This window comes from Dysgonomonas sp. UBA7630 (genome assembly GCF_002483985.1).
GTDB lineage: Bacteria > Bacteroidota > Bacteroidia > Bacteroidales > Dysgonomonadaceae > Dysgonomonas.
Genome location: NZ_DLIY01000034.1, coordinates 57672 through 173014 on the forward strand (window position 1 = coordinate 57672; position 115343 = coordinate 173014).

The following is a 115343-nucleotide window of genomic DNA, read 5'->3' on the forward strand; positions in this document are numbered from 1 at the left end:
GCAATACACCTATCAGGGTTGAAGGTATGCTTATCATTAGGATGTTTAGTGAGGATATATTGTATCCGGCAAGCATGCTCAATAGCGCAACCGTTGCCGCAGAGATTGGGCTGGCGGTTATGGCTTGTTGTGAAGCAATTACGGCAATTGACAGAGGTCGCTCGGGGCGTATTTTCGTTTCTCGTGCTACTTCGGCTATCACCGGTAATACGGAGTAGGCTACATGTCCCGTTCCGGCGACGAATGTGAATAGATATGTGACGATTGGGCTGAACAGTGTGATCCGTTGCGGGTGTTTACGCAGGAATTTTTCGGCAAGGGATACCATAAGGTCGAGCCCGCCTGCAGCCTGCATACAGCCCGCTGCTGCTATTACAGCGACTATCATCAGCATCACGTCGATAGGAGGGGAGGTTGGCTCCAGGCCAAACCCGAAGACCAGAATAGCTAATCCGAGACCACCCATCACTCCAAGTCCAATACCTTGCAAACGCGCGCCTACAATAATTGCGGCAAGTATAAAAAGAAACTGAATCAGCATATATTGCGATCAAAATGTTTAAAATATAACGACAAAAATAGATGATTGTTTTTGTCTGTCATAATTTTAAGCGCATGGATGTATATGAAGGCTCAACAAAACCTAATTTTTTATATAGTTCCTTACCGTCATCTGTTGCGTTCAGATCGATAGAAGAAACCCCTTTCTGCTTCGCTTCACTTATTATCTCCCCAATAACCTGTGAAGCAATGCCCTTGCGCCTAAATTCAGGATAAGTAACGACATTTAGCAATGTACCTGTCAATCCCGTTATAAAAGAAGGGTTTGCAGGCCTTTCTTGTATGATAAGGAATGCGGCAGATACTATTTTGCCTGTTGGGTGTTTAGCTATCACAGCTATGAAATCTTCCAACGGGATATGTTTTGCCAAATAAACTTTTAGTTGAGACTGGATATCCTTTTCGTTTTGATCTGATAAACGTCCCTGATCCATTGTCAAGAAATCAATCCGAAGTTGGATCAGATCGTCAATATCATCCAAAGTTGCTTTGTAAATATTCATTATTGTTGTTGCTAAAAAAATTATACCCCGATTTACCTTTCTAACTTTTTAAAGATGAAGATTCTCTTTTACAAAACCATATATACTTTGCTTATCCCCGATAATCCATAAAATATCCCCTGTAGAGAAGGTTGTATTTGCCGGAGGGTTGATTTTAACTGTTCCTTTACTTTCAAATCCCACGACAAAGCATTTCTTTTCTTTGCCCATTTCCGATTCGTATAGGCTTTTGTTGTTCAGAACAGAATTTTCTTCCACGATGAGCGATATACATTTGATGTTGGAATGCGGATCATTGTCTTGCTGCTTAGAGAATTCGTGTATTGTACGCAAGGTGCTCTTAAACATTGTTATGCAATTCTTCATAGTCATCAGGCGGTCGATATTCATAATGTTTCCGGCCACTAAGAGCAGGTCGCCGGACTCTAGCACAAAGTTTCCGTTCGGAAAATATAGATCTTCTTCGCCTCTGCGTACTGTAATAATGATCAGATCGTATCGTTGTCTGAAGTCGGTATCTTTAAGCATTTTATGTTCATATTCAGAACCGGGTTCCAGTTTGAATTTCCCTACATACAGGTTGCTTTCTATCCAGTTTGTATTGTCGAGATCGTAAACGACTACTCCATCGTTCTGCTTTAGGGAATTTCTTCGTCTTTCTTCCAATATCCTCTGGTTGAAGTTTACTACAAACCTGTATTCTATTTTCCAATATAGCTTGAGCAGGTGCTTCGACTGTATCACAAGGAAGATAAGCACGCCTGCAATCAGTACCGATACCCAAACAGGGATAGCTAGAAACAGCCATAAAAGAACATAGATAAAAGCAAAAGCAATGATAAACCGAAGGAGTATTAACGAAGATAGTATAATCCGGTTTTTTACACTTCGTTGCCAAAGTTTCAATATCAGGTAAGGCTGTTGCCCTCCTCTATAGACAAGCCCTTTGAGAATTGGAGAGATAGCTAGAAAAGTGATTACAAGGCAAATAATATTTCCCCAAGGTTCTGCCATATGTTCGTTGATAAATGGAGCGATGAAGCTCGATGTAACGATAATAGCACCAATACATAATGATATGAAAACAATGACATTCGATATGTAATTAGTTAAAAATACACTCCAGTCACTTTGATTTTTAGGATTTTCAAGCCTTTCGTCTTTTTCAAGTATTTTCTGCCTCCATGAGTCGGGTATGGTTTTCATCATCCAATTATAGAAAGGAATGCTTGCAGCCATAAGGTATGGAGTAGTAAAGGTAGTAAGTATAGAAACGGCAATAATGATAGGATAAATAAAATTGTCGGCCAACTGATAGGCTATCGCCGAACTTGCCACGATAAAAGCAAACTCACCCACCTGAGCCATACTGAACCCCGACTGAATGGATACTAACATCGATTCGCCCGATAAGCGTGCTCCTATAGCAGTGAATATTATTTTTCCTAATAAAACAGCCAATGTAATAATGATTACACTCACGAGGTTCTCTTGTATTACGGTAGGATTCATCATCATACCCACCGAAACAAAAAAGACGGCTCCGAAAAAGTCTTTTATCGGTTTGGTGAGGGTTTCTATTTTCTCAAGCTTTATTGTTTCTGCTAAAATAGATCCCATGATAAATGCGCCCAATGCCGAAGAAAGTTCAACCTCTGTAGCAAATACTACCATACCCAAACATAAGCCTAAGGAAATGATAAGCAGTGTTTCATCATTGAGCCATTTTTTTGCTTTTTTGAGAAAGGTAGGTATAAGGAAGATACCACATACAACCCATACGACCATAAAGAAGATCAATTTTCCTAAGCTGAGCAACATTTCGGTGCCTTCAAAGTGGCGGCTTACGGCAATCGTTCCCATAAATACCATGACGAGGATGGCAAAAAGGTCGTCAAATATAAGTATGCCGAAAACTACTTCTGTAAAACGTTTGCCTCTATATTTCGGATCTTCGAATCCTTTTACGATAATAGTAGTGGACGACAAACAGAGCATACAGCCCAATATAAGACTGTTCCACGTACCCCATCCGAGCCATAACCCTATAAAGTAACCGGATACACCGAGCCCTATGGCAATCATGATGAGTGTTATAAATCCTGTCTTTCCGTTGCTTATAAGTTTCTTGAAGCTAAATTCAAGCCCCATACCAAATAAGAGGAATATAACGCCAATCTCTGCCCAGATACTTATATTTTCTGAATCGGTAACTGTAGGGAAAAAACTGGAGTGCGGCCCTGTCAAGAATCCTGCAACTATATATCCTAATACTAAAGGTTGGTTTAACCATTTGAATATGATGGTTATTATTCCCGCAATTATCAATATAAAAGCTAAATCGCTAATTATAGATGGTAAATGAGTCATTATGTTTATTTTATATGTGAACTAGAACTTTCTTTTTAGACAAAACTATTTCATGTGGATAGTTTATTTATCTACAAATGAATACTCTATATAATCTATTATTTGTGAATATAATTTAACCCTTCAGTAATCCTAGCAATTAGGAAATGGTTAAAAATACAGTATTTCACGCTTTTATGGGTATAAATTTAATAAAAATTGTCAGAACTTGGACATTCTTTTTTTGTTGAATGGGATTTTTAATACTGCAAACAGCTGCTATTTTGTATTCTTTTATAATTGATTAGGTTGACTCTTTGTTCTTATAATCAATTGTTTAAATGTATCTTTGGTAGTGTGTCCGGATATATTCTATTATTCTTTCATTAATTATTTAGAGAATATCTATAAATATACTACTTTTGCACCTTAAATTAAAAATGAGGTAAACGACGTTTTACCATCAGTATATGTGCCAATGCGTACGCTACAAGAGCTTGTAAACACGGAAGACCCGGGTTGGCCGATTGTAAAAAAATGGATTGATCAGGCCAAAAACAAGGTGGAAATTCTGCCTTGCGAGCGTCAACGAGCCGAAAAAAGTCTGATACACACACAAGTTACCACACGCTCTCTGATGGGAGCAATTATCTACGAAACAGGCGGGCTATTAATCGACAATGGATGGATTCGTATTCTTGGATCAGGTAGTGATCGTATGAAAAGAACTCTTCCCGACTGGAATATGGGTAAATCTTTTTCTGAATTTGGAGAACCTGCTCCATATTTATTGGTTGCAGACGATGCTATCGGTGGGTTTTATGCAATTAACGGAGGTTTTTTTGGAGAAGACACCGGAAACCTGTACTACTTTGCTCCCGATATGCTTCAATGGATTCCTTTGGAAATGGAATATAGCCAGTTTCTTTTATTCTGCTTCGAGACAGATATGGATGAATTTTATCCCGGTATGAGGTGGGATGGCTGGCAACAGGATGTAATGCATCTGCGCCCTGACTATGCATATAGTTTTTTCCCTTTTTTGTGGACTGAAGAAGCTAAAGATATCAATACTATAGAAAAAAATGCTATTCCAATTGAAGAAGTATATAGCTTCAATATGGAATCGATGAATATAAAAGGTTAATAATCAAAAAAGAAGGAGGCTCAAATGGAAATGACAGAAAATGAGGTTGATAAATTTATCCAACCGATTCGCAAAACAGATCTTATTTATCAGATAGAAGATAATCCTCCATTTAAAGAGGCTGTCTTTGCCGGTCTACAGCACCTTTTGGCTATATTTATAGCTATCATAACCCCTCCGCTGATTATTTCTCAAGCTTTAAATTTTACTGTCGAAACAACAGGATTTCTTGTTTCTATGGCTTTATTGGCATCGGGTATATCTACATTTGTGCAATGCCGTAAGTTTGGCCCTGTAGGTTGTGGACTGCTTTGTATACAAGGAACAAGTTTCTCCTTCATTGGTGCGCTTACCGCTAGTTTTGCCGCCAAAGGTGATATGGGCGAAGCTGCTATACTTGCCGCTATATTCGGAGTATGTATCGCCGCGTCACCTGTGGAAATGATAGTTAGCCGATTACTTAAATATACAAAAAAGATTATCACTCCCCTAGTTTCAGGTATAGTGGTTACAATGATAGGACTCTCTCTTATAAAAGTAGCGATTATTTCTTGTGGAGGAGGTTTCAATGCTATGAGTGTTGAGGGTGCAAGATCATTTGGCAGTATGCAGAACTTAGGTTTGGCAGCTCTTGTTCTTGTTTCTATACTTGTATTGAACAGTATAAGAAATAAATATATCCGGATGAGCTCTATTATCATCGGTATTATAATAGGCTATGTGACTGCTTATTTTATGGGCTGGGTAGATTTCTCTAAGATGGGAGCGATAGGGGCAATAACAATTCCTCAGCCGTTTAAGTACGGTTTGGGCTTTGACCTGTCGGCATTCATCGCCGTTGCTCTTATCTACTTTATAACTTCGATAGAAGCTTATGGTGATATTACAGCCAACTCGATGATTGGTGGAGAACCTATTGAAGGTCCTAAATTTATGAAACGTGTACAAGGAGGCGTATTGGCCGATGGTATAAATTCTGCTTTGGCAGGGGTGCTCAACTCTTTCCCGAATTCAATATTTGCTCAAAATAATGGTTTGATACAGTTGACAGGTGTTGCCAGTCGTCGTGTAGGTTATTATATTGCCGCATTTCTGGTTATTCTGAGTGCTTTCCCTTTTGTTGGAGGTATATTCTCTATTATGCCTGAGCCTGTATTGGGTGGGGCTACGCTTTTGATGTTCGGTACAGTAGCTGCATCAGGTGTGCGTATTATTGCTTCTCAGGATATCGACAGAAAAGCAATACTCGTACTTGCAGTAAGCTTTGCATGTGGGCTGGGAGTTGAACTAGTCCCTAATATTCTTTCGCAGATGCCTGCTACCATAAGCGGTATTTTCTCGTCCGGTATTACTACAGGAGGTGTCGTTGCTATAATCGCTAATGTTGTTATCCGTATTAAGGAATAAAAAATATTACAATGAAATTACTTAAAGATCGTATTCTAAAAGACGGAAAAAGTTTTGAAGGGGGAATCCTTAAAGTAGATAGTTTTATCAATCATCAGATGGATCCTATCCTGATGAAATCGATAGGCGTTGAATTTGTTCGTCGTTTTGGGAATATGCCTATCAACAAAGTTGTTACAATTGAAGCCAGTGGTATTGCTCCGGCTATTATGTTGGGATACTTACTCGAGCTGCCTGTTGTTTTCGTAAAGAAGGCCGTACCTAAAACAATGGTGAATATGTTGTCTACTACAGTATATTCTTTTACAAAAGACAAGGAATATACCGTATCGGTCAGTGGTGATTTTCTTACAAAGGACGATAAGGTGGTATTTATTGATGACTTTCTTGCAAACGGAAATGCTGCGGTAGGTGTATATGATATTATTAAGCAGTCGGGCGCTGAACTATACGGTATGGGCTTTATCATCGAGAAAAGCTTTCAGGACGGTGGACGACGCTTGCGCGAGCTGGGGATTCATGTAGAGTCGTTAGCTAAAATAAAAGAATTAGGAGCGAATAAAATTATTTTTGAAGAATAGAAGTAAGTGATTTAAACATTTTGGTAGTGTCCTCTTTATGAAGAAGTATGTATCTTTGTAAAGAGGATCTGATTTTTAAGAAGAATGGATAAGACAATTTTTTATACACCCGATATATTGAGTAATCCCGAATTACCTCTCGAGGAAGCGCAACATTGTATAAAGGTACTGCGTAAAAAGGAGGGGGATGAGATTCTTTTAACAGACGGGAAAGGGAGCTTTTATGATGCTGAAATCATACAGGCTAACCCTAAACATTGTCACGTAAATATCCTGAAAACAATAGTACAGCACAAAAACTGGGACTGTAATATTCATATTGCTTTTGCCCCTACAAAAAATATAGATCGCATTGAATGGCTTGCCGAGAAGGCAACAGAAATAGGTGTAGATCGATTTTCTCCGCTTCTATGTCACCATTCGGAGCGCAGAGAAATAAAGCTTCAGCGAATTGAGAAAATTCTCGTTTCGGCAATGAAGCAATCGCAGAAAGCAATCCTTCCTCAATTGGATGAAATGCAATCTTTTTCGAAGTTTGTTAAACAAGATTTTGAAGGTCAAAAATTTATCGCTCATTGCTACCCCTCTGAAAAGAAATCGTTGAAGGATGCTTATAAATTAGGGGAAAATGTTCTGATCTTGATTGGCCCTGAAGGCGATTTTTCGGAGCAGGAAGTAGAAGAGGCAATAAAAAATGGCTTTCAACCTATTACTTTAGGGGAAAGCCGCTTGCGTACCGAGACAGCCGCATTAGCAGCATGTCATTCTATCCATGTGCTAAACTGGTAGCTCTTATTCGGGCTTGAAAGAGAGCTTATCCCATGTATACCGTTTAGGATTTTCGATGAGGAAAGGCTCTATCATTTTGTAATCTTCGCCGGTAAGATAATTCTCTATATCGTAACTTATTTCTAACGATGTGCTGTCGGGCGAAAGATCAATTGTTATCGGATTCATATCCAGTGCAGCATAAGCGTTGCGAAACTCCTGGCTATTCTTGTCTGTATTTGCTATAATGAAAGTATCCTTGTTTATCTTCGGAAACAGATCATTTTGAGGTATTGGAAACCATTGTGTAGTATAAAATTGTATTTGGCTATCGCACGCTTTTCCACAAACAGTCTTTACAACGCAAATTATTTTCGACTCGTTTATCAAAGGCAAAAGCTTTATCTGAACTGTTCCGGCCTCGGAAGTTTGCAGAGATATGTAATCAGAAGAAATACTAATTCTTTCTACTTCTCCAAAAGAACCCCTTGGAGCTGTAATGCCTGTAGTATCATTCGGATTGGAAAGTAGTTTTTCTTTTCCGGCTGCATCTAGTCCTGTAATCATGTTTTCGGGCATAGCAAGAAAAATTGTTTTCAGATCCTGAGCCGAAACTCGGGAAACAATACTGAATATGATAATAATTGCAAGTATAAACTTTCTCATTTTGTATCGAATTATTTTGTCCCCAAATATAGGAAAAACATTGCTATGATTATTAAAACAAGGTCTATCGCTTTTCCTTTTAAGTTTTTTTCATGGAATAAGAGTACTCCTCCGGCAAAAGAAACAAGCACGCTGCTGCGCCTTACCATAGATACGATTGAGATCATTGCATCCGGGTCTGTAAGGGCATAGAAGTACACAAAGTCCGCTATTGTAAGGAAAACAGAAACCAGAATAATACTCCATTTCCATCTGAAGGGAGTATTATTCTTCCTTTTAGGATACCATAGTACAACCATCACGATCAGCATCAGTAGACATTGGTACGAGTTGAACCAGAACTGAACTGCGGTAGAACTGAATTTCTGCATCAGAAATTTATCGTATAGTCCGCTTGCTGCACCGGCTATAGCAGCCAGAATCATAAAGAGTATCCATTTGTTTTTGTGAAAGCTAATTCCCTCTTTTTTGCCCGAAAGGGATAACAGGAAGAATGAAATAATAGTGATAATCACTCCTATCCATTGATATAAATTGAGCCTCTCACCAAATATCAGCAATGCTCCCACCAGAGTCATAACGGGGCGTGTAGCGTTTATGGGTCCTGTAATTGTCAGTGGAAGGTGTTTTATAGCGAAATAGCCGAATATCCATGATGTAAGTACAATAATTGATTTTACAAAAATATATCCGTGAGTTTCTATCGAAACAGAGGGCACATATCCGATTGTCCCGTACAGAGAATCGGGTGATATCTTTGATATAACCACCAATGGAAGTAACAGTAAGGAACAAAAAAGAGTATTAAGAAATAATACGGGGATTACAGCATTTCCATCTACTGATTTTTTTTTACAAATATCATAGCATCCAAGAAAGAACGCTGAAACAAAGGCGAGAGCTAGCCACATTTATTTAAATCTTATTATCTACGAAATTCGTTCTCTTTCTTTTTTCATCACGAAGTTTAGCCATGTATAGCCGATAATACCTGAAGCCAACGACGCCAGCAGTATCATCAATTTTGATTCGTTGATATAATGTATATCATCGAAGGCAAGCAGGGTAATGAAAATGGACATTGTAAATCCGATTCCTCCAAGCATGCCGGCACCCAATAGCCCCTTCCAATTGATTCCTCTTGGCAAGGCACAAATACCTGTTTTCACAAAGATAAAACTAAAGAGAGTGATTCCGATTGGTTTTCCTACAATGAGCCCTAGCAGGATACCCTGTGCGAAAGGTTCACCTATCGACTGATCCCAGTTTCCTTCTATTATCATTGCTGTATTGGCCAAAGCAAACAAAGGTAATACTCCGAAAGCTATAGGGTAGTGCAAAAAGTGTTGCCAACGATTCGACATGCATTTCTTTTCCCTTTTCTTGAAAGGGATCGTGATCGCTAATAATACACCGGCGATAGTGGCATGTACTCCCGAGTTGAGCATAAAATACCACATGATGATCCCCCCGACAATGTAAGGGATCATATTATTGACATGGAATTTTTTATTCAGCAATAATAAAAGAACAAATATTCCTAAAGCCATCAGCAAGCTAACCCACGACAGCGAGGATGTATAAAATATGGCAATTACGATAATTGCTCCCAGATCGTCAATTACAGCCAGAGCCGTAAGGAACACTTTCAAGGAAGTAGGCACACGATTACCCAACAGGGATAAAATACCCAATGCAAAAGCAATGTCCGTAGCCATAGGAATACCAAAACCCGATAGGGTAGGTGTCCCGTGGTTGAGAAACATATAAATACCTGCCGGTACTAACATGCCGCCTAATGCGCCGGATATCGGAAGCATCGCACGTTTTATATTAGACAGTTCTCCTTCATATATTTCCTGTATAAGTTCAAGTCCTACCAATAGGAAGAATACCGCCATCAAACCATCGTTTATCCATTCGGCAACGCTATGGCTTCCTACTCCAAATTCCCAGATGCCTCTGTATTGTTCTCCAATCCATGATGAGTTTGCCAAAAGTATGGAGACGATTGTGCAAACGATAAGCACAAGTCCTCCTGACTTTTCACTTTCCATGAACCCTCTTAATGTCCTGCCGCTAAGAATATTTATTCTCATTGTATAAAAATGTCATTATTGTATTCTATTTCTTCTAAAAAAAGAGCATGCCCCGGAACGGATATTCCGGCTTCACATCTGTTTTTAGCTTCTATAATCCTTCGCATTTCTCCCGAACCGATCTTCCCTTTTCCTGCTTCCAGCAATGTGCCTACTATGGAGCGTACCATATTGCGCAGGAAGCGATTTGCCTTGATGGTGAAGATGTAATCATTGCCTTTTTTCTCCCATTGTGCAGCTAGAATGGTACAATTATTCGTCTTTACATCGGTATGCAACTTGCTAAAACTCGTAAAATCCTCATATTCGAATAAGATATCAGCACATGCATTCATCTTATCTATATCAAGATTTCCATGTACTTTATATTTCAAATGATGCAAGAAAGGATCTTTTTCTGTAGTGATATAATACCTGTATAGTCTGCTTGTTGCATCAAAACGTGCGTGAGCATCGGGTTTTACTTCTACAATATTATATATCGAAATATCTTTAGGGAGTATGCTATTTAGTTTTTTTGCAAGAAGGGGCAAATCAAGATTTGCAGTCTCATAGTCAAAATGTGCTGCCATCATTCGCGCATGTACACCCGCATCGGTACGCCCTGCACCCACTATTGTTGTCGGAGTACGCAGTAACGTTGTGAGAGCCTTCTCTATGGTTTCTTGTACCGATACACCATTCGGCTGTATCTGCCAACCACAGTAATTCTCTCCATTGTATGCAAGGTATATAAAGTAGCGTCTCATATTTTTAGCAGTCGGCTAATTGCTTATTTAAAAATTATCTTACCGTGATATGAAAGCAAGATTGCTTTCTCTCATGTTTGATATAACACCTGTCGCGTTCATGCAGATCGTGCAAAACCTGACCCAATATGGCTTTTAGTCTGCCGTCGTCCAAAACCCGACTGTCTGTTGGGTTCACTTTGTCAAATCGTGTCCACGCTATATCTATTGTTGTTCCATAACGGTGTGCAGAATTATCACTTGCATTTCTATTTCTTCTACTTAGCCCTTTTACATCATCATTGGTGCGTGTTATGCTCGTAATGATCGGCTTATAAAGCGGCATTTTTTTACTAATTAATGAGTCTCTGAAGTTGATACAGATTTCGGATAGTAAATTTGCTGCTTTAGGAACTAGAAAAGGCATTGAGTGTGTAAGCTTATCAACACGGTAGATATCCAGTTCTATCGGGATACGTACAAGCTTGTCTTGATATAATGCCGTATCTGCTCTTGTCTCCAAAGGCCCAACGCCGTTTGCTTCGGCAGCCTCTATGTGTAAGTCGGGTAAATCGTTGAATGTGAGATTGTAATTCCCGTTGAAACGAGTATATTTCTTTGGCTCGGTTGGAACCTCTTCTTTATTTTTTCCTTTTGTGCTGCAACTTATTAAGAATAGAATACCAACGGAAAGCATCCAGATATATCTCATAAAATAATTATCGTTTAGAGTTGTATATATAAATTGATTGTCTAATAAAGCTTACAAAGGTATAAAATAACAGGATTTTGTCGGTAATTAATTCTTATTTTTGCATTATGATAACAATTAGGATATAATGGAAAAAATTGTCAGCCTGCAAAATTCGAGGATAAAAAATATTGTAAAACTTTCGAAAGCAAAAGAACGAAGAGAGCAAAATTTATTTATAATAGAAGGAGCTAGAGAATTAAATCTTGCTCTGATGGCGGGCTATGAGGTAGACTCGGTGTTTGTATGTCCCGAATTGTTTGTGAAAACAGATTATCCCGATGTTCTTGAATCTATATCTGACAATAAAAAATTTGAAGTTTCGGAAGCCGTTTTCGAAAAAATTGCCTATCGTGAAGGTTCTGACGGGCTGTTAACTTTGGCTAAACCCAAAGGACATACGTTGGCAGACCTTAAAATTTCAGATAACCCATTTCTTATTATACTCGAATCTGTAGAAAAACCTGGTAATTTAGGAGCTGTTTTACGTACGGCCGATGCAGCGCAAGCCGATGCAGTAATTGTTTGCGATCCAGCTACTGATATCTATAATCCGAATGCAATACGCTCTAGCGTAGGATGTGTTTTTACTGTGCAGACAGCCGTTTGTACATCTCAGGAAGCATTGAGCTATTTGAAAAACAGAAATATAAAAGCGTATGCTGCTGAACTAAACGCTTCGCAATGGTATCAGGATACTGATTTTACTAAACCCTCCGCTGTCGTCATGGGTACAGAAGCCGATGGTCTGACTCACTTTTGGCTCGATAATGCCGACCATCGTGTAAAAATTCCGATGAGGGGCAAGATCGATTCGCTCAATGTATCTGTTTCTACTGCCATCCTAACGTTCGAGGCGATGAGACAGAGAGGTTTTTAACCCTCCGGAACCTCCCATAATGACTTGTTTATTTTGATTATATTAAGCATTTGCTATTGATATATACGTAGTTGACAGGATAAAAAGCATGAGTGGCCTTATATTTATTCTGTATGTATAAAATTCCTAAAAGTGATAAAACCAAAGGAAAATCTTATGTATTCAATATTTTTATGCTAAATTTGCACACTTGTAATATTTGTGTGCAAATTTAGTTTATGGCCATAAACAAAACCCGAAATATCCTGATAGATGTAGCTCGTCAGCTATTTGCAAGGTTGGGGGTGGAAAATACCACCATGAATGATATTGCAGTAGCTTCGCACAAAGGGCGGAGGACACTATATACATATTTCAATAATAAGAATGAGGTGTATCAGGCGGTTCTGGAGACGGAGCTCGATCAGATGTTCCATGCTTTGCAGACTGTAGCAAATAAGAATCTTCCTGCAGACGAGAAACTTCTTTTGTTTTTTTATACGCGATTTGATGCAGTGAAAAATGTTGTGGCAAGGAATGGTACATTGAAAGCTGATTTCTTCCGTGATATCTGGCGTGTCCAAAATGTCAGGAAATCGTTTGATAGAAAAGAAATTCAGGTACTGAAAGATATTCTGAACAAAGGAGTAGAAGAGGGTACTTTCGAGATGCCCGACACTCAAGCTACAGCGGAAATACTTCACCATGCGCTCAAAGGATTGGAAGTGCCTTACATCAGAGGGCAGATTAGAGCAGAGAGCCTGCAAACCGAATCGCAAAGAGAAAATATTGCTTACCTTATATTTGAGGGAATAAAAAAGAAGAAAAAGTAGATTGTAAACTATATAAATTTAATTTATACTTTAAATTATGAAATTACTAGAAGGTAAAACCGCTATTATTACAGGTGCAGCTCGTGGTATAGGTAAAGCCATCGCACTTAAATTTGCAGAGCAGGGAGCAAATATTGCATTTACTGACTTAGCTATAGATGACAACGCAAAAGCGACTGAAGCAGAAATTGCCAAGTTTGGAGTGAAAGCAAAAGGATATGCATCTAATGCTGCAAATTTTGAAGACACTCATAAAGTGGTAGAAGAAATTGCAAAAGACTTCGGACAGATAGATATTCTTGTAAATAATGCAGGGATTACCCGTGACGGACTGATGATGCGTATGACTGAACAGCAATGGGACATGGTAATCAATATAAATTTAAAGTCTGCGTTCAACTTTATCCATGCACTTACTCCGATCTTTATGAAGCAAAAGAGCGGAAATGTCATAAATATGAGTTCCGTAGTTGGTCTTAACGGTAATGCCGGACAAGCTAACTATTCTGCATCTAAAGCAGGGATGATTGGTTTGGCTAAATCTGTAGCAAAAGAACTGGGTTCGAGAAATGTTCGTGCGAACTGTATTTGTCCCGGATTCATCATTACAGAAATGACCGGAGTATTGTCTGAAGATGTAAAGAAAAAATGGGCAGAACAAATTCCGTTACGTCGTGGAGGAACACCTGAGGATGTAGCTAATGTTGCTGTATTCCTTGCATCGGATTTGTCTGCTTATGTTACAGGAGAAGTTATTCCTGTTACAGGAGGTATGTAAAAACATATTGTATCAAAATAGAAACGGCTTCAAATTATATTGAAGCCGTTTTTTATTATTATGTTGTCGAATGATTCGTTTTTATTTTATTTCTTCAACGACAGAGCTACTTTCCATATTTCTAAAAAATACACCGGTCCATTTTCCATGTATGTCTTTGTAATCAAAAGAATTATCCTCTGCCACTAGACGAATACGATATGTGGCTGTTATTTTATTCTGATATATCGTCACATTAGTAGTTAACTTGCTATGTGGTGGTAATGTTGTAGATTCTTTAACCTTCGTGGAAGGTTCTAGCTCTACTTTTTCTCCAATGCGTAGCGGAGCTTCTTTACCTGAATAATAAACATAATCAGAAGATAAGAGACTGATCTCAGATGGTATAGAGACAGTATAATCTTCACCCATTAATTGGGTTAATAGTTCTGCATCCTCTGAGTTATGAAAATGGGAATAGTCCTTAATATAATCTTCTGATTTATTTGTTATTATAGCTGGTTCGTCTACGTTGTTATGGATAGAGATGCTTCTATGGTCTTCTATTACCTCTTGTTTATCTCCCTCCTCTAACTTCCACATAATAGAATGAAATGTGTATGTTTTATTTTCTTCTGGTAATTCTTTATCATTACTGCAGGATATAAAAAGACAGGACATAAAGACGAAAAGAAGTAATATTTGCGAGTAAGCTTTCATAGTATTAATGTTAATTTTTAATCTATTTGTTAAAGATATACATTATTAATTAATTAAACCATGCTTGAAAGATCTTTTTCTTTAATAAACCATTACCCAAAAATTGATTATACCGATTTGGAATAACGTTTCTCGTTATTTACCATCAGTTTATCCAACGAAGCAGCAACATTGCGGACAAAGGGTGCAGCCTCCGGCAATACAGTAATGTAATCTTCCGAAAATTCGATAATTCCATCTTTTTGAAAATCAAAGAGCTGCTCTTTGTTATAGTTTAGTGCATTTCTTACTTCCTTTTCAGACATATTCATTCGGTTCGCTATATCCGACCAACTTACTGTATAGTTGCACATTAGTGAAGCTATTACTTCACGGGTAATTTGCTCTTCCTTATTCAGTATATACCCTTTAGTTATGGGATACTTACCCTCATTTACGGATGATATATATGTGTTCAGATCTTTTGCATTTTGGCTGTAAGCTGTAGATAATTGACTGATCCCGGTATTTCCGAATGCATAAACCTGACCTGTGGTGTGTCGGGTACAGTATCCTTGAAAGTTGCGATGCAGTGATTTTGTTTGTAAAGCTTCGTAGAGCTCGTCATTTGCTAATACAAAGTGGTCGAGCCCTATCGTTTTATATCCAGCATCGATTAGCAATTTCTTAGCTGTTTCGTATATTTCGTTTTTTGTAGAAACTGATGGCAAGCCAATCTTTTCGAGATTTTTTTGCAACTCATTTACCCAAGGAACATGGGCGTAAGAAAAAGTGACGATCCTGTCCGGCTTCAAAGATATTGCCTTGTTAATAGTTTCAGCAAAAGATTCAGTAGTTTGTAGAGGCAGTCCGTATATAAAATCCATATTTACAGATATACCTTTGCTCCTGAGTATGTGTATTATATCCTCTATCACCATTCGTGATGGTTTACGGGCGGAAGCCTTTAAAACCTCTTCGTTAAAATCTTGAATGCCAATGCTTATTCGATTGAATCCTGCATCAATCAGATCATTCCAATAGTTTTCATCCAGATATCCGGGATGACACTCTATTGCAATTTCCGGATTTTCGATGCATTCAAACTCGGATAAGATTATCCGGTTGATTTCTTTTAGTACAGAGACAGGTTGTGACGTGGGTGTTCCTCCTCCATAGTGTATTTGTGATATTTTACGGCTATGGTCGAGTAGGGGAAGCACCATCCGTATCTCCTTTTTCAAGGCTTCTATATACTCTTTTACCACATTTTTGTCTTTGAGTAGCTGTGAATTGCAGCCGCAATAATAGCACATGTGATAGCAAAAAGGGATATGTATATAGATGGATATATGCTGAGGATTTTGTTCATTCGATTCGATAATAGCTTCCTTATATGAATCGGCAGTAAATGATTCATTAAAAAAGTTAGCCGGAGGGTAGCTTGTATATCTTGGAACAGGGATGCTATATTTATTCAGTAATTCTTGTTTCATTTTGTTCTTTCGGTGCTTTAAGTTTGAATGCAAATAAGATAAATGCCAGAGATATGGCTGCAATACACATTTCCACAACAAAGAGTCCCTTGTATGTTATCATTGCTGCTATTTTACCGGAGCTTACACCCATAATAATTCCGCTTAGGTGTGTAATCACAGTTTGTATTGTGAAGTCTGTCCCTTCGAACCCGGGACGCACACAGTCCATAGCTGTGGTATATACAACAATGACCGCCATACCATAACTTGCCCAAAGTAGAGAGATGCCCAAATGCAGAGTTGCTATATTTACTGGAAGAGCAGATACTAACAGGCAGAAGTAGATAGTAGTTATCAATGTGAAAACGGCAAACAATATTCGAGCGGAATGTCTGCCTATTTTTCGAACGATAAAACCACCTCCAAAAGAAGCAAGGCAGCCAATAGATGTGCCTACAATCCCCGACATGACGCCTATTTCTTTCATGTTGTAGCCATAGTCTACCAGCATAGGCTTCAGCATGGCTAACACACCAATAAGACCAGCATAATAGACAAATAGGAAAACAACTTGTTTCCAGATACCTTTTTGTTTGAAAAAGCCAAGAAGATCGTCCGGGGTTGGCTTTTTCTCTTGTTTTGCTTTTATGATTACTTGGTTATTTCCTCTCTTGAAAAATATTAGAGGAATTAGAGCTATAATAACAAATACAGCGAGGAATGGTAATAGATTTCCCCACCCGAATTTATGATAGAGTAACAGTAATATGCCGCCGCCAATCATAGCACCTGCAAAGTTTCCCATCGACTGCATACTGTTTGCAAGGCTTTTGTCCTTTTTACTAAAAGACAGAACAGCAAGTGAGTCGGTTGCAATATCTTGTGTGGCTGAAGCGATAAAAGATAATATTACAAGCCCAATAATAAGATAAGGTGTGGTTTGAAAATCGAGAAATGAGACAGCAAATATGATGGATGCATATATTAATTCTGAGGAGAAAATCCATCTTTTAAAATCACCTATTCTAAAAGTCGAACGGTCGACCGCAGGAGACCATAGGAATTTTAGTATCCAAGGGAGTTTTAGCAATTGGAGCATCCCTATACTCTCGAGCGAGAAGTTCTGTTGCCGCATAATTACAGGTATCACCGTAGAGAAGAAACTCATTGGTATCGATTGTGCGATGTACAGGCAAAAGAATGTAAATAGCTTTTCTCCTTTTTGAATGTTTATTCCCATATTAGAATTTAAGGTTCAGATTTAATCCACATGTGAAAGGCTTCCCTTTTTGTACAAAATTATTACCAGATGTTGCGAAGTAATATGCGATATAATCTTTAGATCCTATATTTTTAGCCCACAAATCTAGTGAAAATTGTTTTTTAACGAAAGAAACTTTCCCATTATACATTCCATAAAATGGTTGTTCTACATCGTTGGCATCATTCCAATATAATTTGCCTACTCCTGTATATTGAGCGTTAAGCACAACATTGTCGAGCCATCTCAGGTTTGTGTCTATGGTGTAATTTGCAGATATCGCCAATGTATGCTTAGGCACCATGAGCAAGTAATTATTATTATAATTTACCGTCTCACTTTCTTTATACTCTTTGTATTTAGCATGCGTATAGCCATAGGCTATCTGGAAGTTTAGACTTCTCGAAGGGTTTATCTGAGTTGTCAATTCAAAGCCTTTGCTTTCCGATTTACCTGCATTGCGAGTTAAAAAACCTTGTCCTGTAGGTTTTACCTGTGAAATCTGTTGGTTGCTCCATCTAATATAAAAGAGGCTGAAATCTACGAAGAGCAGATTATCCAGAAAGCTTGATTTTGTTCCTAATTCATAAGACCAGCTATATTCAGGATCAAACGTACGGTCTTTATCTTCATCGGCCGTATTGTTAAAACCTCCTGTTTTATATCCTTTACTTACAGATAAATATGTCAATCCATCCTGACTGTACGCATATTGGATAGATGCTTTTGGTGTAATTTGAGAAAAATCGTCCTTAGCCTTTACTTCGGGATCGACAACAGGCTCTACATTCGGATTTGCAGTGATGCGTATCAATGAAGATTTTGTTTTCTCCCAGTCGTAGCGAATTCCAAGTGTCGCTGATAATCCCGGGATGAAAATATCATTCAAAGTAGACTGATGATATAGAGCAATTCCGTCGGTCGGATTGTTTACATTTTGGATTGCATGTTTTCCCGATGTGCGATAGTCAGTATCGTTTGTTTGGAAATAATTCTGGTGGAATCCAAATACTCCAAACTGCCATTTGTATTTGCTGTCTTCTTTTATTGATTTGATATTAAACTCCTGAGAGTACATTTGCTGACGATGATAGAAGTTTACGTAGTAAAGGTCTTTGGGCGAGAAGTCCTGATCGATACCTTGTTTCCCGTCATAAAACTGAAAAGAGGATTGCGAACTCAGTTTGAAATTGTCTGTTACATATTCTATATTCAACCCATTGTTAGACATATTACGACGGTAGAAACTTCGTTCATTATAATTTATATCTTCTATTTTACCCGTTTTCTTATCATAGATACGGTAAGGGTAACCATCCTGATCGGAATATTCATAAGCAAAAATAAGGTTCATCGTCAACCGTGGCATAATACGCCAACTTAGTCGGGCACGGGTAGAAACACCATCGATCGGGTCGGCTCGTTTTCCTGTGGTTTTATTCATAAAGTAGCCTCCCGAATGGGAATAATTACCAGATAAGGAATAGCCTATTTTATTATCTACATTTCCATAATGCGAAATTCCGGTCTGATAGGCATTGTAATTACCGGCAGAGAGATTCAAGTAAGTCCCTTTTGTCTTTAATGGGGATTTTGTGAAAACATTAATGATGCCCCCCATCGTATTCCTGCCATAGATAGTGCCTTGTGGTCCTCGCAGAACTTCAATGCGGTCTACATCGCTAATGTTCATATCAAAAGTTGAGCGGTCGAAATACGGTACTCCATCTACATATAGCCCTACAGAAGGGGTGTTTTTTGCAGCTCCTATTCCTCGTATAAAGACAGGGCAATACATTTTAGAGCCATAGTCTACCATGAATAGATTGGGTACAAAAGCCGTCACCTCTTTTATGTTGGTTATATTGTTTTCTTTAATAATACTTTCAGATAGAACGGATGCTGAGACAGGTTGTATCGATAAATCACTGTTTTGCTTAAATGATTCTATTACAACCTCTTTTGCTGTATATTTCATTTTGATAGTATCATTGTCAATGACAATATCATCAGCATAAGTATTATTGATAATGGCACAGAATAAGAGGGTCAAAAAAAGAAAAGACTTTGATCTCATTATTTCTTAATGTGTTGATATTTATAGTTTTTAGTTGATGTGCAAATGTATGAAAACTTAAAGTAGTAGTCAATCACTAGATGTAGTGATATTTTTTATTATCAGCATAAGCCTAGAATATGAATATTGAACGTAAACGGGTGGTTAGATGAATGAAATTAACTAAAAGAAAACCTTGATATTATTATTGTATTTCGTCTTTCCCGATGGAGTTTTCGATCTCCATTCCCTTAATTTTCAAAAACTTTACTTACCTTTGTTTGATTTTAAGACGTTAAGAAAAAAATTTATGATTAATCCGATTACAAAGAGTATCGATTTAGGTGATGGAAGGACTATCACCATTGAAACCGGAAAATTGGCAAAACAGGCTGATGGGTCTGTAATGGTACGGATGGGTAATACGATGTTATTAGCCACTGTATGTGCCGCAAAAGATGCAAATCCGGGTGTTGATTTTATGCCTTTACAGGTAGAGTATAAAGAAAAATTTGCAGCATATGGCCGCTTCCCAGGAGGTTTTCAACGCCGAGAAGGACGTGCTTCAGATTACGAAATATTGGTTTGCCGCCTGGTAGACCGTGCCCTTCGTCCATTGTTTCCGGACGATTATCATGCGGAAGTATTTGTTAATGTGACTCTATTCTCTTCAGACGGTGAAGATATGCCTGATGCATTGGCCGGATTGGCAGCTTCGGCAGCTTTAGCTGTTTCAGATATACCGTTCAATGGTCCTATCTCAGAAGTGAGAGTAGCTCGTGTTGATGGACAATTCATTTTAAATCCAACATTTTCTCAATTAGCTAAAGCTGATATGGATATCATGGTAGGTGCTACTATTGATAACATTATGATGGTGGAAGGTGAAATGAAAGAAGTTTCGGAAGCAGAAATGCTAGAAGCTATCAAGTTTGCTCACGAAGCGATTAAAGTACAATGTCAGGCTCAGATTGAATTGATGGAGCTTGTTGGTACTACAAAAAAACGTGAATATAGCCACGAAACAAATGACGAAGACCTACGCAAAGATGTTTGGGAAAAATGTTATGATAAAGCTTTTGCTGTAGCAGCATCAGGAAATACAAACAAACATGAGCGTGTAGATAACTTCAAGGCTATAGAAGAAGAATATAAAGCGAACCTCACTGAAGAAGAGCTTGCCGAAAAAGGTGCATTGATTTCTCGTTACTACCATGATGTAGAAAAAGAAGCGATGCGTCGTTCTATCTTAGACGAAGGAAAACGTCTTGATGGTCGTACAACAACAGAGATACGTCCTATCTGGAGCGAAGTAGATTATCTTCCGGGAGCTCACGGATCGGCTGTTTTCACACGTGGTGAAACACAATCATTGACAACTGTAACATTAGGTACAAAGCTTGATGAGAAAATCATTGATGATGTATTGAACAATGGTAAGAAGAGATTCCTTCTACATTATAATTTCCCTCCGTTTTCAACAGGAGAAGCAAGACCACAACGTGGAGTAGGTCGTCGTGAAATCGGTCATGGAAATCTTGCACACCGTGCATTGAAACCGATGATCCCTTCCGATTATCCTTACGTTATACGTGTGGTATCAGATATATTAGAGTCGAACGGCTCTTCATCTATGGCTACAGTTTGTGCCGGTACATTGGCATTAATGGATGCAGGGGTGAAGATTAAAAAGCCGGTGACAGGTATAGCAATGGGACTTATCTCAGAGAAGAAAGGTACTAACTTTGCTGTACTTTCAGATATTTTGGGAGACGAAGATCATCTGGGAGACATGGACTTTAAGGTTTGTGGAACAAAAGATGGTATCACAGCTACTCAGATGGATATAAAAGTAGATGGACTTTCTTACGAAATTCTAGAGAAGGCATTGAACCAAGCTCGTGAAGGACGTTTGCATATTATGGGTAAAATCCTTGAGACATTACCTGAACCACGTGCCGACTTCAAAGAAAATGCTCCACGTATCGAAGTGCTAATTATCAGCAAAGAATTTATCGGAGCTGTAATAGGACCCGGTGGTAAAATTATTCAAGGTATTCAGGAAGAAACAGGAGCAACTGTTACTATCGAAGAAATTGATGGTTATGGACGCGTTGAAGTTTCAGCTACGAACAAGACTGCTATCGAAGCTGCAATGGCTAAGATTAGAGGAATTGTTGCTGTACCAGAAGTAGGAGAGGTATATACTGCAAAAGTACGTTCGGTAATGCCTTACGGTGCATTCTGTGAATTCCTTCCAGGAAAAGACGGATTGCTTCATATCTCTGAAATTTCGTGGGATCGTGTAGAAGACATGGAAAAAGTAGGATTGAAAGAAGGTGATAAGATTGAGGTGAAACTCATCGATATTGACCCTAAGACAGGTAAGTTTAAATTGTCTCGTAAGGTTCTTCTTCCTCGTCCTCCAAGACCAGAAAAGCCTGTACAGAAGGCAAACGGAGATGCTCCGGCAGAGGCTTAAGCGCATAAGAAATCTTATATATAATAAAAACCCCGATTGGTTACCAATCGGGGTTTTTATTTATCGATATTTTATCTTTTAATAGAAATGCAGATTCTCTTGATGATTTCTCTCCCAAGTAATATTTACTATTACAAAGTCTTTATTTCTACATCGGCAGTATCTTCATCCTCATCTTCCTCATCCGTTTCTTTCGGTGCAGGTTTTACCATAAAGCGGCTCAATTCAAAGAGCATATAAAGCGGCACAAATACAACCGAAAGGGTAAATGGATCTCCTGATGGAGTGATTATGGCTGATAATACCAATAGTCCAACAATGGCATGTCTTCTAAATTTCTTAAAGAAAGATCTATTTAAAAAGCCCAATTGAGATAAAAGCCACGATACCAAAGGAAGTTCGAATACAATTCCCATGATGAATATTAACGTAAGGAAATTATCCATATACGAATCGAGCGAAATTGTATTCTCGATCATCTCACTTAATTGGTATGTCGATAAGAATCGGAATGTCATAGGGAATACAAGAAAATATCCTACAGCACATCCGATAAAGAACATACCTGTTCCGAACAGAAATACCCATCTGATACTCTTCTTCTCATTAGAATAGAGATAAGGGCTTACAAAACGCCACACTTCAAATGCAAGGTATGGGAATGTCAATATTAGAGCAAACCAAAATGAAGTGGTCATGTGCCTGAAAAACTGCGAAGTAAGATTATAGTTTATAATCTTAATATGAAATGTATCATCGCAGAAGTCGGGCATAAAGGGCACGGATGATGTCACATAACATAGATATTTATACAATACAAAGTCGGCACGGGTAGGACCCATTATCCAGCTGTCGTATATATACGGCATGATTGCAAAACCAAGTATCGCAAAAACAAATAAGGCAATGATAGACCTGACAAGAGTCCACCGTAGTTCTTCTAAATGATCCCAAAAGGACATTCCTTCACTGTTCTCTTCCATAGAAGTATACTACATCAATCTTTTTTAGTTGTTGTATCGTTATCCCCGGTTATATCATCTTCTATACCTTTAACTCCCTCTTTGAAGTTTTTGATACCTTTCCCTAGTCCTTTCATTAGTTCAGGTATTTTGCGTCCCCCGAAAAGTAAAAGTACAACTATGGCTATGATGATGATTTCACCTGTTCCCAGATTTCCTAAAAATAATAAGGTATTCATGATTTTTGTTTTTTTAGTGCTTTATGATATTATTTCTATTAGATTGTTTTCAGTTGACAAAATAATACAAATAATATCTAACAAAGCGGATATGTTTTAATATTTATTTCTTTTTAACACAGTAAGAAAGGCATCTTATTCGTCTCCTTGAATGATCTTGTCTTCTAATGCCGGAGTGCAGTACATTTTATACTCTCCATCCTCGTCACAGATAAATATAGCCTCAATCTCAGCGTTGTTATTTATCCATTCCAACGACTTGTCTACTCCCGCAACCAGAAATGCTGTGGCATAAGCATCTGCTGTGAGGCAATCGTTTGCTATCACTGTTGTGGATAGTAGATTATGCCGTGCCGGATAGCCTGTAGCCGGATTGATTGTATGCGTTATTTTTTCTCCATTTTCGATATAAAATTGTCTGTAATTTCCGGAAGTCGCTATTCCTTTATTTGTAATTTGTAAAATAGCTTGCATGTCTTGTCCGGGAATGAGGTTGCTTTCGGATGGGCGGTCAATACCTATTCTCCAGTCTTCGCCATGAAGGTTTTCTCCTCTTACTCGAATTTCTCCTCCGATCTCTACAAGATAATTAAGGCATTTATGCTGTTCCAAGAATAAAGCTACAATATCAGCAGAATATCCTTTTGCAATAGCATTTACATTCAATACAATATTGGGATGATCTTTTACAATGCGTCTGTCCTTGATGCTTATTTTGTCCATTCCTATATACTTTCTCATCTCTTCTATCTGCTTCCTATTGGGCGGACATTTTTCTTGAGAGCTAAATCCCCAGGCCCTGAATAGCGGCTCTGCCGAGATATCGAAAGTATTTTCTGTGTGGGCACTTATTTCTTTTGCTTTGTTGAAGACTGTATAAAAATAATCATCTATTTCTACGTCTTCATTTCTGTTGACTCGCGAAATAATGGATTCATTGTCATATACCGATAATGATTTCTCAAAGTTGGCAAGCAGCTCTTCTATTTCGGGTTGAAAATCTCTATCTTCACTATCTTGATATATAATATTATAACTGGTTCCTTCGGCTCTACCTTGTATATTGTAGTAGAAGGAGCCGTTGTCGGCCATTATTGCGTTCATCTATTCGCTTATATACTTTTTTAGCTATGCGGCTTGTCATAATGAACGGAGAGAAGAATTTCTTTAAAGAAATATACATTTGCTAAATAGATCTTCAAACTACTCCGTCCAATCTGACAAAAGCATATCTAATTTTTCTTATTTGTCGTAGCTTTCTTTTACTAAAGGACAATTTAATAAATAGTCAAGGCTTTTCTTTACACTTTCCTCAGGAGTAAAGCTGTATTGCTCTACTTCTACCACAAGATGTTTAACTCCTGCAGCATCAGTGTTGTTGAAGATGGCGTCAAAGCCTACCATACCACTTTGTCCAAGTTCTCTGTTGTCTTTGATATGCAGCAAAGTGAAACGGTTTTTATATTTATTGAAATAATCTACAGGGCTTTTTCCACCTCTTACTACCCAGTATACATCCATTTCGAAGAATACATATTCAGGGTTTGTGTTTTCTAGCATGTAGTCGTACATAACCTTATCTTCGATCTTATTTTTCAGTTCGAAGTCGTGATTGTGATAGCCAAAGAGCATACCGTTTTCTTTACATCTCTTTCCTATTTCGTTATAGTACTCACAATAAGTTTGTAAGTCTTTCAATGTTTTAGGTGTATCCATCCATGGAGTTACAATGTATTTCATTCCTGCTGCTTTGTGCGCTGCAATAGTTTGATCCCACCATTTAAGTGCTTCTGTAAAATCTTTAGAAGCCAGTTCTTTTTCTGTAAGGCCTTTTCCTGTATGAGAAGAAAGCACTTTCATTCCGGCTTTTTCTATGCTTGCCTTAAATTCTTCAGGTGTTTTTCCATAGAATTTTCCGTCTGCATAATTCGCAGCCTCTACCGATGTGAATCCCATTTCTCCGGCTTTCTTGATTGTTGCATCATAGTCTTTAGCAATGTCGTCTCTCAACGAGTACAATTGTAGAGAAATATCTTTCTTTACAGGTGCAGCTTGTTGCTGAGTTGCATCTGCTTTTGGATTGCAAGAAGCTAACATAAGGAGAGTAGTAGCTATAATAATTGATACTTTCATGATAATGTAAGATTATTTAAAAGCCAAATCCAAGAAGGGGCAAGCCCTTCAAGGATTTGGAAGATATTTTAATAGAAAAAACTAGTTATTAGTCAAGGATTTTGATTCTGATATTACGGAACCAAACATCATCACCATGATCTTGAAGACCAATATAACCTTCTCTGTTAGGTCCACCGCAGTTGTTTAGCAATTCGTAAGCCAAAGGCCATTTTTCTTCGCTAAATTTGCTTGCTTGAAGCATTTCTGTCCATTGTGGAGTCCATAGATGATACTCAACTACGTTTTCGCCATTTTGTCCATGAACTACAGTTCCTTTGTAAACCATAACTTTCGCTTTGTTCCATTCACCGAATGGTTTAGCGTTTTGTGGTTTAGCAGGAATCATATCATATAATGACATTGATTGACGGTTGTTGTCTTTACCCATTTTTGCATCAGGGTGATTGGCATTGTCTAACACTTGAGCTTCAGGAGCTGAAATATAGATAGGTTCCATTTTCATCTCTCCGGTTTTCGGATCTTTTGTCTGAACTTCTTGTGCCAGATAGAAAATACCGGAGTTACTTCCTTTAGCCACTTTCCATTCTAGTTCCAATTCGAAATTTTTGAACTTGTGAGCAAAGATAATGTCGCCACCGTCTTTTTCTTGAGCTTCTCCGCCGCCGCTACCATTAAATTTGATAGCTCCTTGGTCGATAACCCACTTTCCCGGAACAGCATCTTTTCCATAACCACGCCATCCGTCGAATGTTTTGCCATCGAAGATAACGATATAACCATCTTTATCTTTTTTGAATTTAGACAGGTCTACTTGAGGTTTGTCTAATACAGTATATTCAGGTTTCATTGCTTCAGTTCGTTTTGTTGAATCAGTATCAGTCCCTTTTTTCTCAGCATTCTTAGCCCCACCGCCACAAGCAATAAATGCTCCGGCAATCATGCAACAGCTTAATGAATAGATAATTTTTTTCATCTTTATTTTGATTTTTAAATTAAAACAATATTACTTAGTTATGGCATATCAGGTAATTTCCATCCCTGACGATATGTATGCTTGATCAGTTCATTTGCAAACTCCTGAGCATTGATAGGATCAGTCCAGATCTTATTGAATTTAGGGTCGCCGTCAACAATCTTGAAGTCATCCTTGATTAATATCTTAATCTGTTCGTTAGGGTCGATATTTGTGAACTTCATGTTATCTCCATCCCAATACAATTCCTTATTCAAGGTCTGCAAACGAATCGCCAATACTCCCATTACTACCATTTCGTTGAATGGACCTGCTTCGCTGAAATCGGATTTAGTCATTACACGACTAGAGGCATCTTCCTTACAAGCGCGTACCCAATCCATTTCGTGAGATGTTTCTACACGGCGTTGTGTTTTAGGTGCTTTCGGAACGCGACCAGACAACAACCAAGGGTTCACTCCATAGCATCCGCAAATCAGCGTATCTTTTGTTCCATGGAAGATAACCAATCCACCACCTTCGCCCATTAATTGTTTTCCTTGAGGGAAACCTTTCGGACGATCTGGCATCATACCGCCATCATACCAATGTACTTCAACTTCAGGCATACCCACTTTCGGCATATTATCGCGAGCAGGGAATGTTAATTTAACGTGTTGTGCTTGTGGTGCGCAATCCTGCAACAACAAGGTGGATGAACCTTGTACTTTAGTAGGGTAGCCCAAATTCAAGCCTTTGAATACCGGGTGCATGATGTGACAAGCCATGTCGCCTAATGCACCTGTACCATAATCCCACCAGCCACGCCAGTTCCAAGGAGTATATAATGCATTGTAAGGGCGTACCTTTGCAGGGCCTGAAAATAAGTCCCAATTTAGGGTGCTTGGTATTTTATCTACTTTTTCAGGAGCATTTAGTCCCTGTGGCCAAATAGGGCGGTCGGTAGCACATTCAACTTTTGTTACTTCACCTATCTCGCCATTGGCAATCCATTCGCAAACGAGGTTAACGCCTTCTCCCGATGAGCCTTGGTTACCCATTTGAGTAGCGACTTTATGTTTTTTAGCCAACTTAGTTAGCAAGCGTGATTCATAAACTGTATGAGTAAGCGGTTTTTGACAGTACACATGTTTGCCCATTGTCATTGCATCGGCAGAAACGATGGCATGTGTATGGTCTGCTGTTGCTACTATTACCGCATCAATGGATTTGCCCATTTCGTCGTACATCTTACGGAAGTCCCAATATTTTTTTGCATTTGGGAATCTTTCAAATACGCCTTTAGCATATTTCCAGTCTACGTCACATAGTCCGACTATGTTTTCTGTAGCTTCCACAGCTTTGATATTAGCATGTCCCATGCCGCCAATACCTACAGCTGCAATATTCAATTTGTCACTCGGAGCTATATGCCCAAAGTTTTTCCCCAATACAGAGCTTGGGATGATCGTCAGTCCAATAGCGGCTTTTGCTCCTGTTGAGAGGAACTTTCTTCTCGAAATGTCTGATGCCATAATTTTTTTTGTTTTTTGGTTAATATTGTTTTTAGATTTAATGGTATATTTTAGTTTTCACTTTTCACTGCTAAATTGTAAATATATTAATTTATTTCGCCTCTTACTATTTCCTCTTTGTCTTTATCCCAATACATTGTACGACCTTCCAGATATGCACGAGTTCCCATGTGTGCTGTAATGGCTTCGTCGAAAGCAGCATCGATACCACAAGAAGTTTTCTTACTGTTGTCGCGGATACACTCCAGCCATTCTCTGATATGAAGGAATGTTGTATCATACCGCTTTCCTCCCAGATACGAATATAGCAGACCACGTTGAGCAAAATACAGCTCGGTGGCAGAAGTTACTGCGTCTACATTGCTTTTACCCGGAACGTATGTATAGAAAGGTACATCGGGTTTGATGATTCCTTTCTCGATTTTCTCCTTGTATCTTGTCGATCCGCTATCTACTTTAACGGTTAGCGTATCTCCGACTTCCATCGATGCATCGTGCCCCATGATTACTTTTCCCCTATTGCGGTTGCTGGCTAATGTTGCACTATATAGCATTGTCATATTTTTATCAGGGAATTCGAATGTTGTTTGCAGCACATCCGGAACGGTTCTTCCATCCTTGAAGAAATAAACACCACCGGAAGAAGTTGCAGAATGAGGAATGCCGACGCCCATCAATTGGTTTACAGCATCGTACTCGTGTGTAAGCAAGTCTCCACTTAGTCCTGTACTGTAATCCCACCAGCAACGCCAACGGAAGAAACGTTCGAGGCTAAACTTGTCTCTAGCATCCGGACCTACATATTTGGCAAGATTATGCGCTGTCATATAGTCCATATATTCTTTCACTCTTTCAGGATCACCCTCAAATTGTTTCCAGTCCACTGTCTGTGGGTTCGCTGTAGGATGGATATCATAAACCCAAGCTCCGTTAGGATCATTACGGTTTGTACAAACTTCTATAAGCGTATCAGGGCCAAGTAATCCTTTGTCTAATATCTCTTTAGCTTTATGGTAGCTGTCTACCTGTCTGCCTTGATGTCCTAGCTGAAAAACTACGCCGGTCTGTTTAATAACCTCTCTTATCATGTACGTTTCGGGTACAGTCCACGAAAGCGGTTTTTCTACATACACATGTTTTCCTGCTTTTGCTGCATCCATAGCCATTGTGCTATGCCAGTGATCGGGTGTAGCAATGATAACGGCGTCGATGTCGTCAGCTGCAAGCATTTCCTGATAGTGACGATATCGTTTTGGAGCAGGTCCCAGTTTACCGCCTACACCTTCCCTGTTTATATTTGATCCGGCTGCAATACCTTCTTCGGCAAATGTATCGAATATGTCGCACACGCCTGTTAAGACGATATTGAGGTTTTCTTGTTCTCTAAATAGTTGATATCTACTATCTTTTTTGTCTTTTTTTGAAGAGTCAATCAGCTTTTGGAGAGATTCTGGGGTTGCAAATCCAGCAGCTCTTAACAATTGTTTTCCTCTGATGCCGCAACCAATAATCCCTAATCGAATCTGTTTTCCGTTTGGCTGTAGTTCGGGGATAGTTGCTGTTTCTTTACTTAATTTAAAGACGTCGCTCACATCGTGCATCGTCTTATCATATTTTTGCTTCTTATAAACACCATAGGCTAAAGCTCCCAATACAGGAACTGTAGCTAATGCCTTCAATGCTTCTCGTCTGCCTTGTGATTCGGGCAGTTGACTGTCGTTAGACTGAGCGTTGTTGTCTTTATTTGGCTCTGGAACTATCTTATCTTCGGATGTCATGTTTGTTAAGCTGTTTTGCGTTTTAATAATCTTGAAATGTATCGGTCAAATCCGATAATGTGCGAGGTAGGGAAATATATTAATACCATCAATGCTCCTATCTCTATCAGGTTCTTGTCTATCCATAGATAAGAGCCTTCGGTTGGCATCATAGAATTTGCGCCTATATAAGGTATGTGAGACAAATAGTATAGGCTAAGAAAAACGATACCTCCGATAGATGCATAACGCGAAAAGCAACCAAGTATAAGTCCGAGTCCGACAAGTGTTAATCCGTAGATATTAACATAATTCGAAAAGGCTAGAAATTCTGCGTTTTCGGCAATACTGTGGAAGAAGTCTGCCATAAATCCTCGTGAATCCATAAGGTAAGGATAAGCAGTCCAACTTGAACTAAAGAGTTTTACAAGACCTTCGTATAAAAAATGCCAGCCAATCAGTAATCTGAGTATTACCAGCCAGAGGGTCTGAGGGCGCGAATAAGATGTTAGTTTATTCATGGGTTAGTAAATAATAAGTTCTGTCTTTTTCAAGAAAGTTAAAATATAGATTGTTTAATTGTTCATATAATTTATAAAAAGCTGAGCATTTTTCTTGTTGTCTTGAGCCTATTTTGTCAATGACAAACAAGACGGCTTTAAGTTTTTGTTAATGAGTGCTATAATGTGCAATCACGGTAGCATTTATTCAATCCTAAAAAGTAAATGAAAATGCGGAATAAAGCTAGGAATATTTTAAATAAGTAAATCTCTCATTACTGTTAAAAANNTTGTATAACAATAGTAAATCTCTTAGAGCAAAAATCTTTTTTTATTCAAAATAATGTAATAAAACAAACGCGTATTTGTGACAATTTAATATTATATGCTATCTGCAGGATAAATTATCCCCAATTGTTTCCTTATTTCATCAATAATTTCTATTGTAATTAATGAATTCTCAAGGCTATTAATTGTAGATTCTCTTCTATTTTTTTGAATTAGATCAATGAATTCTGCAACTTCAAAATAATACTCATGTGTAGGATTGGGAATACTTATTATAGTTTCCTCTCCTCCTCGTTTTTTTAGTGTTACTTTGTTTATGATATTTATCCGGTCGGCAGTTATTGTACCCTCTTCTCCCTGTATCTCTGTTGGTAGGCTCGAGTCTGCTATTTTGGAATACATGACTGTTGCATCCATGTCTTCATATTCAAAATTAACACTTCCTTGTCCATCGGCTCCTGTAAACAGTTTAAGGCCTGTAGCGCTAATTTTTTTAGGTCGCCCGAATAAGACCACCATCGGATATATGGTATATACGCCCAAATCCATTACTGCTCCGTTAGATAACGACGGGTCGAAAGCATTTAATATAACGCCTTCTTTTAGTTTGTCGTACCGAGAGGAGTATTGGCAATAACAAGAGAAATATTTACGTATTGTTCCTATTTCTTTTAGATTGTCTTTTATTGTAGAGAAGTTTGGGGTCATTGTCGGCTTCATTGCTTCCATTAGCCTTACATTATACTTCTCGGCTGCCGCTATCATGGCTTTTACTTCATTCGCATTCGATGCAAATGGTTTTTCACAAAATACGTGTTTGCCATGTTGCATACACAAAATGCTTTGTGAAGCATGTAGCGAATTCGGCGATGCAATATATACCGCATCTATCAAATTGCTCGAAACCATATCCTCAAGAGAAGTGAACGTATGGGGAACGTTGTGCTTCTTCGCAAATTCATCTGCACGTTCTTGTGTACGGGAATAGATTGCTGCAAGTTCGAAACGATGGTCAAGTCTCGCCGCTTCCAGAACTTTGTCTACTATAAAATTTGTGCCTATAACTCCGAAGCGGACTTTAAATGAGCCATTTTCCAACGATTCCATATATAATGTATTTATAGAAAGACAAAGGTAAATATTTATTATTTAAGGAACTAGATAAAAATATTTCATTTGTTCTTAAACTGTTGCTTAATTAAAGATTTTTAGAGACTTTGAGGGCATTTAGTTGTCATTTTATCGATTAAAATCTCTGTAGTGCAAACAGAGAGGAATGCACTACAGAGATTTTTAATTTTTAATATCCGGGATTTTGCTTCAATAAATTGTTTGCTCCTATCAGACTATAGTGAATAGGGAATCTATTCAGGTCTGTATTGTTAGTTGCTTTATGATCCCACCAATTTTCTGTTACATAGGCATCCCAACGTACTAAATCGGTGCGTCTTCTGCCTTCTGCCAAAAATTCTAATTGCCATTCATCCAGCATGCGATATTTATCCAGCTTAGAGCCCGTTACAGGATCAGGGTCGTTGCCATTTGCAAAATAGCGTTTACGTACAGTATTGATCAATTCGGCTGCGCCATCTTTGTCTCCAGCCCGCATTTTGCATTCTGCCAATGTATAATAAATTTCTGCAAGACGAATAACAGGAACGTCCGGATCGAATTTGCGGTTTTTCTCACTCTGATTAGGACGTGGGCTACGTTTAGTAACACGCACACAAGAAGCTTCTTCTGCTGTGGCAATTGTAGATGGAAGTGACTCCAATGTCGGATATTCCGCCGATCCAACTTTTGCAAAATAAGCAACCTGATCTCTTACTACAAGTGTTTTTCCGCTGTATTCGCGGCTCCCTGTACATGTCCAGCTTGGATTTGTAGGATTTACAAGTTCTCCTACAATAAACATTCCACGATACTTGCCGGCTCCTTCGTATACATATAGTTGTTTGCGAATGTCGTTATCGTTGAACTTGGCATAAGCACCACCCAATTTGTGAGAATATTTTTTACCTGTCGGATCGAGGCTTGGTATTAGTCCAATACCGTTATTAGAACCTGAGCCTTCTAGTCCTCCCAAATAATTCTTGTAGTTGTAAGGTACCATATAGCTCCAGTACATACCGTCAGTTTCGAGCTTGGCATTCTCGCTTGGTACAGACCAAATAATTTCGGGACTAGTTTCGTTATCGAATCCGAATATATTTGTCCAGTCTGTATCCAATTTGTATTTGCCGTATTTTCCGTCAATGATATCCTGGCAGATTGTTGCTGCTTCTGAATACTTTTCTTCGCCGATATATGATTTGGCGTTAAAATAAAGGCGAGCCAGTAAAGCCGCTCCGGCAGCCCGATTGATACTTCCGTTTTCCAATCCGCCAAGCTCTTCTTTTACAGGAAGATTAGGAATAGCTTCTTTGAGTAATTTCTCTATAAAATCGAAAGTCTCTTTATCTGTAGAACGTCCTTTTACTTCACTCTGTGTAGTAGTATATAGAGGTACTCCTCCAAAGAAATCCAGACCATCCAGATAGAAAGAGGCTACAAGTGCTTTTTGCTGATTTAGCATCGATTCTCGTGTACCTTCAGCAAATCCCAAAGCATCGAAGTTTACTTTTTCTAAATCTTCGAGAGCATCCCATGCAAGAGCCACTCCCATAGCAAAGTTAGTCCATCCTGTTTCTATAAAAGCCATGTCCTCAGTGTATTCATGGTGATGGAATTTTTGATACAAGGCTCCATTATACCAGTCGCTACCACGTGTAGGCAAGCAAAATTCATCGGTACCCAATTCTTGCAACATCCAGCGAGGTTCGTTATTGGCAATATACCAGCGCCAATGTGTAAACGGACGGTTGAAACGTTCCCAAACAGCTTCCTGAGAGGTGTAGAATGTCTCAGGAACTACCTGTGAATAAAATGTAGGTTCTACGCTACACGAAGTAATTGCGAATAGACAAATCGTAATTCCGATTAAGACGGAATTATATATTTTAAACTTTTTCATCTTTTGTGTATGTTTAGAAATTTAACTGAAGACCTAATGTATAAGTGCGGGTTGTAGGATAAAAATCATCTCTTGACCAGAATTTTTCCGTACCACCTTCCCATCCTGTGATATTCACTTGGGGGTTCATGCCGCTATAGCCGGTAATGGTGCATACATTACCTACGGTTCCGTATATGCGTAGGCGGTCTATCAGTTTCGTATATTTCTTCATAGAAAGGGTGTACCCGAGTGTGATCGCATCTATCTTTAAGAATGTACCGTCTTCGAGATAATAATCACAGATTTGTTTTTCCCCTTTAATATGGTTGAATTCGCCATATGCTGATTTTAATACATTCGTATTTCCCTGCCCCTGAATTCCGAAGTACATGTTTAGGGCATTGTATACATCAAAGTCGATCCAGCTTCGCAAACTGATTCCCATATCGAGATTTTTATACTGCAAGGTATGTCTCCATCCGAGGATGAGCTTAGGTGTATAATTTCCGATGTATTGTTTATCGTTTTCGGTTTTTTCCGATGCCGGTATTATTTTTCCTTCTTTGTTGTAGAGTAAGAATTTTCCATCATCGTCGAATCCCGCAAACTTCCAAAGATAGAATGCGCCTATTGTAGAACCTTCTTCTATGCGTGCTGCATCTCCCGGGCTACCCGGGGCAGGAAACCCATTTCCGTTGTAATATGTATTATTCCCCCAAAGAGTAAGAATCTTACCCGAGTTGTGACCTAGGTTGAGGTTACTGTTCCATGTGAAATCTTTAGTACGGATGATGTCTCCGCCAATTTCAAACTCCCATCCTTTACTCTCCATACTACCTATGTTTTGGTACTGAGAACCTTGTGTGAATGGTGGTTGAGGAACTTTAACACTGTAGATAAGGTTGTCGATCTTACGTCTGTAATAATCGAATTTACCATATAGGCGACCATCGAAAAGCGAATAATCCAAACCGAAGTTCCATTCTTTCTTTTCTTCCCATCCTAGGTTTGGATTTATATTTTGAGTTTTACCAAATGAGTATGCCCATGTTCCGTCAGGAAGCATCCAGTACGCATCGGAGCCCAGCATATCCGCCATATAAGAGGAGCTAAAGTCGTTATTACCTGTTACTCCATAGCCAACCCTAACTTTGAGGTCATCTATCCAGCTTATATTCTTCATAAACTTTTCACCAGAGATGCGCCATCCACCCGACAAAGACCAGAAATCGGCCCAGCGGTTGTCTGCTGCAAACTTCGATGAACCTTCGTGTCTGAGTGAAGCCTGTAATAGATACTTGTTTTGATACGAGTAGTTGGCACGTGCAAATACAGAAAATAAGCGTTCTGTAATACTTTTGCCTGAACTCATTCCGGCTTTACCATCACTCAGGTAGGATCCGGCACCGATGTTCCAAAATTTTATTCCATCTACATCGAAATCGTAATTGGAAACACTAAATCCTTCACCGTTTTTCTCAAAATAAGAATACCCTGCTACAGCATTTAGTACATGTCCGCCATCAAATTCTTTGATGTAAGTTGCGAAACCTTCGGAAGTAAGATTTTCTGTTTTGTCGAAAGTGAGGGTTGCGGCTCCTCTTCGTCTGTCTTCTATCTCTTCTCGGTGATAGCGCGATTTGTAGAAATGATATTCCCACTGGCGGTTTTCATATCCTATTACTTGCTGAAATGACAGGCCGGGTATAGGTTTTATATTCAATTTGAAAGTAGCTTCAGGCTTGAACCATTTGTCCAGTCCTTCGTAAGTACTCAGGTTGGCATCAGCTAAAACGTTATAGTCCAGTGTTTCGTTGGTCCATACATTGTAGCCTGTTTCGCTATCAGGGTCGTAAGGAGATCTGGTTGGGTTGTTGCGCATCGCCTGCTGGAAGTTTGGATAGTTGTTATTGCGCATCGCCTGACGATAATCTACGCTCGGTCTGATTTCGAGCCATCCATCAAGAACTTTAAAGTTGGCGTTAAATCTTCCTCCATAATCCTGACGCTCATCTTTGATTGAAATTCCCTGATTTTTTTCATAAAAAAAGGAAGAATATATTTGGGCATTCTCTGTTCCGGCTTCGAGAGAAAGATGGTGTTTTTGTGAAAAGTTATCATCGTTGATAAGCTCTTTCCACCAATTTGTATCTGTACCATAATCTGTACCGATCTTATGCTCTGCATATTCTCTTCCTGTTAGCATCTCTGGAGCTCCGTAATTTTGTTTCTTTGTCATTTCGGTCGAGTAGGTCATTTTCACCTTACCGCTTGTATTCGATCCGCTTTTGGTGGTAATGAGTATTACACCCGATGCAGCACGTGTTCCATAGATAGCTCCGGCAGAGGCATCTTTAAGGACGTCGATAGTCAAGATATCGTCTTGCGAGAGTGAGCGTATGTCCCCTCCCGGAAACCCATCAATAACGATAAGAGGCGACTTCCCTGAGTTTATAGAAGTCATCCCTCGCAGCTGGAATGTAGTTCCTGCATTTGCACTACCGATATTGTTCATAATAAGTCCGCTAACTCTACCTTGCAAAGCGGAGGATACGTCCGATCCGCCTACTCCTGTCATCAGGTCTTTTGCTGATATGGATGTTACAGAACTGGTCACTTGCTTCTTCTCTAATGTACCATATCCAATTACGACTACCTCATCCAGTGTTTTGGTGTCTTCTTGTAGCTGTACGTTAAAAGATGTTTGTCCGGCTACGGATATTTCTTTCGATATATATCCTACAAATGAAATAAGCAAGGTAGCATTTTCGGGCACGTTGTCCAATCTAGCTATTCCATCGATATCTGTGATATTTCCATTTGTAGTTCCTTTTACCGCTACATTGGCGCCAACTACAGGGCCAACATTGTCGCTTACTGTTACTGTTACTGTTTTACCTTTTTGCAAAGGTGTTGTTTCATGCACTATGGCTTTATTCGTATCGTTTCGGTCGGAGGCCTGAAGGTTGTATGGGCATAATGTGATTCCTGCTATTGTAAAAGTTAATAAGGAAAACATTTTGAATGATCTGATAGGCCGGGTATTAAATTTTTGTTGTGTCTTCATCAATTTTAAGTAAAATTGTTAATAATCGACTTTAAATTTTGGGATTTTGATTAAGGTGTGGTGTGATTTTAGTTTTAGGCTTTTGAATACTATGTTTTCATGGCGGGCATCTCCTTAAAAATGTTTAATATTTGGGCTTACTCTGTTAAATAGGATTTTCAGCATACTCCTTTTAACAAAACAATCATTAAAGATTGTTGAAATGCAAATCTAAACAATTTTCTTTAACAACAATCATTAATGATAGTTTAAATATGGATAAGGAGATCCTCAAAAGGAAAATTGGTTTGAAAATCAGGAATATAAGGGAGGGTAAAAACTTATCCATAATGGATTTGGCAGATATGCTGGATATAGAATATAATAATCTGATACGAATAGAAAAAGGGCGTACAAATCCAACAATAATAACATTGTATAAGATAGGTCAGGCATTAAATGTTAAATTGCCTGAAATAGTAGATGTAGATTAAGCAGACAAACTAAAATCTCTGGGCGATTTTATATTGTTGCTCGTTAGTGTTTTATGAAAATGTCGATTTTTTCATACGGATGGCCATTTTATCAAACTCATAAAAAGCATACCATGTTTGAGGTATAAATATACCACATCAAGGGGATTTCATACCTAATTTGCTCATTATACTTTTGTGATAGATATTATCTGTTTTTAACAAATAAATATCTAATATATCTATAAAGATTGTTTGAGTTAAATTATAAAAAGGTTATGCTAAATTTTAGAAAATTAAAGTTACTGTTATTATTTACTGTTCTTACTTTATTTGTTTCCGCACAAACAGGCGACATATACACTATAAAAGGACATGTAACAGATGCTGGAGGTACAGACCTGCCCGGGGTGACAATACAAGTGAAGGGTAATGCTCAGTCGGGAACCCTGACGGATATAGATGGTCATTACTCCATATCAGTGAAAAAAAACGAAATTCTGATATTCTCATATTTAGGATTTGAAACACATCAGGTTGAAGTATTATCGAACAAACCGATAGATGTGGTTTTGAAAGAAAATAGTACCGAATTGGATGAAGTTGTAGTGACTTCATTAAATATCCCTCGCGAAAAAAAGGCTTTGGGTTATGCCGTACAAGCCGTATCCGGGAAAGCTCTCGAGACAAGACCAACCAATGTGTTGAGTGCTCTTTCTGGAAAAATATCAGGCTTGCAAGTTATATCTAGTGGAGGAAATATGGGAGGATCTTCTCGTGTAACGCTGCGTGGTATAAATTCGATTACAGGAAATAATCAGCCATTGTATATTATCGACGGAGTACCTCTCGATAATACCGACATGAATACCTCTTCTACAATTAATGGTAGTGCAGGAAAAGATGTTGGAAGTACAATACAGGATATAAATCCGGACGACATAGCAGATATAAATGTTTTGAAAGGCCCTTCGGCTGCAGCTCTTTATGGAACACGTGCAGCAAATGGTGTGATACTCATCACAACAAAGAAAGGCAGTAGTAATACTGATCGTTTAGATATTCAGGTAAATACGGGTATCGAGCTTGAAAATGTAGTAAGGCTGCCCAAACGTCAGAAATTATATGGTGGTGGATATAGTACTTCGTTCCAAAAGGTAACCACAGACGGAAAAGAATACAATGTGGTAGATTACGCGGCTGATGAGAGCTGGGGTCCAAAGCTCGACGGGACACCTGTATTACACTGGTATAATCTCGATCCTGAGTATGCCAATGATTATTTGAATCCTGAGCCTTGGGTTTATCCAAAGAATGATGTTAACGATTTTTTTCGTACAGGAGTATCCAATACAAATAATATAGCGTTCTCAAAGAATTCATCAAGTAGTGCATTTCGTGTATCATTTACCAATAAGAATGTAAAAGGTACAGTACCCAATTCTTCCTTGAGCAGAAATGCAGTGAATATATCGGGTAGTACAAAAGGAGATCTGGTTTCATTTTTCGGAAATGTAAACTATATAAATAATAAATCTACAGGTCGTCCGTGGACAGGAGCTTCGAACCGTAATATTATCCTCGAAGCATATCAATGGGGACAAGTACAGGTAGATTATAAAAGATTAAGTGAATATAAACGTGCCGATGGTACACCTCGTGCATGGAATCGTACAAGCTGGGAAAATACAACAGCTGCCGAGAAAACAAAATATATAGATAATCCTTATTGGTCAGCCTACGAAAGTTATCTGAAAGAGAACAGAGACAGGTTGTATGGTAATATAGGTTTAGTGATTACCCCGACTAAATGGTTGAGTCTGACAGGACGTATAAATGGTGATGTGTATCAATACAATTCGCAAGATCGTATTGCATATTACTCTCGTTCGCAGTCGATGTATCAGGAATATTCCCAAAAGTTTGATGAGTTTAATTATGAATTCTTGGCAACATCAAATAACCGTTGGGGTGATCACTCTTTAATCGCTAACCTTGGGGCCAATTATATGAGACGTAACAGACGTGTAAGCGATATACAAACATCCGGCGGACTTATGATTCCGGCATATTATAGCTTGAATAATGCTTCCTCTGTCATTATAAACCCGTCTACAGGTCTTTATAAGAAAGCAATATCATCAGTATACGGAAGTGTTTCGTATGGCTGGAAAAGTATTTTGTACCTAGATGGAACTATCCGTAACGACTGGTCATCGACCTTACCTACAGATAATAATTCGTTCTTGTACCCATCCCTTACATCATCTTTTGTATTCACAGAGCTTCCGGCATTTAAAGATCAGAACTGGCTGTCATTCGGTAAAGTCCGCTTAGGCTGGGCAGAAGTTGGTAACGATACTGATCCTTATCAGTTGTATAAAACTTATGAGGCTTTGAATGCATTTGACGGAAATATATCTTATACTTTATCAGATAAATTAAATAATCCTAATCTAAAGCCTGAGATTACATCATCTTGGGAGGCAGGATTGCAATTGCAATTATTTAATAATCTGATCGGATTGGATGTTACTTATTACAATAATAATAGCCGTAATCAGATCATACAATTACCTACATCAGATGCTTTCGGATATAGTTATAAATTGATCAATGCAGGGAAGATAAACAACAAGGGTATTGAGGCTACGTTGACCGTGAATCCGATCCGTCAAAAAGATTGGGACTGGACAGCAATTGCAAACTTCTCAAAAAACAGTAATAAAATTATCAAATTGTCTGATGCAGTCAATACATTACAATTGAGTAATACTTTGGTTTCGCTTGTCGCACAAGAAGGCGAGAGTTACGGACAGATAAAAGGCTATGATTTTGTATATGCGCCTGATGGAAAGAAAGTAGTAAACAGTGATGGCGTATATATGCGTACCGATCAGTTTGCTTCGCTTGGGAGCGTATTGCCTGATTTCTTGTGGAGTTTCCAGAACCAGCTGAGATACAAAGATTTTACATTCGGATTCCTGATTGATTCGAGGGTTGGAGGTAAATTCTTCTCTCAGACTTACAAAGTGGGTATGTACTCAGGTATCTTAGAATCTACAGCAGCAAATAATATTCGTGAAGATGGTATTGTACTTGATGGCGTTACCGGTAATGTTGTATTTAATGCCGACGGAACATATACTGTTTCTAATACGGCTACAAACGACAAGCGTGTAACTGCTCAGGCATGGGCACAGAATCAGTATAACGGACCAACAGCATATACCGTTTTTGATGCTACATTTATTAAACTTCGTGAGTTAACTCTTGGATATACATTCAATCTTCCAAAATGGAAAGTTAAGACTATAAACGTAACGGCTTATGCCCGCAACTTATGGAATATTTATACCAAGAGCAAGGATATCGATCCCGAACTGACCAATAGTAGTGGTAATGTACAAGGTATAGAAGGCGGTAACCTACCTACTCCTGTGACCTACGGTATAAATCTTGGTTTCAAATTTTAAAATAAACTATCTGTATGAAAATTAATAAACTATATATATTAGGCTTATTCGCTTCAATTTTATTGTCCTCTTGTGTTGATGATATAAATGAAGATCCCAACCGCCCAACATCAGTGCCAACCACCTCTTTAATCACTTCTGTGGAGAAATTGCTGGTTGATAATCTCCGTAGCGAACAGGCATCGTTGAGAGGTTCTATGTTGTTTGTTCAGTATTTTTCTCAGAATACATATACTACCCAATCGCGATATGATATTCCTTTCAGTTATTCTGATGATTACTGGAAAGGGTTATATAAAACATTAAATAATCTGGAAGAGGTAGTAAAGTTGAATACTGATCCTTTAACAAAAGATGTGGCAACCGCTAATGGTGCAGGACGCAATGCTACTCAGATAGCGATAAGCCGTGTATTGAAATCGTACGCATTCTATGCTCTTACCGATGTGTTTGGGAATATCCCTTATCAATCTTACGGTAATAAAGATGAAGATTTTCAGGCACTACAACAAAATCCTGAGAATATAACCCCTAAGTATGCATCGCAGGAGAAAATCTATGCGGACATATTGAGCGAGTTGAAAGCAGCCGGAGATACATTGATCAAATATCAATCGGAAACAACTTTTGGCAAGGCCGATATTATTTATGCAGGTAGCAATCAGAAGTGGGCAAAGTTTGCAAACTCGCTGCGCCTACGCTTTTCTACACGTATAAAAGATAAGAATCAGGCTTTGTATCAAGAGCACTTTCAGGATGCATTGAGTAAAGGTGTGTTTACAAGTAATGCTGATAATGCAGCATTCAAGTATTCTACTACTTCTCCTAACGAAGCTCCTTTATATAGAGCTACGGTTACAGCCAACCGGAAAGACTTTGCGATATCTAATATCTTTGTGGATCTGCTTCAAGGGAAGAATGCAATTTTGCCCGTTTCAGATCCTCGTTTACCGATATATGCCTTACCGGCAACAGCTACTAATACTTATGTAGGACTTCCTTATGGCTTAGCAAACGATCAGGCGGGTAAATTCGCAGCAACAGGAGTGAGTTTGCCGGGAGCGGTTATCAATGCGGCAAACTATGCTGAGGTATTGATGGAATATGCCGAAGTAAAGTTCCTAGTCTCAGAATATAATTCTTGGTCTCAGGCTGATTATTCATCAGGTGTTCGGGCTTCTCTCGAAAAGTGGGGAGTCTCAGCCGACAATGTGAATACTTATTTGGAGTCTCTTCCTGCTGCTAGTAAAGAGAATGTTTTGACACAAAAGTATATCGCTCTTTATATGCAAGGTCTTGAGTCATGGAGTGAATATCGCCGTACAGGCTATCCTTCATTCTTGGTAAAAGAAGGAGATGTTGTATTTCAAGGGACGATAGATGGCGCAGGAGTAACATATCGTTTCGATCCGTTGTTTGGAGATGGGGGTGTTCCGGGACGTTTATACTATCCTACTAAGGAACAGAATGTGAATAAAGCCAACTATCAAGAAGCTCTCTCTGCACAGGGTAATGATAAAATAGAAACAAAATTGTGGGTGTTTAAAAAGTAGTTTGTAGCTTTACATCAAACAAAAGCATAATAAAGATATGAAGAAATATTTAATAATGATGGCTGCTGCATTTGTACTAATGTCTTCTAATAAGGCGTCGGAACATAAGCTGACAGATGGAAAATGGAGAGGTGAATTCTCTATTTCAGATCAGAAATTTCCATTCTTGTTTGACGTCGAAGGTTCTGCAACAGACTCAACAACCGTGTATCTGATAAACGGGGCAGAGCGTGTTCCACTCAAAGGTGTGGTTTACTCAAACGATACCGTAACTATTCCGATATTGGCTTATGATGCTGTATTAACAGGTAAAATAGCCAATGGTAAATTTGAAGGGAAATTCAAAAAGCTATTTATAGATAACGATGAGGGTGTATCTTTCTCGGCAGAAAAAAGTGATGCTCCGCGCTTTGAAGCTGCGGACAAAGCTACAGAGATTTCCCTTGCCGGTAAATGGGATATCCAGTTTATAGGACAAAAAGGAGATACTGCTCACAATGTAGGAATTTTCAGTCAGGATAAAAATATTCTTACCGGCTCTATTCTGACCAATGCAGGAGACCTTCGTTATCTCGAAGGAGCTTTGACAAACGATGGCTTTCAGTTTTCTGCATTTGCGGGTCTTAGCCCATATCTGATAAAAGGAAAGTTTGAAGGAAATGATAGTTTCACAGGAGAATTCTATACCACACGAGGTGTAACAAAACTTGTTGGTAAACGCAATGCCGAAGCTGCTCTTGCGGATCCATATAGTTTGGCTTATATGAAGAAAGGAGAGGATCGCCTCAATTTTACATTCCCTAATGTAGAAGGACAGAAAGTCTCTTTATCCGATCCTCGTTACAAAGACAAGGTGGTAATTGTATCTATCCTTGGTAGTTGGTGTCCGAACTGCTTGGACGAAATGGAATATCTACTCCATGGTATAAAGAAAACAGTAAGAGAGGCGTTGAAATCATCGGGTTGGCATTTGAACGTAAAGATGATCCGGAATATGTAAAGACTGTGCTCTCGCGCTTGGTGAAACGATATAATGTAGATTATGAAATCCTGTTTGCAGGCAAGCTGGGTGATGATGCTACCGCTAAGGCTCTTCCACAGGTGAGTAAAATAATGGGTTATCCTACTACTATCTTTATCGATAAGAAAGGTATTGTAAGAAAGATACACACCGGATTTAATGGTCCTGCTACCGGACTGTTTTATGAGGAGTTTAAACAAGACTTCAATAAAGTAGTAGACGATTTGCTGGCAGAGAAATAAAAAAACTATAAAAGATCGGCTAAAGGAAGATAATCTGAACTCCTTTAGCCGTTTTTTTATATATCAGCCTTATTCTTATTTTTAGGCTTCATCCCAAACAAAGGCCTTATGATAGAATAGCGTCTTATCCCAAATTCGTATATCACCCATGTGATAGTAAATGTACCTATCACCATAATCGAGAATTTAGGAAAGAAACCTATATCGACATACTTCAGATAATATCCCAGAGCAATAATAATTGTTTGATGCAGGATATAAAATGGATATACAGCTTCGTTTCCGTATGTCACTATTTTACTTGGTTTGTTGAGGTATACAGCAGCATAACCAATCAACGTTAAAATCCACGACCAGGCATTAAAAACCTTGACCAAAGCTTGCACCTCACCCTTGAGGGGAAAATCACCGATCACATACCAAAGACACATCAGCAGAGGAAACCCAATAACACCACTGATCAGAAATTTCAGCCTGTTTTTAGTTACTGCATCCCAAAAGGAATCCTTCAATGAAATCAACAGATAACCAAAGAAGAAGAATGTGCAATAATTAACAAGATTGTACCAGTCATTTATTAGCCCATTTGTCTGCGGAAAGTAAGGAGCTAAAAATAACTGCCATAAGAAGAGCGGTATGATGAATATATAGAGTCCAAAAGTTTTTGATACGACGGTTTTTAGTTTTCTTATCAGCCATGCTTCGGGATGCTTACGCAGATAAAGAAAAGCCGGAAGCATTACCATAGAGAATATCAGTAGGTAAAGTATAAACCATAGGTGGTGCCACGATATATTTCCTTCGGGATATGATCCGATGAAGGCTTCCTTAGGCCAAAAATCGAAGTAGCTGCCGCTAAACTGCTCTTTGTCTAATCGCTCGAAATAAACTTGCGGTGGAACGACAAAGATCATACCTACGATAAGTGGAATTAGGAGTCTTTTGTGACGCTCTATCGCAAACTGGATAGCACTTCGTTTTGTCAGAGCATAGTAGGTTCCCATTCCTGATATTACAAAGAGTAAAGCCAACCGCCATTGGTTGAGAAAAAGCATCGGGAAAACAGTTCCTTCATATATCACCGAGTTTTTTATGTGAAAACTCCACGGAACGAAAAACATTCCCACATGATAGAAAATCAATAGAGCAAAGGCAATTACACGTAAACTGTCAATGTCATATCTGCGCATAGTATGAGAAGATTAAGTATCAAATATTAGATTGTAATATGTTATATTTAATAAGACAATCTTTCCGATTAAAAATCACATACTAAAGAGATTTTAATGAAGTTATTTTAACTTATTGATCTTGACAGTACTGTAATGCAAATATTTACTTTACTATATTTTTTATCGGTTTTATATTAAACGACAAATTCTCAGTCCATAAACTCAAATGATATCCTATTCAGAAAAGCTACAGTCTTGTGTATTTCCTTATACATAACGATATCGTCGTTTACGAAGGCTACTTCTTTGCGATACTCTTTGAGGAAGTTTTCGAGTATAGGTGATGTTTTTGCGGGACGGCGAAAATCTATTCCCTGAGCCGCATTCATCAATTCGATGGCGAGTATATGATTTAAGTTATCCATTACTTTGAATATCTTAATCGCAGCATTGGCACCCATACTCACGTGGTCTTCTTGCCCATTGGATGAAACAATAGAGTCGCTCGATGCAGCATAACAATACATCTTATTCTGGCTAACCATCGAAGCCGAAGCATACTGAGGTATCATAAACCCTGAATTTACACCCGGATTAGCCACGAGAAATTCAGGCAGTCCGCGCAATCCCATAATCAGCTGAGCCACACGTCTCTCCGAAATGTTTCCTAATTCCGCTAAGGCAATTGCCAAAAAATCGTACGAAATAGCGAGGGGTTGTCCGTGGAAGTTTCCTCCCGATATAATTTTATCCTCATCGGGGAAGATGGTCGGGTTATCCGTTACTGAGTTTATCTCTGTCAACAACACCGAGGCTACATATCTTATAGCGTCTTTTGTTGCTCCATGTACCTGAGGGATACATCTGAAAGAGTAAGGGTCTTGTACATGATCTTTTTCCCTGGCGACAAGCTCACTTCCCTCAAGTAGTTTTCTGAAATTATCGGCGGTTTCTATTTGTCCTTTATGCGGACGCATCTGGTGGAGACAATCCAAAAACGGATCGATGCAGCCATCAAAAGCTTCGAGTGAAAGGGCAGCTATTAAGTCCGCTTTTTTAGATAGTTTGAATGCTCTCAACATGGCGAAGACACCATTGGCACTCATAAACTGCGTTCCATTTAGTAGAGCCAGCCCTTCTTTGCTCATCAGGCGGATTGGTTTCCAGCCAAACTCATCGAGAACGCTCATTGCTTCACGTTTCCGTCCCTGATAATAAACATCACCGACACCAATAAGGGGTAAGAATAGATTTGCCAGTGGAGCTAAATCGCCTGATGCTCCCAACGAACCACGATCGCAAACGATCGGGATAATATCGTTGTTGAAAAAGTCGATTATTCGCTGAACGGTAATAACCTGTACTCCGCTATACCCCAATGATAAGGCGTGAGCTTTGAGAAGCATCATCAGCTTGACAATAACAGGAGATATTTCTTCACCTACGCTGCAAGCATGCGATTTAACAAGGTTCTCCTGCAAACGTGTAAGCTCATCCGGAGATATGTTCTTGTTGCAGAGCGAACCGAAACCTGTGGTAATGCCATACATCGGTGTTTTTTGCGACTTTATTTTTTGATCCAGATAATCCCTGCACTTTTGTATACGATCTTTAGCCTCAGCGGCTAATTCTAGTTTAAGGTTCTTGTTGATTATTTGTTCAATGATCTCGAAGTCCAATTCTCCGGAACCGATATAATAGACATTCTTCATAAACTTATAGTATTTTGCTTACTCTACTCAATAACTCCTGTTCTTTCATGATGGCTTCGCTCTCCAGGTAGTTTGCCTCCTGTGTCATTAGCGCTACATATTCTATGTCTTTGATCGAGGAAAGATTTATTTTTACATTCAGTATAGCACTTATCGCAGCAGTGCGGGCTGTCATTATAGCTACACAGGCATCCGTTATAGCATTCTGATTACCTTGATCAGCTACCTGAGCTATAACATCCATTATGTCCACGGCTTTGCGGGCTACTTCCATTGGTATTTCTGCTGCAATTTTGGTTGCTTCCTGTATCTGGTTGTTGCGTTCTGTTTTTTCTTCGTCTGTTTCTTTGGGGAGTTTGAATGCGGCGAAAACATTATTATATGCTTCCGAATCGGCATCTATATCTTTCATAAAGCTTGCCCTATAGTTTTCTGTTATAGCGACAATTTTTTTCATCAATCCTTCTTTGTCTTCATACTTTTTTTTACCAATGGTAAGATTGGCTACCATTTCTGTCAATGCTGATGCTATTGCTGCATTTAATGCTGCAATGCTACCTCCTCCGGGTACAGGGTCATTTCCTGCTGTCTTTGCTAAAAAATCTTTAACTGATAGGTTTACTAGCATGGTACTACAATTTAAAAGGTTAAGAATTATGTAATTTCTTAAGAATATTATTTATGTCTGCTCGCACTCTATTCGGATAGCGTTTTTTATTATAAATGAATGGATTTTTCATTATTAATATGAGTTCTGTAAACTCTGAATCACTCAAGAAATAAATTTGTTTATGAAAATATTGTACAGCAGCATTCCGCACTCCTATTATTTTATTAGGGAATACAAATTTTGAGGCATAGTATCTCAAGCACTCTTTTTGTGATGCGTAATCTTCTGTCAAAGATGTGAGTAATATTATTTCAGATGTCTTTGTGTGTAGGGGATACCAGCTTATGGAGATCACTTTCTCACATGCACACGGGGAATCATTTTTCTCTAACGTTTTATTTAAGAGATGTTCCCAAGCGTTATTATCCAAAGCATCCGGATAGATTATATTGTATATCTCATAGAATCTATTTGGCAGCTCGGGACTATTCTTAATATCATTTATATATACACCTGTCTCCGCTTTATTTAGAATAAAGTATCCACCCAGTTTGACAAAATATAACATACCAATAATGATAGTTATCGGAAAGATAAAAATTATTAGCAATATGTTTTTCTTTCTTTTTGTCATTTCCTTTTCCATTAGTATATGGAATGTCTCTTACCGGCAGCATGATAAAATATATTAAAACAACAACCAAGATAGTTTTATAATAGATTTTATTGTTTCTGCATAGTAAAACGCTTAATTGTTAAAAAGTAACAAAAGTAACAGTTTCTTGATGTTTTAGGTTGTTACTTTTTTATCCCTCTAACTTAATATAAAATACTCTATAATAGATAAATTTAAACCTGAAAATTAATTTTTAATTGAAAATAACTCCATTTTTAATTGTTTTTTCTACAATATTCATTCCTATATGGTAAGGTAGAAACTTGTAAGAAGGATATTCTAATATCACTAAATCGCCCTGCTTGCCCACATCAATACTACCAATCTTGTCCGCTATTCCCAAAGCTGCCGCCCCGTTTATAGTGAGTGCAGTAACAGCCTCTTCGGGCGAAAGCTGCATATAAATGCATGCCAAAGCAAATAACAGAGGTATGGAATTCGTAAAACTGCTTCCCGGATTGAGGTCTGTGGCTAAAGCGACAGCACAGCCCGAGTCTATCATATATCGGCCTCGTGCATAATCTTCTTTCAGAGAAAATGCGGTGCATGGCAATAAGGTCGCAACAGTATTGCTATTTGCTAAATCTGCAATTCCTTTGTCTGATGCCTGTAGCAGATGGTCTGCCGATAATGCACCTAATTCTACAGCCAGTTCAGCCCCACCGAGTGTCACGATCTCATCTGCATGTATTTTTAGTTTAAAGCCGAGATTCTTAGCTGCTGTTAAGTATCTTCGTGATTGTTGTATGTCAAATACATTCTTTTCGCAAAATATGTCGCAGCACTCCGCCAGATTTTTGTCCTTTACTAAAGGTATCACTTCCTTTATCAGGTAGTCTAAGAAGGCATCTTCTTTGCCTTTATATTCCTGTGGTGTGGCGTGTGCTCCCATAAAAGTGCTTAAGATATCTACGGGATGTTCTTCGTCCAGAGCTTTCATCACTTCCAGTTGTTTAAGCTCTGTCTCCTTATCCATTCCATAACCGCTCTTACCTTCTACAGTGGTTACACCCATAGCGAACATTTTGTCGAGCCTTTTGCGTCCGGCCTCTTTCAGTTCTTCAAAAGAAGCATTGCGGGTTGCTGTCATTGTATTGTGTATTCCCCCGCCCCGCTCCATGATAGACATATAGCTGTCGCCACGCATACGCCATGAGAATTCTTCTTCACGATAGCCTCCGAAAACAAAATGTGTATGAGAGTCCACAAATCCGGGGAGTACAGCTTTATCTGTAGCGTCAATGACTGTATGTTCGGGAAAATCTGACAGCGGAGGGCAATTTGCACTTTTGCCAACAAATGTAATTATACCCCCTGTGACAATGACCGATCCGTTTTCGATGATCGACAGGTTAGACATTTCTCTCCCCTTCTTTGCCGAAAAGCCGGAACAAGTAACTAATTGTGCTGCGTTTTTTATAATGATGTTTCCTTTTTTCATGTGTTATCCATTATTGTCATATTGAGTGTAACGAAACATCTCGACTCTATTGAGACAAAAGATTCTTCCCTTTGGTCAGAATGACAAGGAAAGTCTACTCCATCAAATGTGTTTCCAGTACCTGCTTTGTCGAAAAATCTTCAAGCCCCAGATAGTAAGCCGCTGTATCTATCAGCGCATCCATCGGAACGAGACCGATGATTTCCGCTCCTACTACAGATACTCCGTAACGATTTGCTTCTATTCTTACTAATTCGTGAGCACGGTATATCGCTGTTTTCGTAAAATCTGTCAGGTTCATCGATACTTGTACGATTCCTCTTTCTGTCAGTTCCACGCCCATAGCCTTACAGAAGCGTAAGCCACCTCCTAAGAATCGTACTTTCTTTGCTATTGCGTCTGCTATCTCGAGCTTGTTGGTACTCAGGTTTACATTGTATGCTACCAACGGCATGCGTGCCCCTATAACAACACCTCCGGCTGTTGGGTGTGGCTGACCGGGACCAAAATCGGGTTTCCATTCGGGTAGAGTCATCTTTTCTTTCAGTCCTTCAAACTCTCCTTTTCGGATTGTAGCCAGATTTTCGCGATGAGGAGCAGATGCTGCTTTTTCGTAAAGGAATACCGGCAATCCATAGCGTTCGGCGACTTCCTGTCCTACTTCTTTCGAGAGGTTGACGGCTTCTTCCATGCTTACATTGCGGATAGGGATGAAAGGAACTACGTCGACAGCTCCCATACGGGGATGTTGTCCTTTGTGGTGGTTAAGGTCTATTACTTGTACTGCTATGCCTATAGCTTCTATCACTGCTTTTTTTAGAGCATTGGGTTCGCCTACTACAGTAACTACCATGCGGTTGTGGTCTTTGTCGGTGCTATAGTCTAACAGCTTAACTCCTTCCTTGGCACGGAAAGCATTTACGATCTTTTCTACTTTCTCAAGATCGCGTCCTTCGCTAAAATTTGGTACGCATTCAACGATTTTGTTTGAACTCATGATATTCGATTTATTAAAACAATGTTTTAAAGCAAAGACTTTCTATCTGTTTATTACTAACTATAATGCGGGTAACAATTGTGTTGACATCTCCACCTAACGGATTCTCGTATATTGCTCTTTTTTTTATTTGTATCGTATCCCAATTGTTTACTAAATGATATAGAATATCATTTTCTTCAGGTTTTTCTATAGACATTTTTATCTTCTTATCTTTTTTATGATAGGAATATATCATTTTAGCTTCTCTTTTATTCCAAAACATAGCATGATACATGTGTTGTATTGGAATAATTTCATCACTATAGTAATGCTCTTCTATTAAATATACAGTATCGTTATACATTCTTTCAATCTTCTGTATCCATAAGACTTCATTTCTATTTTTTTCAAATACTTTTAAATACTCTTTATCTCCACAAATTTCTTTTTGGACTTCATAAATTCTTTTTGATAAGCCTATCTTTTGAGATTTACACCCAATAGAAATGAAAAGCAAGCAAAGTAAAATGGTTTTCATGTATATCCTGCTTATTTCGTTTTATCATAATCTGCTCTTGTCTCCAAGGTAAGTGATTCTGTATCACAATCCCATATACTCACATAATTGTCGGAAAGTACGATATGTGTGTCCCATCCGGCATATTGTGCATAAAGCATCAACGTACAAATATCAGTAGGCGTAATAAAGTCACCTGTTTCAGGAGCATGAGAGTGAACAGAGACTACGGCATCTTTTCCTCCGTCAAAGTCGATAGGAATTAGATTTCTGTGAATTTCTTTTTTCTCTTTCACATTGTTTTGTTCGTCAAACGTTAGCAGATAATCGTTTCCGAAGAGCATTACTCCGGTAACCTTTGGAGCGGTTAATACATATACTCTCTTTTCTCCGTTGCGGATATAGGGGATAAGATTGAAGCTTGTATTGCTATATGTCTTGAATAGGACGCTGTCTTCCTGTATTTCGGCTAAAGCTTTTTGCCGTATAGTAAACAGCAGCTTTTCATCTTCCCTGAAGTCTCGTTCCTTGAAGTCTATAGTTGCTGTTTCTACTAATTTAATATCTCCGAACGAAACGACTCCGATTACTTTTGGGTTTGCGCTTCTTGAAAAGAACAAACACTTTGCAGTTCCATTATCAATATAGGAGAAATATCCACCGATCCGCTCTTTCTCTTTGAAGCTTTTTGTAAAAATATCTGTCCCATGCCATGCTGTTATTTCGAGCCGGTAAAGGTATTTTCCTTCTTCTGTAATTTGCTCGGCTATCTTTTTTAGGTCTATATTCTGACTAAAAACATTAGCTGATAAAAGCAGAAGTATAATTGTGATAAGTTTCTTCATTAATTATTTTCTATAATATTCTTTACTAATTCTTCGTCTGCAATATAGGGTATTGTGATATGATAACCATCATTGTGAGTCTCATTAAAAGACTCGCAAGTTTCGATTGCATGTTCGTTTCGTGCCCACGAACGGCGTGCTACTCCACCCATCACGTCCCACAACATAGATGAACGTATAATTTCGTCAATTCGTTCACTACCATCGCAAACTAATCCAAATCCTCCGTTAATGGCTTTGCTAATGCCAACGCCTCCACCATTGTGAAGCGCAACGAGGCTCATTCCCCTTGCTGCATTTCCGGCAAAACATTGTACAGCCATGTCTGCCATTACATTGCTGCCATCTTTTATATTTGCTGTTTCCCGAAATGGAGAATCTGTACCGCTTACATCATGATGATCGCGTCCTAACATTATCGGGCCGACTTCTCCATCTCTAACCAGTTTATTGAAACGCAAAGCAATATTCATTCTTCCTAGAGCATCTTGATATAAGATACGTGCCTGTGTACCAACTACCAGTTGATTTTTTTCAGCTTCGCGAATCCATTCGTAATTGTCTTTATCTTGTCCTCTTCGTGTAGGATCGATACATTCCATTGCTGCATGGTCTGTTTTGATGAGGTCTTCGTGCTTTCCGCTGAGGCAAACCCAACGGAAAGGTCCATATCCATAATCGAACAATTCGGGTCCCATGATGTCTTCCACATACGAAGGCCAGATAAAGCCATCTTTTTCGTCGATGCCATTTTTAGATATTTCTTTTATACCCGAGTCGTATATTGCTTTCATGAAAGAATTACCATAATCGAAGAAATATATACCTTTAGCAACTAGTTTGCGGATAACTTCAAAATGACGTTTAAGAGAATCGTTTACTCGCTTGTGAAATGTTTGCCTATCTTCTTTTAATAATCTTGTCCTCTCTTCAAATGATATCCCAACAGGGCAATAGCCGCCTTCGTATACTGCATGACAGGAGGTCTGATCTGAAAGTAGGTCTATGTGAATTTGATTTTTTTCTGCATACTCCAGCAAATCAATAATATTGCCATGATAAGCTATGGAACAAGGCTTTTTATTTTTTTGAGCTTGTTTAGCCATATCAAAAGCTTCTTTTGCTTCGGATATTATATGATGTACCCATCCTTGTCTGAAACGTGTTTCGATACGAGAGAGATCTACTTCAGCTACAATAGAAACAGCACCCGCTATATCAGCAGCCTTGGGTTGTGCTCCACTCATGCCTCCCAACCCTGATGAAACAAACAGATAGCCTCCCAGGTTCTTATCTTGAGGAATGCCTAATTTTTTGCGTCCGGCATTTAGTAATGTATTGAATGTGCCATGTACTATACCTTGTGGTCCTATGTACATCCATCCTCCGGCTGTCATTTGCCCATAGTTGGCAACACCCATCTGTGCGGCAATTTCCCAATCAGCCTGATTGTCGAACATGCCCACCATCATGGAATTTGTGATAATGACTCGCGGAGCATCAGGCTTCGATTTGAATAGACCAAGAGGATGTCCGGACTCAATAACTAAGGTCTGATCCCTTGTAAGTACTTCAAGATACTTTTTAATCAATTGATATTGCATCCAGTTTTGACAAACTTGCCCTGTTTCGCCATACGTAACCAACTCGTACGGATATAATGCGATATCGAAGCAAAGGTTGTTATCTATCATTACTTGAAAGGCTTTTCCTTCAATACAGTTTCCTTTATATTGGTCGATAGACTTCGGGAAGATGTCTCCCTGTGGACGGAAACGGTATCCATAGATGCGTCCCCGGGTTTTGAGCTCTTTGAGAAACTCAGGAGCTAAGGTTTCATGTAATTCGACGGGAATATATCGCAAAGCATTTTTAAGTGCTGTTATTGTCTTAGCAGCACTGAGCCTAAAGCCCCTATCGGGTGCACGGCGTATCCCTTCAACAAAAGACGGATATTCGGGTAATCTATTATCAAGTCTGATGTCCATGATGTTTGATTCTTGGTTACATCTCTCGAAGATAAGATTTATATTTTTATCCTAAAATATATTGAGTATATTTCTCAATATGTTTTACGACAAAATATCAATGTTTGTAAGTTAAACAGTGAAAATCGAATAGGTCTGAATATTCTCAGCGTCTTTTGGTCTACCTGTTGTTGTCAAAATGTCAGACGTATTGCTTCAAGCTTTGCAGGAAGTCTGATAAATTCACATCTCTATCCAGATCCATTTTCTTTCGTAATCTGTATCTGTTTACTTCTACACCCCGTATCGATATGTTGAGCAGTGGCGCTATTTCCTTCGAGGAAAGGTTCATATTGAGGTATGCACACAATATTTTATCATTGCGTGTCAGATTAGGGAACCGTTCGTCAAGCAGTTTGAAGAAATCCTGATGTATCAGGTCAAAGTTTGATTGGAATATTTCGAAGTCAGTGTCATGCTCAATATTGGTATTGATCTGACTGATTAGGCTCATGACTTTTTGTTTGATTGTACTTATTTGTTTTTCTTCATCAATGGCTTTGGATATATTTAATGCGTTTCGTTTCACATTTTCGAGCATTTCATTTTTACGGATCACATTCAGCATATAACCATTTAGCTCTTGCGTTTTATATTTCAATTCATTTTTCAGATTCTCGTTTTGTAGCTCATATATTGCTTCATCTTTCAGCTTTGTTTCTTCTTCATAGCGTCTGGTTTGAGCAATTAGCTCCTCGCCCTTCTGATGTATAATTTTCTTTTGTTTACTGATTGTTTTTTTATAGATGATAAGTATTAAAATCACTATAGCTAATGAATAGAGCAAATAAGCTAGTACCGACCTGTACCAAGGGGGGTGGACTGTAAAACTAAATGACGTAATGCTCGAAGAATCGGGGTTGCCATCAATAAATGCTTTTACCTCGAAAACATATTTACCCTCGTGGAGACCGGTGTATTCTTTAACAGTATTGGTCGAGGGGATACTCCAATCGTCATCTATTCCTTTCAGCCTGAAGCTATATAATATATCTGAGGAATGATCGTAGAAGGTTGCTGCAAAATTTATTTTTATAGAATTTAATGAGTATGGCAATGAAAGTCTTTTTTCGCTGCTGCCATAGCTTAAGATACTGTCGTTTTTACTACAAGTTATTTCTCGGATGTAAGTATTTATAGTTGAGAATTTACCATTTTTTCTTGACATGTCTATTCTTGCAAAGGCATTATCGACGGCTACAATTGCAGTTTCGGGATCGATCATGTTTATATTTTCATAGCTGTCTATCAGTTCGTTCGAAAGCCCCCAGTTATGTATATATTCTTGGTATTTACCTTCGCTATATGCTAAAACTTTTAGATTGCGATCGGCAACAAACCAAATATTTTTGTATTTATCTAGATAGAGAAATTCATAATACTTTGGTCCTTCCAGCATCAACTCGAGTTGAGTATAATGATCGAACGAGTCGGTTATCCGGCTATATTGGAGTATTCCGTTGCGGGTACATATAACCAGGTTGTTCTCTATCTTCCTGATAATAATATTGGAATCGAAAGCATTATTGTTTAGCGTATAGGTCTTGTATCGGATTATTTTTTCAAAATTTTTATCGAAGGTTAGTCGGCGCATGGTACCATTCGCATTTGCTACCCAAAAATTATAGGGCTCGTCATCTTCTATAAATCCTCGGAATGAGTCTCTAAATTCAGGGATTTTATGTGAAAACATCCAACGTCCATTTTCCCTCTTCAGAATACAGAATCCCGAATAGGTAGCAACCATAAGCTTATTCTTGTCTTCGCTTAGGGCATGAGTTTCCCAAGCTCCTAGAAGGTCTATTTTGTACGTCTCTGTGGGGGTTATTACCATTATACCATTATCCCCCGAACTAAAGAGCGTATTATCTATTATGTTGGTAGACCAGATTTGCCCTTCCGAGCCTTTTATTAATTGATACCGATTATCTTTATCCAGCTTATAAAGAGCCTGGTTAGTCCCAAAATATAGTTCATTATTGTACATCGCGCTACTGTATCCTGTGCCGATCGGTGATACTGTTGCAAATAATGGACTAATTGGAGAATTGAGGCTTATATAGCTTATTCCTTTATCAAGTCCGAGCCATAAGTTTTGATTACTATCAAAAAAACACCCTAAAACTGTATTATTCTTTAAGCCACTATTAATATTAAACTCTTCTTTGTAGAACGGATCTTTTAGGTCGAATATGATGACGCCGTTTTGGACTGATCCAATAGCGATTTTTGATCCTGATATGGCTGTGCTAAATAATTGATTCTTCTGTATGAAGCTATCAGCTATGGAGTTAACTTGTTGTATGTTGCTTTTATTTAACAGATATAAACCTTTCTTCGCCGATGTTACTAATATATCTTTATTGTATGATAATAGGCTTACAATTTTATGCCCACTCAATGGTTCGGATGCTTCCAGAAATGTTAGTTTGTTATTCGAGTTTAGATAAAAGATTCCATTCGGTGTTGCCAGATACAATGTTCCTTCATGTAAAAGAGAACAGTCTATTTTTGTATCGGAATCTATCATGCTGACATTTCCTACCTTCTTGTGGTATATATGGATATAACGTTCACTTATAAAGTAGATCACATCTCCCCCATCCTCTATATTCCAAACTTCTCCTCCCCAATTTTTTGATTTGTCTGATAGGGAGCGGTATGTTAGCTGACCGATTGCATTTGGTTTAAAAAGACCAAATTCGGAACTCCCGCCAATATATATATTGTTATCAATAATTTTAATAATTCGTATCACATTATTTCTTATTGGATATGATGTCCAGTTTACTCCATCGAACTCTAACAAGCCATTTGAGTTTGCCGAATATATCCATCCTTTGTCAGATTGTGTTATCATCCAGTTCTGAAATCCGGCTTTGTATTGGCTTCGTTCATAATTCGTGATTTTACGTTGCCAGATAGACGTGGAATGTGCAGGAACAACTAGTGATATTCCAATTATTACTGAAAATATAAAACATAGTATGTGTTTATTCATCTTCCCAACGATGTGTTTATCATATGATCCATCGAGTTGCGCTACTACTGGATAAATCCTCTTATATATTTGAATTTAATTTTTATTGTTATATTTTTTTATAAAATATGGTTAACTATCGAAATTTCAAATGGGCAGTTGATATCATATGAAGTTAATGTTTTGTTCTGGATCTCTACATTTATATTCCTATTGGTATCAAATATACAAATATAATTATAAAAAATGGGTGTAAAGTTTGTTTTTGTTTTAATAGTTTGATATACAGATGATATATCTTCTGTTTGTAGTAGTGAAAGTGCTATGTATTTAGCTTAAATCGATTAGGAAAAATAACCAATATAATTTTGATACTACTACTATTTTAGATTTTTAAAATTGGGCAAGGAGTTATTCTTTATATTATTTTCGGACGACTTAGATATACTTTTTTGATCTATGTGGAAATTATACAAATCTTATTAAATTTTATATATATCTTATATATAGATAATTAAATTTTATGTGTAGTATTGATGTAGTGTTTAATTTAGTTCTTTTTTGAGTTTTTGTTGTAGTGAAAATATGTAAAAACAAAAACATCAACCCTATTTTTGTGTTAACGAATAAAAACAAGAGTTACCTATTTCTCTTACATGTTAACTTAATCCTAAATCTGATCATGGTAGAATAATTTAAGAATATCTATGTGGTAAAAGGAGAGAAGAAGATTGTCCTTTATACCGTTTTCGAATTAATCTAATTACCTTATTTATAAATACCAATTCCCAGAATACATATTTTTATATGTAAAACTTTATAGAGACCTAGCAAATATGAAGAATGTTTTCTCCTGAATCGTTTTCAAATAATTTAAAATTTTCATAATCAAATGATACAGAATCGTAAATATTTAAACCTTTTGGTCTTCAAGGGAAAAGAAGCCGCCCTGTTACTGAAAGAATAAAGAGTTTATGGTTCTTTTATATTTAACTTATTGTAACTAAACCAAAAACCTTATAGACATGGCTAACGAAAATCTAGTATGAAAAACATTAACCGATTGCATAAGAGTGAGAAAAACAAACAAACTTATTTCATTATATCATAAGATAAATACAATTTACCTCATTTTACTAGAGAACTTATTTACCGATAGCATAAGTCTATATACAAGACTCTAGAAAAATACGAATCATCTCACTTCAGTCAAAGAATTTATAAACAAAACAGAATTTAGTAGCATTAATCAGCAAATTGAATTCAGCAAAATTAATTAAGCATGAGAAAAATTTTGTTATTATTATTAACATTATCCTGTTACATTCAATTGTTTTCACAAGAGATTACAGGAGTAGTTTCTGACAATACAGGAGAACCGATCATCGGAGCCACTGTTGCCCTTAAGGGTAAAGCGGTTGGGTCATTGACCGATATTGACGGAAAATATTCAATCAAAGTTGACAATAGCAACGATGTACTTGTATTTTCCTATGTAGGGTATATCCGTCAGGAAATAAAAGTAGGAAATCAGAAACAAATAAATGTTGTTCTGATAGAATCAGCAAAAGAACTTGATGAAGTTGTTGTTGTTGGATATGGTGTACAGAAAAAAGCTCTGTTAACGGGAGCTAATACGAATATAAAAGGAGATAAGATAACAGAAGTCAAGCCGACTACAGCTATGGAAGCTCTCCAAGGTGTAGCACCGGGACTTAGCATTACACGTAATAGTGGAGCACCTGGATCGGGAACAAAAGTTACGATTCGTGGTATGGGTACCATTGGTAATTCCGATCCTCTTTACATCGTAGATGGTGTAGCCGTAGGGGGGATAGATTATCTTAGCCCGTCTGATATTCAGTCTATTGATGTATTGAAGGATGGAGCTTCTACAGCTATTTATGGTTCGCGTGCGGCGAATGGTGTAATTCTAGTAACTACAAAAAGAGGGGAGAAGAACTCTTCTCCAACAATAACCTATGATGGGTATTTCGGCGTCCAAAATATTTATAAAAAATTACCCGCTCTGAATGCTCAGGAATATATGTATATTATTGATGAAGCGCGTTCTAATGAAGGGCTTCCTCTTTTCGATTGGAAGAATAAGATGATAAATGATAATACATATTTGGACAATACTAATGTTTTTGCCGGAAATGTAGGTAAGCAGTATGGCCAGTATATTTGGGACAGACTCCAATCGGGATGGAAAGGGACAGACTGGGTGGATGAAATCACTCAAAAAGATGCACCTGTTCAGAGCCATACAATCAATATTACCGGATCGGGTACAGATGTTGTTTATGCTCTTGGATTTTCATATTATGACCAGAAAAGTATTGTTGGAGGAAATGTGACGGATGCCGGCTATAGGCGTATTACCGGAAGGATGAATACCGAATTTACTTTATTGAAAAGAGGTACTAAACCAATGTTGACAGTAGGTGAAAATGTAACTTACACAAATACTATAAACAGATCTGTAGCCAATGGTAATATCTATTGGAACGACTTGCATGACGCTTTAGTTTCTACACCATTAATACCGGCATATTGGACAGAGAATGAGAATATATTGCCAAAGACTTGGGGTTATGGACCTGCTCTTGAGGGTATTTCTGCTAATCTTATAAATCCTTTAGCAAGAATGTATTTCCGTCACCAATACAATGCAGGAAGTGGTAACACAATTGTAGGAAACGTTTTCGCAGTATTTGAGCCAATGGATGGATTAAAGTTCAGGTCTTCATTTGGTGTTAATTCATGGTTTGGTAAAAGCAGGTCGTACGCTCCAATTTATATGCTAGGTAAATTTCAAGAGAATACAACGGATGGTATTGACCAAGGTATGAATATGGGAGCAGCAACAACATGGACCAACACTATATCTTATGAAACAAAAATAAATGATCATAAAATCAGTGGATTATTAGGTACAGAATGGGTCAAAAATATGACCAATACAGAACTTAATGGTCATAAGTCTAATTCAAAATATCCGGGCTCATTCGATCATGCATATTTAAATAATGCGGAAGTTCCGACGACTGTTTCTCAAATATCAACAACAGGTGCAGACTGGTGGGCTCAAGGAGGTGGACTATTCTCTTACATTGGCCGTTTAAGCTACAATTTCAAAGAACGATACATGGTTGACTTTACATTCCGTGCTGATGGTTCTTCCAATTTTGCTCGCGGTAATCGCTGGGGATACTTCCCGTCTGTTTCGGCAGGATGGAATTTTACGGAAGAAGAATTTATGCAATCAACTTCATCATGGTTGAATTACGGTAAATTAAGAGCTAGCTGGGGACAGAATGGTAATGAAAGTATACCAAACTTTGTTTATTCTTCGAATATCAGATATGTAGATAATGGTTATTATTTTGGTTCAAACAAAGAGGTGCCATCTGCAGGAGCACTTCCTGCAAATGTTCCTAATCCTGATATTAAGTGGGAAACCTCAGAACAGGTTAATGTCGGTTTAGATACTAGATTCTTGGCCTCTAGGCTTGGATTAACTTTCGACTACTATGTTAAAACTACTAAGGACTGGCTCGTTCAACCTCCGATTTTAGGTACAAATGGAGCAGATGCTCCATTTGTAAATGGTGGTGATGTCCGTAACTCTGGATATGAGATTGCTTTAAACTGGAACGACTCTTACAATGACTTCAAATATGGAGTTACTCTAAGTGGAGCTCATAATAAAAATGAAGTTATTCGTATAGCTAATGCAGAAGGAATTATTACCGGGCCTGTTGATGTTCTTTCACAAGGGACTTCGTATATCTCGCGTATAGAAGTTGGTCATCCGATGGGATTTTTCTATGGCTATAAAACTACAGGGATCTTCCAAAACCAACAAGAAGTAGATGCGTATGTAACTTCAAAAGGAGTACCAATTAAGATAGGTGGAGATGAAGAAAGTGTTGCTCGTAAGCCGGGAGACGTTCGTTTTGTTGATCAGAATGATGATGGAATAATTGACGAAAAAGATAAGGTGATGTTGGGGAAGTATCAGCCTGATTTTGAATTAGGTATACAATTGAATGCAGAATATAAAGGTTTTTATGTAAACTCTACATTAGTAGGAAAATTTGGTATGCAGGTAATGCAGTCTTATCGTTCGTTTGCTGATAGTCCATGGCAAAACTATACAACTCAAATTTTTGACCGTTGGCATGGTGAAGGAACTTCTAACAGGATACCACGATTGACTTATACTACCAGTGCAAATAATATGTTAATATCAGATATATATATGCATGATGCGGACTATTTGAGAGTAAGTAATCTAACCCTTGGATATCATTTCGACAAACTGTTGAAGAAAACCAATTTTATTAAGAGGGCTTCCGTATATGTTTCTATTAACAACTTATACACCTTTACTAAATATGATGGTATGGATCCTGAAAGAGGTTGGTCTGGAAATGATGCAAAAGATAATGGTATATATTATAATTATGGATGGGCTGGAGGCGTAGATTTAGGATTATTCCCTCTTCCTCGTACAGTAATGTTTGGTGTTAATATAACTTTATAATTATTGAATATGAAAAAAATAGTATATATAATATATGCTTTATTGCCTTTTTTTATTAGCTGCGAAGATCAGCTAGATACAAAAAATCTCTATCAAAAAGACTTGGACAGTTTTTACAGTTCACCTAAAGATATAGATGAGGCAATGAACGGAGTTTACAGTGCACTTTATGTTGATGGTGTTTTCAGTGAAGAGCATTGTGCTGCAAACTTATTAGATGACTGTATGTTGGGTGGAGGAGGCCCTGACGACGTAAATGCTAAGAATGTTGATGATTTCAAAGATCCGGTTGAAGATACCTACAAATCACTTTGGGTAGAAACATACAATGGAGTCTATAGAGCGAATGCCATTATTGAAGCAGTTCAATCCAAAGATTTCTCTTCTTATTTTAAGACTAAAGAAGAGACAGACGAATTTTTAAACAATACTTTAGGCGAAGCTTATTTCATGAGAGGGTTCTTGATGTACAGAGCTGCCAGATTCTTTGGAGGAATGCCTCTAATTCCTACAACAAAAGCTGACCGTAAAGTACCTCGTGCATCTTTTCAAGAGACATTCTCGTTTATTGCAGAAGATTTTCTTAAAGCTATAGAGCATTTGCCTCGGATTAAAGGCACTGATCTTCCGTTGGAAGACTACGGACATGCTAATCTTTGGGTAGCAAAAGCTTATCTGGCACGCACATATCTTTTTTATACAGGTTACATGACTAATATAGAAGGTACTGCAACCAACGACATCCCTCTTGCCGAAGGAAGTCTGACAAAAGATAAAGTGGTAAAAGAACTTGAAGATGTAAGAGATAATAGTGGCTATGAATTAACTCCTGATTTTAGAAACTTATGGCCGTATGCTTATGTAAATGAAAATGCAAAGAATTTTGATCCAAAATTTGATTCCCAAAACCCTCCATTACCTTGGGCTGATAAACTTGGACTGAAATGGGTTGGACAAGATGGACCAAAATCAACAATAGGTACAGGGAACAAAGAGGTAATGTTTGCTTTGCGTTATGGTTTGGCAAATTGGAGTATTGGTCAAAAATACAACAACCGTATTCCTTTATTCTTCGGTATTCGCGGAAACTCTATGGTGCCATTCGGTGAAGGATGGGGATGGGGAACCATTCATACTGCTTTCTATAATTCATGGGCAGACGGAGACTTACGCAAAGAGGCTTCTGTAATAAACCTGTCTAAGAAAAGCTCGGATGATGGAGCAGCAAATTGGCAGAGCAGTAAAGGAGATCAAGAAACAGGTCTTGTAAACAGAAAATATACTACTCTCCAGCATAATGGAAAGCGAGGTAAAGATGAAGAAAGTATCAAAGGGATGTTCTACTATTTATACAATATGGTGAATGGAGATCCAATGCAGTTGTGGGCAGCACAGGACTTCTATTATCTAAGATTTTCAGACATTTATTTAATGCACTCTGAGCTTACTGAAACAGCTGATGGTATAAACAAGGTACGTGCTCGCGTGAGTTTACCTCCTGTTGCTTATTCTCTAGATGCACTTAAAAATGAACGTAAATATGAGTTCGCATTCGAAGGGCTTCGCTGGTTCGACCTCGTTCGTTGGGGAGATGTAGCGAAAGCAGACAAAAATTATTACGGTACAGAGATTGATGTGAATAACTCGGGAAGTACAGGGAAATATAAAGTAACTTACCGTACTGAAACTAAAGGCCTTGTTACTATACCTGAATCTGAAGTACGTCTGTCAAACGGAGTTTATACACAAAATCCGGGATGGTGATTTTTAATACAATAAAAAAGAGAAAAATATGAATATAAATATTTTTAAAGGAATAAAATCAGCTTCTATACTTTTTTTGTTGATTTTCATATATGCTTGTTCTCCTATTGAAGATAGGGACGAATTAAGTAATAGTTTCTCTGCGGACAATATTGTTCTGGAGGCAACTCAATCTACTCCCGGAGGCAACAAAGTTTCTATAAAAATGGCAACCAAGGGAGTTACCGGATATTGGGATTACATACTTAATCAAAAGTATACAGATGAGATTAAGGATATTATATTCCCATTTACTGGAGAACATACCCTATCTTATTATGTAACTACGCCTTATATATCGTCAGGTATTGATAATCCGGAGTATATCAAAAAGACCATAAATATTAAGATCACACAGCTTGATACTCCTCTTCCTGAAGCCTATTATGCTTTGGTTGGAGAAGATCTGAGCGGTAAATCATGGGTTTTTGACGGAACTTTGGGAGATAATAAAGTGTGGTGGGCAATGACAAATCCTGAAAATTCAGGAGATATCTGGTGGAATGCAGGGGGCATAAATCAAGCTACTCCTGAGGGGTATACAGGACATATGACATTTGATGTTACTGGAGGGTTGAATTTTACGACTTATTTATCACCAAGCGACGTAAGCCCGAAGAAAGGTTCGTATACTTTCAATGCCGATTTTACGAAACTTTATATCAAAGGAGAAACTAATATTTTGGGATCAGATCATACTAACTCACGTAATAATAAAGAGTTCCAAATCCTCGAGCTAACTAGTACCAGATTGGTATTATGGGTACCACATGCTTTGGGAGGAACTGGCTGGATATGGGCATTTAAACCACAAGAGAAGAAGTAAGTCTCAGACTTTTAAGATAAGAATGGAATGAGAATAAGTTGATAGAAGCCTGTTTTCGGGTATAGCTTGAAAGCAGGCTTCTTATTCTTTATATATTCTAACTCTAAGATCCTCCTATTTTTTTAGAAAAAGCGAATAATAATGATAAGATATTATATTACACTACTAGCAATAATACCCATATTTCTTTTTGCTTGTGGAGATTCAGAGAAAGATCCCGCACCAGTTACTGTGTTTGATATAACATTTGAGCCGACTCAATTGACTTTTACAAGCGATGTTGGAGAGAAAGAAATAATAATAAAATCAAACAGGTACTATACAATTTCGTCGAACCAATCGTGGTGTACAATCACACCTACGGTAGGCTATGCCGATGAAACTACAACTATAAAAGTAAATGTAACGACCAATAACACGACATTAGAACGTACAGCTACCTTAACCTTTAGTAGAGGTGCTGACAAAAAAGAATACATCATCAAGCAAGAGGCAGGAAAAGAGGTCAACTATGTTCCTTCGGGATACACCCTTGTTTGGCAAGATGAATTTAATGACCCAAGAACAAATGAAGGAAAAGCAGTATTACCCAATTCAACCGAATGGTTTTATGAAACGGCTGCTCCGGGTTGGGTAAACAATGAGTTGCAAACTTATATTGCAGGTCATAGAGGAACAGATACCTGTGCCATGATATACGATGGTTCACTGAAAATAATTGCTAAAAAGATTGGAAAAGAGATATTATCTGCTCGTGTGAATACAAATAAAAGCTGGCAGTACGGCTATTTTGAAGCACGGCTGAAGCTTCCCGGAGGAAAAGGCACTTGGCCTGCTTTCTGGATGATGCCAAAAAATTTCACGGCTTGGCCCGATGATGGCGAAATTGATATTATGGAATATGTAGGTTATCAAAAAGATGTGACGCACTCTGCGATTCATACTAAATCTTACAATCATAGTATAAATACTCAAAAAGAGGCAGAAAAAGCGGTTGCGGATCTTGAGACTGAGTTTCACGTATATGCCCTTGAATGGACGGCAGATAAAATAACGACATATATAGATGGTAAAGTTGTTTTTACTTTTGAAAATGATAAAAAAGGAAACAAAGATACCTGGCCGTTTAATGCTCCGTTTTACCTCAAGCTAAACCTTGCATGGGGAGGCAACTGGGGAGGAGCTCAGGGTGTTGACGAATCAGCTTTGCCGGCTACTTATGAGATTGATTATGTAAGAGTATATCAAAAAGAATAAAATATATGATAATTAGAAAATTAGGATTGTTAGGTATATCCGTATTGTTTGGTTTGTATTCAACATGTTTGGCTCAAGACGATGTGGAGAAGCGTATTGAAAACCTCATTTCAAAAATGACCCTTGAAGAAAAAATAGGGCAAATGAATCAGGTTAGCTTCTTCGCTGTAGACGATAAGGCTATCGCTCAATATAGCGAAGATGATATGAATACCTTCCTCGAAAGGATGGGCATTGCCGGTGGTCAGGGGCAGAAAAAGCCTTCGCAAATGACCAAGGCTGAAAAGGTTGCTCTCATCCGGCAAGCTTCGGCACAGATGTTAGATAATAGCATCATTCAGCCAGTTAAGGCGGGTGGTATAGGTTCTTTGCTGAATGTTACCGATCCGGAAATGGTTAACAAGCTTCAGAAAGAAGCGATGGAAAACAGCCGGCTGGGTATTCCTCTGATTATAGGACGTGACGTAATTCACGGATTTAAAACAATATTCCCTATTCCATTAGGACAAGCAGCTTCTTTCAGCCCACAAGTAGTGGAAGAAGGAGCGCGTATTGCTGCCGTAGAAGCTCGTTCTACAGGTGTCACATGGACATTTGCTCCGATGCTTGATATATCTCGTGATGCACGTTGGGGGCGTATAGCCGAAAGTTTGGGTGAAGACCCATATCTGGCGGGTATACTAGGTGCTGCTATGGTAAAGGGTTTTCAAGGAAATGGAAATCTCAATGATCCTAATTCTATTGCTGCATGTGTAAAGCATTTTGTGGGATATGGCGCAGCCGAAGGCGGACGTGACTATAACAGTACAAATATACCTCCCATTTTATTGCACAATGTATATCTGTCTCCATTCCAACAGGCAATTAAAGCAGGTGCTGCAACACTTATGACTTCATTCAACGATAATGATGGTATTCCTGCTTCGGGGAATAGTTATATACTGAAAAAGATTTTGCGTGACGAATGGAAATTTGATGGATTTGTGGTTTCCGACTGGGCTTCAATGACCGAGATGATCGCTCACGGATTTGCTAAGGATAGTAAACAAGTAGCTGAAATATCAGCCAATGCGGGTCTGGATATGGAAATGGTTAGTGGATCATATGTTCAGTATTTGCCGCAATTGGTAAAAGAAGGAAAAGTTTCGGTAGAAACAATAGATAATGCGGTACGTAATATACTTCGTATCAAATTCCGGATGGGACTATTCGAAAATCCTTATGTAGATACCAAGAAGGAATCTGTCTTATATGCTGATGCACATCTAAAAGCTGCAAGACAGGCTGCTATAGAGTCTGCTATTTTGTTGAAGAATGATAATAATACATTACCATTGTCACGAGGCAAAAAGGTGGCTATTATAGGGCCGATGGCAGATGCGCCACACGATCAGATGGGAACATGGGTTTTTGACGGCGATAAGAATTACACGGTAACTCCTATTGCTGCGCTCAAAGGAGAATATAAAGATGTTAATTATGTATACGAGCAAGGCTTAGCATATTCCCGTGATAAGAGTACTGCTAATTTTGAAAAGGCCAAACAAGCTGCAGCCTCGGCTGATGTGGCTGTAGTTTTCTTGGGAGAAGAAGCCATCCTTTCAGGAGAAGCTCACTCTTTATCCAATATCAATCTGATAGGATTACAATCAGACTTGCTGAAGGCGGTAAAAAGTGCAGGTAAACCTGTAGTATTAGTTATTATGGCAGGTCGTCCGCTAACAATAGAGCGGGATCTTCCGTATGCTGATGCGGTATTATTTAACTTCCATCCCGGAACGATGGGGGGGGTTGCTATTCTCGATCTATTATTCGGAAAAGCCAATCCAAGTGGAAAGCTTCCAGCTACGTTTGTACGTGAGGTGGGGCAGATACCGATGTATTACAACCATAATAATACGGGGCGTCCGGCTCCTGAGAAGGTGATGGCACTCGATGATATTGCACTCGAAGCAGGGCAGACCTCTCTTGGTAATACATCCTTTTACTTAGATTCGGGTAAAGATCCGCTATTTCCTTTCGGATATGGACTTTCTTATACGACATTCGAATATTCAAATATAACGCTCTCCGCTTCAACTGTTCCTATGAATGGTACACTGACGGTAAAAGCAACTCTTAAAAATACAGGAAGTGTAGATGGAACAGAAGTTGCTCAGCTCTATGTACAGGATGTTGTAGGCTCGGTTGTACGCCCTGTGAAAGAATTGAAAGGCTTTCAACGAGTAGCACTGAAAGCAGGAGAAGCAAAGACAATTGAATTTAAACTTACAACAGATGATTTAGCATTCTACGGTCGAGATTTAGTAAAGAAGGCTGAAAAAGGTGATTTTAATGTTTGGGTAGGCGGTCATAGCAACGCTACCCTAAAGGGTACTTTCTCTGTGACAGAATAAAGTACAACAAGAGGCTGTCTTATATAAGAATAGTTACTGATTTTTAAGACAGCCTCTTCTTATGTCAAAACGCAATTATAATATAAAAACTATGAGAAAATTATTTTACTTATTGCCCTTGCTTATAATCTTTCTATCCTGTCAATCGAAGAAGGAAGAGAAACAATCTTCCGATCGCTTTATCCGTGTAGAGGGACCTAATTTGATAAAGCCCGATGGTAAAAAATTTCTTATTCAAGGAATCAATTTGGGTAACTGGCTCAATCCCGAAGGATATATGTTTCTCTTTCAGGATGCAAGTTCGTATCGCCTGATCAATGAGGCTTTTTGTGAAATGGTTGGGCCTGATTTCACAAACTGGTTTTGGAATGAGTTTAAAAAGAATTATATAACAGAAGAAGATATAAAATATATCAAACAAACCGGAATGAATTCAGTGAGGATACCGTTTCATTATAAACTCTTTACGAATGAAGATTATATGGGACAGGCTTCCGATCATAACGGTTTTGGGATGATAGATCAGGTCGTAGAGTGGTGTCGCCAAGAGGGTTTGTATGTTATACTGGATATGCATGATGCTCCGGGGGGACAAACAGGTGATAATATTGATGATAGCTACGGATATCCTTGGCTGATGGAAAGTGAGCCGAGCAAAGAATTGTTTTGTGATATATGGAAAAAAGTAGCGGAGCATTATGCGAATGACACAATTGTACTGGGTTATGATCTTCTGAATGAGCCCATAGCGCATTATTTTCTCAAAGAGTATGCTCACTTGAATGATTCGTTAGAGCCGCTATACAAAAGATGTGTAGACACGATCCGCATGGTAGATAAGAATCATATTGTGTTGCTTGGCGGAGCACAGTGGAATGGAAACTTCAAGATGTTTAAAGACTCTAAATTTGATGATAAACTGATGTATACCTGCCATCGCTATTGGTGCGACACATTGCAGTCTAATATTCAGGATTTTGTACAGTTTAGAGATAGTGTGAATTTACCAATTTATATGGGCGAAACGGGCGAAAATACAGACCAGTGGATTGCCGGATGGACACGCCTGATGGAGCGCAACAATATAGGATGGCATTACTGGCCGTATAAGAAAATGGTTCCTAATAGCTGTATGGTAACGATACCTAAACCCGAAAATTGGGATTTGATAGTTGAGTATACCAAGCAAGACAGGGGAAATTTTGCAAAAATACGAGCAGCAAGATCAAATCAAGAGGTCGTGAAAAAAGCGATGACTGATTTACTGGAAAATATGAAATTTAAACATTGCAAGAAGAACGCAGGATACATTTCCGCATTGGGTATGAAGCCCTGATGTTGGGTCTGAAAATATAATCTCCTCGCTTAGTGATTAAGCATTTATTGTAAATAGAGATTGGGAAAGGGATTACATTATAGAAATATAGTAGTCCCTTTCATTTTTTAATCCTCGTCTTTTTGCTCTTTTTTATACTCCATCGACATGGCAATGGTACCATATAAAGTAAGTATAGCGGCAATAAGTATGGTGACTACCCATCCTGTAATATTTACAAACATCAGATAGGCTGATACACACATCAGCAATGCTGCAAACACCATTATATTGAAGAGTCGCTTTCCTCGGAAGCTCTTTCCCGGATAAGGCGTCGTAAAGGTAATGGCTGTATACCCCACAGCTCCGGCTATCAGTATATATTTGGCTATTTCGGGCTGGAAATAATAAATGATTGCAGCTAAAAGAATTAGTATAGCTGATATTTGAAACAGAATGTTTTTAAGCTTAGGGTTTTGCTTCATTACAAAATTAGATATGTTATTCTACCACAAAGACATCTTCATCGTCTTTTTTAAGCAGGTAGTTTTCGCGTGCAAATTTTTCGATCTGGTCTTTATCAGATTCCAGCAACTTCAATTTTTCCTTATCTTGTTCCGTTTTCTCACGGTAATAATCTATCTGGCTATTCAACTCCATTATTTTTGCATCATATCCAAAGCGGGCAAATATATTGCTATCGCTGATGAAGAATGCAAAAAATATGATTACCAATATAATAAGTAACTGTACTTTTGTATATCTGGTAATAAGATAGTTGAATATAGATTTGAAAATCTTCATAAAAACTAAAAACAATTAAGATAATCCGGATGTACTATACTCCGTCTACAAAGATATATATTTGTAGTTATAAATAAATGAAATAAGGTTAAAAGATATTCTTTATGGATATCGGCTTATCAATATAGCAGGATGGCAAAAGAAGATAATATAGTCAGAAAATACAGGAATTATCTATTGTTGGAGAAATCATTATCGCCCAACTCCATTGATGCATATATGACTGATTTGGCTAAACTATCGGGGTTTCTGCAAAATGAGAATCTGAAAGTAGAAGATGTTACGCTCGATAATCTGCAACAGTTTGTAGCCCAATTGTATGATATAGGGATAAATGCACGTTCTGTAGCAAGGATCATCTCAGGGATAAAGTCGTTTTATGATTTCTTAGTGTTGGATGGCTATATGCAAAACGACCCGACCGAATTACTCGATAGTCCGAAGATCGGATTGAAGTTACCAACCGTACTTGCTCTTGACGAAATAGAAAAATTAATGTCGGTGATCGATCTGTCAACGAAAGAAGGGCAACGCAATCGTGCAATCTTAGAAACCCTTTATAGTTGTGGCTTGCGTATCTCAGAACTTACTACACTCAAATTCTCCGATCTGTTTTTTGATGAAGGTTTTATCAAGGTACAAGGTAAGGGGAGTAAGCAGCGTCTTGTCCCTATATCGCACACGGCAATCAAGGAAATAGAAAAATATTTGATATACCGCAAGGAAATAAATGTAAAGAAAGGTTCGGAGGATGCCCTCTTTCTAAGTAACAGAGGCACTGCGATATCCCGTATTATGGTCTTTCATTTTATTAAAGAATACGCTATACAGGCTGGTATAAAGAAAACGATCAGTCCACATACCTTCCGCCATTCGTTTGCGACACACTTGCTTGAAGGTGGTGCAAATATCAGAGCTATTCAATTGATGCTCGGACATGAAAAGATCACCACTACCGAGATCTACACGCATATGGACAGGGAGTATCTGCGTCAGGAAATCATAGAACATCACCCACGTAATAGACGATAGTGACTTATATAAAACAGGCTGCCCTAAACGTAATTTCTACTTTTAGGACAGCCTGTTTTATTCTTTCTATTCTTTTAATCGTGCTGTGTAATTCCTTTCCAATTATCAGTTCTGAAAGGTGCGGCAGGCAATCCTTCTTGATTAAACAGATTCACATCCGGATTATTTGCCCAAGAATAGCGTACAGCCACAGGGTTAGCTATCTTCTCTGAGTAAACCACTACTTTATCTCCGTCGATATAAGCCTTCGCCCATTCAAACTTCTGATCTGCTCCTGCAATGGTAAAACCTTCAACGTATCCGTACTTGTTCTTTACGCATAGCCCTTTACCTGTGTTGTTGTACGAAATGACTGCTTTATTGCCTTCAATATTCATTTCTTTAAAGGTAGGGCCTGAATATACGATATCCTTCTTGCCATAATCTTTATTGAGTGCGATAAGAGCAAGGCGAAGGCCAACATCCTGTTTGTTGCGAGGGTGAATGTCATCTGCATCGCCTATATCTGTAATCACAGCTTCACCTGTTTGAGGAAGAGATAGTGTCATTGTTTGGGCTTCACGCAATTCTGCCCATTCGCTATTCACCGGCTTGTCGTCCTTTGCCGTATAACTAGCCAGCTGTACCCAGTAGAATGGGAATTCGTAGCCCCATTTTGTACGCCAGTTGTTTATCATTGTAGGGAATAGGGTACGATAGTTGTACGCCTGCGATGCATTATTTTCTCCCTGATACCAGATAGCTCCTTTGATGGCTAATCCGGTTATAGGGTTTATCATACCGTTGTATAGCAGCGAATAATACATATTAGGAGAAATATCGATAAACTGATACATTTTGTTGGTTACGGCTTCTTTGTATTGCCATTCTCCGGCCAAAGGGTATTGCTTCCCTTGCACTTGCAGATACATTTGTTCTGTTTTTCCATATATACCCCCACCGCCACCGTTATCGGTGATTTTTACAACAATGGTATTGTTTCCACTTTTCAGTACATTTTCCGGTATCTTGTAGCTCCTCTTAACCGCATAACCTTCTGTTTCTCCAATTTTTATACCGTTTATCCATACAATGTCATTATCGTCTATTACGCTTAAATCTATTGTCGCAGCTTTTCCTTCACTTTCTTTTGGTAGCGAAATGTTATATTTGAACCATACGATACCATCAATATTGCCAATTACATTTTCCCACATCTGTGGCAATTGCATCTTGTTCCACGCTGAGGTGTTGAATGAAGGTTCGTACCATTTTTCACTGATGCCCGGATCATTATTCAGTGCATTTAGGTATTTAGCTTTGTTTTCTTCATTGGTTTTGGCAAACTCATCAAAGTTGTCAACCTTAAAGTCTTTGTATCTTTCTCTGAATTTCTCGGGAAGGCTGTTAAAAGCATCGCTACTTGTCCATGTTTCTATATCTGTCCCTCCCCACGAGGAGTTGATAATGCCTACAGGGATGTTCAATTCTTTATTTAATTTGCGAGCAAAAAAGTATGCAACGGCAGAGAACTCCGATACGGTTTGAGGAGAACATACCTGCCATGTTCCGCCTAGATTGTCTTTGGGTTTCATGCTGATATCTTTCACTACGTTGAATGCACGTATCTGAGGATAATTGGCATCCTTTATTTCCTGCTCATAGTTATAGACTGATCCCCATCCGTGTACAGCCATTTCCATGTTCGATTGTCCCGAACATAGCCATACTTCACCGATAAGGATATCATTCAATGTGATGCTATTCTTTTTTCCTTTTACTTCCATTGTGTAAGGACCGCCATACGATACAGGATTGAGTGTTGCAACCCAAGCGCCATTCTTATCGGCCTTTACTTTTTTTATTTGATTCAGAAAGTGTACTTCAACAGCTTCATTCTTGTCAGCCCAACCCCATATTTTGATAGGTTTGTCACGCTGAAGAACCATGTTGTTGGAGAAGATGTTAGCTAGTTTTACTTCTGCGTGAAGTGCTGAAGCAAAGCACAAAAGGCAGAAAAAGGGTAAGAGTAATGTTCTTTTTGTCATGGTATTAAATCTTTTCTGTAAAAATAAACATTAAAAATTTATTTTTAAAGCAAATGAGAAACAAGTATTTTTCTCTTGCCTAATTAACGCTCACAGGGATTCCTTATCAGTGAAACAAAAAAAGTTTATCTTTGTTATAATATTCGGATCCCAACTAAAAAACAACATAAAATTCATATGAATTACTTTAATTATAAAAGACGTCTGTCATCCGAAACCAGAATAGGGAATACTCCACTGGGCGGAAATAACCCTATCAGGGTGCAGTCGATGACAAACACCAATACGAACGATACAGAAGCAAGTGCCGAACAGGTAATAAGAATAGTAGAAGCCGGAGCCGACTATGTGCGCCTTACAGCACAGGGGGTTCGCGAAGCCGATAATCTGAAAAATATAAAAGAAGTGGTGCGTGGGCGAGGATATAATACTCCGCTCATTGCCGATATACACTTCAACCCTCGTGCAGCCGAGGCCGCAGCTAAGGTTGTAGAAAAAGTACGTATCAATCCGGGAAACTTTGTAGATAGGGTAAAAACTTTCGAAACTTTCGAATATACTGACGAAGAATATGCTCAGGAAATAGAAAAAATACGAGCTAAACTAGTTCCTTTACTCGATATCTGTAAAGAACATAAGACGGCTATCCGTATCGGGGTAAATCACGGTTCTCTCTCCGATCGTATTATGAGCCGCTATGGTGATACACCTGAAGGAATGGTAGAATCCTGTATGGAATTTTTACATATCTGCCTCGAAGAAGGATTTAAGGATATTGCCATTTCGATGAAGACATCAAACACGGTGGTCATGTCAAAGGCTGTACGCCTGCTGATTGCTCGTATGGAAAAAGAAGGTCTTAATTTTCCTTTGCATTTAGGTGTAACCGAAGCCGGAGACGGTGAAGATGGGCGCATCAAGTCGGCGGTTGGTATAGGCTCGCTCCTGTCGGATGGAATCGGAGACACGATTCGTGTGTCGTTGAGCGAAGATCCTGAGTATGAAGTACCGGTTGCCCGTAAGCTGATAGCATATATTAAGCAAAAAGAAAATCATCCTGAAATAGTAGCCACAGCAAGTGATAAGTTCTCGCCTTTTTCTACCGACAGACGTGAGACGTATGTAGTAGGAAATATTGGAGGTGATAGTGTTCCTGTTGTCATTTCAGATCGTTCGCAAGGTAATTTTGAGCTAAATAGTCATTTCTTGCCCGACTATTTATATGTAGGCAAGGAGCTTCCTATTGCTGCACCTAGGGCAATTCCTTCTATTATAGACCTTGAGGGCTGGAAAGGTGAGGAAAATACTTATCCGTTGTTTGATAAATCGAATTGGAATAAAATCAGCGAAACAAATTCGGCTATAAAATTCCTCCGCTTGTCTTATCCTGAGTTGGATAAAGATATTTTAGCGTTGTTGAAGAATGATAAGTCTATCGTTGTTATTCTTTCTACCGATCATATCAACGGAGTAGGCGAACAGCGTGCTTTTATTCACACATTGATGAATAACGATTGTGATACGCCTGTTGTTCTCAATCGTCGCTATACAGAAAATGAGTCGGAAGACATTCAGATAAAAGCCGCAGCAGACTTCGGGACATTGTATCTCGATGGATTTGGGAATGGTATTATGTTGCAGAACGAAGGAGTAATTCCTCTAAAAAATATCGATGCATATATGTTTGGTATTTTGCAGGCATCACGTGTGCGTACAAGCAAAACCGAATATATTTCTTGTCCGAGCTGTGGACGTACCTTATTTGATCTACAGACAACTGTTGCATTGGTGAAAGGGGCAACTTCGCACCTCAAACATCTTAAAATAGGTGTGATGGGATGTATTGTCAATGGTCCCGGAGAAATGGCTGATGCCGACTATGGCTATGTAGGCGCAGAGAAAGGCAAAATTTCTCTTTACAAAAAGAAGAACCTTATAGAGAAAAATATTTCTTCAGCGGAAGCTGTAGAGCGTCTTGTTCAGCTTATAAAAGAGAATGGTGATTGGGTAGAGCCCGAAAACTAAAAATTATAGAAAGAGAGCAGCAGAGGAGACATTGTTTTCCCTGCTGCTCTTTTTTTATACTATATCCTCAAATTTATACTAAAATCCCTCAATTTCTTTTATATATAAAAACAGAACATGTAAATTATGCTCTGAAAGCATCGTTATTAATTCGTTTAAATCTGAAGAAATAACTATATTTGCGCCAATAAAAAATTGCAAGATATTCGGCTATGGAATACAACTTTAAAGAAATAGAAAAACGTTGGCATCAATATTGGATTGATAATAAAACTTACAAAGTAAAAGAGGATAAAAGCAAACCTAAATATTATGTCCTTGATATGTTCCCTTATCCATCAGGAGCAGGGCTGCATGTAGGGCATCCGCTCGGATATATCGCATCCGATATATATTCTCGCTACAAGAGGCTGAAAGGTTTCAATGTTCTCCATCCAATGGGTTATGATGCTTACGGACTTCCTGCCGAACAATATGCTATACAGACAGGGCAGCATCCTGCCATTACTACAGCGCAGAATATAAACCGCTACCGTGAGCAGTTGGATAAGATTGGCTTCTCATACGATTGGAGTCGTGAAATACAGACCTGCGACCCCAGATATTATAAATGGACGCAATGGGCATTTATTCAAATGTTCAACAGCTACTATTGCTATGATGAGAACCAGGCACGTCCGATTACCGAACTGATCGCTGCTTTCGAACAAGTTGGCACAGAAGGTCTGAATATAGCTTGCAGCGAAGAATTGCAATTTAGTGCTGCCGACTGGAAGTCATATTCCGAAAAACAAAAGCAAGAAATATTGCTCAACTACCGTATAGCCTACCGCAGCGAAACAACTGTAAACTGGTGTCAGGCTTTAGGTACTGTGTTGGCTAATGATGAGGTTATAAATGGCTTGTCGGAGCGTGGAGGCTATCCTGTAGAACAACGCTTGATGCGCCAGTGGAGCTTGCGTGTGTCGGCGTATGCACAGCGTTTGCTCGAAGGTCTGGATAAAATAGACTGGAGTGATTCTATCAAAGAAACACAACGCAACTGGATTGGACGTAGCGAAGGTGCAGAAATGAAATTCAAAGTAAAAGATTCGGATGTTGAATTCGAAATCTTTACTACCCGTGCCGATACCATCTTTGGTGTTACATTTATGGTACTTGCTCCCGAAAGTGAATACGTTCCTCAGGTGACAACTGCCGAGCAAAAAGCCGAAATAGAAAAATATCTGGATGCTACAAAACGTCGCACTGAGCGTGACCGCCTGATGGATAAAAAAATATCAGGAGTATTCACCGGCTCGTATGCTATAAATCCTCTTAACGGCAAAGAAATACCGATCTGGGTTTCTGATTATGTGCTTGCCGGTTATGGTACAGGTGCAATTATGGCTGTTCCTGCACACGATAGCCGTGACTATGCTTTTGCTAAACATTTCAACTTGCCGATTATACCTTTGATTGAAGGATGTGATGTTTCGGAAGAAAGTTTTGACGCAAAAGAAGGAATCATGATGAATTCAGGATTCCTAGATGGAATGACTGTTAAGGAAGCGATTGAGAAAACAAAAGAATATGTAAGAGAAAACAAGCTAGGACGTGTAAAAGTAAATTACCGTCTTCGTGATGCTATCTTCTCCCGCCAACGTTACTGGGGAGAGCCATTCCCTGTGTATTACAAAGAGGGTCTTCCTTATATGTTGCCATTAGATAAACTACCTCTTGAGTTGCCCGAAGTAGATAAATACTTGCCTACTGAATCGGGAGAACCGCCATTAGGACGTGCTACTAAATGGGCATGGGATGAAGCCAATGAAAAAGTTGTAGATACTGCTAAGGTAGACCACAAGACAATATTCCCTCTCGAGCTGAATACAATGCCGGGATTTGCCGGTTCATCGGCGTACTATCTGCATTATATGGATCCGTACAATGATAAGGAACTGGTTTCGAAAGAGAAAAATGAATATTGGCGCAATGTTGATTTGTACATCGGTGGTACAGAGCATGCTACCGGTCACTTGATATACAGCCGTTTCTGGGATAAATTTTTATTCGACATAGGCGTTTCGTGTGAAGATGAGCCATTCAAGAAACTGATTAATCAGGGTATGATACAAGGGCGAAGCAGCTTAGTATATCGTATCAATGGAACAAATACATTTGTATCTTATAACCTGAAAGATGAATATGAAACTTCAGAAATCCATGTGGATGTAAATATTGTGCATAATGATGTGCTTGATATAGATAGATTCAAAGCATGGAGACCTGAATACGAGACTGCCGAATTTATACTTGAAGGTGGTAAGTATGTTTGCGGATGGAATATCGAAAAAATGGGTAAACGATATCACAATGTCGTAAATCCTGACGATGTAGCCGAAAAGTACGGAGCAGACACACTGCGTATGTACGAAATGTTCCTTGGGCCATTGGAGCAGTCCAAACCTTGGGATATGAATGGTATCGATGGTGTTCACCGCTTCTTACGTAAAGTGTGGAGTCTGTTCTATAAAGGTGAAGAGTTTGTTGTTACCGATGAAGAACCGACAAAAGAAGAGCTAAAATCATTGCATAAGCTTATAAAAAAGGTGTCTGCTGATATCGAGTCGTTCTCATTCAATACATCTGTTTCAGCGTTTATGATTTGTGTGAATGAATTAACTTCTTTAAGATGCAGTAAAAAAGCGATTTTACAAGAGTTGGTTACCTTGCTTGCTCCTTTTGCTCCATTCGTTTCCGAAGAGCTTTGGTCTGCATTGGGTAATACAATATCTGTTTGTGATGCAAAATGGCCTGCTTTTAATGAAGAATATCTTGCAGAAGATTCATTCAAATATGGAGTCGCTTTTAACGGTAAGGTTCGTTTCGAACTTGAGTTTTCGGCAGATGCTGTACAAGCTGATGTTGAGAAAGCGGTGTTAAGTCATGAGCTGGCTCAGAAATGGCTTGACGGAAAAACTCCGAAGAAGGTCGTCTTTGTTCCCAAGAAAATGATAAATGTCGTATTGTAATCAATAACAATCCATGCCTAAAAGATATTTAAAGGAGTTTTACTGGAAGGATTACGCAACTATATTTGTTGGACTGGCTCTTTATGCCGTAGGGCTTATTGGATTTATAAAACCCGGAGGTATCGTTACCGGAGGGTTAACAGGGATAGCCCTGCTTGTGGAATACGCTACAAATGCGAAGATTCCTTTGCAGTATACGTATTTTCTTGTAAACTGTGGATTGTTGTTTGTGGCTCTTAAAGTTCACGGTCTTAAGTTTATGATAAAGACCATCTATGGAGTTGTTGTACTCACTTTTCTGCTTACTATTTGTCAGTCTATGATAACTGAGCCCATCGTAAAAAATGAGCCGCTTCTTTCAGGTGTTATCGGAGGGATGATGTGCGGAGTTGGGATAGGGTTGGTATTCAGTTCGAATGGTAGTACGGGAGGTACGGATATCGTTGTAGCACTTATCAATAAGTATAAAAATATAGCTTTTGGGCGAGGAATGCTTTTGTGCGACTTTGTGATAATAAGTTGTTCGTATTTTGTATTCCAGAATTATCAGACCATTATATACGGGCTCATTGTGATGGGTGTGATGACATATAGTATAGATATGGTTATCAACGGATTCCGTCAGTCGGTTCAGATACTTGTTTTCTCCGAAAAATATGAAATTATAGCCACTGCCATAAACCATGAATTGCACCGGGGCTGTACTGTTTTGGATGGTATGGGATGGTATACGAAGAAGCCAACAAAGGTTCTGATTGTCTTAGCTAAGCGCAACGAAGCTCTGGAGATATTCCGCCTGATTAAAAGTATTGATGAGAAGGCATTTATCTCACAAAGTACTGTTCGGGGTGTTTATGGAGAAGGCTTTGATAAGATAAGGACATAAAATCATGGATTTAAAAGGTAAAAATATCATTCTCACAGGCGCCTCTTCAGGAATAGGGAGAGATATGCTCGATATTTTAGCCTTATATCGNNAATGTCAGAATTGTAGCTGTTGCCCGTCATGCTGACCGTATCCCTCAAAAAGAAGGAATTGTATACCCTTATGCTGCTGATGTAAGCAGTAAAGATGGAGTTGATAATGTATTCAATTATGCTCAAGAAATATTTGACGGGGGAGTTGATGTCTTTATCGCTAATGCCGGTTTTGCTTACCTCGAAAAAATAAATAACCCCGATTGGCAGCATATAGAGAATATTTTCAATCTGAACGTATTTTCCCCGATCTATTCACTCGAGAAGCTAGTAGCTGACAGTAACAATAAAAGAGTTGCATTTGCTTGTACTATATCGGGAGCAGGCTTGGTTTCTTTGCCTGCTTACTCATTGTATTGTTCTACAAAAGCCACATTGCATCATTTTGTGCAAACCTATAGGTACGAGCAGTCTGAAAACTTACAAATAACAGCAGTTTACCCTGTTGCCACCCGCACTGCATTTTTTGATAAAGCAACCGGAGAAGATAGTACGCCTTTGCCATTTCCTACACAAAACTCGCAAACTGTAGCAAAAAAAATTATCAGAGGGATCGAAAAAGGGAAGGAGAATGTTTACCCATCCTTGTTGTTTCGTTTCTTTTTTCCTATTGGAAGAGCTTTCCCTCTTTTCCTGAAAATATATTCCGGGTTGGAAAAGCGGAAGGTTGGGAAATGGTTGTAATTACAGAATTTAAATCTAATAGAGTAAATAATAATATGTCAGATATATGTAAAAATTGTAGTACTCCTGTCTCCGGAAAATATTGCTCAGCCTGTGGGCAATCAACAGCTACTGAGCGTATTAATTTTCATTATATTCTACACGAAATACAGCATAGTGTTTTTCATGTAGATAGAGGAATTTTGTATACGATAAAAGAACTCATTACGAGACCTGGTGAGTCTATTCGCGAATATTTATCGGGTAAAAGAATCACCCATTTCAAACCGTTTTCATTTATTCTTATTTTAGGAACTATATACGGATTTATATGTTTTTTCCTAAAAGTATATCCTGAAAACTCATTTGCCTATCTCCAGACAGATGCTGCAGCCAATAATTACAGTCAATTGGTTTTCGATTGGATGTATGGGCATTATTCTTTTGTTATGCTGGCTTTTATTCCATTTTATGCATTAGCATCCTATATAGTATTTAAGAAGTCAGGTTACAATTTCGTGGAGTTTCTGGTTATAAACTCATATATAGTAGGAATGCAGATCCTAATTCTTATTTTGACTTATCCTATTTATTATTTCACCCTCTCCATATGGGGCGTATTACTGACTTTCTTATTTTGCTATTTATATCAATTCTGGGTATATATACAATTGTTTGGGAAGAATTCACCTATCAAGACTGTATGTAAGACGTTAGTCAGTATGGTTTTATCATTTTTGTTTGTTGTGATAGCTTCTTCTTTAGTTACATTCGCATTCATTTTTATCAACCATCGGTAGAGATATTTTAAGGGTTTAATCCTTTCTTCTTGTTTTTATAATATTCAAGGAGCTTATATCCTATAATACCAATTGTGATTCCAAATAATATACCGCAAGCAACATCGATAGGATAATGCTTGGCAAGATAGATGCGGCTATATGCGACAACTGTAGCCCAAATTATTGCCAGATAACCGTAATACTTAGAGCCGGTCTTACGGAATAATAAAAGGAAAAAAGTAGCCATCGTAAACGTTGTTGCAGAATGGGACGAGAAGAAGCTTGTACTCGAACTGTACCTTTCTATTGCATGTATAACACCTGTCCAATCTTGATTATGTATCGGACGTGGACGTTCTACCATCATCTTAATAATGTTGGTTAATAATGCACTTGCACCGATAGAAAGCAAGAAAAAGACAACGCTCGTTTTCTTCCAAATCTCTAATCTGTAATAGATAAATACAGCCATCAGAATACACATAATCACCCAGAAATGGTACGAACTGAAAAATAACATAACAGGGTCGAGCCAACCGATATGTTTACTGTTCAGATACAAAAAGAGTTCTTTATCCCATTCTATAATTTTGCGAAGCATTGGCGTATATCTTGAAAATGAACCACAAAGAAATATTATTTTACGATTAAAATGAAGAATATTTAAATCTTTTATATTTTTAGTAATTGCAAATCAATCGGTATCTGTCTGTAAATTGAATATATTGATGTAAATTTGCAACCATACATTATGGAAGGAACATTTAATATACACAGGGAGAATATAAATGAAAATGAGAAGGAGTTTGAGAATGCGTTGCGCCCTCTCACCTTCCAGAGTTTTCGTGGACAGAGTAAAGTTGTAGAAAATTTACAAGTCTTTGTGACAGCTGCAAAAATGCGCGGCGAATCGCTCGACCATACTCTGTTGCATGGCCCTCCCGGACTTGGTAAAACAACCCTGTCGAATATTATAGCCAATGAGCTTGGTGTAGGGTTTAAGATCACATCAGGACCTGTATTAGATAAGCCCGGAGACTTAGCCGGACTGCTTACTTCGTTGGAACCAAACGATGTTCTTTTCATCGATGAAATACATCGCCTATCGCCCGTTGTGGAAGAGTATCTGTATAGTGCGATGGAAGACTATCGCATCGATATAATGATAGATAAAGGGCCTAGCGCTCGTTCTGTACAGATAGAACTCAATCCGTTTACCCTTGTTGGTGCAACGACTCGTAGTGGTCTGCTTACAAGCCCTCTGCGTGCCCGTTTTGGGATAAACATGCATCTCGAATATTACGATATAGATACCCTTGTGCATATTATCTTACGATCGGCAGATATATTGAATGTACCTGCTTCGAAAGATTCTGCTATAGAAATTGCTTCACGTAGTCGTGGTACGCCCCGTATTGCGAATGCCTTGCTGCGCCGTGTGCGTGACTTTGCTCAGGTAAAAGGGTCGGGTAAGATAGACAAAGATATCGCTTCTTATGCTCTCGAAGCGTTGAATATAGATAAGTATGGATTGGATGAGATTGATAATAAAATATTACTTATCCTGATCGATAAATTCAAAGGGGGGCCGGTAGGAATTTCTACAATAGCAACCGCATTGGGAGAAGACGGAGGGACGATCGAAGAGGTATATGAGCCGTTCCTTATCAAGGAAGGTTTTATGAAACGTACTCCTCGTGGACGTGAAGTGACAGACCTTGCCTATAAACATCTGGGAAGGAAGAGAGAAAGTGAGCAAGGATTTCTATTTTAAAAGAATAAAAAATTGAACTTAGAGTTATTTATAGCCAAGCGGATCCATTTTAGTAAAGGCGAAGGAGAGAAAAAAGCGTCTTCACCTGCTATTAAAATCGCTATTGCAGGTGTTGCAATAGGATTGGCAGCTATGATTCTGGCATTGTCTATTGTTATCGGTTTTAAGAAAGAGGTGCGCAACAAGGTTGTTGGCTTCGGCTCTCATATTCAGATTACCAACCTGAATAACACCACGTCTTACGAAACATTGCCGGTAGCTGTTACTCCCGGTCTTTTAGATACATTGAGCCATGAGACGGGTATAGCACATGCGCAAATATATGCTACAAAACCGGGTATCATAAAAACAGATAGTGCATTTCAGGGGATAATTCTAAAAGGGGTAGGGAAAGACTACGATTGGGACTTCTTCAAGAAGAATATGATTGACGGTAAGATTATCAACCCTGATGATACAACAATCACCAATCAGGTTATTATCTCCAAGAATATAGCCGATAAACTTAATCTGAAGACAGGCGATAGTTTTATTTCGTATTTTGTTCAGGAACGCAGTGCCCGTAAGTTTAATATTACGGGGATATACAGTACCAATTTTGAAGATTACGACAAACTATTTGTTGTAACAGATATCCGACTTATACAAAGGCTTAATAAGTGGCAACCCGATCAGGTAAGCGGTATAGAGCTGCTCGTTAACGATTTTGACCAACTGGATCAGCTTACACAGAACATATATTTAGATATGATGACTTATCGGGATGTGGATGGTAATACATTTCTAACCCGATCTATTAAAGAGATGAACCCGATGATATTCAGTTGGCTCGATCTGTTGGATATGAATGTATGGGTAATCATGATCTTGATGTTTGCCATTTCTGTATTTACGATGATATCGGGATTGCTTATTATAATCTTGGAGCGCACCAATATGATTGGTATACTTAAAACCCTTGGTGCACGAAATTTTAATATCCGCAAAACATTTCTCTATGTGTCTTCATTCCTGATATTGAAAGGTATGTTGTGGGGAAATATTATAGCCCTAACTGTGCTGTTGCTTCAACGGTATTTTGGCTTGATAAAGCTAGATCCCAATACTTACTATGTATCCGAAATGCCGGTGGATATAAATATATTACACATTATTCTGATCAACATTGCTACCTTAACCTTGTCGGTGTTGGCTATGGTTGGGCCTTCTTATCTGATAGCAAAAATATCTCCTGCAAAATCACTTCGTTTCGAATAAGAGATTATTCGTGATGGTAAGGTTCGTTGTTTAAGATTGTCATTGCTCTATACAACTGTTCCACAAATATAAGACGTACCATCTGGTGCGAAAAAGTCATGCGTGATAAAGTTAGTTTTTCATTCGCCTTTTGATATACTGCTTCCGAGAAACCATAAGGGCCTCCAATGGCAAATATAAGCCGCTTGCTTACGGTATGTGTTTTCTTTTCTATATAGGTGGCAAATTGCATGGAGGTATATTCTTTTCCCTTGTCATCCAGCAGAACGAGATAATCTCCCGGCTGTACGTTTTTTAATATCAACTCACCTTCCTTCTCCTTTTGCTGTTCCATCGTAAGGCTTTTGGTGTTCTTTATGTCAGGTATAATTTGTATCTCGAAAGGGATATAATGTTCCAATCTTTTCTGATATTCGTTGATAGCCTCTACAAAATAGCCTGCATCGGTTTTGCCTATAGCGAGAAGAATGATTTTCATATTTTCTAGTTTTTTCATTACAAAAATAGGCAACAATTTCTTGCTGCCTATCCTGTTGTATCAAAAATAAGTTTTTCCCTTATTTCGTTGCATCAATCACACCTCTGAAATAACCTATAGATTCGGCTATTCCGGCTAAAGGGGCCTTCATATTTCGCTCGTATTCGAGGCTGCAAGCTCCTGAGTATTTTACTTCGCGAAGCATTCTCACAAAAGTAGGAATGTCTATTATACCCCGACCGATTTCACCTGTCTTTCCGGCTTTAGTTGCTGCGGTTGTATTCTTCATATGGATGTCGAACACTCTGTCGCTGTATTTTTTTAGGTCGGCAATCGGATCATGTCCTGCACGTGCATCATGACCAATGTCGAGACACATTCCGATACGAGAGTCTAGGTCTTTTACATGTTCATAGATATCAGCTGCATGCGGATATAGTTCGATGTCGGGACCATGAAGATGAATGGCATATTTGAAATCATATTCTTTTACTTTCTTGTCTACATAAGGTAGTAGTTCATGATTGGGAACACCTACGATAAGTTTTACGCCAACACGTTTGGCATAATAAAACGCTTTGTCCACTTCTTCTTTGGTCTTCATATAGATAGGACCTACAGCATAACCTGTAACATCATACTTTGCCAGTTTAGCATGGAATGCGGCAATTTCTTCGTCGGTACTATTCAGCGGAAGATGAAAATCTTTGATGCAAAGATAGTGAACATCTACCTCTTGCATCATTTTGAGGGTCTCATCCAGATTGAAATTTACAAATGTATATCCGGCTATGGCTACCTTAAATAATTCGCCATCATCTCGTTGCGTTTTCTCGGGTTCATTGGCAAAAAGAATTGTTGTGTGCGCGCACACTAAAAGTAGGAATAATCTTAGTGTTTTACTCATGGGTTACTTTTTTAGATATTTAGATTTTTATTTAAGATCATCACGGTGTACAAATATAACAATTCTCATAGAATAATATATCCTTATAGTTAAAGCTTATATCTTTATATTTTATAAAATAGAGCTTGTAATAAAAGAAGAATGGCACATTTGGATAAAGAAGATTTCAGACGAGGAGTGTATGATGTTGTGAGGATTATTCCGTATGGTCGGGCTACAAGTTATGGCGCAATCGCTAAGGCTATCGGCTATCCCAATATGTCACGTTTGGTAGGTAGGGTGATGGGAGAGTGCAATTCTGTCATTTCCGGTATTCCGGCGCATAGGGTAGTAAATAGTCAGGGTGTACTCTCAGCCAAAGAAGCATTCGGAAACTCGAACGAAATGCAGAAGCTCTTAGAAGAGGAAGGAGTTAATGTTATAAATGACCGAATCGCCAATTGGAAGAAAGTATTCTGGGATCCTACCCAAGAGTTGACTATCGAATAAATTCCTTTATAGGAATTCGCTTTCTAAGAATAAAATTATCTAATAGAGTAAGCTTTGAAGTAATAGGCAAAAAAAAATGAGGTATTTGTTTTATTGCAAAAAACTCTGTGTTACTCTTTTTACTCTGTGGTTTTTTTAAGGATGGATATGAGCGAATGCGACAACAATTTCTTTTTGTAACTGATATGTAAAATAAAAAAAAGGTAACAACAAAAAACATTTCAAAAAGTGTCACTTTTGTCANNTTGGTTGTTTTTTGGGTTTTGTCACTTTTTATATGAATAGTAACTAAAGAATAGAACCAAGTAAAACAATTTATATCTTTGTAAATAAACACAAATAAACGATATGAGAATAATTCCCGATTCAGAACTGATTATAAATAGTGATGGCAGTGTTTTTCACTTACATCTAAAGCCGGAACAATTATCGGGCAAAATAATAATGATGGGCGACCCCGACAGAGTGAGCCTTACCGCGTCTTTTTTTGATAGTGTAGAATGTGATATCCAAAGCCGGGAGTTCCATACGATTACCGGAACGTATAAAGGGAAGCGCATTACCGCTCTTTCGCATGGTATCGGCCCCGATAATATAGATATTGTAATTACAGAATTGGATGCGTTGGCTAATGTTGATTTCAAGACACGTGAAGTAAAGAAAGACTTCAAACAGCTCACAATGGTGCGTGTAGGAACATCAGGAGGATTGCAGCCTCATTGCCCAATTGGTTCGTATGTGGTTGCTGCAAAGTCGATCGGTTTCGACGGAGTACTCAACTATTATGCAAATCGTGATAAAGTGACATTGGCTGACTTTGAGGATACCTTTAAGAAACATGTTGGCTGGAATCCCCAGCACTGCGCTCCGTATGTTGTAAAGGCCGATGAGGAATTGGTAGAACGCATAGGACATGACATGATAAAAGGTGTTACCATATCTGCCATTGGCTTTTATGGGCCACAGGGGCGATATGTACGCATGCCATTGGCTAATCCTGATCTCAATAGTAAAATAGAGTCATTCAGGTTTGGGGAAGATTCGATTACCAACTACGAGATGGAAAGCGCACCGTTGGCAGGAATGAGCCGGTTGATGGGGCATAAGGCCATGACTGTATGCACAATAATAGCCAATCGTTTGGCAGGAGAATCAAACTCAAACTACAAGGGTTCGATAGAAGATTTAATAAAGAAGGTATTGGAGCGTATTTAATGAAGACAAAGACAAAAAAGAGGCTCAAGCGGATGTTTTGGGTATTATCAATCGGACTGATTTTATCAGTTTTAGCAATCCTTTTTGCTAATTGGAAAATCCCTCACGATTCCAAAGGTTTTGTATATGATGAGGTAGATAGCATACCCCCTCAGAAAGCGGCGTTGGTTTTGGGTGCTGCTAAGAATATAGGCAATCGTCCCAATTTATACTTCACTTACCGCATTCAGGCTGCGAAAGAATTATANNCAGCCGCAAAGATTATAATGAGGCAGACGATATGCGTGCCGCTCTTGTCGAAGCCGGCGTGCCCGACAGTATTATACATTGCGATTATGCGGGCTTGCGTACGCTCGATTCGGTGGTGAGGATGAATGAAATATTTGGTCAGGATTCGTTTATTGTCGTGTCGCAAGAGTTTCATAACGAACGGGCTGTGTTTTTGGCTCAGAATTACGGGCTGACAGCCTATGGATATAATGCAAAAGATTTGTCACTTAACCGCTCGTCATACAGAACAAAAATAAGGGAGTTATTTGCAAGGGTCAAAGTCTTTGTGGATATCGCTACAGGCAAAGAGCCAAAGTATCTGGGAGAAAAGATTAAAATCTGAAATCTTGTAAGAATTACGATGTTGCTGATATTAGATGGAAACACTAATTTTGTCGCTTCTTTAAATAAGGTTAATTTAAACAATAATAAATTATATTAATGAAAAAACTCTTATTCGTGCTCTCTCTATGTGTAGCATGTACCCTTGTGTATGCTCAGGACTCAAATAGTGAACTGTTAAAAAAATTAGTGGAGAAAAATATATTGACTCAAAGTGAAGCCGACTCGATACGAGGAAATGCACCAGCTAAAAGTGCATTGGGAAACGGGACTACCGAAAAAATCAGGCAGGCTTTTAATACTCCATACATGCGTTTCGGAGGATATGGATTATTCATGTACAGATATAGCGATGTAGCGAATGTTAAGCATGACTTTGAGCCGAGAGTAATATTCTTATCGATGCGTGGCGAACTCACCAAAAATTTGAAATACTTTATTCTGGCAGAGTTTGTTAACCCAATGCCATACGAGTTTTGGGGAGAATGGACTCCGGCCAAAGAGTTTAATATCAGGCTGGGACAGATGAAGACGCCTCTTTCGCTCGAAAATCAAATATCATTAACCGATATTGAAGGAGTTTTCAACACTCGTTCTATTTCTGCTCTTATCGGAATGGGCGATGATGTACAGAGACAACAAAATAATAAGAATAATACAGGACGTGATGCCGGTGTGATGGCATACGGTAACTTGTTGAAAACGCAAACGCATGATCTGCTCGAATATAAGATAGGTTTGTTTCAGGGGACAGGTATTAATACTACAGAAAATAATAACTCAAAAGACTTTGCTGCAAACTTGATGCTTCAACCCATAAAGAATTTTAGAATTGGTGGAGGAGTATATCTTGGAGAAGCTAAGTATATAAAACCCGGAGAAACAGAGAAGAATGATCATGTTCGTAACCGTTGGATTGCAAGCTCCGATTATCGTTCAGAGAGAGTGTATGCTCGTGCTGAATGGATAAGAGGTAATGATGGAGGTATCAGCAAAGAAGGTCTTCACGGAATGGGGCTCTATTATTTTGTTCCTAAAAAGTTCAATGCTTTTGCAAAGGTAGACTATCTGAATCAGAATAGAGATACAAGCAAGGAGGTGATTGATTATACACTGGGCTTGAATTATTATTTTTACGGAGCATGCCGTTTTCAGATAAATTATACTTACTCAGATTATTCAAAGAGTTGGGGTGAGAAAAATTCGAATGCTGTATTAGGGCAAATGCAGATTGTATTTTGATCAGACATTCACGAAATATAAAAAGGTTATTTCGAAAGGAATAACCTTTTTCAGTACATTTGTATTGATATCTTAAAAAATATAGTCTGATGAAGATCTGCTACCTTATATTAGCTCATAATAATTTCAGGCATTTAGATCGTCTGATTGATGCATTGGATGATGCAGATAGCACTTTCTATATTCATTTAGACAAGAAGGCAGGGCAGAGCTATATCCCTAAAAAGAGTAACGCTACAATTATTCCTACCTCCATTGATATAAACTGGGGAGGGATTTCTATGATAGAGGCTACATTGTCTCTCTTGGAATTTGGAGTACAACATTCCTCTGATGCTGAATATTATATATTGTTTAGTGGTGTAGATTATCCTATCCGGTCGAAGGCTTTCTTGAATAAGCTATTAGAAAAGAGAAAAGAGTATATAGATATTGCACCTCTCCCTGTGCCATATAAGCCTGCGGAACGTTACGAGTATTATTACTTCGATTATAATCGGCGCAATCTGAAGCATTACAACCCCAAGTTCTTAATTGAGGTGTTGCTTAAAAAGTTGAGGATAAAAAGAAAAGCTCCTTTTAAGATATATGCCGGTTCACAGTGGTTTGCTCTTACCCGTGAATGCGTGGGATATATTCTGAATACCGTAAAGGATGATAGACGGTATCTTGACTTTTTCCGTCATACATTAGTGCCGGATGAAGCTTTCTTCCAGACAATTATAGGTAACTCTCGCTATAGAGATAGAACACATGCAAACCTTACATATACCGATTGGGATGTACCTAATCCTCCTGCTACAATAGAGCAGCGTCATATTGATCTGTTAGAAACTCGCATGGAATTCAATGATGAGTTTGGGCGGCGATTCCCTTATTTTGCTCGTAAGTTTAATGATGATAGTGAAAGTATTATAGAGAGGATTCGTACCGTCCTTTGGAAATAAGGTTAGTTTAGCAGAATCCTCTTCTAAAAAGTCATATCACCTAAGTGGCTATTGATTGGTCGTAATTACCAGTTCTTTGCCTTTCCTCAAGTCGCTATGAGATATAAAGTAACCGTCAACTTTCTTACCTCCATAAGTAATATTGGTAATTTTCCTGCCTGAGTTTTTCTTGCTTATAGAAAACTGAGTGCTATCACCGAACGTGAATTCTACCTTGTCGAAAATAGGGACAGATATGATGTACGAAGGGTCGGCAGGTGAATATGTATAAAGCCCGATGGCGTTAAATACGTACCATGAAGACATTTCTCCGGCATCGTCCATTCCGGCAAGAGCCAGTTGATGTTTGCCCATTCCGTAGAAGTGATTGAGGCAGCTATCTAATATAACTTGTGATTTTTCTTGTTTGTCGACAAAATAATATAGGAAAGGGAAGCTATGATCGGGCTGATTTCCGTGGCAATATTGCCCAACAAATCCCGACAGGTTATGTGCCTCATATCCTCCCCAAGGAATAGTAAATAGAGAGTCAACCTTCTTTTCGAAGTCTTCTTTACTTTTATAAAGATTAATCAACCCTTTAGTATCGTGTGGTGCAAAGAACGATGATTGCCAGGCATTCGCTTCACGGTACAGATATTCATAGTAAGGGAATTCCGGATCGAAAGGGGTGACCCATTCACCATTTTCGAGTCGTCCTCTCATTAGTTCGGTAGAAGGGTCGAAGAGGTTCTTGTAATTGCCGGTTCTTTTCATCAGCATATTGTAGTTCTCCTCGTCTCCCAACTCTTTAGCTAATAGAGCAACAGCGTAGTCGTCGTAAGCATATTCGAGCGTTTTTGTAACAGCAGCTTTTGCTACAGTTTCTATCTTCGGGTTTTTTATGTCCATCTCAGAAATATATCCTTTTGCTATATATTCCATCAGATGAGGACGACCTCCTTCTACTGTGGCATTTTTCAGAATGAGATGATATGCTTTGTTCACATCAAATCCTCTTAGTCCTCTCAAGTAAGAGCCTGTCACGAAAGTGGAAGCGTGGTCGCCATGAAAGAATGTAGGCATAAACCCGGTCTTTTCTCCTTTGTCGGTGATGGAGTTAATCACGTCTGCTGCAACATCGGGCGAAATCATTCCGAGCAAGATAAGTTTATTTCGATAGTCGTCCCAAAACGATGGGTCGGTATAATAGCGGAACCCCTTGTTTACGACTTCACCTTTCGCATCGGTAAACTCTCCATTTACATCACTTCTTAGTGCCGGCCATAGGAACGAACGATATAATGAGGAATAGAATACCCATCTTTGCTTTTCAGTGCCACCCGAGACTTTTATTTTTGATAATAGGTTTTCCCATGTTTCTGTAGCTTCATTCCTTATTTCGGCGAAGTCTTTGTTGCCTATTTCTTTCTCTAGGTTTTCTTTTGCATTCTTGATGCTAACGAAAGAGAATCCTATTTTTAAATCCAGAGGTTCTTTGTTATTCTCAAAGTTTACGATTGACAGGCTTTTGCTTTCACCTCTTATCGAATCTATGTTTTTTATTGCTTGATTGGAAACCGCATAGAAGTACATTTTTTCGCTATTCTCCTGAAAGCCTGAGAATACGTTTTCGCTTTCTTGCGCTATTTGCCAATCCTTAATCCTTTCGTTTGACGTAGAGAGATCTATTATCAGCTTTTTATCCTTTCCGGCTTCAAATGTATACCTGTGATATGCACAGCGCAGGGTTGATGTCATTTCTGCATTTATTCCATATCGTTGGAGGAAAACCTGATAATAGCCGGGATGAGCAGATTCGTTGTTGTGGCTATATGTCGAACAATAGTCATCTGCACTGAAGTTCCCTGTTGCGGGCAGAATCGGGATATGACAAAGGTTCCAATGACCTTTGTTGGTATGTGTAAAGGCATATATAACAGTGTCTTCGTATTGGTAGCCGGAGCCGCTTCTGAACAATGTGACCGGGCTTACCTGAACCATTGCATTGGGGAGGGACGATCCGGGGAATACTTCGGCACCCCAAGTTCTGCGAGTTGGCTTGTAGCCTAAGTCGATACTATCCCATAGTGTGGCTGTTCCTAAAAACGGATTTACATAGTCTGTATACCTTATTTGTTGCCTTTGGGCACAGCCGGTTGCAACCAATAATAGGCTAATAATAATTAGATTAAATTTATTCATGTGTTAATAGATTATGGTGATAACAAATGTTTTATGGATTAAAAAATCCTTATGTAAAAATACTTTGTTTGTATAATCTATATGTGTTTGTTAAAGAACAAATTGGAGGTGTGTCACAAAACTATACTAGATTGTCTCAGATGCTTATTTTTTTAAGCTGGGTAGTAGGTCTACAATATACTTGCGACTAACATCGGCAGGCTTCAGAACTTCATCATTCCAGATAACGAGGTCGATGTCGATTTTTACAATCCCTTTTTCTTTGTCATGAGAATCACGCCCCATCTGCTGCTCTATAGACTTAAGCCGAAGATGGACTTCTTCTTTTTCCTGATCAGTATATACAACTGCCAGTTGGTTTAGGAAGTCATTTTTATAGTGTACCCCGTAAGGAGTAGTGACAGAAGTGTCGGAGTAAGCGATCTCTCCAAAAGAGCTGTCGAGTAGTTGATGACAGAGCTTCAAATTTGTTTCTGTATCTTCATTTGTTCCTATGCAGAGAAGCGCCTTATTCATAATTAGGTGCAAATATACACTGCATTTTCGAAATAGAATGAACGGTGAAACTTTATTTATGGGGCATTTTTATACATTTGTAGGATAATAGTAAAAATATGAAGTTTATAGCAATCATTCCGGCTCGATATGCCTCTACTCGTTTTCCTGGAAAGCCACTGGCAGATATGGGGGGTAAACCGATGATACAACGTGTATATGAACAGGTGAAGCGAGCGGTTCACGATGTATGGGTTGCAACAGATGATTCCCGCATCTTCGAAACTGTAAAGGCGTTCGGGGGAAAAGCTGTTATGACTTCAACAGACCATCGTAGTGGAACCGACCGTATTCAAGAAGCCTATTTTAAGATTGGGGAAGATTTTGATGTGGTTATCAATGTGCAAGGGGATGAGCCGTTCATTCAGCCCGAGCAAATCGAATCTCTGAAAGAGTGTTTTGATAGCAAAGATGTGGAGTTGGCAACGTTGGTAAAACCTTTCAAAAAAGAAGATGGCTTTGATGTTTTGTTCAATCCTAATTCTCCGAAGGTAGTTATAAATAAGAAGAGCGAAGCAATCTATTTTAGTCGTTCCATTGTTCCATATATACGAGATGCCCATCATACAGAATGGCTTGATAAACATATATTTTATAAGCATATAGGGATGTATGCCTATCGAGTGGATGTGTTAAAAGAAATCACACAACTGCCGCAATCTTCACTCGAGAAAGCTGAATCGCTGGAGCAACTCCGTTGGATAGAAAACGGCTACCGCATACGAGTGGGGTATACAGATGTGGAAACAATAGGTATCGATACTCCCGAAGATATGGAAAGAGCGATAACGCTGCTGAAATAAGTAAGCCTTAAACAACAATATAGATTTCTGTTTATGAGTTAAACGCTTGTTTAAGTTGATTTTATTTTTTATTTTTGCTTCTTAAACAATCGTTTAGAACACATGTTTAATAATGAAGATTCTTCGGAAGTAAGGAAACGGATTCTGAGTGAAGCACAAATCCTTTTCATAAAAAACGGCTACAAAGGCACCAGTGTCAGGGATATAGCTAAGGCTTCGGGTACGAATGTGGCAATGGTAAATTATTATTTCCAGTCGAAATATAATTTATTTGAGATTATATTCGAAGACGCATTGGATGTGCTTACCAAAAGAATATTCGAGACCGTAACCTCCGATCTTCCATTTTTTGAGTTAATCGAAACATGGATACACACTTACTATGAAATTCTATTTCAATATCCCGAAATTGCAGCATTTATTCTAAATGAAGTGAGCCTCAATCCGGAGGGACTCACTCAGCGGATAAAGAATAAAAATCCCTACAGTTCTTTCAGTAAGATAGAAAAGCGTATAGCCGAAGAAGTGGAGAAGGGAACAATAAGAAAAACGCCTGCAGCAGATTTTTTATTGAATATATTGTCTTTATGCATGTTCCCTTTTATGTTTGGAAATCTGGCTAAAACTTTGATGGAAATTCCGTCAGGCGTTTACAATGAGCTGATAGCCAATCATGAAAAATATGTGATAGAATTTACTATAAACGCACTGAAACCGTGCGATAATGAGATCAAACGAAATAAATTAACACAATAGTTATGAATAAGGAACAACAATATAAAATGGGAATTGATGTTGGGTCAACAACCGTCAAAATTGTAGTTTTGGATGATAATAATACAATTATTTACAAATCATACTGTAGGCATCAGGCGAATATACAGCAGACTCTGATAGCCGAACTGCAAAAGGTGATTGAAGTATATCCCCAAGCAAAGTTTACAATAAATATATCAGGATCAGCGGGAATGGGTATTGGCGAACGTGTCGGTATTTCATTTGTACAGGAAGTTGTTGCTGCCGTGGAGGTGGTAAAGAATGTTTACCCTGCTGCTCATACATTGATCGACTTGGGAGGAGAAGATGCTAAAATGGTATTCTTCAGCGAGGGTCGTCACCCTGATATACGGATGAATGGGAGTTGTGCCGGAGGGACAGGTGCTTTTATAGATCAGATGGCGAGTCTGATGAATATTACCATCGAAGAGTTAGGGGTAAAGGCGCTGGATTTTGACAAAATATATCCGATAGCCTCACGTTGTGGTGTATTTGCTAAGACTGACGTCCAGAATCTTATTAGCCGGAACATCCCCGTTTCGGATATCTCTGCTTCTATACTTCATGCCGTTGCCTTACAATCGGTAACTACTCTTGCACGTGGGTGTGAAATTATCCCTAAGATAATCTGTATCGGGGGACCGTTGACTTTTATCCCTGCGTTGCGAAACGCTTTTCGTGAAGTGCTTAAGATACAGAGTGAAGATATAATTGTTCCCGAGAATGGGGAATATTTCCCTGCATGGGGTTCTGCTCTTTATCACGAAGCTGATGCAAAAACGTTTGATTTGAACGAATTGGTGGATAAACTTTCGGAGTCTACATCGTCAAACCATAGTGATGCGCTCGAACCACTCTTCAATGACGAGCTTGAATATATTGAGTGGGATGCGAACCGCAATGTAAAAGCCTTGAAGTTTAAACCTCTGGGTGAGGAGAAGTATGTAGAATGTTTTCTGGGTATAGATTCTGGATCTACTACATCTAAAGTCGTAGTGATGGATACAGATGCCAATATCATATATAAGTTTTATGGTAATAACGAAGGAAATCCTCTGAGAAAAGTGATGGAGGGGCTATCCTTATTCTATAAAGAAGCTCAAGAGAAAGGTGTAACTGTGAAATTCCTTTCGTCAGCAGCTACAGGCTACGGCGAAGATTTGATGAAGTCTGCTCTGGGGCTCGATTATGGAATTGTAGAGACCATAGCGCACTTGTCAGGGGCACAATATGTTGATCCCGATGTATCGTTCGTACTCGACATAGGAGGACAAGACATAAAGTCAATCTTTATCAACAATGGGTTGATCTCGAATATAGAGCTGAATGAAGCTTGCTCTGCGGGCTGTGGCTCGTTTCTGCAAAACTTTGCATCTACAATGAGCATGGAGCTTTCTGATTTTGCTCGTGCTGCTTGCCTGGCAAAGTATCCAAGTGATCTGGGTTCTCGTTGTACGGTGTTTATGAACTCAAAGGTAAAACAGTCTTTAAGGGAGAATGCTGGAAATGATGATATTGCGGCTGGTTTGGCTTACTCTGTGGTTAAGAACTGTTTGTTTAAGGTTCTCAAAATATCTAACCTGAAACAGCTTGGAGACCATATTGTTGTACAAGGAGGTACGTTCCGTAACGATGCCGTTTATCGTGCATTAGAAATGTTGTCGGGTAAGACTGTGAGTTCTACTGATCATCCGGAATTGATGGGAGCTTTGGGTGCCGCATTATATTCTCAACGATTATGGGAGAAAAACCAAAACGCAACAACTTTCTCAGGAGAAGAGGCTTTGTTTGATCTGTCTACAATTAACTCTAAGGAGTTGACCTGTAAAGGTTGTACAAACCTATGCTCGGTATTACGATTCAAGTTTAACAATGGGAATATCAGCTATGCTGGAAATAAATGTGAGAAAGTTTTCTATAATAAAAATAATGATCGTAAGGAAGGCTATAATGCTTTTGATAGGAAAAATGAAATCCTTTTCAATCGTCCTGTAAAGGCTGATAATATAGAAAAAGGAAAAACGATAGGCATCCCTCGTGTGCTGAATATGTTCGATAATTATCCATTCTGGCATACTCTATTTACAGCATGCGGATTTAATGTGAGATTATCTCCCGAATCTACGTTCCCGTTATATCAAAAAGGAGTGGGAGGGGTGATGTCTGATAATATTTGTTTTCCTGCCAAGCTTGTACACGGACATATACTTGCTCTGATAGAGCAAAAGGTAGACAGGATTTTTTATCCGATTGTACCTAAAGAAGAAAAAGAATTCGGGCAATCGTCTAACTCTTTCAATTGTCCTGTAGTTAGTGGATACCCTGATGTTATACAAAGTTCGATAGATCCATCAGGCAGACACGGTATCCCTTATGATGAGCCGGTGATAACATTCAGCAGCGATAAGGCTTTGGCTAGAGGCTGTTATAATTACTTGTCGGGTTTGGGAGTATCTAAGGATGTTTTTGATAAGGCATTTCAACAAGCTTTAGTTGTAAAAGATAGTTTAAAACAAGAGCTTTATGGCTATCAGAAAGAGTTGTTAGATAAAGCCTTAGAGACGGGAGAGTTGACATTTATCGTTGCAGGTCGTCCATATCATACAGACCCGTTGATTCATCAGAAAGTAGGTCAGATATTTTCAGACCTCGGGGTTATAGTACTTACCGATGATGTATTTCGTAAGCCCGAAAGTCAAGGCTTTAGTAAATTGAATATTATTTCGCAATGGTCTTACCCCAACCGTGTAGTACAGGCTGCGATGGAAGTAGCTAAGTTACCCCAAAATATACAGTTGGTACAGCTCAACTCCTTTGGTTGTGGTCCCGACTCCTTCTTTATGGACGAGACGCGTGATATATTGAAGGCTGCCGGCAAAAATATAACCGTTCTTCGTATCGATGAGATAGCCAGTCCGGGCTCTATTCGTTTGCGTTTGCGCTCATTGGTAGAGTCACTCAAAGCTGTAAAGTCTTATGATCTGGTAGCAAGTAATTCATATAAAGGCTATTCTGCTCCATATAAAAAAGAGAAAGACAAAAATAAAACGGTTCTTATTCCTTGGCTTTGTGATTTTATATCTCCATTTGCCCCGGCATTGGGTGAAATTCTTGGGTTGAAGGTAGAGAATCTTCCTAAATCGAACAAAGTATCTGCTGATCTTGGTTTGATGTATGGAAACAATGAAGTGTGCTATCCGTCTACCCTCATTTTGGGAGATATTATCAATGCACTCCAATCGGGAAACCATGATGCGAAAGATATTGTGCTTGCAATTACACAGACAGGAGGTCAGTGCCGTGCTACAAACTATATAGCACAGATCAAGACCGGATTGCAAAATGCAGGATTCAATGATATTCCTGTAATAGCACTCAGCTCGGGAGAAACATATCAGAATGACGAGAGTGAATTTACGTTGGAATGGAAAAAAATAGCAAAGATCGCAGTTCCAATTGTATTGTATGGCGATGGTCTGCAACAGATGCATAGTGCTATTTCTGTGCGTGAAAAAAAGGAAGGAGCGTCGCAGCAGATATTTGATTTCTATATCGAACGAGGGATCGATGCCGTTCGGGCAAAGGATGCGAAAACGTTGTATAGGTTATTGAAAGAGGCTGTTGAGGACTTTAATAATGTGCCTATTTACGATAAAGAATATTCTAAAGTGGGGCTTATAGGAGAAATATTTGTGAAGTACAACAATTATGCACAAGCAAATATATCCGAGTGGTTGCGGTCTCGTAATGTAGAAGTTTCTACTCCTCCATTGTTAGATTTTCTTATGCAGTTCTTTGTAAACAGTAAGGTAAATGTCGAAAATGGACTTAGTGAAGAAACCATTTTTTCGAAGACTCTAAAACCCCTTATCTGGTGGTATATCAATAGCAAGGTGAAAAGATCGGAGAAGATATTGAGCAAGTTCAAGTTTTATGAGCCCTCAGAATCTATATATGCAAAGGCAGAAGCGGCTTCAGAAGTTTTAGACCTCTCCAATCAGTTTGGGGAAGGTTGGCTTATCCCTGGAGAAATTGCTCATTATGCTCGTAAGGGTGTAAACAAAGTTGTTTGTCTGCAACCATTCGGGTGTATTGCGAATCATATTGTAGCCAAGGGGGTAGAAAAGCGGATTAAGGAAATCTATCCGAATATGAATATCTTGTATCTGGATATCGATGGAGGTATTGCAGAGGTTAACTTGCAAAATCGTCTGCATTTTATGATATGATGACCAGTTGTCTCACAGCTTTGTAAATTCATATATGTTGTTTCTGAACGGAGAAAATAGTTCTAGACCTTAAAGTTTTTCTCTATTCAGAAACAATATTTTAGTATGCTATTTTGTCCAATATCAAAATTATAACTGTAGCAAGTACCTGTAATTAAAAAAATAAAAACTTATATTTGCAGAAATATTCAGTCATAACTATCTATGAAGAAATCCCATTTTCTGCAAACATTATACTTGCAAAAACCTCTCTTCCTGATTCTTCTTATAGCGACCTTATCTACTCTTCCTTGGATAGGATTAGGAGATTTTTATACCAAAGGTGAGCCTCGTGAGGCTGCATTGGCCGTATCGATGATCGAGAAAGGAGAGTGGGTTATTCCTTCCAGTTATGCAGATGAATTTGCATATAAACCGCCATTTAATCATTGGCTTATAGCCGGCTTTTCTTTAGCCCTGACGCATGGCGAAGTTACCCCTTTTACATCGCGTCTGCCATCTACAATTGCATTTATTGCTATGATTGGGGTTTGCTTTATGTTTTTTGCTCGTCGCAGACCTGTTATAGAGGCTTTTGTTTCGTGTCTTATCCTGATTACCTGCTTCGAAATACACAGGGCTGCCATGACTACTCGGGTAGATATGGTACTTACATTTCTCCTTGTGGCAGCGATTATTCAAATGTATGCTTGGTATCAAAAGCGGCGGGTGTATCAGCTTATTTCCATCTGGCTGCTTCTTAGTATGGCTACCCTCACCAAGGGTCCTATAGGGGTCTTGCTGCCATGCATGATATTCGGCGTGTTTTTGTTGTTCCAGAAAGAAAACTTCTTTAAAGCAACAGTAAAATGTATTTTGATTGCACTTCCTGCCTTTATTATACCTCTGATTTGGTATTATGCTGCTTATAAGGTAAAAGGAGAGGCATTCTTCGACCGTGTGTTCTATGAGAATTTTGGCAGATTTCTTCATCTGAAGGCTGCTGATATGGATGCAAGCTATGAGTTGGGACATGACGGGCCGTTTTGGATTTACATCGTATATCTGGTATCAGGCTTTTTACCTTGGACTATTTTGCTTGTGATTTCTCTTTTCTTTTTGAAATATAAAAGAGTGAGTGGATCGGTAAAACAAATCATAAACAATATTGCCGGTAAAATAATGACTATGGACAAAGCGCTTTTGTATAGCCTTATAGTTATTGTTGTTTCGCTATTGTTCTATTCTATTCCTGTGTCGAAAAGGAGCGTATATATAATGCCCGTGTATCCATTTATCGCAATATTTATCGCTCGCTTTTTTATCTATCTTGTTGATGCAAAACCGAAAGCGGTTCGTATTTCAACCTCTATTCTGTTAGGAATCTCAATTATCGCTCTTCTGATAATAGGACTCGCATATACACGAGTTATTGATATAGAAGTTATTGCAGGATATTTTGCCAAGAGAGAGAGAACCCTTCAGGATATCAAAATCTTCTCGGACATGTTCAAGTTTCCGGGTTGGTTAGGCTTATTTGGAATTTCGATTTTGCTATGTGCTACGATTAATAGCATTTATTTGTTACGCAAAAAAATCAATATAAAGATATTGATGGCAGGTTTTGGAATCATGTTTTCTATCAATGTTTTCATGGATTCTTATTTGCTGTCTAATTTTAAAGATACTTATTCGGCTCGCCCATTTGCTGAAATGATTTCTGAGAAATATAAGCCCGATGGAGAGATATACGTTACGAATAATCTGAGAAAGTATTTCAATCTCTATGCGTTAAATTTTTATCTGCACAATAACTTTAAGAACATAGATTTAGAATCCCCAAAAGAAGGTTATTTTGTAACCTTAGAGAAATATTCAGAGAGTATTCGTCAAGAATATGGAAATAGATATGAGTTTGAACTTTTAGAAAAAAGCGATAAGTTAAACGAATACAGAACCTCGATGTTATTTTATAGAATAAAATCAAGGAATTAATTCAGCCTTAGCAAACGATTGGAGACACATGAAGCAACAAATTAGTAACCTGATTAAAAGTGATTCGATAAAACAATTGATAAAATATGGTCTCGTTGGTGTAGTGGGACTTGTTATTGATATGGGTGTTTACTACTTACTGGTTACTAAATATTCTGTGCATTACCCTTTTTCAGTTCATATCAGTACTCTTTTGGGTGGAAGGATGTCTGTTGGGATGCTTGATATTCTTATTTCCAATATTATAAGTTCCACTCTGGCTGTGATTAATAATTTTATACTAAACAGCTATTTTACATTTAAGGTAACTGATAACAAGCTGAAGCGCTTTACTTCTTTTGCCGGTATAGCTTTGGTAGGCATGGTTATAAGCTCCATGTTGCTTACATTGTTTATTGGGGTCATGAAGATGGATGATATGTTGGCAAAAGCATTTGCTATATGTATTGTGGCTGCTATTCAATTTATAATCAATAAGTTTTTTACTTTCAAGCAAAAGTGAGGATAGGTAAGACATAATATTTTAACATTATAAATGCAATAATTACACGAGCAACTAAAAACAAAATTCCATATTAATTGTTCTATTAGGAATAACGATAACCTTACTTATATTGTATTCTAAAATTTTACAATGAACTACCGGTAAGAAGGGATATTCAGTAGTGTTTATTGTTTATTTCAGCTAGATTTTTTTTGAATTTTTAATGTGGAATGCTTAACAAAGGTATAAAAAAATATGTGTCTAACCCGGTAATCGGGCTTTTACCATTTCTATTATATGTAATACTTCATATAGCAAATGTGGAAGAGGGATTAGCGCTAGTTATCAGTCTTTTCTCAGCTATAGTTGGGGAGTTTCTTGTCCGTCTGTGTTGCAAAACCCGAGGTTTTAGTATTACATTCTATATTTCAGCAATAGCTATTTTTATTACCTTGTTTATCTGGTTGCTAACTCATAAATATAGTTGGCAATTAAATACCTATCTGGTGATATGCGAAATTGTAATAATATGTCTCTTTATGCTTTTAAGAGTAAGTAAGACATATATTGCCACACGATTTTTTCGACATAGAAACCATCTTCAGAAGGCACTCATGAGCGAGTTTTATGGTTGTGCAACACTTGTTCAGTACGGTTTGACTTTACATATTTTTGCCATATTATTATATCGACAGTTCTCTTTTAATTATAACTTTTTGCGCTCATCGGATATCGTTATATTCGTTGCTACGCCGGTCTTTATTATCTCTCTGATAGGGATATATCAAACGGTGAAAGTAGGCAATTTGGTTTCTAAACTTAAACAAGAAGATTGGATTCCTATCGTTACAGAGAAAGGGGAAGTTACAGGTAAAATAGCCAAGAGCGTATCTTTGAATATGAAGAACCGATTCATGCATCCTGTTGTTCGGGTGGCTCTCATCTCAGGATCGAAGATATATTTGCAGGAACGTCCCAAGAATGATTTGCTGAACCCTTCGAAACTGGATTATCCGTTCGAAAAATATATGCTCTTCAATCATGAGATCAACCTGTCGGCACGAAACAGTATAAGGCGAATGCTTGGTGAAGAAACAAATATTCCTTTGAAATTTGTTCTCAAATATGTGTTTGAAAATGATGATACAAAGCGTTTGAATTTCTTGTTTGTAGCCAATGTTGACGATGAGTTTAGTATAAAGAGAACCGGAAAATTGAATGGAAAGTTCTGGACTATAAAACAAGTTGAGGCGGGTTTTGCCGATGAAATCTTTAGTGAATGTTTTGAACTGGAATTTGAATACCTTAAAAATATGGTATTGCTATCTCCTGAGAATCAAGGGAATCAATCTGTATAAAAAAACTCCCGTCATAGGGTTTTTCTTTTTCTCCATACCTGATAAGAATTAACCACATTTTGCCACAATACATAAGCTCCGGGTCCTAACGATGATATAGGATTTAGATATGTTTGAGCCATCCAGATAGCAAGGATGGTATTTTTTTGTCCTAATCCCTGTCCTCCGGCTATCGTGTCGTTGTAATAAGTGCCTAAACGGCGTCCCACAAGAAATTGAGCTATGCAAATAGCCAAAGCCGATAAAGCGACCGACAGTTCTATTATAAAATTGGGACTTTCTTGGTCAATTATAAACTGTACGGTTTTCCCTGTAATAATAACCAACGCTATCGACCAAAGATAAAAAGACAATCCTTTTGCTTTTTGAATCTCATGATGTACTCTGGGTAATAACCTCTTGAGTAAGAATGCGCCAAACAGAGGAAGAAATAATAGTATTGAGACTTTTTGAAATACAATCCAAAATGATTGAAGAAATGAACTTGACTCTATTTCTCCCGTATATGAAAACAGGATGGGTGCAACAATAACAATGACCATGTTGCAGAGTAAGCTATAAGCCATCAGGCTAGGAACATTCCCTCCAAGCATGCCTGTTATTACAGGTGCAGATGTGGCTGTGGGGGCTAAAACGCAAATCATTGCCCCTTGAGCGACAATGGGATTTAAAGGGCGAAGTAATACGTAAACCCCAATACTTCCCAATATCTGTATGGCAATAAGCCAAAAATGCAGCCGGGAAAAATGTATCTCCTTAAACGAAATATTGCAATAGGTGATCAATAGCATTAATGCTATGAGGTAAGGGGTAAGGAACGACAGTTCGCCCATATATTTGTGTAACAGAATGCCGGTAAGCATAGCTATGGGCATCATGTACGATTTAATCTTATTCAGCATGATTGGCTTATTGAAGATGTAAAATTAGCAAATATATTCCCTTTGAAGCCCTAATAAAGGTAAAATCATAAAAAAGAAAAAAAAGAAGTAAATTGAAATATTTTTAAATCTAAATCGTCTAATTAGATAAATACACTAATAAGAACATTGGATATGAAAGATGACAAGAACAAGAAGGAGAATTTGAAATACGCTCCTAAGAAAGAAATCGAATCTCTTGACAGGAAAGATAGTTCAAATATGCAACTGGCACTTGCTATAGAAGAGTTATGCTCCGATGACTTTTTATTTGACGATGAGAAAGAGTGATTCTTTTCGTTCACCTTATTAACTTAAAAAATGAACCCCCCAATGTTATTATACGGTTGAATACTACTATCTTTTTAGCTCGTCGATTGCTTGTCTAAGTGCGTCCGCTGCTTTTTTAACTGTAATATTCCAATCTTCGGCGGCATTATCGTCAGCACCATCCGAAATATATTTCAAACACAAGAACGGAATGTCCTCTTTTTTAGCAATATATGCCAATGGATAGGCTTCCATATCTACAATGTTATAATCTGATGTATTGTGGCTCACCTCGAAACTGTCTCCGGTTCCGCAGATGCCTTCTTGCAGAGCCTCGACCTGGATTCCATACTTCAGAATCGGTTTTGTGTTAGAAAAAGGCGTTTCATACAACTCACAGCCTAGAGTGGTTACATTCATATCACGCTGTATAAAATGAGTACAGCAGATTACTGCCTCTCTTTCAAAAAAATTGCTGCCAGCAGATCCGAGGTTGATGATAATGCTCGGTTTATTTTGTGCTATCTGTTTTGTTAAATGATACGCTGCATTTACCTTGCCCACACCAATAAAAAGTGGGCTTTCATCTACAAACTTATCTGAGGCTTCACTCTCGAGTGCAAAAACGTATAAAGGATTTTTACTTAATAGCTCTTTAATCATGTTATTGAATCTTATTTGCAAATATAAGGAATATAAAAGAATTGGATAAAGATAAAAAAGTGACAAAAGTAACAGGTTTAGTTCATATTTGATTGTAACTTTTCTCCCCCAATCATATCAATCCCTTTTATATAAGATAATTTTTTTTCATCTGCATTAACATTCTACTTTGTTGAGTAAAAATAAGAAAATATCAAATTTATATCTCAGCTAATACTTAGGATAGTAAATAAAAATATGATTCTAAATCCCGGTTTCTATGATGATCGAATGATGGGGGAGGTGATTTTGTAACAATAATTTAACCGACAGATATTCCATCTTATGTTAAATGAACGTAACTTTGTCGGTTTTGAATAACCAATAAGGTTTTAAAGACGTTAAAGATAAATAACCAATAAATAATGGAAGGTAGAAAAAAATACATAGGTCTCTCCGATAGTGAAGTGAAAGCAAGCAGGCAGAAGCATGGTGCAAATATTCTCACTCCCCCCAAAAAAGAACCTCTTTGGAAACTTTTTTTGAAAAAGTTTGAAGATCCGATCATTCGTATATTGCTTATTGCCGCATTCTTGTCCTTAGGGATTTCTATTATACATAATGAGTATATAGAGACTATTGGTATTTTTTGTGCTATTCTTCTGGCAACAGGCGTCTCTTTTTGGTTCGAAATGGATGCCAACAAAAAGTTTGACGTTCTCAATCAGGTGAACGACGAAGACCAGATTATGGTGATGCGCAACGGAAATGTAAAGCAGATTGCCAAAAAAGATATTGTAGTTGGTGATATTGTTTTGCTTGAGATAGGCAACGAGGTTCCGGCTGATGGCGAATTACTCGAAGCTGTATCGATGCAGATAGACGAGTCTTGTCTTACAGGAGAGCTGAGTATAGATAAGACTACAGACCCCGAACATTTCGAAGAAGGAGTTACTTATCCTTCAAACTGGGTGCTTAGAGGAACGAAGGTTATAAATGGGCACGGGGTTTTTGAAGTACATCGTATTGGAGATAATACCGAATTCGGAAAAGTGGCGGTGAAGGCGACCGAAAAAGTTGAAGGTGAAACACCATTGAACCGTCAGTTAGACTCTTTGGCTAAGTTTATCGGTGTTGTTGGTCTTATATTAGCCCTTTTCACATTTTTAGTCCTTGTTCTTAAGGATGTTGTTTTCGATCCTATTGTACCTATGCAAAAAAGACAGCTTGCTTTGCTTGCCGGTGCAATGTTGGGGGTAGCAGTGGGCATGATAAAAGTATGGTTGCCTATTATATATGGAGGTCTCGAATTGCTCGGTAAAGACTCTAAACTTCCTAAGTCTGTGAAAGAAGGAGGATGGTTGAGGTGGCTTTTTACAGGAGCATTGGTGACGGTTGCCATTTCATCGATCGGATATGTTTTTGGCGTAGATCCGCTGAATAGTAGTTCGTGGATAAATCTTGATACGGCTACAGAGATTTTACAGGCCTTTATGGTGGCGGTTACATTGGTTGTTGTTGCTGTTCCCGAAGGTTTGCCGATGAGTGTTACGCTTAGTCTTGCGCTTAGTATGCGTCGCATGTTGAAGATGAATAATCTTGTGCGTAAAATGCATGCTGTGGAAACAATGGGAGCTACCACTGTTATCTGTACAGATAAGACAGGAACACTTACTCAAAACCAAATGCAGGTTGCCAGCACTAATTTCTACGGATTGGAAGATCAGCGATTGACCGACAGCGAAATCAGCCGTCTTGTGATAGGGAATATATCGGTAAACTCTACTGCATTTTTAGATTTCTCAGACCCTAAGAAAGTGGCGGCTTTAGGAAATCCTACCGAAGGAGCTTTGCTGCTTTGGCTCAACAATAGTAAAATACTGTATAGTAATATTCGTAACAAAGAAGCTATCATAGAGCAATTGCCATTCTCTACCGAACGTAAGTTTATGGCAACTTTTGTAGACTCTCCAAAACTGAGAAAGAAAGTTCTGTATGTAAAAGGTGCGCCAGAAGTAGTTTTGAGTAAATGCAAACATGTAATTACTGCCGAAGGTCTCGTTCCGGTAAATGAATACAAAGAAAAAATTAATAGTCAGCTATTGCAATATCAGAATCAGGCAATGCGTACACTCGGTTTTGCATACCAGTATGTAGATGATGCAAAAGCGGCTGTGGAAGATTTGATTAAAGGAGAATTGGTATTTCTTGGAATAGCAGGAATTTCCGATCCCGTACGTTCTGATGTTCCTGAGGCTGTGCAACATTGCTTGAGTGCGGGTGTCGGGGTAAAAATTGTTACAGGCGACACGTATGGTACGGCTAAAGAAATAGGGCGTCAGATTGGTATTTGGAAGGATGATGAGGATACCGATCTGAATATTATTGGTGGTGTTGATTTCGAAAAGCTTTCCGATGAGGAAGCACTCGATAGAGTACAAGGTTTAAAGATAATGTGTCGTGCTCGTCCGACAGACAAGCAGCGGCTTGTGCATCTCCTGAAACAGAAAGGGGAGATCGTTGCTGTTACCGGTGACGGGACAAACGATGCTCCTGCTCTCAATTATGCGGATGTAGGTTTGTCGATGGGCTCGGGGACATCGGTCGCTAAAGAAGCGAGTGATATTACTCTGCTTGACGATTCGTTCAGTAGTATTGCTACTGCTGTGATGTGGGGGCGTTCGCTCTATAAGAATATACAGCGCTTTATGTTGTTTCAGTTGACTATCAACGTGGCTGCACTTTTGATCGTATTTTTGGGTTCTGTGTTTGGGCAACAATTGCCGTTAACCGTAACGCAAATGCTTTGGGTAAACCTGATTATGGATACTTTTGCGGCCGGAGCATTAGCTTCATTACCTCCTGACCCGAATGTGATGAAAACTAAGCCGAGGAAAAACAGTGATTTTATTGTGACGCCTTCCATTGCTAAACATATTCTTTTTACAGGCGTAATGTTTGTTATATTACTTCTCGGAATGATGTATTATTTTTCAGATCCTGTTCACTTGAATTCATTCTTTAGCTATGTCGCCGAAGGAGATAGAGAGCGTTACTTCTTGTCGTATTTCTTTACAGTCTTCGTTCTACTACAATTCTGGAATATGTTTAATGCCAAAGCCTATGCAACAGGTAAATCCGCTTTTGCCGGATTAAATAAAAGCGCAGGCTTTGAGTTGGTAGCCTTAATAATTCTTGTAGGACAGATATTGATTGTTACTTTTGGTGGCGATGTATTTCGTACTATGCCGCTAACCATTCAAGACTGGGGCATTATTATAGGCGGCACATCTGTTGTTCTCTGGATTGGCGAATTGATTAGACTGATAAGAAAAAAATGATTTGATAAATAAAAATATATTTTCCTGACAATCTTTTCAGGTTATATTAAATAGGCTTATCTAATGTGGAAGTTAGATAAGCCTATTTCAATATTGAAACAGGCTCTTAAGTTAAAAAAGTATTATTTTTTGAAAGTTTGTTGCTTATAATTCATCAAAAATATGTATATTTGCGCGCAATAAATTTCAAAAGCTCTTTAATATATGTCGTTTATTGCAGATAAAGTTGTAATGGATGGATTGACATTCGATGATGTATTGTTGATCCCCGCTTATTCAGAAGTTCTCCCCCGCGAAGTCGATTTGTCGACAAATTTCTCACGCAATATCAAATTAAATATTCCGTTTGTTTCGGCTGCAATGGATACTGTTACCGAGGCTAAGCTTGCTATCGCAATAGCTCGTGAAGGTGGTATAGGCGTTATACACAAGAATATGTCTATAGAAGCTCAAGCGCAGCAGGTTCGATTTGTTAAACGTGCAGAAAACGGAATGATCTCAAATCCTGTAAGTATTCTTCGCGACAAAACAGTTGGTCATGCCTTGGCAATGATGGCTGAATACAAAATCGGGGGGATTCCTGTTGTGGACACAAACAACCGTTTGGTTGGTATTGTGACCAATCGTGACCTGCGCTTCAGACGTGATATGAATGAGTTGATCGATGATGTGATGACAAAAGAAAATATCATTACAACACGCCAGACTACAGACCTTGAAGCGGCAGCAGATATTCTTCAACAACACAAGATTGAAAAACTACCTGTAGTTGATGCCGATAATAAACTAATCGGACTAATCACATATAAAGATATTACAAAGGCAAAAGATAAACCGTTTGCGTGCAAAGATGAAAACGGACGTTTGCGTGTTGCTGCCGGTGTGGGTGTAACTTATGATACGCTGGAGCGTGTTGATGCTCTTGTTCAGGCCGGAGTAGATGCAATTGTTATTGATACAGCACATGGACACTCAAGAGGAGTGGTTGAAATGCTGAAAAAAGTAAAAGCTACTTATTCAAACATTGATATTGTTGTGGGTAATATAGCAACAGGCGATGCAGCAAAATATCTAGTTGATGCCGGAGCAGATGCCGTAAAGGTGGGAATCGGTCCGGGTTCGATCTGTACTACACGTGTAGTTGCAGGTATCGGAGTGCCTCAGTTATCGGCTATCTATGATGTTGCTAAAGCGCTGAAAGGAACAAATGTTCCGTTGATTGCGGATGGAGGTTTGCGCTATTCGGGAGATATTGTGAAAGCTCTTGCTGCAGGAGGTTACTCTGTTATGATGGGGTCGTTGCTTGCCGGAGTAGAAGAGTCTCCGGGCGAAACAATCATTTTCAATGGACGTAAGTTTAAGTCATATCGTGGTATGGGTTCTTTGGAAGCAATGGAAAAAGGCTCAAAAGACCGTTACTTCCAAGATATGGAAGCTGATATTAAAAAGCTTGTGCCGGAAGGTATTGCTGCCCGTGTTCCTTTCAAAGGATCGTTGTTTGAAGTCGTTTATCAGATGACCGGCGGTCTTCGTGCCGGAATGGGGTATTGCGGAGCAAAGAATATTGACGAACTGCACAATGCTAAGTTTACTCGTATCACGAATGCTGGTGTTGCAGAAAGTCATCCTCACGATGTTGCTATTACAAGCGAAGCTCCAAATTACAGCAGAGGAGAATAAAATTTGATTGGACAGAATTTATTATAATACGAATGGTTGCCAATCGGCAGCCATTCGTTTTTGTTAATATCTATCGGCTCGTTTGATGGTGTTACTTCTGCTAACTAATCTTCCCTCATATTAAAAAACTATTGGTATTCCTTTATTTTAGAATATTTTAAAACATTACAAGCCTTTATTTCTTGTATCTTTGCTTTTTATACAGTTTATCAGCTTGATATATGAATAAAAGACGACTTGTATTCTTTCTTATCACACTACATGCTACTTTCTATCTGCATGCACAGCAGGTAGACCCTGTCGCTATTCAGATTAATGGAAAACCTGTATTGAAATCAGAGTTGGAGAAAGCTTACAGAGAAAGTAATGTCTCAAGGTCTGATGGTGAAAAAGAATCTCTAGCTGACTTTGTTCAATCTTACATAGATTTTAGGTTGAATATTGCAGAGGCTAAAGCTCAGCGAGTGGATACAACCGGAAATTATATAAGAGATTTGTCTGCAGCAAGAGTTGGCATGTCTCGTAAATATATGCAAGATACGATTTACGAAAATGATTATTTGTTGAAGATATATAATAGGATGCAGCAAAACGTGGAAATAAATCACGTACTTGTTCCATTCGAAGAAAAAATAATATATCCTGCCGATACAGTTGTTCTATACCAAAAAGCGATAGACTTGCAAGGGAGATTATCTAAAAATGGGTTCGCAGCCGAAGGGTATAGTAAAGTATTGTCGTCTTCTACTGTTTTGGATTATAATCGACAAAACGGCTATATTGGCTGGGTTGCTCCTTTTATGTTTAATGCTAAAGTAGAGGAGGTGATTTACTCTCTTCCTGTTAACGAGGTCAGTATGCCGATAAGATGTTCGGATGGATATCATATTATACAGGTCTTAAATAAACGCCCAGCTGTAGGTTCGGTAGATATCGAGCAAGTGTTATTTAATTTTTCCCGTATTCCTGCCGGTCTCAATCAAATAGACAGCGTGGGGAAGGTTGCTTGGAGAGAATATCGGAATATCCGTACAGCTTCAGATTATCAATCGTTGTGTGATGAGTTTACTCGTGTAATGCAAATGGGTGAAAAAGGGTGCCATTTTGGAGTTCTAAATTTGGAATCTCGTTTGTCTCCAACGTTTATAGAAGCAGCTTTTAATCTCAAAAAAGAAGGAGATGTGAGCGAACCTGTACAATCTGAATATGGATTTCATATTATCCGGCTGCTGAAAAAAATTCCGGTTCTGTCTTATGCTGATATGAAGAGTTCGCTGAAAGCTCGCATACTGGAAAGTGACAAGTCGGAAGAAATGGCTATTGAGAAACGAAAAAGTATGTCACAAGAATTAGGTTTTAACTTGAATCGTGTGGCTTATGACAGACTGAATGAAATAGCAAATAAGATATCTCCTAAAGATTCTTCTTTTTTGAAAAAAGTTGATAATAGTAATGATATTTTATTTTCGTTTGGAGATAAGAAGATATATACTGTTGCTAACTTTGTTGAATATATTCGATTGAGGCAAAACTTGATGGATAATAAGCCGACCGATGCTCCTGAAACGGTAGTATACACAGAGGCTATCAATAATTCGTTATCCACAGATGTGCTGAAAGAATATTTTAATGCATATTATTCACGTTGCCTGACTGATTATTATTACTTATCTCTACCAGATAGAGAACCTGAATATAAGAAGCAATTAGATGAAGTCTCTAATGGACTTTTATCTTTTGGCGTAATGAATAAGAATATATGGGAACGTGCTGCTACCGACGAAAAAGGCTTGTCGGAATATTTCAAGAAAAATAAAAATAAATATTCCCTTGGCGGAACAAAGTATAGAGGACTGATTGTTTATGCAAAAGATGAAAAAGCACTAACTGTTGCTGCATCATTAGCTAAGAGTGAGAAGAACAGAGATATTCTTATTGAAAAAATAAGACATGCTCTGAATAAAGATTCTCTCAGGGTGCTGATGGAACCCGGAATATGGGCTAAGGGTGAAAACCCGTATGTAGATAATAAGGTCTTTGAGGGAAAAGAAGCGAAAGCAAAAATGGGCTATCCGTACTTTATCGTCTTGGGTGACTTTGTATCAAAGCCAATAGACTATAATGATGTGAGATATGCTGTTGAGTCTGATTATCAAACTCAGCTCGAACAACAATGGAAGGCTGATTTACGCAAGAAATATAAAGTGGAGATAAATAATTCTGTATTGAATACAATAAAATGAGAATCTATAATATTATTATAATATCTGCATCAATTTTGATATCTATGCTGTCATGCAGTAAAGGAAGTACTGATGCGCCTGATCTGAGCCAAGTTCCTGTAGTCACTGTCGGGGACAAAACCTTGTATATGGATGAGCTCAACAATACGGTTCCCCGTACACTGTCTGCGCAAGATAGTACTGCTGCGGCAGATACCTACATAAAAATGTGGATAAATGATCAGCTGTTGTATGACAAGGCGAAAAAAAATATAGTAAATAAAGAGGAGATAGAACGATTGATAGAAAACTATCGAAAAACTCTTATCTCGAATCTATATCAAGAGCAATTGTTGACGGAGCATCTGTCAAAATCCGTCTCCGATGCCGAATTGCAATCTTTTTACGAACAGAATAAAGATAAGTTGAAGCTTAAAGAAAATATAATAAAGGGACTATATCTGAAAGTTCCGATTGACTCAAAAGAACTCAATAATTTTCTGAAGTGGTATAAACAACCGACAGATGCAGCTGTAGAAAATATAGAGAAGAATACATTGAAGAATGCAGTTGGGTACGAATATTTCTACAATAGGTGGGTAAGCTTGAACGAGATTATAGATAATATGCCACTATCCGTGGATAACGGGGCGGACTTCTTGAAGATCAACAAAAATATAGAAGCCCGGGATTCTTCATTCGTATATCTTTTGAATGTGAAAGAGTACAGGACTGTGGGAAGTGAGGCTCCTTATGAGTATATAAAAAATCAATTGATGGAAATTTATACAGAACAGAGGAAAAGCGATTACCTCAATAAGGTGCAACAGGACTTGTATAATAAGGCCATTTCGGATAATGAAATTAAGTTTTATAATAAGTAGACTATAACTTCTTTTTTTACGTTAAGAAAAAGTGATACATTATCACTATATTTACGCCACTTTTTAATAAACAGACAAAAATGATGCAAAAGGCAAGAAAATTAATTTTATTAATAATACTATTGGGGTCGGGTATTTTATCCTATGCTCAGAATAATGTTATAGATGAAATAATATGGGTAGTAGGGGATGAAGCTATCCTGAAATCGGATGTTGAAAAAGTTCGCTTGGGGATGTTGTCTCGCGGAGAACGCATCGAGGGAGACCCTTATTGTTTGATTCCGGAGCAACTTGCTGTTCAAAAGCTGTTCCTCGATCAGGCAAAGATAGATAGTATAGAAGTGCCGGCATCAGCAGTTAACAGCCAGCTATCGAGATACGAGAATAATGTTATTGCCAATCTGGGTTCAAAAGAGAAAGCCGAAGAATACTTAGGCTCTACTATGTCACAGCTCAGGGACGAATGGCGCGAACAAATTCGTAATGAATATCTGGTTTCAGAAGTAAAGAAGAGCTTGGTGGGTAAAAAGACCAATCTGACACCTTCCGAAGTTCGAAAATATTATGCTCAGCTACCAAAAGATAGTTTGCCTTATATCCCGACAATGGTTGAAGTGCAGATTATTACGAATGAACCTGTGATTCCATTAAAAGATATTGATCAGGTAAAAGATCGGCTGAGAGATTATACAAACAGGATAAACTCCGGAACTGCCGACTTTGCTACTTTAGCAATCATGTATTCTGAAGATCCGGGTTCGGCACCCAATGGTGGTGAACTGGGTTTTATGGGACGTGCCGAGTTATTGCCGGAATTCTCAAGTGTAGGATTTTCTTTGTCTGATCCTAAAAAAGTATCAAATATTGTAGAGACTGAATACGGCTTCCATATCATTCAATTGATAGAAAGAAGAGGTGATAGGGCTAACTTCCGCCACATACTGCTTCGTCCGAAGGTATCGACAGAAGATATGAATAAAGCAAAATTCAGACTAGACTCTATTGCAAACGATATTAGGGCAAATAAGTTTACATTCGAAGATGCTACAGTATTATCTTTCGATAAAAATACAAGGAAGAATAACGGGCTGATGGTAAACTACAAAGAGAGTACAAACTACGGCACTCCTCGCTTTACAATGGAAGAACTACCTACCGAAATAGGTAAGATAGTAAACAATATGAAAGTAGGAGATATATCGCCTGCATTCACAATGAAGCAGAATAGCGGTAAAGAAGTTGTTGCTATTATAAAATTGAAAAGCAAGACTGAAGGACATGTCGCAAATGTTTCTGACGACTATCAGACATTGAAGGCGATTGTAGAAAACAAGAAGCATGAAGAGGTTCTGAAAAAGTGGCTCCAAACAAAAATAAAGAGTACTTATGTAAGAATAGATAAGGATTGGGAAAACTGTGATTTCCAATATCCCGACTGGATTAAAAAAGATCAGGCTAGCAAGTAAATATAACAGGTGTTTAAGAAATTTATTACATACATAACGCAAAGGCATAGAATATCTGCAATCAGTGTTTTATGCCTGATTGCTATTTATGCATCGGCACAGATGATGATTTCTCCGCATATGGATGTGGATATCCTTCAGGTGCCTCAAAAGCCTCAGAGTCAGCAAAAACCTCAACAGGCAAAAGGAAAACAGAAAGTAATAGACATTGTATTTAGTAAGGAACTGTTTACCCGAGCGGGTTCAGATGTTAAGATATTGAAAGATAGTGTTATATTCTTTCACGATGGGGCGTATCTGTATTGCGACAGTGCCTACTATGACGAAAAGATGAACTCTTTTAATGCATTCAATAACGTACGGATGGAACAGGGCGATACCCTATTTCTCTACGGCAATTATATGCATTATGATGGAAATACAAGGGTTGTAATGTTCAGAGAGAACGTACGCCTCGAACATGGTAGCGGAACACTGTTTACCGACAGCTTAAATTATGACCGTATGATGAATATCGGTTATTACTTTGATGGTGGTATGCTCGTCGATTCGTTGAATGAGCTTACGTCCTACTGGGGGCAATATGAGCCTGCACTCAAGCTGGCAACATTCAAGGATAGTGTGATTCTTGTAAACAATAAGTTTAAGTTATATTCCGATCGTCTTAAATATAATACGGATACTAAGATTGCAACAATCTATACTCCTACCAAAATTGTTTCCGACAGTGGCATTATTTATTCCAGCAAAGGCTGGTACAATACTGCAACCGAGGAGTCCCTCTTGTTGGATCAATCTACAATTGTAAACAAGCAGGGTAATCGTATATTGAGAGGAGATTCCATATCGTACCATAAGGCAAAAGGATATGGAGAGGTATTTGGCAATATGTTTTTGCAAGATACGACTAAAAAAGTTATCCTAAGAGGACATTATGGTTTCTATAATGAGCTTACAGATTATGCGCTGGCTACCGATTCGGCTTACTGTGTTGAATATTCGCAAGGCGATACACTATATATCCATGCCGATACTCTTAAGCTGATTGCAATAGTAGATAGTATCAAACCCACCAATCAGAAGATACAAAAGCATACTAAAGTAGCTGCGGATTCCTTACATAGCGATTCTATAGGTAAGCTTCATTCCGATTCCTTACATACTCAGCCGGTAAATATATCTTCTTCGCTCGAACCTTTGCCATCGGCATTACCTCCCGGGAAAAAGGAAGAGCCTAAAGTGACTACTTTCAGAGAGATAAAGGCATATTACGGAGTCCGTTTCTATCGCTCCGACATGCAGGGTATTTGTGACTCTTTACAGTTCAACTCAAGAGATTCTATACTCCATATGTATAAAGACCCTATACTGTGGAATACAAACAGGCAGCTATATGGCGATACGATAGACATTTATATGAATGATAGCACAATCGATCATATGCATGTCAAACGATATAGTTTCTCGATAGAGCAGAAAGACTCGTTACATTACAATCAATTGAAATCGCGTTCTATGAAGCTTTTCTTCCAGAACAAACAGCTTGAAAGAGTATTAGCAGAAGGTAATGTGGAGACAATATCGTATCCCGAAGAGAAAAATAAGGAACTGTCAGGTATTCTCAATTGGCTTGAAAGCAGTTATCTACAGATATTCATGAAGGATGGTGCATTCGAGAAGCTTGTTACCTGGCCCAAATCTGTAGGGAAAACAACACCTTTCGACCTGATTACTCCAGAACAATTGCGTTTAACAGATTTCTATTGGTACGATTATTTACGACCTTTAGATAAAGATGATATATTCAGGAAAGTTTCTCGTAAAGCATCAGATGTAAAACCTCAACGGAGTAAAACCTCTGTCTTTAATCGGGAAGAATAACCATAGAATAATAATGAGTGATATAATACATCTTTTACCCGATTCTATAGCCAATCAAATCGCGGCAGGAGAGGTTATTCAACGGCCTTCGTCAGTGGTGAAGGAATTGGTTGAAAATGCCATCGATGCCGGAGCAGACAGTATACAGCTTATCATTAAGGATGCCGGGCGTACACTGATTCAGGTGATAGATAACGGAAAAGGAATGTCGGCAACAGATGCCCGCATGGCCTTTGAACGGCATGCTACATCTAAGATAAGAAAGGCGGATGATTTGTTTGATCTTCACACCATGGGGTTCAGGGGTGAGGCTTTGCCCTCTATTGCTGCTATTTCGCATGTGGAAGTTAAAACAAGAAGAGCTGAAGACGAACTGGGTACTTTGCTGCAAATAGCAGGGTCGAGAGTCGAAAACCAGGAGCCTGTGGCTTGCCCTGTAGGCAGTAATTTTTCTGTAAAGAATATATTCTATAATGTTCCTGCCCGTCGTAAATTCTTAAAATCGAACGATACCGAACGTAGAAATATTCTTACCGAACTGGAGCGTATTGTTCTGGTAAATCCTTCTATCGAATTTACTTTTATAGATAATGATGTAGAAGTATTGAGGTTCCCGGCCGGAGGTTTGCGGCAGCGTATCGTAAATGTTGTAGGTAAGAACTTCAATCAGCAGCTTATCTCTATTGATATAGATACTTCTCTGGCTAAGATAACCGGCTTTATAGGTAAGCCCGAATCGGCACGAAAAGCCAGAGCCCAGCAGTTCTTTTTTGTGAATAACAGGTATATGCGTCATGCATATTTTAATAAGGCTGTACAGTCTGCATTCGACCCTTTGATTCTGAAGGGCGAGTATCCAAACTATTTTATTTATTTTCAAGTTGATCCTTCTACTATCGATGTAAATATACATCCGACAAAGACAGAGATAAAGTTTGAGAATGAACAGCCTATCTGGCAAATTCTTACCGCAGCCATCAAGGAGGCATTGGGTAAGTTTAATGAAGTACCTACAATCGATTTTGATACCGAAGGAGCTATAGATATACCGATACACGATCCTTCAAAAAATATATCCCAGCCTCGTGTAAATGTAGATCCGTCATATAATCCATTCAAGTCGCCTGCAAGGACAAACTATCAGCGTCCAAAGTTCGAT

Annotated in this window: 88 protein-coding genes and 1 pseudogene (2 of these 89 cut by a window edge); 46 read left to right on the top strand and 43 right to left on the bottom strand. The window is 38.5% G+C overall.

The annotated features are described in order from the left end of the window. The 3 genes and pseudogenes from B3P17_RS13495 to B3P17_RS13505 all read right to left on the bottom strand — a co-directional run. Nucleotides 1-541 (bottom strand): annotated as a pseudogene (locus B3P17_RS13495) (anaerobic C4-dicarboxylate transporter family protein); it reaches 735 nt to the left of the window's first position. A 58-nt stretch (nucleotides 542-599) separates the two neighbouring features. Next, nucleotides 600-1064, bottom strand: coding sequence for a GNAT family N-acetyltransferase (locus tag B3P17_RS13500; RefSeq protein WP_252637044.1), 465 nt, complete (start codon nucleotides 1062-1064; stop codon nucleotides 600-602). A gap of 48 nt (nucleotides 1065-1112) precedes the next feature. After that, the gene (locus B3P17_RS13505; RefSeq protein WP_252637046.1) at nucleotides 1113-3434 is read right to left on the bottom strand and encodes a cation:proton antiporter; all 2322 of its coding nucleotides are present in this window, start codon (nucleotides 3432-3434) and stop codon (nucleotides 1113-1115) included. 457 nt (nucleotides 3435-3891) lie between these two features. On the opposite strand from B3P17_RS13505, the gene B3P17_RS13510 reads away from it, so the two are divergent. From B3P17_RS13510 to B3P17_RS13525, 4 genes are all read left to right on the top strand, one after another. After that, nucleotides 3892-4560, top strand: a complete 669-nt coding sequence (locus tag B3P17_RS13510; protein ID WP_252637048.1) for a DUF2625 domain-containing protein — start codon at nucleotides 3892-3894, stop codon at nucleotides 4558-4560. A gap of 24 nt (nucleotides 4561-4584) precedes the next feature. Continuing rightward, nucleotides 4585-5967, top strand: a complete 1383-nt coding sequence (locus tag B3P17_RS13515) for a nucleobase:cation symporter-2 family protein (RefSeq protein ID WP_252637049.1) — start codon at nucleotides 4585-4587, stop codon at nucleotides 5965-5967. 11 nt (nucleotides 5968-5978) lie between these two features. After that, a complete protein-coding gene (gene xpt / locus B3P17_RS13520) occupies nucleotides 5979-6548 on the top strand; it encodes a xanthine phosphoribosyltransferase (protein ID WP_135106583.1) in 570 nt (189 codons plus the stop codon). Between the two features lie 84 nt (nucleotides 6549-6632). Then, nucleotides 6633-7337: a 16S rRNA (uracil(1498)-N(3))-methyltransferase gene (locus B3P17_RS13525; RefSeq protein WP_291105870.1), complete on the top strand. Its 705-nt coding sequence runs from the start codon at nucleotides 6633-6635 to the stop codon at nucleotides 7335-7337. 3 nt (nucleotides 7338-7340) lie between these two features. Here B3P17_RS13525 and B3P17_RS13530 read toward each other — a convergent pair whose 3' ends face one another. The 5 genes from B3P17_RS13530 to B3P17_RS13550 are packed head-to-tail and all read right to left on the bottom strand — an operon-like array spanning nucleotide 7341 to nucleotide 11521. After that, nucleotides 7341-7982, bottom strand: coding sequence for a DUF3256 family protein (locus tag B3P17_RS13530; protein WP_252637053.1), 642 nt, complete (start codon nucleotides 7980-7982; stop codon nucleotides 7341-7343). Nucleotides 7983-7993: 11 nt separating this feature from the next. Continuing rightward, nucleotides 7994-8893: an EamA family transporter gene (locus B3P17_RS13535; RefSeq protein WP_252637054.1), complete on the bottom strand. Its 900-nt coding sequence runs from the start codon at nucleotides 8891-8893 to the stop codon at nucleotides 7994-7996. Nucleotides 8894-8911: 18 nt separating this feature from the next. Beyond that, complete coding sequence (gene nhaA / locus B3P17_RS13540) at nucleotides 8912-10081, bottom strand: Na+/H+ antiporter NhaA (RefSeq protein WP_252637055.1); 1170 nt, start codon at nucleotides 10079-10081, stop codon at nucleotides 8912-8914. Continuing rightward, nucleotides 10078-10830 carry a tRNA pseudouridine(38-40) synthase TruA gene (truA, locus tag B3P17_RS13545; protein WP_252637056.1) on the bottom strand — a complete coding sequence of 251 codons (753 nt, stop codon included), beginning with the start codon at nucleotides 10828-10830 and terminating at the stop codon, nucleotides 10078-10080. Before truA ends, nhaA begins: the two co-directional genes overlap by 4 nt. A 34-nt stretch (nucleotides 10831-10864) precedes the next feature. Next, nucleotides 10865-11521, bottom strand: a complete 657-nt coding sequence (locus B3P17_RS13550; RefSeq protein ID WP_006841542.1) for a DUF5715 family protein — start codon at nucleotides 11519-11521, stop codon at nucleotides 10865-10867. 127 nt (nucleotides 11522-11648) lie between these two features. Here B3P17_RS13550 and B3P17_RS13555 point away from each other — a divergent pair, with 127 nt between their 5' ends. The 3 genes from B3P17_RS13555 (at nucleotide 11649) to fabG (ending at nucleotide 14030) form a co-directional block, all read left to right on the top strand. Continuing rightward, nucleotides 11649-12440: a TrmH family RNA methyltransferase gene (locus B3P17_RS13555; RefSeq protein WP_252637058.1), complete on the top strand. Its 792-nt coding sequence runs from the start codon at nucleotides 11649-11651 to the stop codon at nucleotides 12438-12440. Between the two features lie 218 nt (nucleotides 12441-12658). Continuing rightward, nucleotides 12659-13252, top strand: coding sequence for a TetR/AcrR family transcriptional regulator (locus B3P17_RS13560; RefSeq protein WP_135106597.1), 594 nt, complete (start codon nucleotides 12659-12661; stop codon nucleotides 13250-13252). A gap of 37 nt (nucleotides 13253-13289) precedes the next feature. Further along, nucleotides 13290-14030 (top strand): 3-oxoacyl-[acyl-carrier-protein] reductase, encoded by a 741-nt coding sequence (fabG, locus tag B3P17_RS13565; protein WP_252637060.1) that lies wholly within the window; start codon nucleotides 13290-13292, stop codon nucleotides 14028-14030. Nucleotides 14031-14111: 81 nt separating this feature from the next. Here fabG and B3P17_RS13570 read toward each other — a convergent pair whose 3' ends face one another. The 4 genes from B3P17_RS13570 to B3P17_RS13585 form a co-directional block, all read right to left on the bottom strand. Next, nucleotides 14112-14612 (bottom strand): hypothetical protein, encoded by a 501-nt coding sequence (locus B3P17_RS13570; RefSeq protein ID WP_252637061.1) that lies wholly within the window; start codon nucleotides 14610-14612, stop codon nucleotides 14112-14114. Between the two features lie 224 nt (nucleotides 14613-14836). Beyond that, a complete protein-coding gene (gene hemN / locus B3P17_RS13575) occupies nucleotides 14837-16204 on the bottom strand; it encodes an oxygen-independent coproporphyrinogen III oxidase (RefSeq protein ID WP_252637062.1) in 1368 nt (455 codons plus the stop codon). Continuing rightward, nucleotides 16182-17426, bottom strand: a complete 1245-nt coding sequence (locus tag B3P17_RS13580) for an MFS transporter (RefSeq protein ID WP_252637065.1) — start codon at nucleotides 17424-17426, stop codon at nucleotides 16182-16184. Before B3P17_RS13580 ends, hemN begins: the two co-directional genes overlap by 23 nt. A 1-nt stretch (nucleotide 17427) precedes the next feature. Next, complete coding sequence (locus B3P17_RS13585) at nucleotides 17428-19524, bottom strand: TonB-dependent receptor (RefSeq protein WP_252637067.1); 2097 nt, start codon at nucleotides 19522-19524, stop codon at nucleotides 17428-17430. 289 nt (nucleotides 19525-19813) lie between these two features. Here B3P17_RS13585 and pnp point away from each other — a divergent pair, with 289 nt between their 5' ends. Beyond that, nucleotides 19814-21985, top strand: coding sequence for a polyribonucleotide nucleotidyltransferase (pnp, locus tag B3P17_RS13590; protein WP_291105878.1), 2172 nt, complete (start codon nucleotides 19814-19816; stop codon nucleotides 21983-21985). A 131-nt stretch (nucleotides 21986-22116) separates the two neighbouring features. Here pnp and tatC read toward each other — a convergent pair whose 3' ends face one another. The 11 genes from tatC to B3P17_RS13645 form a co-directional block, all read right to left on the bottom strand. Further along, nucleotides 22117-22968: a twin-arginine translocase subunit TatC gene (gene tatC, locus B3P17_RS13595; RefSeq protein ID WP_291105880.1), complete on the bottom strand. Its 852-nt coding sequence runs from the start codon at nucleotides 22966-22968 to the stop codon at nucleotides 22117-22119. A gap of 14 nt (nucleotides 22969-22982) precedes the next feature. Then, a complete protein-coding gene (gene tatA / locus B3P17_RS13600) occupies nucleotides 22983-23186 on the bottom strand; it encodes a twin-arginine translocase TatA/TatE family subunit (RefSeq protein ID WP_006841533.1) in 204 nt (67 codons plus the stop codon). Nucleotides 23187-23321: 135 nt separating this feature from the next. Next, on the bottom strand, nucleotides 23322-24290 hold the full coding sequence (locus B3P17_RS13605; RefSeq protein WP_252637072.1) for an FAD:protein FMN transferase: 969 nt from the start codon (nucleotides 24288-24290) through the stop codon (nucleotides 23322-23324). Nucleotides 24291-24428: 138 nt separating this feature from the next. Further along, complete coding sequence (locus tag B3P17_RS13610; protein ID WP_252637074.1) at nucleotides 24429-25319, bottom strand: sugar phosphate isomerase/epimerase family protein; 891 nt, start codon at nucleotides 25317-25319, stop codon at nucleotides 24429-24431. Nucleotides 25320-25407: 88 nt separating this feature from the next. Further along, on the bottom strand, nucleotides 25408-26295 hold the full coding sequence (locus tag B3P17_RS13615) for a 3-keto-disaccharide hydrolase (RefSeq protein ID WP_291105883.1): 888 nt from the start codon (nucleotides 26293-26295) through the stop codon (nucleotides 25408-25410). Between the two features lie 38 nt (nucleotides 26296-26333). Beyond that, a complete protein-coding gene (locus B3P17_RS13620) occupies nucleotides 26334-27809 on the bottom strand; it encodes a Gfo/Idh/MocA family protein (protein WP_252637076.1) in 1476 nt (491 codons plus the stop codon). A gap of 86 nt (nucleotides 27810-27895) precedes the next feature. After that, complete coding sequence (locus tag B3P17_RS13625; RefSeq protein WP_291105885.1) at nucleotides 27896-29587, bottom strand: Gfo/Idh/MocA family protein; 1692 nt, start codon at nucleotides 29585-29587, stop codon at nucleotides 27896-27898. Between the two features lie 5 nt (nucleotides 29588-29592). After that, on the bottom strand, nucleotides 29593-30087 hold the full coding sequence (locus B3P17_RS13630) for a DoxX family protein (RefSeq protein WP_135106623.1): 495 nt from the start codon (nucleotides 30085-30087) through the stop codon (nucleotides 29593-29595). Nucleotides 30088-30447: 360 nt separating this feature from the next. Next, entirely contained in the window at nucleotides 30448-31461 is a 1014-nt protein-coding gene (locus B3P17_RS13635) for a Gfo/Idh/MocA family protein (RefSeq protein ID WP_252637080.1), read from the bottom strand. A gap of 193 nt (nucleotides 31462-31654) precedes the next feature. Continuing rightward, nucleotides 31655-33367: a RagB/SusD family nutrient uptake outer membrane protein gene (locus B3P17_RS13640; protein WP_252637081.1), complete on the bottom strand. Its 1713-nt coding sequence runs from the start codon at nucleotides 33365-33367 to the stop codon at nucleotides 31655-31657. Between the two features lie 13 nt (nucleotides 33368-33380). Further along, nucleotides 33381-36416 carry a SusC/RagA family TonB-linked outer membrane protein gene (locus tag B3P17_RS13645; RefSeq protein ID WP_252637082.1) on the bottom strand — a complete coding sequence of 1012 codons (3036 nt, stop codon included), beginning with the start codon at nucleotides 36414-36416 and terminating at the stop codon, nucleotides 33381-33383. A gap of 254 nt (nucleotides 36417-36670) precedes the next feature. On the opposite strand from B3P17_RS13645, the gene B3P17_RS13650 reads away from it, so the two are divergent. The 5 genes from B3P17_RS13650 (at nucleotide 36671) to B3P17_RS13670 (ending at nucleotide 43160) form a co-directional block, all read left to right on the top strand. Further along, entirely contained in the window at nucleotides 36671-36889 is a 219-nt protein-coding gene (locus tag B3P17_RS13650) for a helix-turn-helix domain-containing protein (protein WP_006841523.1), read from the top strand. A gap of 257 nt (nucleotides 36890-37146) precedes the next feature. Next, entirely contained in the window at nucleotides 37147-40344 is a 3198-nt protein-coding gene (locus B3P17_RS13655; protein ID WP_291105889.1) for a SusC/RagA family TonB-linked outer membrane protein, read from the top strand. 14 nt (nucleotides 40345-40358) lie between these two features. Then, entirely contained in the window at nucleotides 40359-41897 is a 1539-nt protein-coding gene (locus B3P17_RS13660; protein ID WP_291105891.1) for a SusD/RagB family nutrient-binding outer membrane lipoprotein, read from the top strand. A gap of 37 nt (nucleotides 41898-41934) precedes the next feature. Beyond that, nucleotides 41935-42897: a peroxiredoxin family protein gene (locus B3P17_RS13665; protein WP_291105893.1), complete on the top strand. Its 963-nt coding sequence runs from the start codon at nucleotides 41935-41937 to the stop codon at nucleotides 42895-42897. After that, nucleotides 42861-43160 (top strand): hypothetical protein, encoded by a 300-nt coding sequence (locus B3P17_RS13670; RefSeq protein ID WP_291105895.1) that lies wholly within the window; start codon nucleotides 42861-42863, stop codon nucleotides 43158-43160. Before B3P17_RS13665 ends, B3P17_RS13670 begins: the two co-directional genes overlap by 37 nt. A gap of 56 nt (nucleotides 43161-43216) precedes the next feature. Here the strand turns inward: B3P17_RS13670 and B3P17_RS13675 are convergent, their stop codons facing one another. The 10 genes from B3P17_RS13675 to B3P17_RS13720 form a co-directional block, all read right to left on the bottom strand. After that, nucleotides 43217-44350 carry an acyltransferase family protein gene (locus B3P17_RS13675; protein WP_252637090.1) on the bottom strand — a complete coding sequence of 378 codons (1134 nt, stop codon included), beginning with the start codon at nucleotides 44348-44350 and terminating at the stop codon, nucleotides 43217-43219. 191 nt (nucleotides 44351-44541) lie between these two features. Continuing rightward, complete coding sequence (gene hutH, locus B3P17_RS13680) at nucleotides 44542-46044, bottom strand: histidine ammonia-lyase (protein ID WP_252637092.1); 1503 nt, start codon at nucleotides 46042-46044, stop codon at nucleotides 44542-44544. A 4-nt stretch (nucleotides 46045-46048) separates the two neighbouring features. Next, nucleotides 46049-46672: a cyclodeaminase/cyclohydrolase family protein gene (locus tag B3P17_RS13685; protein WP_252637094.1), complete on the bottom strand. Its 624-nt coding sequence runs from the start codon at nucleotides 46670-46672 to the stop codon at nucleotides 46049-46051. Between the two features lie 19 nt (nucleotides 46673-46691). Continuing rightward, nucleotides 46692-47222 carry a transglycosylase domain-containing protein gene (locus tag B3P17_RS13690; protein ID WP_252637096.1) on the bottom strand — a complete coding sequence of 177 codons (531 nt, stop codon included), beginning with the start codon at nucleotides 47220-47222 and terminating at the stop codon, nucleotides 46692-46694. Nucleotides 47223-47523: 301 nt separating this feature from the next. After that, on the bottom strand, nucleotides 47524-48771 hold the full coding sequence (hutI, locus tag B3P17_RS13695; protein ID WP_252637098.1) for an imidazolonepropionase: 1248 nt from the start codon (nucleotides 48769-48771) through the stop codon (nucleotides 47524-47526). Nucleotides 48772-48865: 94 nt separating this feature from the next. Then, on the bottom strand, nucleotides 48866-49768 hold the full coding sequence (gene ftcD / locus B3P17_RS13700; protein WP_252637100.1) for a glutamate formimidoyltransferase: 903 nt from the start codon (nucleotides 49766-49768) through the stop codon (nucleotides 48866-48868). 13 nt (nucleotides 49769-49781) lie between these two features. Then, a complete protein-coding gene (locus B3P17_RS13705) occupies nucleotides 49782-50288 on the bottom strand; it encodes a hypothetical protein (protein WP_135106648.1) in 507 nt (168 codons plus the stop codon). Nucleotides 50289-50299: 11 nt separating this feature from the next. Continuing rightward, complete coding sequence (locus B3P17_RS13710) at nucleotides 50300-51112, bottom strand: hypothetical protein (RefSeq protein WP_252637102.1); 813 nt, start codon at nucleotides 51110-51112, stop codon at nucleotides 50300-50302. Next, the gene (locus tag B3P17_RS13715) at nucleotides 51112-53100 is read right to left on the bottom strand and encodes a urocanate hydratase (protein WP_006841512.1); all 1989 of its coding nucleotides are present in this window, start codon (nucleotides 53098-53100) and stop codon (nucleotides 51112-51114) included. Before B3P17_RS13715 ends, B3P17_RS13710 begins: the two co-directional genes overlap by 1 nt. A 181-nt stretch (nucleotides 53101-53281) precedes the next feature. Next, nucleotides 53282-56140, bottom strand: coding sequence for a triple tyrosine motif-containing protein (locus tag B3P17_RS13720; protein ID WP_252637104.1), 2859 nt, complete (start codon nucleotides 56138-56140; stop codon nucleotides 53282-53284). A 1261-nt stretch (nucleotides 56141-57401) separates the two neighbouring features. Here B3P17_RS13720 and B3P17_RS13725 point away from each other — a divergent pair. The 6 genes from B3P17_RS13725 to B3P17_RS13750 all read left to right on the top strand — a co-directional run bounded on the left by B3P17_RS13725 (nucleotide 57402) and on the right by B3P17_RS13750 (nucleotide 68289). After that, nucleotides 57402-60671 carry a SusC/RagA family TonB-linked outer membrane protein gene (locus B3P17_RS13725; RefSeq protein ID WP_252637106.1) on the top strand — a complete coding sequence of 1090 codons (3270 nt, stop codon included), beginning with the start codon at nucleotides 57402-57404 and terminating at the stop codon, nucleotides 60669-60671. Nucleotides 60672-60680: 9 nt separating this feature from the next. After that, the gene (locus tag B3P17_RS13730; protein WP_006841508.1) at nucleotides 60681-62435 is read left to right on the top strand and encodes a RagB/SusD family nutrient uptake outer membrane protein; all 1755 of its coding nucleotides are present in this window, start codon (nucleotides 60681-60683) and stop codon (nucleotides 62433-62435) included. 28 nt (nucleotides 62436-62463) lie between these two features. Then, nucleotides 62464-63300: a hypothetical protein gene (locus B3P17_RS13735; RefSeq protein ID WP_252637108.1), complete on the top strand. Its 837-nt coding sequence runs from the start codon at nucleotides 62464-62466 to the stop codon at nucleotides 63298-63300. A gap of 141 nt (nucleotides 63301-63441) precedes the next feature. Then, complete coding sequence (locus B3P17_RS13740) at nucleotides 63442-64557, top strand: family 16 glycosylhydrolase (protein ID WP_252637110.1); 1116 nt, start codon at nucleotides 63442-63444, stop codon at nucleotides 64555-64557. Nucleotides 64558-64562: 5 nt separating this feature from the next. Continuing rightward, entirely contained in the window at nucleotides 64563-66953 is a 2391-nt protein-coding gene (gene bglX, locus B3P17_RS13745; protein ID WP_252637111.1) for a beta-glucosidase BglX, read from the top strand. 91 nt (nucleotides 66954-67044) lie between these two features. Beyond that, nucleotides 67045-68289, top strand: coding sequence for a glycoside hydrolase family 5 protein (locus tag B3P17_RS13750; protein ID WP_252637112.1), 1245 nt, complete (start codon nucleotides 67045-67047; stop codon nucleotides 68287-68289). Between the two features lie 107 nt (nucleotides 68290-68396). On the opposite strand, the gene B3P17_RS13755 is transcribed toward B3P17_RS13750, so the two are convergent. Together B3P17_RS13755 and B3P17_RS13760 are read right to left on the bottom strand one after the other, a co-directional pair. Then, nucleotides 68397-68753, bottom strand: a complete 357-nt coding sequence (locus B3P17_RS13755) for a hypothetical protein (RefSeq protein WP_291105905.1) — start codon at nucleotides 68751-68753, stop codon at nucleotides 68397-68399. A gap of 16 nt (nucleotides 68754-68769) precedes the next feature. Next, nucleotides 68770-69072 carry an FtsB family cell division protein gene (locus tag B3P17_RS13760; RefSeq protein WP_006841502.1) on the bottom strand — a complete coding sequence of 101 codons (303 nt, stop codon included), beginning with the start codon at nucleotides 69070-69072 and terminating at the stop codon, nucleotides 68770-68772. A gap of 132 nt (nucleotides 69073-69204) precedes the next feature. Here B3P17_RS13760 and xerD point away from each other — a divergent pair, with 132 nt between their 5' ends. Beyond that, nucleotides 69205-70104: a site-specific tyrosine recombinase XerD gene (gene xerD, locus B3P17_RS13765; protein ID WP_006841501.1), complete on the top strand. Its 900-nt coding sequence runs from the start codon at nucleotides 69205-69207 to the stop codon at nucleotides 70102-70104. Nucleotides 70105-70178: 74 nt separating this feature from the next. On the opposite strand, the gene B3P17_RS13770 is transcribed toward xerD, so the two are convergent. Beyond that, nucleotides 70179-72131: a sialate O-acetylesterase gene (locus B3P17_RS13770; RefSeq protein WP_252637113.1), complete on the bottom strand. Its 1953-nt coding sequence runs from the start codon at nucleotides 72129-72131 to the stop codon at nucleotides 70179-70181. Between the two features lie 177 nt (nucleotides 72132-72308). Between B3P17_RS13770 and B3P17_RS13775 the strand changes: the two genes are divergently transcribed. The 5 genes from B3P17_RS13775 to B3P17_RS13795 all read left to right on the top strand — a co-directional run bounded on the left by B3P17_RS13775 (nucleotide 72309) and on the right by B3P17_RS13795 (nucleotide 79611). Beyond that, entirely contained in the window at nucleotides 72309-74156 is a 1848-nt protein-coding gene (locus B3P17_RS13775; protein WP_252637115.1) for a 4-hydroxy-3-methylbut-2-en-1-yl diphosphate synthase, read from the top strand. A 212-nt stretch (nucleotides 74157-74368) separates the two neighbouring features. Next, complete coding sequence (gene leuS, locus B3P17_RS13780) at nucleotides 74369-77170, top strand: leucine--tRNA ligase (RefSeq protein ID WP_252637116.1); 2802 nt, start codon at nucleotides 74369-74371, stop codon at nucleotides 77168-77170. A gap of 13 nt (nucleotides 77171-77183) precedes the next feature. Continuing rightward, nucleotides 77184-78056, top strand: a complete 873-nt coding sequence (locus B3P17_RS13785; RefSeq protein ID WP_291105910.1) for a YitT family protein — start codon at nucleotides 77184-77186, stop codon at nucleotides 78054-78056. 149 nt (nucleotides 78057-78205) lie between these two features. Beyond that, a complete protein-coding gene (locus tag B3P17_RS13790; RefSeq protein WP_291105936.1) occupies nucleotides 78206-78832 on the top strand; it encodes an SDR family NAD(P)-dependent oxidoreductase in 627 nt (208 codons plus the stop codon). 35 nt (nucleotides 78833-78867) lie between these two features. Beyond that, nucleotides 78868-79611 carry a DUF3667 domain-containing protein gene (locus B3P17_RS13795; RefSeq protein WP_291105912.1) on the top strand — a complete coding sequence of 248 codons (744 nt, stop codon included), beginning with the start codon at nucleotides 78868-78870 and terminating at the stop codon, nucleotides 79609-79611. 7 nt (nucleotides 79612-79618) lie between these two features. On the opposite strand, the gene B3P17_RS13800 is transcribed toward B3P17_RS13795, so the two are convergent. Then, the gene (locus tag B3P17_RS13800) at nucleotides 79619-80194 is read right to left on the bottom strand and encodes a phosphatase PAP2 family protein (RefSeq protein ID WP_252637122.1); all 576 of its coding nucleotides are present in this window, start codon (nucleotides 80192-80194) and stop codon (nucleotides 79619-79621) included. 150 nt (nucleotides 80195-80344) lie between these two features. Here B3P17_RS13800 and ruvB point away from each other — a divergent pair, with 150 nt between their 5' ends. Both ruvB and B3P17_RS13810 read left to right on the top strand, forming a co-directional pair. Beyond that, nucleotides 80345-81367 (top strand): Holliday junction branch migration DNA helicase RuvB, encoded by a 1023-nt coding sequence (gene ruvB / locus B3P17_RS13805; protein ID WP_135106689.1) that lies wholly within the window; start codon nucleotides 80345-80347, stop codon nucleotides 81365-81367. A 12-nt stretch (nucleotides 81368-81379) separates the two neighbouring features. Further along, on the top strand, nucleotides 81380-82624 hold the full coding sequence (locus tag B3P17_RS13810; RefSeq protein ID WP_252637124.1) for an ABC transporter permease: 1245 nt from the start codon (nucleotides 81380-81382) through the stop codon (nucleotides 82622-82624). Nucleotides 82625-82628: 4 nt separating this feature from the next. Here the strand turns inward: B3P17_RS13810 and rlmH are convergent, their stop codons facing one another. Together rlmH and B3P17_RS13820 are read right to left on the bottom strand one after the other, a co-directional pair. Then, nucleotides 82629-83102, bottom strand: a complete 474-nt coding sequence (rlmH, locus tag B3P17_RS13815; protein ID WP_252637126.1) for a 23S rRNA (pseudouridine(1915)-N(3))-methyltransferase RlmH — start codon at nucleotides 83100-83102, stop codon at nucleotides 82629-82631. 79 nt (nucleotides 83103-83181) lie between these two features. Next, on the bottom strand, nucleotides 83182-84009 hold the full coding sequence (locus B3P17_RS13820; RefSeq protein WP_252637128.1) for a sugar phosphate isomerase/epimerase family protein: 828 nt from the start codon (nucleotides 84007-84009) through the stop codon (nucleotides 83182-83184). A gap of 141 nt (nucleotides 84010-84150) precedes the next feature. On the opposite strand from B3P17_RS13820, the gene B3P17_RS13825 reads away from it, so the two are divergent. From B3P17_RS13825 to B3P17_RS13845, 5 genes are all read left to right on the top strand, one after another. Then, complete coding sequence (locus B3P17_RS13825; protein ID WP_252637131.1) at nucleotides 84151-84498, top strand: MGMT family protein; 348 nt, start codon at nucleotides 84151-84153, stop codon at nucleotides 84496-84498. 348 nt (nucleotides 84499-84846) lie between these two features. Further along, nucleotides 84847-85713 (top strand): nucleoside phosphorylase, encoded by an 867-nt coding sequence (locus B3P17_RS13830; protein WP_252637133.1) that lies wholly within the window; start codon nucleotides 84847-84849, stop codon nucleotides 85711-85713. A 280-nt stretch (nucleotides 85714-85993) separates the two neighbouring features. Further along, nucleotides 85994-86326: a SanA/YdcF family protein gene (locus B3P17_RS13835; RefSeq protein ID WP_291105917.1), complete on the top strand. Its 333-nt coding sequence runs from the start codon at nucleotides 85994-85996 to the stop codon at nucleotides 86324-86326. Between the two features lie 98 nt (nucleotides 86327-86424). Next, complete coding sequence (locus B3P17_RS13840; protein WP_252637137.1) at nucleotides 86425-87567, top strand: porin; 1143 nt, start codon at nucleotides 86425-86427, stop codon at nucleotides 87565-87567. Nucleotides 87568-87656: 89 nt separating this feature from the next. Then, on the top strand, nucleotides 87657-88514 hold the full coding sequence (locus tag B3P17_RS13845) for a beta-1,6-N-acetylglucosaminyltransferase (protein WP_252637139.1): 858 nt from the start codon (nucleotides 87657-87659) through the stop codon (nucleotides 88512-88514). Nucleotides 88515-88562: 48 nt separating this feature from the next. Here B3P17_RS13845 and B3P17_RS13850 read toward each other — a convergent pair whose 3' ends face one another. Continuing rightward, nucleotides 88563-90698 carry a GH92 family glycosyl hydrolase gene (locus tag B3P17_RS13850; RefSeq protein ID WP_291105920.1) on the bottom strand — a complete coding sequence of 712 codons (2136 nt, stop codon included), beginning with the start codon at nucleotides 90696-90698 and terminating at the stop codon, nucleotides 88563-88565. 144 nt (nucleotides 90699-90842) lie between these two features. Further along, on the bottom strand, nucleotides 90843-91214 hold the full coding sequence (locus tag B3P17_RS13855; protein WP_252637143.1) for a 2-amino-4-hydroxy-6-hydroxymethyldihydropteridine diphosphokinase: 372 nt from the start codon (nucleotides 91212-91214) through the stop codon (nucleotides 90843-90845). Between the two features lie 98 nt (nucleotides 91215-91312). Between B3P17_RS13855 and kdsB the strand changes: the two genes are divergently transcribed. The 6 genes from kdsB to B3P17_RS13885 all read left to right on the top strand — a co-directional run bounded on the left by kdsB (nucleotide 91313) and on the right by B3P17_RS13885 (nucleotide 100878). Next, nucleotides 91313-92056, top strand: a complete 744-nt coding sequence (kdsB, locus tag B3P17_RS13860) for a 3-deoxy-manno-octulosonate cytidylyltransferase (RefSeq protein WP_252637147.1) — start codon at nucleotides 91313-91315, stop codon at nucleotides 92054-92056. 102 nt (nucleotides 92057-92158) lie between these two features. Further along, complete coding sequence (locus B3P17_RS13865; RefSeq protein ID WP_252637149.1) at nucleotides 92159-92812, top strand: TetR/AcrR family transcriptional regulator; 654 nt, start codon at nucleotides 92159-92161, stop codon at nucleotides 92810-92812. 2 nt (nucleotides 92813-92814) lie between these two features. Further along, complete coding sequence (locus tag B3P17_RS13870) at nucleotides 92815-97062, top strand: acyl-CoA dehydratase activase (RefSeq protein WP_252637151.1); 4248 nt, start codon at nucleotides 92815-92817, stop codon at nucleotides 97060-97062. A gap of 204 nt (nucleotides 97063-97266) precedes the next feature. Continuing rightward, the gene (locus B3P17_RS13875; RefSeq protein ID WP_252637153.1) at nucleotides 97267-99036 is read left to right on the top strand and encodes an ArnT family glycosyltransferase; all 1770 of its coding nucleotides are present in this window, start codon (nucleotides 97267-97269) and stop codon (nucleotides 99034-99036) included. Nucleotides 99037-99064: 28 nt separating this feature from the next. Then, entirely contained in the window at nucleotides 99065-99538 is a 474-nt protein-coding gene (locus tag B3P17_RS13880) for a GtrA family protein (protein ID WP_252637154.1), read from the top strand. A gap of 212 nt (nucleotides 99539-99750) precedes the next feature. After that, entirely contained in the window at nucleotides 99751-100878 is a 1128-nt protein-coding gene (locus B3P17_RS13885) for a hypothetical protein (RefSeq protein WP_291105925.1), read from the top strand. Nucleotides 100879-100889: 11 nt separating this feature from the next. On the opposite strand, the gene B3P17_RS13890 is transcribed toward B3P17_RS13885, so the two are convergent. Next, nucleotides 100890-101780: a bile acid:sodium symporter family protein gene (locus B3P17_RS13890; RefSeq protein WP_252637158.1), complete on the bottom strand. Its 891-nt coding sequence runs from the start codon at nucleotides 101778-101780 to the stop codon at nucleotides 100890-100892. A gap of 153 nt (nucleotides 101781-101933) precedes the next feature. Here B3P17_RS13890 and B3P17_RS13895 point away from each other — a divergent pair, with 153 nt between their 5' ends. Beyond that, nucleotides 101934-102089, top strand: a complete 156-nt coding sequence (locus tag B3P17_RS13895; RefSeq protein ID WP_252637160.1) for a hypothetical protein — start codon at nucleotides 101934-101936, stop codon at nucleotides 102087-102089. Nucleotides 102090-102155: 66 nt separating this feature from the next. Here the strand turns inward: B3P17_RS13895 and B3P17_RS13900 are convergent, their stop codons facing one another. After that, on the bottom strand, nucleotides 102156-102731 hold the full coding sequence (locus tag B3P17_RS13900; protein ID WP_252637162.1) for a nucleosidase: 576 nt from the start codon (nucleotides 102729-102731) through the stop codon (nucleotides 102156-102158). Between the two features lie 404 nt (nucleotides 102732-103135). Between B3P17_RS13900 and B3P17_RS13905 the strand changes: the two genes are divergently transcribed. The 7 genes from B3P17_RS13905 to mutL form a co-directional block, all read left to right on the top strand. After that, entirely contained in the window at nucleotides 103136-106051 is a 2916-nt protein-coding gene (locus B3P17_RS13905) for a calcium-translocating P-type ATPase, PMCA-type (RefSeq protein WP_252637164.1), read from the top strand. 204 nt (nucleotides 106052-106255) lie between these two features. Then, complete coding sequence (gene guaB / locus B3P17_RS13910) at nucleotides 106256-107731, top strand: IMP dehydrogenase (RefSeq protein WP_135106728.1); 1476 nt, start codon at nucleotides 106256-106258, stop codon at nucleotides 107729-107731. A gap of 221 nt (nucleotides 107732-107952) precedes the next feature. Further along, nucleotides 107953-109974, top strand: coding sequence for a peptidylprolyl isomerase (locus tag B3P17_RS13915; RefSeq protein ID WP_252637166.1), 2022 nt, complete (start codon nucleotides 107953-107955; stop codon nucleotides 109972-109974). Beyond that, a complete protein-coding gene (locus B3P17_RS13920) occupies nucleotides 109971-110837 on the top strand; it encodes a peptidyl-prolyl cis-trans isomerase (RefSeq protein ID WP_252637168.1) in 867 nt (288 codons plus the stop codon). Before B3P17_RS13915 ends, B3P17_RS13920 begins: the two co-directional genes overlap by 4 nt. Nucleotides 110838-110917: 80 nt before the next feature. Continuing rightward, nucleotides 110918-112303, top strand: a complete 1386-nt coding sequence (locus B3P17_RS13925) for a peptidylprolyl isomerase (RefSeq protein ID WP_252637170.1) — start codon at nucleotides 110918-110920, stop codon at nucleotides 112301-112303. Between the two features lie 105 nt (nucleotides 112304-112408). Next, nucleotides 112409-114184, top strand: coding sequence for an OstA-like protein (locus B3P17_RS13930; RefSeq protein WP_414647341.1), 1776 nt, complete (start codon nucleotides 112409-112411; stop codon nucleotides 114182-114184). 13 nt (nucleotides 114185-114197) lie between these two features. After that, nucleotides 114198-115343 carry the 5' portion of a DNA mismatch repair endonuclease MutL gene (gene mutL, locus B3P17_RS13935; protein ID WP_291105933.1) on the top strand. The gene runs 687 nt beyond the window's last position, so only the first 1146 of its 1833 coding nucleotides appear in the window; it begins with the start codon at nucleotides 114198-114200; its stop codon lies beyond the right edge, outside the window.

Coding starts and splice junctions, on each gene's coding strand:
- B3P17_RS13500 (WP_252637044.1), bottom strand. CDS start 1,064: ATGAATATTTACAAAGCAACTTTGGATGATATTGACGATCTGATCCAA.
- B3P17_RS13505 (WP_252637046.1), bottom strand. CDS start 3,434: ATGACTCATTTACCATCTATAATTAGCGATTTAGCTTTTATATTGATA.
- B3P17_RS13510 (WP_252637048.1), top strand. CDS start 3,892: ATGCGTACGCTACAAGAGCTTGTAAACACGGAAGACCCGGGTTGGCCG.
- B3P17_RS13515 (WP_252637049.1), top strand. CDS start 4,585: ATGGAAATGACAGAAAATGAGGTTGATAAATTTATCCAACCGATTCGC.
- xpt (WP_135106583.1), top strand. CDS start 5,979: ATGAAATTACTTAAAGATCGTATTCTAAAAGACGGAAAAAGTTTTGAA.
- B3P17_RS13525 (WP_291105870.1), top strand. CDS start 6,633: ATGGATAAGACAATTTTTTATACACCCGATATATTGAGTAATCCCGAA.
- B3P17_RS13530 (WP_252637053.1), bottom strand. CDS start 7,982: ATGAGAAAGTTTATACTTGCAATTATTATCATATTCAGTATTGTTTCC.
- B3P17_RS13535 (WP_252637054.1), bottom strand. CDS start 8,893: ATGTGGCTAGCTCTCGCCTTTGTTTCAGCGTTCTTTCTTGGATGCTAT.
- nhaA (WP_252637055.1), bottom strand. CDS start 10,081: ATGAGAATAAATATTCTTAGCGGCAGGACATTAAGAGGGTTCATGGAA.
- truA (WP_252637056.1), bottom strand. CDS start 10,830: ATGAGACGCTACTTTATATACCTTGCATACAATGGAGAGAATTACTGT.
- B3P17_RS13550 (WP_006841542.1), bottom strand. CDS start 11,521: ATGAGATATATCTGGATGCTTTCCGTTGGTATTCTATTCTTAATAAGT.
- B3P17_RS13555 (WP_252637058.1), top strand. CDS start 11,649: ATGGAAAAAATTGTCAGCCTGCAAAATTCGAGGATAAAAAATATTGTA.
- B3P17_RS13560 (WP_135106597.1), top strand. CDS start 12,659: ATGGCCATAAACAAAACCCGAAATATCCTGATAGATGTAGCTCGTCAG.
- fabG (WP_252637060.1), top strand. CDS start 13,290: ATGAAATTACTAGAAGGTAAAACCGCTATTATTACAGGTGCAGCTCGT.
- B3P17_RS13570 (WP_252637061.1), bottom strand. CDS start 14,612: ATGTGGAAGTTAGAGGAGGGAGATAAACAAGAGGTAATAGAAGACCAT.
- hemN (WP_252637062.1), bottom strand. CDS start 16,204: ATGAAACAAGAATTACTGAATAAATATAGCATCCCTGTTCCAAGATAT.
- B3P17_RS13580 (WP_252637065.1), bottom strand. CDS start 17,426: ATGGGAATAAACATTCAAAAAGGAGAAAAGCTATTTACATTCTTTTGC.
- B3P17_RS13585 (WP_252637067.1), bottom strand. CDS start 19,524: ATGAGATCAAAGTCTTTTCTTTTTTTGACCCTCTTATTCTGTGCCATT.
- pnp (WP_291105878.1), top strand. CDS start 19,814: ATGATTAATCCGATTACAAAGAGTATCGATTTAGGTGATGGAAGGACT.
- tatC (WP_291105880.1), bottom strand. CDS start 22,968: ATGGAAGAGAACAGTGAAGGAATGTCCTTTTGGGATCATTTAGAAGAA.
- tatA (WP_006841533.1), bottom strand. CDS start 23,186: ATGAATACCTTATTATTTTTAGGAAATCTGGGAACAGGTGAAATCATC.
- B3P17_RS13605 (WP_252637072.1), bottom strand. CDS start 24,290: ATGAACGCAATAATGGCCGACAACGGCTCCTTCTACTACAATATACAA.
- B3P17_RS13610 (WP_252637074.1), bottom strand. CDS start 25,319: ATGAAAGTATCAATTATTATAGCTACTACTCTCCTTATGTTAGCTTCT.
- B3P17_RS13615 (WP_291105883.1), bottom strand. CDS start 26,295: ATGAAAAAAATTATCTATTCATTAAGCTGTTGCATGATTGCCGGAGCA.
- B3P17_RS13620 (WP_252637076.1), bottom strand. CDS start 27,809: ATGGCATCAGACATTTCGAGAAGAAAGTTCCTCTCAACAGGAGCAAAA.
- B3P17_RS13625 (WP_291105885.1), bottom strand. CDS start 29,587: ATGACATCCGAAGATAAGATAGTTCCAGAGCCAAATAAAGACAACAAC.
- B3P17_RS13630 (WP_135106623.1), bottom strand. CDS start 30,087: ATGAATAAACTAACATCTTATTCGCGCCCTCAGACCCTCTGGCTGGTA.
- B3P17_RS13635 (WP_252637080.1), bottom strand. CDS start 31,461: ATGGAATCGTTGGAAAATGGCTCATTTAAAGTCCGCTTCGGAGTTATA.
- B3P17_RS13640 (WP_252637081.1), bottom strand. CDS start 33,367: ATGAAAAAGTTTAAAATATATAATTCCGTCTTAATCGGAATTACGATT.
- B3P17_RS13645 (WP_252637082.1), bottom strand. CDS start 36,416: ATGAAGACACAACAAAAATTTAATACCCGGCCTATCAGATCATTCAAA.
- B3P17_RS13650 (WP_006841523.1), top strand. CDS start 36,671: ATGGATAAGGAGATCCTCAAAAGGAAAATTGGTTTGAAAATCAGGAAT.
- B3P17_RS13655 (WP_291105889.1), top strand. CDS start 37,147: ATGCTAAATTTTAGAAAATTAAAGTTACTGTTATTATTTACTGTTCTT.
- B3P17_RS13660 (WP_291105891.1), top strand. CDS start 40,359: ATGAAAATTAATAAACTATATATATTAGGCTTATTCGCTTCAATTTTA.
- B3P17_RS13665 (WP_291105893.1), top strand. CDS start 41,935: ATGAAGAAATATTTAATAATGATGGCTGCTGCATTTGTACTAATGTCT.
- B3P17_RS13675 (WP_252637090.1), bottom strand. CDS start 44,350: ATGCGCAGATATGACATTGACAGTTTACGTGTAATTGCCTTTGCTCTA.
- hutH (WP_252637092.1), bottom strand. CDS start 46,044: ATGAAGAATGTCTATTATATCGGTTCCGGAGAATTGGACTTCGAGATC.
- B3P17_RS13685 (WP_252637094.1), bottom strand. CDS start 46,672: ATGCTAGTAAACCTATCAGTTAAAGATTTTTTAGCAAAGACAGCAGGA.
- B3P17_RS13690 (WP_252637096.1), bottom strand. CDS start 47,222: ATGTTATATTTTGTCAAACTGGGTGGATACTTTATTCTAAATAAAGCG.
- hutI (WP_252637098.1), bottom strand. CDS start 48,771: ATGAAAAAAGGAAACATCATTATAAAAAACGCAGCACAATTAGTTACT.
- ftcD (WP_252637100.1), bottom strand. CDS start 49,768: ATGAGTTCAAACAAAATCGTTGAATGCGTACCAAATTTTAGCGAAGGA.
- B3P17_RS13705 (WP_135106648.1), bottom strand. CDS start 50,288: ATGAAAACCATTTTACTTTGCTTGCTTTTCATTTCTATTGGGTGTAAA.
- B3P17_RS13710 (WP_252637102.1), bottom strand. CDS start 51,112: ATGAAGAAACTTATCACAATTATACTTCTGCTTTTATCAGCTAATGTT.
- B3P17_RS13715 (WP_006841512.1), bottom strand. CDS start 53,100: ATGGACATCAGACTTGATAATAGATTACCCGAATATCCGTCTTTTGTT.
- B3P17_RS13720 (WP_252637104.1), bottom strand. CDS start 56,140: ATGAATAAACACATACTATGTTTTATATTTTCAGTAATAATTGGAATA.
- B3P17_RS13725 (WP_252637106.1), top strand. CDS start 57,402: ATGAGAAAAATTTTGTTATTATTATTAACATTATCCTGTTACATTCAA.
- B3P17_RS13730 (WP_006841508.1), top strand. CDS start 60,681: ATGAAAAAAATAGTATATATAATATATGCTTTATTGCCTTTTTTTATT.
- B3P17_RS13735 (WP_252637108.1), top strand. CDS start 62,464: ATGAATATAAATATTTTTAAAGGAATAAAATCAGCTTCTATACTTTTT.
- B3P17_RS13740 (WP_252637110.1), top strand. CDS start 63,442: ATGATAAGATATTATATTACACTACTAGCAATAATACCCATATTTCTT.
- bglX (WP_252637111.1), top strand. CDS start 64,563: ATGATAATTAGAAAATTAGGATTGTTAGGTATATCCGTATTGTTTGGT.
- B3P17_RS13750 (WP_252637112.1), top strand. CDS start 67,045: ATGAGAAAATTATTTTACTTATTGCCCTTGCTTATAATCTTTCTATCC.
- B3P17_RS13755 (WP_291105905.1), bottom strand. CDS start 68,753: ATGAAGCAAAACCCTAAGCTTAAAAACATTCTGTTTCAAATATCAGCT.
- B3P17_RS13760 (WP_006841502.1), bottom strand. CDS start 69,072: ATGAAGATTTTCAAATCTATATTCAACTATCTTATTACCAGATATACA.
- xerD (WP_006841501.1), top strand. CDS start 69,205: ATGGCAAAAGAAGATAATATAGTCAGAAAATACAGGAATTATCTATTG.
- B3P17_RS13770 (WP_252637113.1), bottom strand. CDS start 72,131: ATGACAAAAAGAACATTACTCTTACCCTTTTTCTGCCTTTTGTGCTTT.
- B3P17_RS13775 (WP_252637115.1), top strand. CDS start 72,309: ATGAATTACTTTAATTATAAAAGACGTCTGTCATCCGAAACCAGAATA.
- leuS (WP_252637116.1), top strand. CDS start 74,369: ATGGAATACAACTTTAAAGAAATAGAAAAACGTTGGCATCAATATTGG.
- B3P17_RS13785 (WP_291105910.1), top strand. CDS start 77,184: ATGCCTAAAAGATATTTAAAGGAGTTTTACTGGAAGGATTACGCAACT.
- B3P17_RS13795 (WP_291105912.1), top strand. CDS start 78,868: ATGTCAGATATATGTAAAAATTGTAGTACTCCTGTCTCCGGAAAATAT.
- B3P17_RS13800 (WP_252637122.1), bottom strand. CDS start 80,194: ATGCTTCGCAAAATTATAGAATGGGATAAAGAACTCTTTTTGTATCTG.
- ruvB (WP_135106689.1), top strand. CDS start 80,345: ATGGAAGGAACATTTAATATACACAGGGAGAATATAAATGAAAATGAG.
- rlmH (WP_252637126.1), bottom strand. CDS start 83,102: ATGAAAATCATTCTTCTCGCTATAGGCAAAACCGATGCAGGCTATTTT.
- B3P17_RS13820 (WP_252637128.1), bottom strand. CDS start 84,009: ATGAGTAAAACACTAAGATTATTCCTACTTTTAGTGTGCGCGCACACA.
- B3P17_RS13825 (WP_252637131.1), top strand. CDS start 84,151: ATGGCACATTTGGATAAAGAAGATTTCAGACGAGGAGTGTATGATGTT.
- B3P17_RS13830 (WP_252637133.1), top strand. CDS start 84,847: ATGAGAATAATTCCCGATTCAGAACTGATTATAAATAGTGATGGCAGT.
- B3P17_RS13835 (WP_291105917.1), top strand. CDS start 85,994: ATGCGTGCCGCTCTTGTCGAAGCCGGCGTGCCCGACAGTATTATACAT.
- B3P17_RS13840 (WP_252637137.1), top strand. CDS start 86,425: ATGAAAAAACTCTTATTCGTGCTCTCTCTATGTGTAGCATGTACCCTT.
- B3P17_RS13845 (WP_252637139.1), top strand. CDS start 87,657: ATGAAGATCTGCTACCTTATATTAGCTCATAATAATTTCAGGCATTTA.
- B3P17_RS13850 (WP_291105920.1), bottom strand. CDS start 90,698: ATGAATAAATTTAATCTAATTATTATTAGCCTATTATTGGTTGCAACC.
- B3P17_RS13855 (WP_252637143.1), bottom strand. CDS start 91,214: ATGAATAAGGCGCTTCTCTGCATAGGAACAAATGAAGATACAGAAACA.
- kdsB (WP_252637147.1), top strand. CDS start 91,313: ATGAAGTTTATAGCAATCATTCCGGCTCGATATGCCTCTACTCGTTTT.
- B3P17_RS13865 (WP_252637149.1), top strand. CDS start 92,159: ATGTTTAATAATGAAGATTCTTCGGAAGTAAGGAAACGGATTCTGAGT.
- B3P17_RS13870 (WP_252637151.1), top strand. CDS start 92,815: ATGAATAAGGAACAACAATATAAAATGGGAATTGATGTTGGGTCAACA.
- B3P17_RS13875 (WP_252637153.1), top strand. CDS start 97,267: ATGAAGAAATCCCATTTTCTGCAAACATTATACTTGCAAAAACCTCTC.
- B3P17_RS13880 (WP_252637154.1), top strand. CDS start 99,065: ATGAAGCAACAAATTAGTAACCTGATTAAAAGTGATTCGATAAAACAA.
- B3P17_RS13885 (WP_291105925.1), top strand. CDS start 99,751: ATGCTTAACAAAGGTATAAAAAAATATGTGTCTAACCCGGTAATCGGG.
- B3P17_RS13890 (WP_252637158.1), bottom strand. CDS start 101,780: ATGCTGAATAAGATTAAATCGTACATGATGCCCATAGCTATGCTTACC.
- B3P17_RS13895 (WP_252637160.1), top strand. CDS start 101,934: ATGAAAGATGACAAGAACAAGAAGGAGAATTTGAAATACGCTCCTAAG.
- B3P17_RS13900 (WP_252637162.1), bottom strand. CDS start 102,731: ATGATTAAAGAGCTATTAAGTAAAAATCCTTTATACGTTTTTGCACTC.
- B3P17_RS13905 (WP_252637164.1), top strand. CDS start 103,136: ATGGAAGGTAGAAAAAAATACATAGGTCTCTCCGATAGTGAAGTGAAA.
- guaB (WP_135106728.1), top strand. CDS start 106,256: ATGTCGTTTATTGCAGATAAAGTTGTAATGGATGGATTGACATTCGAT.
- B3P17_RS13915 (WP_252637166.1), top strand. CDS start 107,953: ATGAATAAAAGACGACTTGTATTCTTTCTTATCACACTACATGCTACT.
- B3P17_RS13920 (WP_252637168.1), top strand. CDS start 109,971: ATGAGAATCTATAATATTATTATAATATCTGCATCAATTTTGATATCT.
- B3P17_RS13925 (WP_252637170.1), top strand. CDS start 110,918: ATGATGCAAAAGGCAAGAAAATTAATTTTATTAATAATACTATTGGGG.
- B3P17_RS13930 (WP_414647341.1), top strand. CDS start 112,409: ATGATTTCTCCGCATATGGATGTGGATATCCTTCAGGTGCCTCAAAAG.